This is a genomic window from Streptomyces sp. NPDC005435 (assembly GCF_040703155.1).
In the GTDB taxonomy this organism is placed as follows: domain Bacteria; phylum Actinomycetota; class Actinomycetes; order Streptomycetales; family Streptomycetaceae; genus Streptomyces.
This window is the reverse complement of the sequence record NZ_JBEXEQ010000005.1, coordinates 1-112348: the sequence shown is the minus strand read 5'-3', so window position 1 is coordinate 112348 and position 112348 is coordinate 1. Positions and strand designations below refer to the sequence as shown.

At 72.7% G+C, this 112348-nt stretch carries 111 protein-coding genes, 1 pseudogene and 1 riboswitch (1 of these 113 cut by a window edge); of the genes and pseudogenes, 57 read left to right on the top strand and 55 right to left on the bottom strand.

Going from position 1 to position 112348, the window contains the following annotated elements:
- On the bottom strand, positions 1-1236 hold the 5' portion of the coding sequence (locus tag AB0898_RS08330) for a methylmalonyl-CoA mutase family protein (RefSeq protein WP_366802039.1). Its footprint begins 345 nt before the window's first position; only the first 1236 of its 1581 coding nucleotides appear in the window; it begins with the start codon at positions 1234-1236; the stop codon falls past the left edge of the window.
- An 85-nt stretch (positions 1237-1321) separates the two neighbouring features.
- Here AB0898_RS08330 and AB0898_RS08325 point away from each other — a divergent pair, with 85 nt between their 5' ends.
- On the top strand, positions 1322-2167 hold the full coding sequence (locus AB0898_RS08325) for a L,D-transpeptidase family protein (protein ID WP_366802038.1): 846 nt from the start codon (positions 1322-1324) through the stop codon (positions 2165-2167).
- Positions 2168-2353: 186 nt separating this feature from the next.
- Here the strand turns inward: AB0898_RS08325 and AB0898_RS08320 are convergent, their stop codons facing one another.
- The 3 genes from AB0898_RS08320 to AB0898_RS08310 all read right to left on the bottom strand — a co-directional run bounded on the left by AB0898_RS08320 (position 2354) and on the right by AB0898_RS08310 (position 5643).
- Positions 2354-3511, bottom strand: a complete 1158-nt coding sequence (locus AB0898_RS08320) for a hypothetical protein (RefSeq protein ID WP_366802036.1) — start codon at positions 3509-3511, stop codon at positions 2354-2356.
- A complete protein-coding gene (locus tag AB0898_RS08315) occupies positions 3511-4173 on the bottom strand; it encodes an RNA polymerase sigma factor (protein WP_366802035.1) in 663 nt (220 codons plus the stop codon). Before AB0898_RS08315 ends, AB0898_RS08320 begins: the two co-directional genes overlap by 1 nt.
- 330 nt (positions 4174-4503) lie before the next feature.
- Positions 4504-5643, bottom strand: coding sequence for a winged helix DNA-binding domain-containing protein (locus AB0898_RS08310; protein WP_366802034.1), 1140 nt, complete (start codon positions 5641-5643; stop codon positions 4504-4506).
- Positions 5644-5763: 120 nt separating this feature from the next.
- Here AB0898_RS08310 and murG point away from each other — a divergent pair, with 120 nt between their 5' ends.
- Together murG and AB0898_RS08300 are read left to right on the top strand one after the other, a co-directional pair.
- Positions 5764-6939, top strand: a complete 1176-nt coding sequence (gene murG / locus AB0898_RS08305) for an undecaprenyldiphospho-muramoylpentapeptide beta-N-acetylglucosaminyltransferase (protein WP_366802033.1) — start codon at positions 5764-5766, stop codon at positions 6937-6939.
- Positions 6940-7048: 109 nt separating this feature from the next.
- Complete coding sequence (locus AB0898_RS08300; protein WP_366802031.1) at positions 7049-8620, top strand: hypothetical protein; 1572 nt, start codon at positions 7049-7051, stop codon at positions 8618-8620.
- Between the two features lie 51 nt (positions 8621-8671).
- On the opposite strand, the gene AB0898_RS08295 is transcribed toward AB0898_RS08300, so the two are convergent.
- The 4 genes from AB0898_RS08295 to AB0898_RS08280 all read right to left on the bottom strand — a co-directional run bounded on the left by AB0898_RS08295 (position 8672) and on the right by AB0898_RS08280 (position 12465).
- Positions 8672-9070 (bottom strand): hypothetical protein, encoded by a 399-nt coding sequence (locus AB0898_RS08295; protein WP_366802030.1) that lies wholly within the window; start codon positions 9068-9070, stop codon positions 8672-8674.
- Between the two features lie 257 nt (positions 9071-9327).
- Positions 9328-9888, bottom strand: coding sequence for a hypothetical protein (locus AB0898_RS08290; protein ID WP_366802029.1), 561 nt, complete (start codon positions 9886-9888; stop codon positions 9328-9330).
- Between the two features lie 91 nt (positions 9889-9979).
- Complete coding sequence (locus tag AB0898_RS08285) at positions 9980-10726, bottom strand: DUF4328 domain-containing protein (protein WP_366802028.1); 747 nt, start codon at positions 10724-10726, stop codon at positions 9980-9982.
- Between the two features lie 116 nt (positions 10727-10842).
- On the bottom strand, positions 10843-12465 hold the full coding sequence (locus tag AB0898_RS08280; RefSeq protein WP_366802027.1) for a glycoside hydrolase family 20 protein: 1623 nt from the start codon (positions 12463-12465) through the stop codon (positions 10843-10845).
- 178 nt (positions 12466-12643) lie between these two features.
- Between AB0898_RS08280 and AB0898_RS08275 the strand changes: the two genes are divergently transcribed.
- The 5 genes from AB0898_RS08275 (at position 12644) to AB0898_RS08255 (ending at position 16815) form a co-directional block, all read left to right on the top strand.
- Positions 12644-13192, top strand: coding sequence for a 2-oxo-4-hydroxy-4-carboxy-5-ureidoimidazoline decarboxylase (locus AB0898_RS08275; protein ID WP_366802026.1), 549 nt, complete (start codon positions 12644-12646; stop codon positions 13190-13192).
- A gap of 228 nt (positions 13193-13420) precedes the next feature.
- A complete protein-coding gene (gene sdhC, locus AB0898_RS08270) occupies positions 13421-13801 on the top strand; it encodes a succinate dehydrogenase, cytochrome b556 subunit (RefSeq protein ID WP_078495794.1) in 381 nt (126 codons plus the stop codon).
- A gap of 5 nt (positions 13802-13806) precedes the next feature.
- A complete protein-coding gene (locus AB0898_RS08265; RefSeq protein ID WP_018544066.1) occupies positions 13807-14280 on the top strand; it encodes a succinate dehydrogenase hydrophobic membrane anchor subunit in 474 nt (157 codons plus the stop codon).
- 19 nt (positions 14281-14299) lie between these two features.
- A complete protein-coding gene (sdhA, locus tag AB0898_RS08260) occupies positions 14300-16054 on the top strand; it encodes a succinate dehydrogenase flavoprotein subunit (RefSeq protein WP_366802025.1) in 1755 nt (584 codons plus the stop codon).
- Positions 16054-16815: a succinate dehydrogenase iron-sulfur subunit gene (locus tag AB0898_RS08255; protein ID WP_366802024.1), complete on the top strand. Its 762-nt coding sequence runs from the start codon at positions 16054-16056 to the stop codon at positions 16813-16815. The genes sdhA and AB0898_RS08255 overlap by 1 nt, the downstream gene beginning before the upstream one ends.
- Positions 16816-16908: 93 nt before the next feature.
- Here AB0898_RS08255 and AB0898_RS08250 read toward each other — a convergent pair whose 3' ends face one another.
- From AB0898_RS08250 to AB0898_RS08240, 3 genes are all read right to left on the bottom strand, one after another.
- Entirely contained in the window at positions 16909-17172 is a 264-nt protein-coding gene (locus AB0898_RS08250) for a TM2 domain-containing protein (RefSeq protein ID WP_366802023.1), read from the bottom strand.
- A gap of 162 nt (positions 17173-17334) precedes the next feature.
- Complete coding sequence (locus AB0898_RS08245; RefSeq protein ID WP_366802022.1) at positions 17335-17733, bottom strand: DUF2752 domain-containing protein; 399 nt, start codon at positions 17731-17733, stop codon at positions 17335-17337.
- 4 nt (positions 17734-17737) lie between these two features.
- Positions 17738-18229: a TM2 domain-containing protein gene (locus AB0898_RS08240; RefSeq protein WP_366802021.1), complete on the bottom strand. Its 492-nt coding sequence runs from the start codon at positions 18227-18229 to the stop codon at positions 17738-17740.
- A gap of 147 nt (positions 18230-18376) precedes the next feature.
- Between AB0898_RS08240 and AB0898_RS08235 the strand changes: the two genes are divergently transcribed.
- The 9 genes from AB0898_RS08235 to AB0898_RS08195 all read left to right on the top strand — a co-directional run bounded on the left by AB0898_RS08235 (position 18377) and on the right by AB0898_RS08195 (position 24591).
- Positions 18377-18796, top strand: a complete 420-nt coding sequence (locus AB0898_RS08235) for a hypothetical protein (protein WP_366802020.1) — start codon at positions 18377-18379, stop codon at positions 18794-18796.
- Positions 18793-19296 (top strand): DCC1-like thiol-disulfide oxidoreductase family protein, encoded by a 504-nt coding sequence (locus AB0898_RS08230; protein WP_366802019.1) that lies wholly within the window; start codon positions 18793-18795, stop codon positions 19294-19296. The genes AB0898_RS08235 and AB0898_RS08230 overlap by 4 nt, the downstream gene beginning before the upstream one ends.
- An 11-nt stretch (positions 19297-19307) precedes the next feature.
- Positions 19308-20039: a TetR family transcriptional regulator gene (locus AB0898_RS08225; protein ID WP_366802018.1), complete on the top strand. Its 732-nt coding sequence runs from the start codon at positions 19308-19310 to the stop codon at positions 20037-20039.
- Entirely contained in the window at positions 20036-20779 is a 744-nt protein-coding gene (locus tag AB0898_RS08220; RefSeq protein ID WP_366802017.1) for a transglutaminase domain-containing protein, read from the top strand. The genes AB0898_RS08225 and AB0898_RS08220 overlap by 4 nt, the downstream gene beginning before the upstream one ends.
- 87 nt (positions 20780-20866) lie before the next feature.
- Complete coding sequence (locus tag AB0898_RS08215; protein WP_366802015.1) at positions 20867-21331, top strand: hypothetical protein; 465 nt, start codon at positions 20867-20869, stop codon at positions 21329-21331.
- 197 nt (positions 21332-21528) lie between these two features.
- Positions 21529-21834, top strand: a complete 306-nt coding sequence (locus AB0898_RS08210; RefSeq protein WP_366802014.1) for a hypothetical protein — start codon at positions 21529-21531, stop codon at positions 21832-21834.
- Positions 21834-22238 carry a hypothetical protein gene (locus tag AB0898_RS08205; RefSeq protein ID WP_366802013.1) on the top strand — a complete coding sequence of 135 codons (405 nt, stop codon included), beginning with the start codon at positions 21834-21836 and terminating at the stop codon, positions 22236-22238. The genes AB0898_RS08210 and AB0898_RS08205 overlap by 1 nt, the downstream gene beginning before the upstream one ends.
- Positions 22239-22408: 170 nt before the next feature.
- Complete coding sequence (locus AB0898_RS08200; RefSeq protein ID WP_366802012.1) at positions 22409-23593, top strand: transcriptional regulator; 1185 nt, start codon at positions 22409-22411, stop codon at positions 23591-23593.
- A gap of 218 nt (positions 23594-23811) precedes the next feature.
- Positions 23812-24591 (top strand): VOC family protein, encoded by a 780-nt coding sequence (locus AB0898_RS08195; protein WP_366802011.1) that lies wholly within the window; start codon positions 23812-23814, stop codon positions 24589-24591.
- Positions 24592-24599: 8 nt separating this feature from the next.
- On the opposite strand, the gene AB0898_RS08190 is transcribed toward AB0898_RS08195, so the two are convergent.
- Positions 24600-24893 carry a hypothetical protein gene (locus AB0898_RS08190; RefSeq protein ID WP_366802010.1) on the bottom strand — a complete coding sequence of 98 codons (294 nt, stop codon included), beginning with the start codon at positions 24891-24893 and terminating at the stop codon, positions 24600-24602.
- A gap of 145 nt (positions 24894-25038) precedes the next feature.
- Here AB0898_RS08190 and AB0898_RS08185 point away from each other — a divergent pair, with 145 nt between their 5' ends.
- The gene (locus AB0898_RS08185; RefSeq protein ID WP_366802009.1) at positions 25039-25554 is read left to right on the top strand and encodes a DinB family protein; all 516 of its coding nucleotides are present in this window, start codon (positions 25039-25041) and stop codon (positions 25552-25554) included.
- Positions 25555-25596: 42 nt separating this feature from the next.
- Positions 25597-25734, top strand: coding sequence for a hypothetical protein (locus tag AB0898_RS08180; protein ID WP_366802008.1), 138 nt, complete (start codon positions 25597-25599; stop codon positions 25732-25734).
- On the opposite strand, the gene AB0898_RS08175 is transcribed toward AB0898_RS08180, so the two are convergent.
- On the bottom strand, positions 25713-27083 hold the full coding sequence (locus tag AB0898_RS08175; protein WP_366802007.1) for a hypothetical protein: 1371 nt from the start codon (positions 27081-27083) through the stop codon (positions 25713-25715). The two genes, AB0898_RS08180 and AB0898_RS08175, sit on opposite strands and share 22 nt — an antisense overlap.
- A gap of 165 nt (positions 27084-27248) precedes the next feature.
- Between AB0898_RS08175 and AB0898_RS08170 the strand changes: the two genes are divergently transcribed.
- The 9 genes from AB0898_RS08170 to AB0898_RS08130 all read left to right on the top strand — a co-directional run bounded on the left by AB0898_RS08170 (position 27249) and on the right by AB0898_RS08130 (position 35946).
- Positions 27249-27431 (top strand): hypothetical protein, encoded by a 183-nt coding sequence (locus AB0898_RS08170; RefSeq protein ID WP_366802006.1) that lies wholly within the window; start codon positions 27249-27251, stop codon positions 27429-27431.
- A gap of 18 nt (positions 27432-27449) precedes the next feature.
- Positions 27450-28622 carry a JmjC domain-containing protein gene (locus AB0898_RS08165; RefSeq protein ID WP_366802005.1) on the top strand — a complete coding sequence of 391 codons (1173 nt, stop codon included), beginning with the start codon at positions 27450-27452 and terminating at the stop codon, positions 28620-28622.
- Entirely contained in the window at positions 28619-29524 is a 906-nt protein-coding gene (locus AB0898_RS08160; protein WP_366802004.1) for an aldo/keto reductase, read from the top strand. The genes AB0898_RS08165 and AB0898_RS08160 overlap by 4 nt, the downstream gene beginning before the upstream one ends.
- A complete protein-coding gene (locus AB0898_RS08155) occupies positions 29505-30350 on the top strand; it encodes a hypothetical protein (RefSeq protein ID WP_366802003.1) in 846 nt (281 codons plus the stop codon). Before AB0898_RS08160 ends, AB0898_RS08155 begins: the two co-directional genes overlap by 20 nt.
- Positions 30351-30551: 201 nt before the next feature.
- Complete coding sequence (locus AB0898_RS08150) at positions 30552-30947, top strand: hypothetical protein (RefSeq protein ID WP_366802002.1); 396 nt, start codon at positions 30552-30554, stop codon at positions 30945-30947.
- Positions 30948-31068: 121 nt separating this feature from the next.
- Positions 31069-32352, top strand: a complete 1284-nt coding sequence (locus AB0898_RS08145; RefSeq protein WP_366802001.1) for a hypothetical protein — start codon at positions 31069-31071, stop codon at positions 32350-32352.
- Between the two features lie 4 nt (positions 32353-32356).
- Complete coding sequence (locus tag AB0898_RS08140) at positions 32357-32944, top strand: hypothetical protein (protein ID WP_366802000.1); 588 nt, start codon at positions 32357-32359, stop codon at positions 32942-32944.
- 125 nt (positions 32945-33069) lie between these two features.
- Positions 33070-35592: an N-acetylmuramoyl-L-alanine amidase gene (locus AB0898_RS08135; RefSeq protein ID WP_366801999.1), complete on the top strand. Its 2523-nt coding sequence runs from the start codon at positions 33070-33072 to the stop codon at positions 35590-35592.
- Positions 35593-35742: 150 nt separating this feature from the next.
- The gene (locus AB0898_RS08130) at positions 35743-35946 is read left to right on the top strand and encodes a hypothetical protein (protein WP_366801998.1); all 204 of its coding nucleotides are present in this window, start codon (positions 35743-35745) and stop codon (positions 35944-35946) included.
- A gap of 152 nt (positions 35947-36098) precedes the next feature.
- On the opposite strand, the gene AB0898_RS08125 is transcribed toward AB0898_RS08130, so the two are convergent.
- Positions 36099-37307: an MFS transporter gene (locus AB0898_RS08125; protein WP_366801997.1), complete on the bottom strand. Its 1209-nt coding sequence runs from the start codon at positions 37305-37307 to the stop codon at positions 36099-36101.
- Between the two features lie 125 nt (positions 37308-37432).
- The gene (locus AB0898_RS08120) at positions 37433-38029 is read right to left on the bottom strand and encodes a helix-turn-helix domain-containing protein (RefSeq protein WP_366801996.1); all 597 of its coding nucleotides are present in this window, start codon (positions 38027-38029) and stop codon (positions 37433-37435) included.
- Between the two features lie 248 nt (positions 38030-38277).
- Here AB0898_RS08120 and AB0898_RS08115 point away from each other — a divergent pair, with 248 nt between their 5' ends.
- Positions 38278-39345 carry a matrixin family metalloprotease gene (locus AB0898_RS08115; RefSeq protein ID WP_366801995.1) on the top strand — a complete coding sequence of 356 codons (1068 nt, stop codon included), beginning with the start codon at positions 38278-38280 and terminating at the stop codon, positions 39343-39345.
- 33 nt (positions 39346-39378) lie between these two features.
- Positions 39379-39792 carry a DUF6281 family protein gene (locus AB0898_RS08110; protein ID WP_366801994.1) on the top strand — a complete coding sequence of 138 codons (414 nt, stop codon included), beginning with the start codon at positions 39379-39381 and terminating at the stop codon, positions 39790-39792.
- 67 nt (positions 39793-39859) lie between these two features.
- Here the strand turns inward: AB0898_RS08110 and AB0898_RS08105 are convergent, their stop codons facing one another.
- The 4 genes from AB0898_RS08105 to AB0898_RS08090 all read right to left on the bottom strand — a co-directional run bounded on the left by AB0898_RS08105 (position 39860) and on the right by AB0898_RS08090 (position 41389).
- Positions 39860-40060 carry a DUF397 domain-containing protein gene (locus AB0898_RS08105; RefSeq protein WP_366801993.1) on the bottom strand — a complete coding sequence of 67 codons (201 nt, stop codon included), beginning with the start codon at positions 40058-40060 and terminating at the stop codon, positions 39860-39862.
- 19 nt (positions 40061-40079) lie between these two features.
- Positions 40080-40289, bottom strand: a complete 210-nt coding sequence (locus AB0898_RS08100; protein WP_366801992.1) for a DUF397 domain-containing protein — start codon at positions 40287-40289, stop codon at positions 40080-40082.
- A gap of 69 nt (positions 40290-40358) precedes the next feature.
- Positions 40359-40565, bottom strand: a complete 207-nt coding sequence (locus AB0898_RS08095) for a DUF397 domain-containing protein (RefSeq protein WP_366801991.1) — start codon at positions 40563-40565, stop codon at positions 40359-40361.
- Positions 40562-41389 (bottom strand): helix-turn-helix transcriptional regulator, encoded by an 828-nt coding sequence (locus AB0898_RS08090; protein ID WP_366801990.1) that lies wholly within the window; start codon positions 41387-41389, stop codon positions 40562-40564. Before AB0898_RS08090 ends, AB0898_RS08095 begins: the two co-directional genes overlap by 4 nt.
- 179 nt (positions 41390-41568) lie before the next feature.
- Between AB0898_RS08090 and AB0898_RS08085 the strand changes: the two genes are divergently transcribed.
- From AB0898_RS08085 to AB0898_RS08055, 7 genes are all read left to right on the top strand, one after another.
- A complete protein-coding gene (locus AB0898_RS08085; protein WP_366802208.1) occupies positions 41569-41763 on the top strand; it encodes a hypothetical protein in 195 nt (64 codons plus the stop codon).
- A 94-nt stretch (positions 41764-41857) separates the two neighbouring features.
- Entirely contained in the window at positions 41858-42202 is a 345-nt protein-coding gene (locus AB0898_RS08080) for a hypothetical protein (protein ID WP_366801989.1), read from the top strand.
- Positions 42203-42376: 174 nt separating this feature from the next.
- Complete coding sequence (locus AB0898_RS08075) at positions 42377-43087, top strand: DUF4232 domain-containing protein (protein WP_366801988.1); 711 nt, start codon at positions 42377-42379, stop codon at positions 43085-43087.
- Between the two features lie 250 nt (positions 43088-43337).
- Complete coding sequence (locus AB0898_RS08070; RefSeq protein ID WP_366801987.1) at positions 43338-43811, top strand: hypothetical protein; 474 nt, start codon at positions 43338-43340, stop codon at positions 43809-43811.
- 229 nt (positions 43812-44040) lie between these two features.
- Positions 44041-44484, top strand: a complete 444-nt coding sequence (locus AB0898_RS08065) for a hypothetical protein (RefSeq protein ID WP_366801986.1) — start codon at positions 44041-44043, stop codon at positions 44482-44484.
- A gap of 72 nt (positions 44485-44556) precedes the next feature.
- Positions 44557-45204 carry a SigE family RNA polymerase sigma factor gene (locus AB0898_RS08060; RefSeq protein ID WP_366801985.1) on the top strand — a complete coding sequence of 216 codons (648 nt, stop codon included), beginning with the start codon at positions 44557-44559 and terminating at the stop codon, positions 45202-45204.
- On the top strand, positions 45201-45518 hold the full coding sequence (locus AB0898_RS08055) for a hypothetical protein (protein ID WP_366801984.1): 318 nt from the start codon (positions 45201-45203) through the stop codon (positions 45516-45518). Before AB0898_RS08060 ends, AB0898_RS08055 begins: the two co-directional genes overlap by 4 nt.
- A gap of 172 nt (positions 45519-45690) precedes the next feature.
- On the opposite strand, the gene AB0898_RS08050 is transcribed toward AB0898_RS08055, so the two are convergent.
- Entirely contained in the window at positions 45691-46293 is a 603-nt protein-coding gene (locus tag AB0898_RS08050; RefSeq protein ID WP_366801983.1) for a hypothetical protein, read from the bottom strand.
- Positions 46294-46371: 78 nt separating this feature from the next.
- On the opposite strand from AB0898_RS08050, the gene AB0898_RS08045 reads away from it, so the two are divergent.
- Positions 46372-46734 (top strand): barstar family protein, encoded by a 363-nt coding sequence (locus AB0898_RS08045; protein ID WP_366801982.1) that lies wholly within the window; start codon positions 46372-46374, stop codon positions 46732-46734.
- On the opposite strand, the gene AB0898_RS08040 is transcribed toward AB0898_RS08045, so the two are convergent.
- The 4 genes from AB0898_RS08040 to AB0898_RS08025 all read right to left on the bottom strand — a co-directional run bounded on the left by AB0898_RS08040 (position 46706) and on the right by AB0898_RS08025 (position 49509).
- On the bottom strand, positions 46706-47293 hold the full coding sequence (locus tag AB0898_RS08040; RefSeq protein ID WP_366801981.1) for a hypothetical protein: 588 nt from the start codon (positions 47291-47293) through the stop codon (positions 46706-46708). The two genes, AB0898_RS08045 and AB0898_RS08040, sit on opposite strands and share 29 nt — an antisense overlap.
- 66 nt (positions 47294-47359) lie before the next feature.
- Positions 47360-48619, bottom strand: coding sequence for a metallophosphoesterase (locus AB0898_RS08035; protein ID WP_366801980.1), 1260 nt, complete (start codon positions 48617-48619; stop codon positions 47360-47362).
- Between the two features lie 33 nt (positions 48620-48652).
- Complete coding sequence (locus tag AB0898_RS08030) at positions 48653-49264, bottom strand: hypothetical protein (protein ID WP_366801979.1); 612 nt, start codon at positions 49262-49264, stop codon at positions 48653-48655.
- A gap of 5 nt (positions 49265-49269) precedes the next feature.
- Complete coding sequence (locus AB0898_RS08025; RefSeq protein ID WP_366801978.1) at positions 49270-49509, bottom strand: SCO4848 family membrane protein; 240 nt, start codon at positions 49507-49509, stop codon at positions 49270-49272.
- Between the two features lie 91 nt (positions 49510-49600).
- Between AB0898_RS08025 and AB0898_RS08020 the strand changes: the two genes are divergently transcribed.
- Complete coding sequence (locus AB0898_RS08020) at positions 49601-50947, top strand: D-alanyl-D-alanine carboxypeptidase (RefSeq protein ID WP_366801977.1); 1347 nt, start codon at positions 49601-49603, stop codon at positions 50945-50947.
- Here the strand turns inward: AB0898_RS08020 and AB0898_RS08015 are convergent.
- A complete protein-coding gene (locus AB0898_RS08015) occupies positions 50895-51824 on the bottom strand; it encodes a YihY/virulence factor BrkB family protein (RefSeq protein ID WP_366801976.1) in 930 nt (309 codons plus the stop codon). The two genes, AB0898_RS08020 and AB0898_RS08015, sit on opposite strands and share 53 nt — an antisense overlap.
- Positions 51825-52005: 181 nt before the next feature.
- Here AB0898_RS08015 and AB0898_RS08010 point away from each other — a divergent pair, with 181 nt between their 5' ends.
- Positions 52006-52761, top strand: coding sequence for an SDR family NAD(P)-dependent oxidoreductase (locus AB0898_RS08010; protein WP_366801975.1), 756 nt, complete (start codon positions 52006-52008; stop codon positions 52759-52761).
- Between the two features lie 19 nt (positions 52762-52780).
- Here AB0898_RS08010 and AB0898_RS08005 read toward each other — a convergent pair whose 3' ends face one another.
- The 3 genes from AB0898_RS08005 to AB0898_RS07995 all read right to left on the bottom strand — a co-directional run bounded on the left by AB0898_RS08005 (position 52781) and on the right by AB0898_RS07995 (position 56106).
- A complete protein-coding gene (locus AB0898_RS08005) occupies positions 52781-53362 on the bottom strand; it encodes a 2'-5' RNA ligase family protein (protein WP_366801974.1) in 582 nt (193 codons plus the stop codon).
- A gap of 192 nt (positions 53363-53554) precedes the next feature.
- Positions 53555-54568, bottom strand: a complete 1014-nt coding sequence (gene trpS, locus AB0898_RS08000) for a tryptophan--tRNA ligase (protein WP_366801973.1) — start codon at positions 54566-54568, stop codon at positions 53555-53557.
- Between the two features lie 68 nt (positions 54569-54636).
- The gene (locus AB0898_RS07995) at positions 54637-56106 is read right to left on the bottom strand and encodes a glycine hydroxymethyltransferase (protein ID WP_366801972.1); all 1470 of its coding nucleotides are present in this window, start codon (positions 56104-56106) and stop codon (positions 54637-54639) included.
- Positions 56107-56146: 40 nt separating this feature from the next.
- Positions 56147-56235: riboswitch (ZMP/ZTP riboswitch) on the bottom strand.
- 62 nt (positions 56236-56297) lie between these two features.
- On the opposite strand from AB0898_RS07995, the gene AB0898_RS07990 reads away from it, so the two are divergent.
- Complete coding sequence (locus tag AB0898_RS07990; protein WP_366802207.1) at positions 56298-57188, top strand: hypothetical protein; 891 nt, start codon at positions 56298-56300, stop codon at positions 57186-57188.
- Positions 57189-57264: 76 nt separating this feature from the next.
- Here the strand turns inward: AB0898_RS07990 and AB0898_RS07985 are convergent, their stop codons facing one another.
- The gene (locus AB0898_RS07985; protein ID WP_366801971.1) at positions 57265-58659 is read right to left on the bottom strand and encodes a PLP-dependent aminotransferase family protein; all 1395 of its coding nucleotides are present in this window, start codon (positions 58657-58659) and stop codon (positions 57265-57267) included.
- Positions 58660-58705: 46 nt separating this feature from the next.
- On the opposite strand from AB0898_RS07985, the gene AB0898_RS07980 reads away from it, so the two are divergent.
- Both AB0898_RS07980 and AB0898_RS07975 read left to right on the top strand, forming a co-directional pair.
- Complete coding sequence (locus AB0898_RS07980; RefSeq protein WP_366801970.1) at positions 58706-59194, top strand: carboxymuconolactone decarboxylase family protein; 489 nt, start codon at positions 58706-58708, stop codon at positions 59192-59194.
- A gap of 35 nt (positions 59195-59229) precedes the next feature.
- On the top strand, positions 59230-59628 hold the full coding sequence (locus tag AB0898_RS07975; protein WP_366802206.1) for a hypothetical protein: 399 nt from the start codon (positions 59230-59232) through the stop codon (positions 59626-59628).
- Positions 59629-59638: 10 nt separating this feature from the next.
- Here the strand turns inward: AB0898_RS07975 and AB0898_RS07970 are convergent, their stop codons facing one another.
- Positions 59639-60112: a hypothetical protein gene (locus AB0898_RS07970; protein WP_366801969.1), complete on the bottom strand. Its 474-nt coding sequence runs from the start codon at positions 60110-60112 to the stop codon at positions 59639-59641.
- A 14-nt stretch (positions 60113-60126) separates the two neighbouring features.
- On the bottom strand, positions 60127-60849 hold the full coding sequence (locus tag AB0898_RS07965; RefSeq protein ID WP_366801968.1) for a DNA-binding protein: 723 nt from the start codon (positions 60847-60849) through the stop codon (positions 60127-60129).
- A 769-nt stretch (positions 60850-61618) separates the two neighbouring features.
- Between AB0898_RS07965 and AB0898_RS07960 the strand changes: the two genes are divergently transcribed.
- From AB0898_RS07960 to AB0898_RS07950, 3 genes are read left to right on the top strand one after another with little or no spacing between them, the layout of a single operon-like run.
- Complete coding sequence (locus AB0898_RS07960) at positions 61619-62839, top strand: hypothetical protein (protein WP_366801967.1); 1221 nt, start codon at positions 61619-61621, stop codon at positions 62837-62839.
- Positions 62836-63732 (top strand): lactate/malate family dehydrogenase, encoded by an 897-nt coding sequence (locus AB0898_RS07955; protein ID WP_366801966.1) that lies wholly within the window; start codon positions 62836-62838, stop codon positions 63730-63732. The genes AB0898_RS07960 and AB0898_RS07955 overlap by 4 nt, the downstream gene beginning before the upstream one ends.
- A 28-nt stretch (positions 63733-63760) precedes the next feature.
- Positions 63761-64894 (top strand): hypothetical protein, encoded by a 1134-nt coding sequence (locus AB0898_RS07950; protein ID WP_366801965.1) that lies wholly within the window; start codon positions 63761-63763, stop codon positions 64892-64894.
- 48 nt (positions 64895-64942) lie between these two features.
- Here AB0898_RS07950 and AB0898_RS07945 read toward each other — a convergent pair whose 3' ends face one another.
- The 9 genes from AB0898_RS07945 to AB0898_RS07905 form a co-directional block, all read right to left on the bottom strand.
- Entirely contained in the window at positions 64943-65905 is a 963-nt protein-coding gene (locus AB0898_RS07945) for an ABC transporter substrate-binding protein (protein WP_366801964.1), read from the bottom strand.
- 1 nt (position 65906) lies between these two features.
- The gene (locus tag AB0898_RS07940; protein WP_366801963.1) at positions 65907-67853 is read right to left on the bottom strand and encodes an ABC transporter permease subunit; all 1947 of its coding nucleotides are present in this window, start codon (positions 67851-67853) and stop codon (positions 65907-65909) included.
- Positions 67853-69070 (bottom strand): betaine/proline/choline family ABC transporter ATP-binding protein, encoded by a 1218-nt coding sequence (locus tag AB0898_RS07935; RefSeq protein ID WP_366801962.1) that lies wholly within the window; start codon positions 69068-69070, stop codon positions 67853-67855. Before AB0898_RS07935 ends, AB0898_RS07940 begins: the two co-directional genes overlap by 1 nt.
- Complete coding sequence (locus tag AB0898_RS07930; protein ID WP_366801961.1) at positions 69067-70599, bottom strand: GMC oxidoreductase; 1533 nt, start codon at positions 70597-70599, stop codon at positions 69067-69069. Before AB0898_RS07930 ends, AB0898_RS07935 begins: the two co-directional genes overlap by 4 nt.
- 75 nt (positions 70600-70674) lie before the next feature.
- Positions 70675-72195, bottom strand: coding sequence for an aldehyde dehydrogenase family protein (locus AB0898_RS07925; RefSeq protein WP_366801960.1), 1521 nt, complete (start codon positions 72193-72195; stop codon positions 70675-70677).
- Between the two features lie 177 nt (positions 72196-72372).
- Positions 72373-72816, bottom strand: coding sequence for a hypothetical protein (locus AB0898_RS07920; protein ID WP_366801959.1), 444 nt, complete (start codon positions 72814-72816; stop codon positions 72373-72375).
- A 2498-nt stretch (positions 72817-75314) separates the two neighbouring features.
- Complete coding sequence (locus AB0898_RS07915) at positions 75315-75671, bottom strand: hypothetical protein (RefSeq protein WP_366801958.1); 357 nt, start codon at positions 75669-75671, stop codon at positions 75315-75317.
- Between the two features lie 503 nt (positions 75672-76174).
- Positions 76175-77947 carry a hypothetical protein gene (locus AB0898_RS07910; protein ID WP_366801957.1) on the bottom strand — a complete coding sequence of 591 codons (1773 nt, stop codon included), beginning with the start codon at positions 77945-77947 and terminating at the stop codon, positions 76175-76177.
- A gap of 148 nt (positions 77948-78095) precedes the next feature.
- Positions 78096-79040: a LysR family transcriptional regulator gene (locus tag AB0898_RS07905; RefSeq protein ID WP_366801956.1), complete on the bottom strand. Its 945-nt coding sequence runs from the start codon at positions 79038-79040 to the stop codon at positions 78096-78098.
- A 143-nt stretch (positions 79041-79183) separates the two neighbouring features.
- Between AB0898_RS07905 and AB0898_RS07900 the strand changes: the two genes are divergently transcribed.
- The gene (locus AB0898_RS07900) at positions 79184-80590 is read left to right on the top strand and encodes an MFS transporter (protein ID WP_366801955.1); all 1407 of its coding nucleotides are present in this window, start codon (positions 79184-79186) and stop codon (positions 80588-80590) included.
- 52 nt (positions 80591-80642) lie between these two features.
- Positions 80643-81329 carry a siderophore-interacting protein gene (locus AB0898_RS07895; protein ID WP_366801954.1) on the top strand — a complete coding sequence of 229 codons (687 nt, stop codon included), beginning with the start codon at positions 80643-80645 and terminating at the stop codon, positions 81327-81329.
- Between the two features lie 69 nt (positions 81330-81398).
- On the opposite strand, the gene AB0898_RS07890 is transcribed toward AB0898_RS07895, so the two are convergent.
- The 5 genes and pseudogenes from AB0898_RS07890 to AB0898_RS07870 form a co-directional block, all read right to left on the bottom strand.
- On the bottom strand, positions 81399-82388 hold the full coding sequence (locus AB0898_RS07890; RefSeq protein ID WP_366801953.1) for a malate dehydrogenase: 990 nt from the start codon (positions 82386-82388) through the stop codon (positions 81399-81401).
- A gap of 339 nt (positions 82389-82727) precedes the next feature.
- Entirely contained in the window at positions 82728-83345 is a 618-nt protein-coding gene (locus AB0898_RS07885; protein WP_366802205.1) for a DUF2690 domain-containing protein, read from the bottom strand.
- A gap of 927 nt (positions 83346-84272) precedes the next feature.
- A pseudogene (locus AB0898_RS07880) lies at positions 84273-84437 on the bottom strand (helix-turn-helix domain-containing protein); the annotation flags it as partial.
- A gap of 384 nt (positions 84438-84821) precedes the next feature.
- Entirely contained in the window at positions 84822-85268 is a 447-nt protein-coding gene (locus AB0898_RS07875; protein ID WP_407078306.1) for a DUF3017 domain-containing protein, read from the bottom strand.
- 52 nt (positions 85269-85320) lie between these two features.
- Entirely contained in the window at positions 85321-86175 is an 855-nt protein-coding gene (locus AB0898_RS07870; RefSeq protein WP_366801952.1) for a bifunctional methylenetetrahydrofolate dehydrogenase/methenyltetrahydrofolate cyclohydrolase, read from the bottom strand.
- A 297-nt stretch (positions 86176-86472) separates the two neighbouring features.
- On the opposite strand from AB0898_RS07870, the gene AB0898_RS07865 reads away from it, so the two are divergent.
- Complete coding sequence (locus tag AB0898_RS07865) at positions 86473-87141, top strand: RDD family protein (protein WP_366801951.1); 669 nt, start codon at positions 86473-86475, stop codon at positions 87139-87141.
- A 122-nt stretch (positions 87142-87263) separates the two neighbouring features.
- Here AB0898_RS07865 and purH read toward each other — a convergent pair whose 3' ends face one another.
- Entirely contained in the window at positions 87264-88835 is a 1572-nt protein-coding gene (gene purH, locus AB0898_RS07860) for a bifunctional phosphoribosylaminoimidazolecarboxamide formyltransferase/IMP cyclohydrolase (protein WP_366801950.1), read from the bottom strand.
- Complete coding sequence (gene purN / locus AB0898_RS07855) at positions 88832-89470, bottom strand: phosphoribosylglycinamide formyltransferase (protein WP_366801949.1); 639 nt, start codon at positions 89468-89470, stop codon at positions 88832-88834. The genes purH and purN overlap by 4 nt, the downstream gene beginning before the upstream one ends.
- Positions 89471-89777: 307 nt before the next feature.
- On the opposite strand from purN, the gene AB0898_RS07850 reads away from it, so the two are divergent.
- On the top strand, positions 89778-90599 hold the full coding sequence (locus AB0898_RS07850) for a hypothetical protein (protein WP_366801948.1): 822 nt from the start codon (positions 89778-89780) through the stop codon (positions 90597-90599).
- A gap of 21 nt (positions 90600-90620) precedes the next feature.
- Here AB0898_RS07850 and AB0898_RS07845 read toward each other — a convergent pair whose 3' ends face one another.
- Positions 90621-92174, bottom strand: a complete 1554-nt coding sequence (locus AB0898_RS07845; RefSeq protein WP_366802203.1) for a DUF6350 family protein — start codon at positions 92172-92174, stop codon at positions 90621-90623.
- Between the two features lie 152 nt (positions 92175-92326).
- Between AB0898_RS07845 and AB0898_RS07840 the strand changes: the two genes are divergently transcribed.
- Positions 92327-93385 carry a helix-turn-helix domain-containing protein gene (locus AB0898_RS07840; protein WP_366801947.1) on the top strand — a complete coding sequence of 353 codons (1059 nt, stop codon included), beginning with the start codon at positions 92327-92329 and terminating at the stop codon, positions 93383-93385.
- Between the two features lie 132 nt (positions 93386-93517).
- Here the strand turns inward: AB0898_RS07840 and sucD are convergent, their stop codons facing one another.
- The 5 genes from sucD to AB0898_RS07815 all read right to left on the bottom strand — a co-directional run bounded on the left by sucD (position 93518) and on the right by AB0898_RS07815 (position 101207).
- Complete coding sequence (sucD, locus tag AB0898_RS07835; RefSeq protein WP_199586157.1) at positions 93518-94402, bottom strand: succinate--CoA ligase subunit alpha; 885 nt, start codon at positions 94400-94402, stop codon at positions 93518-93520.
- Positions 94403-94429: 27 nt separating this feature from the next.
- On the bottom strand, positions 94430-95611 hold the full coding sequence (gene sucC / locus AB0898_RS07830) for an ADP-forming succinate--CoA ligase subunit beta (protein ID WP_366801946.1): 1182 nt from the start codon (positions 95609-95611) through the stop codon (positions 94430-94432).
- A gap of 327 nt (positions 95612-95938) precedes the next feature.
- Positions 95939-97198, bottom strand: coding sequence for a VWA domain-containing protein (locus tag AB0898_RS07825; protein WP_366801945.1), 1260 nt, complete (start codon positions 97196-97198; stop codon positions 95939-95941).
- Entirely contained in the window at positions 97195-100002 is a 2808-nt protein-coding gene (locus AB0898_RS07820; RefSeq protein ID WP_366801944.1) for a DUF5682 family protein, read from the bottom strand. Before AB0898_RS07820 ends, AB0898_RS07825 begins: the two co-directional genes overlap by 4 nt.
- The gene (locus AB0898_RS07815) at positions 99999-101207 is read right to left on the bottom strand and encodes an AAA family ATPase (RefSeq protein ID WP_366801942.1); all 1209 of its coding nucleotides are present in this window, start codon (positions 101205-101207) and stop codon (positions 99999-100001) included. The genes AB0898_RS07820 and AB0898_RS07815 overlap by 4 nt, the downstream gene beginning before the upstream one ends.
- A 67-nt stretch (positions 101208-101274) precedes the next feature.
- Here AB0898_RS07815 and AB0898_RS07810 point away from each other — a divergent pair, with 67 nt between their 5' ends.
- Together AB0898_RS07810 and AB0898_RS07805 are read left to right on the top strand one after the other, a co-directional pair.
- Positions 101275-102600, top strand: a complete 1326-nt coding sequence (locus AB0898_RS07810) for a hypothetical protein (RefSeq protein WP_366801941.1) — start codon at positions 101275-101277, stop codon at positions 102598-102600.
- A 27-nt stretch (positions 102601-102627) separates the two neighbouring features.
- On the top strand, positions 102628-104253 hold the full coding sequence (locus AB0898_RS07805) for a DUF5691 domain-containing protein (protein WP_366801940.1): 1626 nt from the start codon (positions 102628-102630) through the stop codon (positions 104251-104253).
- A 45-nt stretch (positions 104254-104298) separates the two neighbouring features.
- Here AB0898_RS07805 and AB0898_RS07800 read toward each other — a convergent pair whose 3' ends face one another.
- Positions 104299-104721 (bottom strand): cobalamin B12-binding domain-containing protein, encoded by a 423-nt coding sequence (locus AB0898_RS07800; protein WP_366801939.1) that lies wholly within the window; start codon positions 104719-104721, stop codon positions 104299-104301.
- Between the two features lie 220 nt (positions 104722-104941).
- On the opposite strand from AB0898_RS07800, the gene AB0898_RS07795 reads away from it, so the two are divergent.
- From AB0898_RS07795 to AB0898_RS07785, 3 genes are all read left to right on the top strand, one after another.
- Positions 104942-105796 (top strand): alpha/beta fold hydrolase, encoded by an 855-nt coding sequence (locus AB0898_RS07795; protein WP_366801938.1) that lies wholly within the window; start codon positions 104942-104944, stop codon positions 105794-105796.
- 59 nt (positions 105797-105855) lie between these two features.
- Positions 105856-106407 (top strand): SMI1/KNR4 family protein, encoded by a 552-nt coding sequence (locus AB0898_RS07790; protein ID WP_366801937.1) that lies wholly within the window; start codon positions 105856-105858, stop codon positions 106405-106407.
- A gap of 272 nt (positions 106408-106679) precedes the next feature.
- A complete protein-coding gene (locus tag AB0898_RS07785; protein WP_407078303.1) occupies positions 106680-108206 on the top strand; it encodes a M23 family metallopeptidase in 1527 nt (508 codons plus the stop codon).
- Between the two features lie 95 nt (positions 108207-108301).
- Here the strand turns inward: AB0898_RS07785 and pcrA are convergent, their stop codons facing one another.
- A complete protein-coding gene (gene pcrA, locus AB0898_RS07780; RefSeq protein WP_366801936.1) occupies positions 108302-110782 on the bottom strand; it encodes a DNA helicase PcrA in 2481 nt (826 codons plus the stop codon).
- Positions 110783-111255: 473 nt separating this feature from the next.
- Here pcrA and AB0898_RS07775 point away from each other — a divergent pair, with 473 nt between their 5' ends.
- Positions 111256-112236, top strand: coding sequence for a tellurite resistance/C4-dicarboxylate transporter family protein (locus tag AB0898_RS07775; protein ID WP_366801935.1), 981 nt, complete (start codon positions 111256-111258; stop codon positions 112234-112236).
- Positions 112237-112348: the final 112 nt, after the last annotated feature.

Here is a 112348-nt window from a genome sequence, read left to right as displayed (position 1 = left end):
GGTCTTCTGGAAGCCCTGTTCGACGGCGGCGACCGCACCGCCCAACTCCGCGACTCGGTCCATCAGTTCCAGCGCGGCCGCCTCCAAGTCGTCGGTCAGGGACTCGACGGCGTAGGAGCCGGCGAAGGGGTCCACCGTCCCGGGGACGTCCGTCTCGTACGCCAGGACCTGCTGGGTGCGCAGGGCGAGGCGGGCGCTCTTGTCGGTGGGCAGGGCGATGGCCTCGTCGTAGGCGTTGGTGTGCAGCGACTGGGTGCCGCCGAACACGGCCGCGAGTGCCTGGACGGCGACCCGGACGAGGTTCACCTCCGGCTGCTGCGCGGTGAGTTGGACCCCGGCCGTCTGCGTGTGGAACCGCAGCATCCACGACCTCGGATCGCGCGCGCCGAACTCCTCACGCATCACCCGCGCCCACATCCGCCGCGCCGCACGGAACTTGGCGACCTCCTCCAGCAGCGTGGAGCGCGCCACGAAGAAGAAGGAGAGCCGGGGCGCGAACGCGTCCACCTCCATGCCCGCCGCGAGCGCGGTGCGCACGTACGCGATGCCGTCCGCGAGCGTGAACGCGACCTCCTGCGCGGGCGAGGCACCCGCCTCCGCCATGTGGTAGCCGGAGATGGAAATGGTGTTCCAGCGCGGGAGTTCGGCCGCGCAGTACGCGAACAGGTCGGCGGTCAGCCGGAGGGAGGGGCGGGGCGGGAAGATGTAGGTGCCGCGCGCGATGTACTCCTTCAGCACGTCGTTCTGGACGGTGCCGGTGAGCCGGTCGCCGGGTATGTCCCGTTCCTCGGCCACCAGTTGGTAGAGGAGGAGCAGCGCGGCGGCGGGGGCATTGATCGTCATGGATGTGGAGACGCGGTCCAGCGGGATGCCGTCGAACAGCTCCCGCATGTCCTCGATGGAGTCCACGGCCACGCCGACCCGGCCGACCTCGCCGTGCGCGAGGGGCGCGTCGGAGTCGTGGCCCATCTGGGTGGGCAGGTCGAAGGCGACGGACAGTCCGGTGGTGCCGTGGGCGATCAGCTCGCGGTAGCGGGCGTTGGACTCGGCGGCGGTGCCGAACCCGGCGTACTGGCGCATCGTCCAGGGGCGGCCGGTGTACATGGTCGGGTACACGCCCCGGGTGTACGGGTACGCGCCGGGCTCGCCCAGCCGCTCGGCCGGGTCCCAGCCCGCGAGGTCGCCGGGGCCGTACACCGGCTCGATGGGCCGCCCCGACTCCGTGTGCCGCGCCATGGCCGCCTCCGAGGGTGTGCGGGTCTCTCCCCGTTCCACCCTGCCGTGAAGTTCGGCGCGGGGCGCGCGGGGAAGCATCCCGGGCATGAGGATCCCGGGGAGAACCGCCGCCGTACTGGCCTCGGCCGCCGCCCTCGCCGCGCTGTGCGGCTGCACGGTGACGCCGGTGGACGGCGCCGACGGCAAGCACCGTTCGCCGCTGCGCGTGGAGCTGCCGTCGAGTGCTCCGGCGGCCACGCCGCGTACCGGTGAGCCCCGGAATTCCACTGAGCCCCGGAATTCCACGCCCGCCGCCCCCGCCCGCGTCCTGTGGTCGCGCGGCGACAGCGGCTCCGGGGTGCGGGAGCTGCAGGCGCGGCTGCGGCAGCTCGACTGGCTCTTCGACGGGCCGACCGGGAGTTACGACGATCTGACCGAGGACGCCGTCCGCGGCTTCCAGCGCAAGCGCGGGCTGCCGGGAACGGGCCGTGCGGACACGGTCACCTGGCGGCGGCTGGTGGCGATGACACACCGGCCGGGCAAGTGGGAGCTGTATCTGATGGGCGGCCAGCCCGCCGCCGCGCCCGACCCGCGCTGTCTGACCGGCCGGGTGCTGTGCATCGACAAGACCAGCCGCACCCTGCGCTGGATGACGGACGGCCGCACCCTCTCCACGATGTCCGTCCGCTTCGGCTCGCAGTACTCCCCCACCCGCGAGGGTGTGTTCCACGTCTACTGGAAGTCACGGCACCATGTGTCGACGCTCTACGACTCCCCGATGCCGTACGCCCTGTTCTTCAGCGGCGGACAGGCCGTGCACTACTCGTACGACTTCGCGGCGCGCGGTTACGCGGGCGGCTCGCACGGCTGTGTCAACGTGCGCGACGAGCAGGCGATCGCCTCGCTGTTCGCGCGGGTGAGGGTGGGCGACAAGGTGGTCGTCTCGTGGTGAGGCAGGGCGCGGGCGGGACCGGGGGAACGTGTCCCGCCCGCGCCGGGTGCACGAGCCATGGGTACGGGGGGAACCCCGGCTCAGTGCGACGGCCGATGACCAGTCGGCTCACTCTGTACTGCGTCACCGGCTCCAGAAACGTCACACCTGTCGCGAAGAAATTTCCGCGCCGGACAGAACCGCAGGTCAGAGGGCGCTGAAGCGGGGGCTCGGGGTGGCCGTGGGAAGACCGGCGGTGCCGGGCAGGACGTAGGAGGAGGGGACCGGGGAGGCCATGCCGCTGCGCCGGTGGTGGGCGGAGCGGTCGCGGTCCTTGTGGGTACGGCGGTCGCCGGAGCCGGATGTGCCGTCGCCGTCGCCGTCACCGTCGCCGTCGCCCGAGCCGTCCGACCCTCCGGACCCTTCGGACCCGCCGGAGCCTCCGGACCGGTGGCCGTCGCCGAAGCGGCCGAAGGGGCCGTCGGTCGCCGGGCCGCCGGGCACGGGCAGGACCGGCAGGCCGTTCCGGCGGCCCGACAGCACGGCCGCGCAGTACGTCTTCACACGCGCCGAACCGCCCGCGACGCCCTCCAGCGCCCGCCGGCCGCCCGCCTCGGGTTCCCGTCCGGCCCGCAGATCGCGGCAGGCCGCGAGGGCGGCCCGCCACCGGGTGCCGGGCTTGTGGGCCCCGGCGCCGGGACCGGTCGGCGCGACGCTGTCCCGCCCTGCCCCGCCGGCCGCCTCGGGCGGGGCGTCACCGGGATCGGCGGACCCGCTCGCGCCGGGGGTGGGTACGGCGGTCCCGTACGGCCCGGGCGACGACGGCAGCCGGGAGCGTCCCGGCGTCGCGGCGGCGGACACGGACGCCCCGGGCTCGGTGCGCCCCTGCCGGAACGGCCCGGGCAGCACCCCGGTACCGGCGGCGACGGCCACCCCGCCGAGCGTGCCGACGGCCACGGCGGCGGCCAGTGCCATCCGCACGGGCCGCCCCCACCGCACGCGCCGTTCCCGCACGGGGCACCGCGGCTGGGCGCCGATGCGGACGACGCCCGCGTCGAGGCGATGGAACTCGCTGGTGGCTGGGGCGGGTTGGGTGCCGTCGCCGCCAACTCCCGCCGCCACCACGGCGTCCACGGGTTCGGCGGCCGGGCGTCCCGCCCGCGCCGCCCGGAACGCGGCCAACGCCGCTTCTTCGCCCGGGAGTTCGCCCTTGGCCGGAGCCGCGGAGGCGGCGAGGTCCGCCAGCAGGGACGCCAACCGGGTCACCTCGTCGGGGACCCGGTCGTCGGAGGGTCGCGGCGGCTCGCCGTCCAGCAGACGTTCCGACGTCCCGAGGTCCAGCCACTCGTCGTGCTCGTCGGCCATCACATGTCCTTCTGCGTCCGCGCGCGCGCAGGCGTCACACTCGCGGGCGCGACCGGGCGCCTGCGGGGTCCTCGCTGGGGCGGGAGCGCGTCGAGTCCGCCGGCCGACTCCGGTTCGGGGCCCAGGAGTTCGGCGAGTCGCTTCAGGCCGCGGTGCGCGGCGGTACGGACCGCTCCCGCACGCTTGCCGAGCGTCTCGGCGGCGGACTTGGCGTCCAGACCGACCACCACGCGCAGCACCACCGCCTCGGCCTGGTCCTGCGGCAGGCGCGCGATGAGGGAGAGGGTGCCGTCGGTGGCGAGGGCCTCCATCGCCTCACCGGCGGTGTCCGACTCGGCGGCCCGGCCGGTCAGTTCGGTCTCGTCGCCGCCTATCAGCGGGCGGCGGCCGCGCATCCGTATGTGGTCGAGCGCGCGGTTGCGGGCTATCCGGGCGGCCCACCCCCGGAACCGGTCGGCGTCTCCGCTGAACCGGTCGAGGTCGCGGGCGATCTGGAGCCAGGCCTCGGACGTGACGTCCTCGGCGTCCGGCTCCCCCACCAGCGTGCGCACATAGCCGAGCAGCCGTGGATGCACCGCGCGGTACACCGTGCGGAAGGCTTCCTCGTCACCGCCCTGGGCCGCGCGCACCGCGGCGGTCAGCTCCGCGTCGTCCCCCTGCACCGCACTCCCTTACGCCTGTCTGGTGGTCGGCGCGAAAGGCACGTTACGGCCTGAAACAGTTCCCCGTCCACGTCTGTAGAAGATGCAACTGACTCGTGATCCATTCCGGTGTGACACAAGCCGCACTCCCGGCGCTGTACGAGATGCGGGCCGCACCCAGACCCGCCACATACGACGGCCGGGGCCTCTCCTGTGGGGGGTGGCGGCCCCGGCCGTCCCCCTCCCACTCGCCCCTCTGACCAGGCAAGATGCGGTCCGTAACGGGGGGTGCGTGACCAACGGCGTGACCAGCGCGCCGGTGAAGAGTGACGCCGGAGAGCCGGGGGGCCGTCAGGGTTTGACGAGCACCCTCTCGGCGCCGGCGATTCCCTTGTCCCACCAGTGTCCGTAGCGTCGGTAGACGGCCGGATCGCGGTCGGTGAGCAGCGCGGACAGCTTTTCCGCCTCGTCGGTCAGACCCTGCCACGCGGCCTTGTCGAGCCTGTGGAAGGCGGTCAGTTCGAGCCCGCCGTCGGCCGCGCGCCATACGCCGGCGACCTGTCCGTCGACGAGCAGACAGGGCAGCACATCGCCGTTGCGCCGGACGACCAGGGGCCGGTACTCCGGGGGCATGAGCCGCCCGGGGACGGCGTGAGCCAGCAGCGTGCTGTCCCACATCGGCAGCAGCCTCGGTGGCGCCGGGGTGTCGTCGGCGGGGACGGTGGCGCCGGCCAGGTCGAACAGAGCCGCGCGGCCGGGCCCCGGTACCCGTACGACCTGGTCGCCGAGCTCATGCAGCGCTCTGGTCGTCACGGCGCGGGTCAGCAGGGTGAACCGGGCGAAATCCTGGGCCGACGCGGGCCCGAACGCCCGCAGGTAGTCGAGGAACAGGCGCCGGACCCCGGCGTCGGTCTCCTGCGGCGCGGGCGCGGGGGCCGCCGGTGAGGCGCGGTAGGAGTTCGGCTGGGTGAACGACCACGGGCCGCCGTTCGGCGCGTGGTGCAGGGGCGCGAACGTACGCAGCGCCCACCACACGCGGTGCGCGTGCTCGCCGTGCCGCCCCGTGACCTCGTCCTCCACCTGGGCGCCGGTGCGGGGCTGTTCCAGGAACCCCGCCAGCTCCGGGAGCAGCGCGTCGGCGTCGTCGGGGGTGAGCCCGGTCGCGGTGAACCGGCGGTCGTAGAGGCGCGACGCCCGCAGCGTGCTCAGCATGGCGGCGCGGTAGGGCTCGTAGTCCTCGGCGTGGACGGCGTGCAGCGTGAGCCGCATGAGGGTCGCCTTCACGATCCGGCCGTCCGCGAACGCCGCGTCGAGGTCTGCGGGCGCGAAGTCCCGTACGCGATTCCACAGCGCGAGGTACGGCGACGCCGGCGTCTGGGCCTGCAGAGCGCAGACCCGGCGCACCGCCTCCGCCACGTCGAGGCTTTTGCGTTCGAGCAGGAGTTGACGGTCCAGCATGGCCAGTACGAGCTGTCGCGCGGTGAGGCTCATGACCCGATCATGTCACCTACACCTCTGGCGCGGCCGTGACATCGGTGCCGAAGGCCGCGAAGGCGGGGGCGTCGGCGGTCCGGCGCTCCCCGGCCAGGGGCGGCCACTAGAGTGCGCCGCGTGAACACCGCGCCTCAGCAGCCGCCCGCCTTCCGACTGATCGTCACCGGCGGCGGCACCGGCGGTCATACCTACCCCGCGCTCACCGCGATCCGCACCCTCCAGGCGCGGCTGGCGACCACCGGCCGCGCCCTCGAAGTCCTGTGGATCGGCACCTCCGAAGGCCTGGAAGCACGGGTCACCCGCGCGGAGGGCATCCCGTTCACCACCGTCGCCACGGGGAAGATCCGCCGCTCCTCGAACCCGCTGAAGATGATGTCCCCGGCGAACGTCCGCGACATGGCGCGCGTGCCGCTCGGGGTCGCTCAGGCGCGCGGCGCGATCTCGGCCTTCCGGCCCGACGTCGTTCTCGCGACGGGGGGTTACGTCGCGGTGCCGGCCGGACTCGCCGCCCGGATGTGCCGCGTCCCGCTGGTCCTGCACGAGCAGACCGTGCGCCTCGGGCTGGCCAACCGGAAGCTGGCGGGTTCCGCGACGCGGATCGCCGTGTCCTCGGAGTCCACGCTGCCGCTCCTGCCGCAGGGCGTACGGTCCTCGGCGGTGGTCACCGGCAACCCCGTACGGCCGGAGATCCTGACCGGCCGCCCGGACAAGGCCGTGACGGCGCTGGACCTCCAGACCTTCGACCGCCGCCTTCCGACGGTCTACGTCACCGGCGGCGCCCAGGGTTCGCAGCAGATCAACGACGTGGTCGGCGACGCGCTGCCCTGGCTGCTGGAGCGCGCCAACGTGGTGCACCAGTGCGGCCCGGCCCACCAGGACGCACTGTCCGCACGCGCCGGGGATCTGCCCGCCCCCCTCGCCGCCCGCTATCACCTCGCCCCCTTCATCGGCCCCGAACTGCCCGACGTCCTGGCCCTGGCCGACCTGGTGATCTCACGCAGCGGCGCGGGCACCCTGGCCGAACTGACCGCCCTCGGCAAGCCCGCGGTCTTCATCCCGCTCGCGACGGCAGCCGGCAACGAACAGGCCCACAACGCACGCCACTTGGAGAAGTCCGGCGCGGCAGTCGCACTCCTCGGCGACATCACCGGCGAACACCTGCGCCAGGCGGTCGGCCCCCTCCTCGCCGACCCGGCACGCCGCGACACGATGGCCACCGCCGCCAGGACCCACGGCCGCCCGGACGCCGCGGAACGCCTCGTGGACGTAATCCTGTCCGCAGCGTCCCGGTGACGCCCCGCTCACCGAGGTAGCGGCGCAGGACCGGCCCCCTCACCACACCCTCCCCCGCAGCCCCCGTACGCTTCTCCGTTCACGTACGACGAGGGGGACGGCGGTACCGATGGTGGGCACTTTTGTGGGGGTCGTGGTGGTGCCGCTGGTCGTCGCCGGGCTGGCTCGGTGGGGGGCGGGGAGGCGGCGGCACGCGCTGGCCATGGGACGGCCCGTGCACTTCCGGTGCCGGCTCGACGGGCGCGGGGGACGGCTGCTGGCCGACCCGCGTCTCGACGGGCCCGTCTTCCTCGACCGCTCCGGGAACGCCGTCGCCGTGCCCCGTGGCGGGGAGGCCCCGGGCGCGACGGTCGCCACCGACGACCGGTCCCTCGTCGAGCGGGTCAGCCTGCGCTACCGGACGCCCGAAGGCCGGGTGATGCGGCTGGGTCTGCCCACGCACGACGCGCGGACGCTCGGCGACTGGCTGGGCGAACAGCCCCGCGAACAGGGGCGCGAACAGCCCCCCGAGCAGCCCTGCCCGGTTCCCCCGACCGGCCGACGGCCGCTGCTGCTGCCCGCCGCCCCGTCCTGGGCGGTGTTCGCCCTCGCGGCCGCCCTGTTCGTGGGCCTGGCTGCCGCGGACGTCGTGGTGTTCGGGACGCACACGGCCGCCGAGGTCGTACGGGTGGACCGGGACGAGGAGGTCTGCGCCGTCACCTGGGACGGCGGCGTGGAGCGGGCGGAGGTGGACTGCGACGCGGCGGACCTGCGCACCGGCGACCGGATACCGGTGGTCGCCCTCCCCTGGCCCTTCCTGGGCGACGCTCTGGACACGAGTGTCACCCCACGGGTGGTCGCCGCACTCGGCGGCGGCCTCGGACTGCTCGGCCTGGGCGGCGTGTTGGTGGTCAACCCGCTGCTCTGTGCCCGGCGCGTGCGGCGGGCACGCCGGGCCGGGCCCGCGGTCCTTCCGCAGCCGGTCGCGGACGGCGAGGCGGCCGAGGAGGAGTGGTCCGCCCTCGGCGACGACCCGCGCTACGCGAGCCTCGCCGCCGCGGCCCGGCACGGCGACCGCCATCGGCCGGGCCCCCGGGTGACCCCGCCGCGCCGAGGTCCGGGCCGTACGTCCCTCGCGCCCTGGGCCTGGGTACTGACCACCGTCCTGGGCACCACCGCCTGGTGCGTCCTGCCGTTCTCCTGCGCCGCCGTCCTCGACGACCACTTCCACCTGGGGCACTGGCGTTTCCTCGTGTTCGGCACGATCGTCATCGCGGCCCTCGCCCGGATCGGCTGGGTGGCGACCGACCGCTCCGCCCTGTGCGGTCCGGTGCTGCGGGCCGCGCGTCCGGGCGGCGGGGCGGACGCGTGGCGGCCCATGCGCTACGTCCGGCTGCGCCGGGGCACCGGCGAGCTGGTGCTCGTCCTCTTCCGGCCGGAGGGCGGGGACGTGACGGCGCCCCAGTTCCTCCAGCCCATCTCGCGCGCCCGCGGCCGTGGGTACCGCACCGTCGGCGGCCCCCCTCCGGTCGGCGAGGCCCTGGTACGCGACACCGGCGCGGGACCGCTCATCTGCGAGATAGACGGCGTCCGCTATCTCCCCGCCACCCGCGCCACCGAAGCCACGACCGACCCCGCCCGCACCCGCGACGAACTCCGCGCCCTCGCCGAAAGCCACCTCCGCCCGGCCGGCCGGTCCTGAGCCTGCCCCCCGACCGGCCCTGACACAGGCGCTCCACCCCCGCACGGGGCCTCACCTGCCGCCGATCGCCTCCCGGCACAACGCCCCCAGCGACCCGTCCCCCTCGTACGCCCGCCGCGCCTCGTCCATCGGCGTCCAGAAGGAGCCGTCGGGGGTGCGGAGGCAGGGTTCGCCGTCGGTGGGCCACCATTCCGCTCCCGTCTGGCGGGCGATGACCTCGCCGGCGTAGGCGCCGAAGCCGCGCAGGACGCGGCGGACGGCCTCGTACGGGGGGCCGTCGCGGCGGATTTCGTCGATCACGCGGTCGACGCGCCACACGCTGCGCACGGTGTAGTCGAGCCGGAGCCGGGCGCCCTCGCGGAGCGCGGCGACGGTGTCGGCGGCCCAGCGCGCGGGACGGGTGTCCACGGGGGCGGGCGGGTACGTGGAGGTGGGGTACGGGGCTGTCACACCAGGGACAGCGGTCCCGGGGCCCCGGCCGTAACAGGAATCCGGGCTGTTCCGCGAACCGGCGCAGGACCGCCCCACCACCACCCCGGGACGATCACATCTCCCGCCCCTGGGGAGGGGTTTGAGCGGCAGGACGCCCTGAAGAACCGTTACGCCCGACCCGCCCGACCCGCCCGACCCGCCCGACCCGGTCCGCCCGGTCCGCCCGGCCCGCTGAACCCGCCCCGCTCAGCCCGCCCCGCTCAGCCCGCCCCACCTCACCCCTGACTACGAGCCCGCCGCGAAACCACCGCCTGAAGCACCCGCCGCCCCTCGATCGACACGTCCAGAGCCCGCCGCAGCCCATTCGTGCCGTGCTCGGCGAGGAGCTCCAGGACCACGGTCTGCCGGCGGAGTTCGGCCGCGACCAGCGGGGAGGACGTCTCCTCCGTGCCCCCGTCACGGTCCTCGGCCGCGTCGGCCGCCGGGGCGGTGTCCTCGGTGGCGGGGTCGAGAAGCCGGTGGACCTGGAGGGCGGCGAGCGAGCACGCGTCGGCCCACTCCCGCAGCGCGCCGGCGGACCACTCGGCCGGTGCCGTCTCCAGCATCCGCCGGACCAGCCGGGCCGCCTCGTCCTCGCCGGGGTCCACCGCGCCGAGCGCGGCCCGGGTCTTCTCCAGGGTCTCGGACCAGTCGGAGCCGTCGGCGAGGTGCGCCCAGAGCGGGCGCAGGAGCTCGTCGTCCTCGTACAGCAGGGGCACGCACCGATCCGAACAAGCCAGACCACTGGCGGCCAGTCCGCGCTCGTCGGCCTGTGCGATCAGTTCCACCAGGCTCATGGAATCTCCCCTCGCCTGGGCACCGTCTTTACGGAGCCCGCATTTCCCCTTACTGCGTGCGACGGCCCCGTAGTGTCACAGTCGCCTGTTTTCAGCCAAGAACGGGGGCGGCCGGAACACCGAGCGCCTTCTGGTGCTGCATCCGGGTCAGCCGGAGCACGACCAGCGCGGCGAGCACGGCGGCGGCCATGTCGGTCAGGTCGGAGAAGAGCATGACGCGCGCCTCCCACACACCGTCCCCGTCGAACCGCGTCGTCGCCTGGTCCGCGATCACCGAGACCAGCCACAGCGCCCACCAGCTGTCGATCAGCCGCTCCCCGGCGGGCCGCCCCGGCGGAGCGCTCGCGTTCCAGATGTCGGTCACGATCCGGCGCGGGAACCACAGGTTGACGAACGGGCAGAACCACGCGCCGATCACCCACCCCCGCGCCATGCTCTGCCCGGACTGGTCGAACAGCTCGGCGTTGACCCGCACCCGGTACAGCCAGCACAGATAGACGACGATCGTCGCGACCATGAGGAGCACCTGAACGCCCCCGGTGAGCCCGGTGGCGAGGTCGGCCAGGTCGGAGGTACGCCCCTGGGTCGCGCTGTCCAGCTGGAGCGCGTCGGCCCCGACGGCGAACACGTCGGCCACGGCGACCAGCGCGAGGAGCGTGACGGTGGCCCGCCCGAGCCCGACCGGCGAGCGCAGCGGGAGGCCGGGCGGCAGCGTGTACGGCGCGTCGTGCGGGTGTCCCGCAGGCGCGGGCGGCGGATACGCCCCGGCCGCGAGGCACTCCGGGCACAGCGCGGCCCCGGCGGAAGCGGGCCGGAGGCCGCAATGGGTACAGGTCATGAAGGTTCAGCCCCCCGGTGAATGCCGGACCCCTCCCCGGGTCCGGGCGCGTAAGGAAGCCGCCGACGAGCGGACTCACCGGCGGCTTTACCCGGACCTTACTTTCCGGTCGAACGTCAGTCCAGCCGATTCGCCAGCTGCCGGAACCGGTCCCAGGACAACGGCGGCTGCCCCGGATCCCACAGCTTCTGCACGGTCGCCCTCAGCGGCATCCGGATGCCGGAGGCGACCTGCGCCTCGGTCTGGGCGTGGGGGAAGTCGCACCACACCGCGAACGAGCCGCCGAGGATCTGGCCGTCGTAGCGCGCCGGGACGGGATCGGTGCCCCGGATCACGCGCGGGGTCCACTGCTCGTAGATGCGCTGCCCGGTCGGGTAGACGAAGGTCTGCGGCTCGCCGAGGACGTAGTAGAGGTACTCGTCGTTGTAGTTGAGGACCTTGCGGCCCGCGCTCAGGTACTCGGCCGGGGGCCGGGCGCCTATCTCCTTGCCGGTCCAGTAGGCGACCTGGAGGTCCTTGGCGGGCTGGATCGAGGTGTCGCGCAGGAAGCCGTCGTTCCAGGCCCGCATGGTGCGGTCGTGGGCGCGGACGGTGGCGGCGCGGTCGTTGAGCCAGCCGGTGGCCAGGTCGGCGACGGAGCCGTCGGGGCCGAACCGCTCGCGCGCGGCGGAGGCCAGCTGGGGGTAGGAGGCCTCGGGGTCGGAGACGGTCAGCGCCTGGTACTCGTCGCCGCCCAGGTGCCAATGCTTCTGGGTGAACAGGCCGGAGTACTCGTTGAGCAGATCGTCGACGATCTTGGCGGAGGCCGGCTTGGAGATGTCGATCGCGCCCCGCGTCGGGGTGCCGCTCGCGTTGCGCAGCTGGAGATCGGGGTGGGCGGCGATGACCGCGCCGAGGTGGCCGGGCGAGTCGATCTCGGGGACGACCGTGATGTGCCGGGCGGCGGCGAGGTCGATGATCTTCTTGACCTGCGCCTTGGTGAGATGGTCTTTGGAGACGATCTCGGGGTGCGTGGTGGACTGGATCCGGAACGCCTGGTCGTCGGAGAAGTGCAGTCCCAGCTCGTTGAACTTCAGATCGCCCAGTTCCCGTACCCGGTCCTCGATCCAGGTCTCGGAGAACGGTTTGCGCGCGATGTCGAGCATGAAGCCGCGTACCGGTTTGGCGGGTTCGTCCTTGACGACGCCCTCGGGCGCGGTGCCGCCGCCGTGCACCTCCTGTTTGAGGGTGCGGGTGCCGTAGAAGACGCCCGCGTCGGCGGGGCCGCTGATCTCCACCCGGCCGTCGCGCACGGTCATGGTGTACGACTCCGGATCGCCGCCTTTGCCGCCGAGCGTCAGGCGTACGTCACCGGCGCGCACGTCCTTCGTCTGCCCGGCGTACTTCAGGCCGAGCTCGCCGGCTATGAGCTTGCCCTCGTCCGCCAGCCGCGGATCGGTGACCACCACCCGGTCGCCGTTCGAGGGGCGCCAGCCGGGGCCGTGCGCCGGGGTGTGGGACCGGACCGCCGGTATGGTCTGGGGGGCCTTCGACAGCGGATAGTTCCGCGTGGGGGACGGGCTCGGGCTGTCGCCCACGCTCGCGGCGTCCGAACCGCCGGGCGAGCCGCCGCCCGAGGAGGCCCACACGCCGACGCCCACGCCGGCCACGACCGTCCCGGCGACCGCCGCCACGACGATCGCCCGTTTCCGCTTCACCTTCACCTGACGCGCCGGTGCACGGCGCCTGTGCTGGCTCACGATCCCAACCTACGACCGAACCGGCGGGGACCCGTCATCGAGAGTTTCCGAAACTCTCCCGTCCGAGTGAAAATCGGGCATCCGTCGGACACACAGTGACCACTCTCGATAACGTGTCGGCACACCTTTCACACGTTCCCCTGCCGTACCTCACGCATCCCCCTGCCCCACACCACCCGTGACGCGAGGACCCACGCTGCCTGCGCACCGTTCGCCGTATCTCCCCACGCCGCTCGACGCCTTCAACCTGGCCCCCGCCGACGAGGCCCGCGCCCTGCTCAGGCGCTGTCTGCCCAGCGCGCGCTGGGCGCACCGGCTCGCCGAGCACCGCCCGTACCCGGACCTGCCCGCCCTGCTCGCGGCGGCCGACGAGGCGGCGTACGACCTGGGGCAGGCCGACCTCGCCGAGGCGCTCGCCGGGGAGTCCCTGCCCCGGCTGCCCGAGGGGACGTACTCCGCCGCCCACACCGCGCTCGACGCCGCGCACGCCGCGTACGAGGCGCGATTCGGCCATGTTTTCGTCATCTCCCCCGGCGACGCCCCGCCGGAGGAGCTGCCGGACCGTGTCCTGGAGGGCATCCGGTCACGATTGACGAACGATCCGGACGACGAACGGGCGGTCGCGGCCGAGGAACTGCGCGGCCTGGCCCGCCACCGCCTCGCCGCCCACCTCGGCGGCGCGGGCTGCCGCACCACCAGCGGCTACGCGCCCCGCCCCCGGACGTAGCGGGCGAAGCGACCCCGCCGAGCCCCGACGAGCCCCGACGAGCCCCGACGGGCTCCCGCGTGGCCCCGGTCACGCGTGCGATGCGGGGTGGATCACACAGACCGGCCCCCCGTCGGCCCTGGCGCACGTCATGGATACGATGCTGAGGGCCGGTGGACCGTACCCGGCCGGGCCCGACCGACAGTGAAGCCGGCGCGGCCCTAGTCCCCGCACCCGGAGGGTTCTTCCGTGCCGGCTGGAACGCTGTACCGCGGCCGGGAAGGTATGTGGTCCTGGGTGGCTCATCGAGTCACCGGCGTCCTCATCTTCTTCTTCCTGTTCGTTCACGTGCTGGACACCGCTCTCGTGCGTGTCTCCCCCGAGGACTACGACAAGGTCGTAGCCACGTACAAGACCCCGATCGTCGCGCTGCTGGAGTACGGCCTCGTGGCCGCAATCCTCTTCCACGCGCTCAACGGTCTGCGCGTCATCGCCGTCGACTTCTGGTCGAAGGGACCGCGCTACCAGAAGCAGATGCTGTGGACCGTCGTCGGTGTCTGGCTCGTCCTCATGGTGGGCGCGCTCTACCCCGTCCTCGGCCACGCCGCTCGTGTCCTGTTCGGGAGCTGACGCCGATGTCCACCTCTGAGATCAATCTGACGGGCTCCTCCGCGGAAGGCTTCGAAGACGCCTACGCGCTGAACCTCGACGCGCCGCGCTCGCGCACGCGCACCAAGAAGACCCCGAAGTCGACGCGGGGCAACTTCGAGATGGCCGCCTGGCTCTTCATGCGCCTGTCCGGCATCGTGCTGGTCGTCCTCGTCATCGGCCACCTGCTGATCCAGCTGGTGCTGGACGGCGGCGTCTCCAAGATCGGCTTCGCCTTCGTGGCGGGCCGCTGGGCGTCCCCGTTCTGGCAGGTCTGGGACCTGGCGATGCTGTGGCTGGCGATGCTGCACGGCGCCAACGGCCTGCGCACGGTCATCAACGACTACGCGGAGCGCGCGAACACCCGTCTGTGGCTGAAGGCGCTGCTCTACACCGCCACGGTGTTCACCATCCTGCTGGGCACGCTGGTGATCTTCACCTTCGACCCGAACATCCGCTAGGCACGGGGCTGCGAGAATCATGAAGATCCACAAGTACGACACCGTCATCGTCGGCGCCGGTGGCGCGGGCATGCGCGCGGCCATCGAGTCCACGAAGCGCAGCCGCACCGCGGTGCTGACCAAGCTCTACCCCACCCGCTCCCACACGGGCGCCGCGCAGGGCGGCATGGCCGCGGCGCTGGCCAACGTGGAGGAGGACAACTGGGAGTGGCACACCTTCGACACGGTCAAGGGCGGTGACTACCTGGTCGACCAGGACGCCGCCGAGATCCTGGCGAAGGAGGCCATCGACGCGGTCCTCGACCTGGAGAAGATGGGCCTGCCGTTCAACCGGACGCCGAACGGCACCATCGACCAGCGGCGCTTCGGCGGTCACTCCCGCAACCACGGCGAGGCCCCGGTCCGCCGCTCCTGCTACGCGGCCGACCGCACCGGCCACATGATCCTCCAGACGCTGTACCAGAACTGCGTCAAGGAGGGCGTGGAGTTCTTCAACGAGTTCTACGTCCTGGACCAGCTCATCACCGAGGTCGACGGCGTCAAGACGTCCGCCGGTGTGGTGGCGTACGAGCTGGCCACCGGCGAGATCCACGTCTTCCAGGCGAAGTCCGTGATCTACGCGTCCGGCGGCACCGGCAAGTTCTTCAAGGTGACCTCCAACGCGCACACCCTGACCGGTGACGGCCAGGCCGCGTGCTTCCGCCGGGGCATCCCGCTGGAGGACATGGAGTTCTTCCAGTTCCACCCGACCGGCATCTGGCGCATGGGCATCCTGCTCACCGAGGGTGCCCGCGGTGAGGGCGGCATCCTGCGCAACAAGGACGGCGAGCGCTTCATGGAGAAGTACGCGCCCGTCATGAAGGACCTCGCCTCCCGCGACGTCGTCTCGCGCTCGATCTACACCGAGATCCGCGAGGGCCGGGGCTGCGGTCCCGAGGGCGACCACGTCTACCTCGACCTCACGCACCTGCCGCCGGAGCAGCTGGACGCGAAGCTCCCGGACATCACCGAGTTCGCGCGCACCTACCTCGGTATCGAGCCGTACACGGACCCGATCCCGATCCAGCCCACCGCGCACTACGCCATGGGCGGTATCCCGACGAACGTCGAGGGTGAGGTCCTGGCGGACAACACCACCGTCATCCCGGGGCTGTACGCGGCCGGCGAGGTCGCCTGTGTCTCCGTGCACGGCGCCAACCGGCTGGGCACCAACTCCCTGCTCGACATCAACGTGTTCGGCCGTCGCTCGGGCATCGCCGCCGCCGACTACGCCCACACGGTCGACTTCGTGGAGATGCCGGAGAACCCGGCCGGGTTCGTCGTCGAGCAGATCGAGAAGCTGCGGAACTCCACCGGCACCGAGCGGGTGGCCGACATCCGCCGCGAGCTGCAGGAGACCATGGACGCCAACGTCATGGTGTTCCGCACCGAGCAGACGATCAAGACGGCGGTCGAGAAGATCGCCGAGCTGCGCGAGCGGTACGAGAACGTGGCGATCCAGGACAAGGGCAAGCGGTTCAACACCGACCTGCTGGAAGCCATCGAGCTGGGCAACCTGCTGGAGCTGGCCGAGGTCATGGCCGTCTCCGCGCTCGCCCGCAAGGAGTCCCGCGGCGGTCACTACCGCGAGGACTACCCCAACCGCGACGACGTCAACTTCATGCGCCACACGATGGCGTACCGCGAGACGGGCGACGACGGTTCGGAGACCATCCGTCTCGACTACAAGCCGGTCGTCCAGACCCGCTACCAGCCGATGGAGCGTAAGTACTGATGGCTACCCCTGTTCTGGACAAGGTGGAGGCCGACGCCGCCGCGTCCCCCTACATCACGGTCACCCTGCGCATCCGCCGGTTCAACCCGGAGGTCTCGCCGGACGTCCACTGGCAGGACTTCCAGCTGGAGATGGACCCCAAGGAGCGCGTCCTCGACGGGCTCAACAAGATCAAGTGGGACCTCGACGGCACGCTGACCTTCCGGCGTTCCTGCGCCCACGGCATCTGCGGGTCCGACGCCATGCGGATCAACGGCAAGAACCGGCTGGCCTGCAAGACGCTGATCAAGGACGTCAACCCCGAGAAGCCGATCACGGTCGAGCCCATCAAGGGCCTGACCGCGCTGAAGGACCTCGTGGTCGACATGGACCCGTTCTTCCAGGCGTACCGCGACGTCATGCCGTTCCTGATCACGAACGACACCAACGAGCCGACGCGTGAGCGCCTGCAGTCCGCCGAGGACCGCGAGCGCTTCGACGACACCACGAAGTGCATCCTGTGCGCCGCGTGCACCTCGTCGTGCCCGGTGTTCTGGAACGACGGCCAGTACTTCGGCCCGGCCGCCATCGTCAACGCGCACCGCTTCATCTTCGACTCGCGCGACGACGCAGGCGAGCAGCGCCTGGAGATCCTCAACGACCGTGACGGCGTGTGGCGTTGCCGCACGACCTTCAACTGCACGGACGCCTGCCCGCGTGGCATCGAGGTCACGAAGGCGATCCAGGAAGTCAAGCGCGCCCTGATCACGCGCCGCTTCTGACCCTTCCGCAGCACGCCCGAGGGCCCCGCTTCCGGTCTCCGGAAGCGGGGCCCTCGGGCGTTGTCGCGTGCGGGGGTCGCGGGGTGCGGGTGTTCAGCCGCGCAGGACGCGGCCCTTGCTGTCCGTGCGGTCGTCGCTCACGAGGAAGATGATGCCGTCGATGAGCGCCCAGAGGCCGAGGCCGCCGCAGGTGAGGAGCTGGGCTATCCCGAGGCCGACATTGCCGACGTAGAAGCGGCCGATGCCGAGGGTGCCCAGGAAGATCTGCAGGATGCCCGCGACGATCTTGGACTTGTCGGAGTACGGGCGGCCCTGCGGGTCGAACCCGTAGGGGGCGTCAGGGGTGGGGACGCTCATGGCGGTTGCTCCTGGGGGTGCCGTAGGGACTGCGGGCAGGAGAGACCCCACGGCGAAGTGCGTGCCTCGTCGTCCCCCCTGTGCGTGGTGATCCTAGGGAGACGGGGTGAATGTTCAGGAGAACGCGTGAGTGATCGTGTTCTTACCGTTCTCTTACCGTGATCAATGATGAACGTTCCGGATCACGGACCACGTCACCGCCAGCCCCAGGACCGCCACCTGGGCGCGCGGGCTCAGCCGGGGCTGCCAGCGGCGCCCGTGCAGCCCCTCCCAGGCCCAGCGGCCCAGGAGCGCGAGCGCGTACGGGGAGACCAGGAGCAGGGCGCGGTTGTCCAGCCAGGCCTGGGCGAGGTGGCCGTGCAGGAGGTCGTAGACCATGCGGGTGCCGCCGCAGGCGGGGCAGAGCAGCCCCGTGACCAGGCGGAACGGGCAGCCGGGCAGGAGATGGCCGGGCTGGTGGGGATTGGTGCCGTAGAGATACGCGGCACCGGCCGCGCCGGCGGCGAGCACCGCCAGGGGTGCCGCCGCCGGGTGACGGAACGCGAGAGAGGCGCGGGGCACGGTCTCAGCCGCGCAGGGGGCGGCCCTGGGCGTCGGTCTGGTTGTCGCTGACCAGCAGGATGATGCCGTCGATCAGCGCCCAGATGCCGAAGCCGCCGCAGGTGAACAGCTGGGCCAGGCCCATGCCGACGTTGCCGAGGTAGAAGCGGCCGACGCCCAGGGTGCCCACGAGGAGCTGGAGGACGCCCGCGATGACCTTGGACTTGTCGGAGTACGGGCGCCCGTAGGGGTCGTAGCCGTAGGGGGCGTTCGGGTCGCCGGTGTACATGCCCGGCGGGATGGCGCCCGGGGGCGGGTAGTAGCCCTGCTGGTAGCCCGGGGGCTGCTGGTAGCCCTGCTGGTAGCCGGGCGGGGGCTGATAGCCGGGCGGGGGCTGGTTGGGGTAGCCGTACCCGGGAGCCGGAGCGGGGCCGGGACCGGCGTCCGGCCCGGGACCTGAGCCGGACTTCTGGAAGTCGGGCCCCTGGGGACCCGGCTGCTGGGGCTGCTCGCTCAAGAGGACTACTCCTGGGGATCGTTACGACAAGACGATTATTTCGGCTCATCATGCCAGGCAGTCCGACGCCTTGGTTGAACACGTTCAAAAAGAGGTCTACAGTCATGCCCTGTCAGCGTTTTGAACGCGTTCAAGAAGGGGTGGGGCATGGACCGCACCGTCATCGCCTACGTCATCTACCTGGCCGTCAGCATCGGACTGACCGTCTGGGTGGCCCGTACGCTCAGCCGGAACGGCCGGATCTTCCTGGCGGACGTACTGCGCGGCGACGAGAAGCTGGCCGACGCCGTGAACCATCTGCTGGTCGTCGGCTTCTACCTCGTCAACCTCGGCTTCGTGGCGCTCTACCTGAGCAAGAGCGGGGAGATCGAGGACACCCGCGGCGTCTTCGAGGCCCTGTCGACCAAGCTCGGCGTGGTGCTGCTCGTCCTCGGCGTGATGCACCTGGGCAACGTGTACGTGCTCAACAAGATCCGCCGCCGGGGCCTGATGGAGCGGGAGCCCAGCCCGCCGGTGGCCCCGCAGAGCTGGATCCCGCCGGTGGCGCCTCCGGCGGCCGGGGTATGAGCGCCCCCGCCACCGCCCAGGACCGGGGCACGGCCACCGCCACCGCCCCGGTCCACGGGCTCACCGTCCTCTACGACGCCGAGTGCGCGCTGTGCCGGCACGTACGGGACTGGCTGGCCGGCCAGCCCAAGCTGGTGCCGGTACGGCTGGTCGCCGCCGCGTCCGCCGAGGCGCGCGAGCGGTTCCCCGGGCTGGACCCGGCCGACACCCTGGAGCAGGTGACCGTGGTCGGCGACGCCGGGCAGGTCTACCGGGGCGCCCGCGCCTGGATCGTCGTCCTGTGGGCGCTGCGCGAGCACCGCCCGCTGGCGCACAAGCTGAGCACGCCGACGGGGATGCGCTTCGCGCGGGGCGCGGTGCTGGCCGCCGCCAAGTACCGGGTCAGGCAGTGGGGCGGCCGGGAGACGTACCGCCGGGCGGACGGCTGGCGGTACGACCCGGCGACGGGCTGGGTGCACAGCTCCCCGTCCTGTTCCGACGGCTCCTGTCCCACTGGCTAGGCTCTTCTACCGTGCCCGCGAAGAACGACGGCCCCGACCAGGCCGCCCCCCAGACCAAGTCCGAGCAGACCCGCGCGCTCATCCTGGAGACCGCGATGCGGCTGTTCCAGGAGCGCGGCTACGACAAGACGACGATGCGGGCGATCGCGACGGAGGCCGGGGTCTCCGTCGGGAACGCCTACTACTACTTCGCGGGCAAGGAACACCTGATCCAGGGCTTCTACGACCGGATCGCCGCCGAGCACCAGGTGGCGGTCCGGGAGGTGCTGGACCGGGAGACCGACCTGGAGGCGCGGCTCGCGGGCGTGCTCACCGCGTGGCTGGACGTGGCCCGGCCGTACCACGAGTTCGCGGTCCAGTTCTTCAAGAACGCCGCCGACCCGGACAGCCCGCTCAGCCCCTTCTCCCCCGAGAGCGGCCACGCCCGCGAGCAGGCGATGCGCGTCCACCGCGAGGTCCTGGCCGGCTCCAAGTCCAAGGTCGCCCCCGAACTGCGGGACGTCCTGCCCGAGTTGATGTGGCTGTCCCAGATGGGGCTGGTCCTCTACTGGGTCTTCGACCGCACCGAGAACCGCGAACGCAGCTACCGCCTGGCCCGTCGCGGCGCCCGCCTCACCGCGCGCGGTGTGGCCCTGGCCCGCTTCCGCGTACTGCGCCCGCTCGTGCTGGAGGTACACGAATTGTTCACCGACTTCCTGCCGGGGATGACGAAGGCGCTGCCGGATCCGGGGAAACGCTCATGACGAGTGCGCTGCTCACACCGAGGGGCCGCGTCCGCGCCTCCGGCGAAAGCACGGCGGCGGGCAGCACGGCAGCGGGCAGCACGGACCCCACCCCGATCCTGGACTGGCACCACCCCTCACTGACCGCCCTCCCGCAGCCCCTCCCCGCCGACGACCCGCTCACCGCCCTCCGCCGGGCCCACCGCTGGATCGCCGGCGCCGTCCGCCCGGTGTACTCGGTGCGCGACGAGCGGCCGGTGTCGGAGGTACTGCGCCGCCGCCGGGGCTCGTGCAGCCAGCGGCTCGCGGTGCTGGAGGCCTTCGCGCGGGCGTCGGGGGTGGCCACGCGGGTACGGGGGCTGGTCGTGGACGGGCGGTACTGGTACCCCCGCTTCCCCGGCCTGGAACGGCTCGTACCCGACCAAGTGATCCTCGCCTGGCCCGAGTTCGACCTCGGCACCTCCTGGCTGACCGTCTCCGAACTCTTCGGCGACCTGAACGACCTGACCTCAGGCGCCCCCTTCACCAACTCCGGCCCGGAAACCCTCTTCGACGCCCTCTCCCGCACGGCGATCGACTGGCACGGCACGACAACCTGCGCGACCGGCTCCGCCCCCTGCGACCTCTCCGCCCACGTCCTCACCGACCTCGGCCACTTCACCTCCCGCGACGAACTCTTCACCCACCACGGCCAGACCCTGTGCGGCCTGGCCCGCCTGCTCGCGGAACCGGTGCTGGGGCGACGGTCGGCGGGCGCCTGATGACGGGCCCGGAGGCGCCCCCGTAGGCTGGGCTGCCGTCCTCACCACGTCGGGGACTCACCCTGGGGAACGGCTGACGAAACTCTCATGGATCTTCACTGGTACCTCGCGCGCGGAATCCTGCCGTTGGGCCGTTTGACCGGCCATCGCCCCACGGCGGAGGAGCGGAACCTGTGCCGGCGCCTGGCCCACGGTGACCGAGTGGAGGGCGCCGAACTCGGCATGGTCCTCCCGGCCGCGGCCTGGGCATGGTGCGGCACGGCGATGACGGCCATAGCCTGCGCGGCCACGGCCCTGTTCCTGGACGACGCCGTCGGCTGGCCCCTCTTCGCGGCGCTCGTTCCGGTCGCGACGGCCGTACTGGGACTCTCCCTGGGCCTCTTCGTCATCTGCTACCTGCGCGACAGCCTGCTCGACCATGCCGACGAGAGGGGCCCGGGGTCCAGGACGGGACGTATCGCCGCACGATGCGCCCCTCCCCGTGCGTACGACTTCTGGCTCGCCGCTGCGGCAGCGACCTGGCCCACGCTGTGGTCCACAGGCGTCGTATGACCGGTGAAGAGAAGCGCGAAGAAACAAGACTGCCCTGCGCACGGCGGCGTGAGAACGCGCTCGCGGGACGCACAGGCCACCCAGGACCGGATCGTCGCCGCGGGCGGCACCCTGCTCTTCCCGGTGACGGACGTCGTGGACGGGCGGTAACCGGTACCCCCCGCTTCCCCGGCCTGGAACGGCTGGTACCCGACCAAGTGATCCTCGTCTGGCCCGAGTTCGACCTCTTCGGCGACCTGAACGACCTGACCTCAGGCGCCCCCTTCACCAACTCCGGCCCGGAAACCCTCTTCGACGCCCTCTCCCGCACGGCGATCGACTGGCACGGCACGACAGCCTGCGCGACCGGCTCCGCCCCCTGCGACCTCTCCGCCCACGTCCTGACCGACCTCGGCCACTTCACCTCCCGCGACGAGTTGTTCACCCACCACGGCCAGACCCTGTGCGTCCTGGCCCGCCTGCTCGCGGAGCCGGTGCTGGGGCGACGGTCGGCGGGCGCCTGATGGCAGCGGGCTCCGCCACTCGCTACGGCGGCGGCTGGTACCTCCTCGCCCCCGCCCTCGCCGCCCTCGGCACGTACGCCGGCACCTTCTGGACCGCGCGCTCCTGGTCGAACTGCCCCCTGGGCAACGATGCCGGCAACAACCTCGGTCTCCAGCTGACGATGCTCGCCGTCTGGCCCTGCCTGACCCTGCTCCTCCTCCTGCTCCAACTGGCCCTTCAACTCCGCCCACTTCGCGGCGGCCTGGCGACCGCGTGGCTCCTCCTGCTCACCGGAGCCGCCGTCCTGACCCTGCTGTACCGCCTCGGAATGGACTGGCCGTACGACCCACCCGGCGGCGACTGCATGGACGGCTACCCCCTCTTCCCGTTCACCGGCAAAACGGGCCCGGGGGCGGCCCCCTAGGAACACGGCGACGGTCTCTCGCGCCCTGTCGTGGACCAGAGACCCGCTCTCCGGTGCTGCCACTGTCGCCGGAGACCTTTCACCTCTGAGCAACCGCACGCACACGCTGCGCGGTAGCTTGGTCGCCGGAGCGGGACTTGAAGCCTTGAGAGTGGGCGGGAGTCGGGGCGATGGGCGGCAAGGAACCGAACGCCGGGCTGGCGCGACCGCTGGACGAAACCGGTGGGAAGCACGCCCGGTTGGCGCGTCAGACGAATGCCGTCGGCACGGAGACCGGTACACCGCTCCGCTATGACGAGTCGGCCGTCAGCCACTGGTTGAACGGCACCATTCCCCAAGCCCCCTCCCGGCGTGGCGTCCTGGGAGCCGGTCTCTTCTCGGTCGCGCTCACCATCCCCGGCTGGCAGGACGTCCTCGGACGGCTGGAGGCGTTCAAGGCGGGGCGGGCGACTCGCATCGGGATGCCGGAAGTCCGGATGGTCATCGACATGACGGCCAAGGTCTCCGAGCTGGACGACCAGTTCGGCGGCCGTCACGCCCGCCCCATGGCCGCCGCGTTCCTGGTGAACACCGTCACCGGCTATCTGCACGCGGACGGCCCCGAGGACGTGCGCAAGGCCATGATGGCCGCGGCGTCCGACCTCAGTTATCTCACGGGCTACATGGCCGTCGACGAGGGCCTGCATGGCCTCGCGCAGCGCTACTACGTCAAGGCCCTCGAACTGGCGGGGGCGGCGGACGATCACCTGACGTACTGCACCACGCTACGCGGCATGAGCGTGCAGGCCGTCGACCTCGGTCATGGCGCGAAGGCCATGGACCTCGCGGACGCCGCCGCTGCCGCGTCCCCCGCCGCCGGCCCCCGGATGCGCGCGTTCCTCGCCGGGCAGCAGGCACACTCGGCGGCGCTTGTCGGTGACCGGCCCCGCGCCCTTCGGCACATCCGTGAGGCGGAGGCGGCCATGGACCGCGCGGAAAGCAGGGGCAAGCCGTTCGGTTCGTACGACCCGTCGTCGCTGAACTACCACCTCGCGCAAGTGCGTTACGAGCTGGGCGATGTGGCCGGGTCGGTCGAGGCGATGGAGCGGTCGGACCGGCTGCGCGTCGGGGTCTACCGACGGGCCCGGGTACGTCACCGCGCCCTCCTCGCGGAACGGCAGCTGCGGCTGGGGCATCTCGAAGCGGCGTGCGAGACGTGGAAGTCCGCACTGGACGAGTGGCCCATGGTGCGGTCCGGCCGGGCCGACGACCGTATGCGCGTCATGCTCACGCTGATCAGGCCGCACCGCGAGAACGCTCACGCGCGCGACCTGTACGACCGGGCGAAGGCCGTACTCCCCGCGTCCCCGCGCTGACCACCGCGCGTGATCCGGACGCCCCTGCCATCCGCTCCTACGCAGCCGGCCCCGCCACCGGGGTCGCCGTCACCTGCGTCCCCGACACGAGCACCGCCAAGCCGGGCACTTCGTACGTGACCGGACCGCTCGGGCCGCGACGGCGTGTCGGGGTCGGGTTCGCGGGCCGGGAGGGTCAGGGTGACTGCCGGGAACCCTCACCAGAGAGCGAGCGAGCGATGCCCGACGTCACCACCCCGTACGCGACCGGCACCCCGTGCTGGGTCGATCTGATGGCGCAGGACCAGCAGGCCGCGCTGGACTTCTACCGTGACCTGCTCGGCTGGCAGGGCGTGGCGGGGCCGGCCGAGTTCGGCGGGTACGCGGTCTGCGAGCTGCAGGGCAGGCCGGTGGCGGGCATCGGCCCGGCGATGGCCCCCGAGGGGATGCCGGAGCCGCCCACCGTATGGACCAGCTACCTCGCCTCCACCGACGCGCAGGCCACCCAGGACCAGATCGTCGCCGCGGGCGGCACCCTGCTCTTCCCGGTGACGGACATCGGCACGCTGGGCCGGATGCTGGTCGCCGCCGACCCGCAGGGCGCGGTGTTCGGCGTCTGGCAGCCGGGGGACTTCTTCGGCGCGGGCGTGGTCAACGAGCCCGGCGCGCTGATCTGGAACGAGCTGCACACCACCGACGTGGAGGCCGCGGCGGCCTTCTACGGCGAGGCGTTCGGCATCGACATCGTCCCGGCCGACGGCGTCGACTCGTACGGGGAACTGCACGTCGGCGACCGCACGGTCGGCGGCGCCACCCTCCTCGCCAACGACCCGCCGGGCACCCCGGCCCACTGGCTCACCTACTTCGCGGTGGACGACGTCGACTCCACGGTGGACGCGCTGGTCAAGCGCGGCGGGACGGTGCTGGCTCCGCCGTTCGACATGGTGGCGGGCCGTATGACGGTCGTCGCGGACCCGCAGGGGGCGCCGTTCGCCCTGATCAAGCCGTCCCCGCGCTGACGGCGGGCTCAGCGCCAGGAGTAGCCGTAGGAGTACCCGAGCGCGGCCACGGCATCCGGCCCCAGCTCCGGATGCCGTGCCCGCATGACCCCCTCCGCCGCCCGAGTCCCCTCCCCGAGGTCCTCCCCCTGGAACGGCAGCGCCATCATCTCGGCCACCAGCGCCTCCACCCTCGGACGCAACTCCCCTGCGGAATCCCCGAGTTCCTGTTCAAGTCGGCCGGAATCCAGCCGCGGAAAGCCGTACGGCTCCCGCGTGACGAACGCGGTCACAGCACGGCTGAGCAAGTCGTCTACGGGCACGGGCGCGAGCGTAGTCCAGGGCGACATCGCGGACCAGACCCGCTTCTGGCTCACGCCGGGCTACGGGCGCTTCTCCCCCCGAACAGCCCGGCTCCGTCGGCTAATTGAGTCGACACCCGCGCCGGCCCGCGCCAGACTCCCCGCGATGACGACACGAACCGACACGCCCCCCACGTGGGACGAGCGTGCGCAGCTGACCACGTTCCTGGACTACGCCCGGGACACCGCGCGGGCCAAGTGCGAGGGGGTGTCCGCCGAGGGCGCCCGCACCGCGCCGATCGCGAGTTCGCCGCTGATGACGCTGTGCGGGCTGATCAGCCATCTGCGGTGGGTCGAGTACTACTGGTTCCAGGTGATGTTCCTGGGCGAGGAGATGGAGGGACCGCTCGCCGAGGCGACCGACGACGACCCCGACCCGGAGATGCGGACGGCGGTCGACACCCCGCTGCCCCGGCTGCTCACCGAGTACGAGGAGCAGAGCGCCCGGTACCGCCGCCTGGTGTCCGACCACGACCTGGACACGACGGCCAAGCGCCCCCTCCGCGACGGCCGCCACGTCGACCTCCGCTGGGTCCTCCTCCACCTCATCGAGGAAACCTCCCGCCACAACGGCCACCTCGACGTCGTACGCGAACTGGTGGACGGCGAGACCGGCGCCTGAGGAAAGCATCCGCTTCTACCGGACCGAAGGTCACCCGTCCGGTTGCCGGCCGCCGCCCCACTGGCCCTGGCGGTCCTCGCCCTGTCCGGGCAGCCGGCCGAGATCGTCGACGGTGGGGGCGGCCTGTGCGGGGCGCTCGTCATGCCGGAGAGCGACTACTACGGCGTCACCCGGCCCTGACCCCCTGTGCCGAGCACGTCCTGGAGGGCGCGCACCGCGCGCTCGCGGTGGTGCTGCGCGGGGATCGCGCGGTACAGGTCCATGGCGCGGCGGTGGACGAGTCCGTTGCGGTAGGCGGGCGGGAGGCCGGAGAGGACGGCGACGGTGCGTCGGCAGGCTTCTTCGGTGTCTCCGTCACGGTGGGCACAGGCGGCGGCGTCGACCGCGAGCAGGGAGCGGGTCATGGTGCTGGTCGGCGCGGACAGTTCCAGGGCGCGCTGCTGGCTCTCGCGGGCCCGCCGGGTGTCGCCGAGCGCGGTCAGCGCGTGGCTGAGGTGGACGTGGTGCTTCTGCTCGCCGTGGGTGAGCCAGGTGTCCGCGCGGTCGGTGGCGGCGAGCCGCGCCATGAGGGTGTCGGCGTCCGCGAGCGCGGCGCGGGCCTGCTCGGGCTGGTGGGCCAGGGCGTAGGCGCGGGCGGCCACGGCGGCCGCGAGGGTCGCGGCGGCGGTCGGCAGGGGTCCGGCGATCTGTCGGGCCTGCTCGGCCAGGCGGGCGGCAGCCTGGGGGGCGCCCCAGTTGATCGGGACCATGGCCTCGCGGGCGAGGACCCAGGCGTGCAGGTGGCGGTCGCCGGACTCACGGGCGGCGGCGGCCGCGGTGGCGAACCACGCGCGGGCCTCGCTGCGGGCTCCGAGGTCGTGCAGCACCACGGCGGTCATCCCGGCCATCTGCCCGGCGACCCGGCATACCCGAGTGCGAGTGGCCACGGGCTGGACGGTGGCGAGGAGCGGGCGCAGATCCGCGAAGTCGGCGACGAGGTCGGCCAGGAAGCGCGTCGGCGCCTGGCCGCCGTAGCCGTAGCCGTAGGTCTCGGCGGCCGCCTCCAGGTCGGCCAGGTCGGCGGAGGCGGTGCCGGCGGCGGTGAGCGCGGTGTCCACCGAACGCCGGGTGTCGGTCAGGGTGGTGAGGGCGGGCGCGGTGAGGCCGGCGGCGAGCGCGCCGCGCAGAATATGGCGGCGTTTCATCGGGTCGTCTCCATCGGCGGGCTCCGGGAGGTGCGTCGGGGCTCTGTCTTCCCAGGGTCGCGCAGCAAGGCCGAGGAGGGTACCGGGGATACGAAGTCCGTCCGCAATCCGCTCGATCGTGTCCATCGCGGTCACGCCCGCTTCGTTCTTGCTGACCTTGGAGACCCGCTCGGGTTTCATGCCGACGGCCCCGCCGATCCGGTTGGCGCTGATTCCGGCCTCCCGGACCAGGGCGAACAGGGCGGCGAAGTCGCGCTCGCGGGCGGCCTGGACGAATCCAGGATCGGCCAGCAGCCGGGGCGGAACTGGAGCCGGTGCAGCCGGTAACAGCGGTGACTCGCCCACAAGTCCCCCTTGAGTCACGTGATGTGACGGAGCGTGTGTGCAGACCATACCCCCCTGGCGGGGCCCCCACAGCGGGGGTTCCGGGCCTTCTCTGGCCGGGCTTCACTGACACAGCACCCCGGCCGAGCCGACCGGCCCGGCCGGCCTACCAGTGGAGGAGGACCCATGCCGGTTCCCGTCCCGCTCCCGTCCACCGTGACCACGCCTTCCACCGTGGCGGCGGCGGCCGCCGTGACCGTCCCGGCCGGTGATCTGGTGCGCGCCCGCACCCTGATCATCGCCGCCCGCTCGCGCACCGCCACCCCCTCGGACGGCGGCGGCACCGGCAAGACCGACACCAACGACTGACGGACGGATTCGGACGCGATGACGACGACGTCGATCGCGGCATGCCTGGGCGGGGACTTCCCCGCCCAGGCACTGCACCGCGACTTCCGCCACTTCCCCCGCGCCGTGGACGTGGCCGGGCTGATGACCTGGGACGACCTCAACAAGCTGCTGGCCACCCACCGGCTGGAGCCGCCCCGGCTGCGGCTGCACCAGGGCGGCCCGCCGCTCCACGTGGCCGACTACACCCTGCCGGTCCCCACCCGCCGTCACACCGTGTGGCGGCGCCTCCTGCCCGCCGAGCTGCACGCCCGCCTCGCGGACGGCGCCTCCCTCGTCCTGGACTCGGTGGACGAGATGCACCGCCCCCTCGGCCGGCTCACCGAGGACATCGAGCGCGCCCTGCGCACCCACGTGCAGGCCAACCTCTACGCGTCGTGGACGGGCACCGAGGGATTCGGCGTCCACTGGGACGACCACGACACCGTGGTCGTCCAGCTCGACGGCAGCAAGCACTGGACGCTGTACGGCACCACCCGGCCCTACCCGCTGCACACCGACATCGAGGCGTCCACTGAGCCGCCCGGCGAACCGGTGGCCGACCTCGTGCTCCAGGCGGGCGACGTGCTCTACGTCCCGCGCGGCATCTGGCACGCGGTCTCCGCCGACCAGGGCACCCGCTCCCTGCACGTCACCTGCGGACTGCAGACCCACACCGCCTCCGACCTCATCGGCTGGGTGAGCGAGCAACTGCTCGCGCACGAGACGTGGCGCCGCGACCTGCCCCGCCTCGCCACCCCCGCCGAGCAGGCCGAAGCCCTGCACGACCTGCGCAAGCTGCTGGCCGGGCAACTGGACGACCCCCGGCTGATCGCCCGCTACACCACGGCGATGGACGGCCGCGATCTGGGCCGGATGGTCCCGAGCCTGCCCCACGTCGGCGCCATCCCCGCCGACCCCGAACTCCGGGTCCGCCTGACCACCGCGCGCGCCGTGCTGGAGAGCACCGACGACGCGGTCACCCTCGCGGCAGCCGGGAGCACCTACGAGTTCGACCCCGCCGCCGAGGCCGTCCTCCGGCCCCTGGTGGCGGGCGAGACCGTGGCGCTGGCCACGCTCGCCGCAGGCGCCGGCCTCGATGTCGAGTCCATCACCGGCCTAGTGCAGGAGCTGGTGACCGGTCAGGCCGCCGTCGTGGGGCGGATGCCGTGACCGACCTCGCCCTGGGCACCTACCGGTGCCGGGCCATCCCGGAGACGGCCGCCCGCGCGGCCGCCTCCGGCGCGTGGATCGACACCGCCCCCAACTACGCGCAGGGCCGGGCCCACGCCCTGCTCGCCCCCACCCTGGCCGCCCACCCCGCAAGCCGCGTCTCCACCAAGGCCGGGTTCTTCACCGCCACCACCGGCGCCGACGCCGTACGCGCGCGTGTCCTCGACGGCGCGCGGGCCGCCACCGGCCACAGCCTCGCCCCCGACTACCTCCGCTGGCAGCTGGACCGCAACCGCGCCGAACTCGGCCGCGAGCGGCTGGACCTGGTGCTGCTGCACAACCCCGAGCGCGCCCACCACGGCGACCGCGCCGCCCTGCACCAGGTGCTCCGTGACGCTTTCACCGTCCTGGAAGAGGCGGCGGCCGCCGGGCACCTGACCGGCTACGGGGTCGCCACCTGGCACGGCTTCACGGACGGCCTGTTCACCGTGGCCGACCTGCTCGCCCTGGCCGCCGACGCGGCGGGCACGGACGCCCACCACCTGGCGGCCGTCCAGCTCCCCGTCAGCCTCGTCGTGCTCGGCCCCCTGCTCCAGGCCCTCGACGGCCACGGCCCCCTCGCGGACGCCGCGGCCGCGAACCTCACGGTGATGGCCTCCGCACCGCTGCACGGCGGCGAACTACCGAGGATCACCGGCCCCGAGCTGGCCGACCTGATCCGCCCCGGGCTCACCCCGGCGCAGGCGTGTCTCCTCACCATCGCATCGTGCCCGGGGGTGACACAGCTCCTCGTCGCCGCCTCAAGTGCGCCACACTGGGAGGAAGCGGCCGTAGCGGTCGCCCAACCCCCGCTGGACGCCACTCGGTTACGGGAGATCGCCGGTGTACTCACCTCCGCATGACCCCGCCGTCGAGGCCGCGATGCGCGCCCACCACGCACGCGCCGCCCACGCCCTCGGCGCCGAGCTGGAGTCCGGCGCCGAGTTCTGGGGCTGGGCCGGACGCACCCTGGGTGCCCCGGTCCGCACCGCCACCGGCCGGCCCGCCTGGCTGCGCCTGGCCTCCGCCCCCGCCGGCAAGGCCACCGGCAAGCTCTGGGAGGGTACGACGGCCGCCGAGCACGCCCTCGGGGACCTCGGCGGCCGCCGCCCCGCCCTCCTCGGCCTGCACGACGCCACCGAGGACGGCACCGCCTACCGGGCCGAGCTGTCCGCGCGGGTCGACGCCCCCGTCCTGTCCGCCACACCGGAGCTGCGCCAGGACCCCGGCCTGCCCGACGGCTGGTGGACCGACCTCGCCGACACCCTCGACAAGCTCGCCGCCTCCCCCGCCGACGACCGCATCGCCGTCCGGACCCCGTACATGGAACGGGCGATCCCCCAGTTCGTCGGCATCCCCGCCCCTCACGCGCCTCACTGGACCACCGCCCACGCGGACCTCCACTGGGCCAACCTCACCGGCCCCGACCTGCGCATCCTGGACTGGGAGGGCTGGGGCTCGGCTCCGGCCGGCTTCGACGCCGCCATGCTCTACGCCTATTCCCTGACCCACCCGGCGACCGCCGCCCGCGTCCACGCGGCCTTCCCGATCCTCGAAAGCCGCGCCGCCCTGGCCGCCGAGGCCACCGTGTGCGCCATGCTCCTGCAGACCGTGGACCGAGGCGACAACCTCGACCTCGCCGGACCCCTGCGCGTATGGGCCGCCGAACTGCGCGACAGGACGGTCTGAAGCCGGCCGCGCCCGGGGATACACTGCCCGCCCCACCCGCGCCCGCCCCACCCGCCTGGAGGTCAACCGGTGTTCCCCGCAAGGGTAGTTGTAGGCGTTCCGCTCGCTCTGGCGGTTCTCGCTCTGTCCGGCTGCTCTCCCCTGCTGGGCTGTGAGGACACGACCACGAAGCGGGGCAGGGCGGCAGCCGAGGTGGGGGTCGTGGATCTGTACGGGCAGCCGGCCGATGTCACCGCCGAGATCGTCGACTGGCGTCTGGAACGCCACCCGCAGGTACCCGTCGAGGGCGACAAGGTCCACTTCCGCTTCCGTTTCCATGGCGTCGACGAGTTCACCGGCACCGCGCTGGACGTCTGCGCGGTGGACAAGAAGCGCGTGGCGCTGGGGTGCGACACGGTCTACTCCGTCGACTCGCTCCGGCCGGACGGCGGCGACACGGCCGACTCCTGGCTCACCGTCGACCACCCCCACCAGGTCACCGCGGTACTCCTGATCCCCAACGACCAGCACTTCACCGGCCGCACCTGCAACGAGGACCCCAAGGACGGCGGCGGCCCCCACCCCCCGGAGTCCCCCAAGCGGGGAGACCAGCTGTGAGCCGGGCGATGCGGACGTACACCGAAACCGCCCACGCCACGGCCGAAACCGCCCACGCCACGGCCGGAACCGCCCACGCCCCGGCCGAAACCGCCCACCACACCACGGTCGGGGAGCCGGCATGGGTCTGAAGACCTCGCTCCGGACGACACCCGCCCTGTGGGCCGCCCCGCTGGTCTGTTTCCTCGTCTGGTACGTCAGTGACTACGAGACGTCCGGCGGGCTCGCGTACTGGGGCGGCAACACCACCATCGCCGGACACGTCGTCCCCTTCTACGCCCCGGCCTGCGCGGCCTGTGCCGCGTGGCAGGCCGGCCGGCTGCGCAGGGCGGGTATCGCGCGCCTCGCCCCGGTCCGCGGCCGCTATGTGACCGCCGCCCAGGCGCTGTGGCCGGTCGCCCTGCTCGGCGTGCTCGGTGTCGGTGTCGCCCTGGCCACGGCCCGGCTCAACAGCGGCCCCGCCCGGGACTGGCCGCACCCCGGGGTCCTCGCCCTGTGCGGTCTGCTCATCGTCGTGCACTGTGTCATCGGGTACGTCGCGGGCAGCGCCCTGCCCAGGCTGCTCGCGCCGCCGCTGGTCCTGGTCGCCGACTATCTGGCACTCACCCTCCCGGTCACGACCACCGATCCGCTGTGGCTGCGCGAGATCACCGGCTGGCTGAACGAGCCGGTGAACGACCTCACGTCCGCGGTCAACCCCATGGCGCTCATCGCCCCCGCGCTCCTGGCCGCCGGCATCGCGGCCGCCGTCGTCGTAGGGGCCGAGCTGCGCTCGCGCACCCGCGCGCCGCTGCCCGTGTCGCTGGGCTGTGCCGCCGTCTGCCTGGCCGTCTTCGCCGCCGCGGCCGTGTGGCCGGTACGGAACTGGGACGGGCAGCCCCCTGTGTACGCCCGCACCGACGCCCCGGTCTGCTCGGGCCACGCGCCCCGGATCTGCGTACCCACCGAGCTGTCCCCCGACCTGCCCCGGCTCGGGGACACCGCGCATCGGGTGCTGCCCCGCCTGGACGCGGCCGGTGTCGCCCGGCCCCGGACGCTCGCCCTGGTGTCGGAGACCGTCGAGGTTCCGTCCACCACCTGGCGGCTGAACCTGCGGCCCGGCCTCACATCGCACCAGATCACGGCCGGTGTGGCGGTCGCCGCGCTCCCCGAGTTCCCCGCCTGCCGCCGCTACGTCGGCAACCCGCTGATGCTCCAGGGCTGGCTCATGTTCCGGGCGGGACTCGACGCCGGGCACGTCTCACCGGCCGTGGGACAGGCCGTCGTACGCACGCTCCAACACCGGGTCCTGACTCTGCCGGTGAGCAGGCAGGGCGACTGGTACCGGCTGAACGTGCGGCGGATGACCGAGTGCCGCCCCGCCGCGGGCACCGACGTCGACTACGCCTCGAAGCACGGGAGTTGAGGACATGCTCCTGTGGTCCAAGGCCCGCATCCTGCCCGTCCTCCTCGCCGCGTTCTCGGCCTCCGTGGTGTTCGCCCTGCTCGCCAAGGACACGCTGGTCGCACTGCCCACCCTCGGCACGGACGCGGGGCGCCCCCTCATCCTGTTCGCCCCGCTGCTGACGTGCATGGGACTCGCCTACTGCCTCGGCTCGTCCCTTCCCTCGGCCGAGTCGACCGGCACCCGCCGTGTCACCACCCTCGACCAGGTCCTCGTCGTCTGCACCGGCCTCGCGGCCGTGGCGTCGAGCACGCTCATCGCCACCCTGACCGCCGCCCCGTCGGTCGCCACGGCGGGGCGAAACACCCTCTTCCTCGCCGGACTGATGCTGTGCGTCCGGGCTCTGGCGGGACATCAGTTCGCCGTCATCACCCCCGCCGCCTGGGTGATCGCCATGACCCTGATCGGCTCGGACCCGGCGGGCCACGACCGCCCGTGGACGGTGATCCTCATGCCGCCGTCCCACACCGGTGCCCTCGTCGTCGCGGTGGCCGTGTTCGCGACGGGACTGGCCCTGCTGCCCGTACGACCGCAGGTGGCGGACGCCGAGTAGGCGGCGCGCGGTGACCCCCGATCACCACCCCCCCTCACCATCCCCACACCCCCCACCCCTAACATCCGCTACGTGTACGACGTGTGCACGTCAGCCGCAGTCGCGGCGCAGGGTGAGGGGATCACATGACAGCGGAAGCAGGGGGCGCCCGGAAGCCCCGGGGGAGACGGGCGCGGGTGTGGATCGCGGCCGGGACCGTGCTGGTGGGAGGGACGGGGGCGGCGGTCGCGCTGCACGGGTCCTCCTCGGACGACGGCAACGCGGGAGCGGCGTCGCGCGTGGTGCACACCTCCGTGGACTCGCTCGGGCTGAGCGGCGGTGAGAACGGCGCGCAGGCGCTCTCCGCCCGCTCGACCAAGCCGTTCCGGATGCTGGCGGTCAGCTGGAGCGACACCCACGCGCAGCTGGACGGCACGGTCGAGGTGCGCACGAAGTCGTCGGCGTCCGGGAAGTGGAGCGACTGGCAGCGGCTGTCGGCCGGGGACGCGCAGCCCGACCCGGCCGAGCGGGACCGGACCGGAGTGCGCGGCGCCACGGGACCGCTGTGGACCGAGCTGTCCGACGGCGTGGAGGTCCGTGTCCAGGGCAAGAGCGGTACGCACCCGCTGCCCAAGGGCCTGACCGTCGACCTGGTGGACCCGGGCAAGGCGAACTCCACCGCCAACGGCACCGGCACCACCGACCAGGCCGCCGCCGCCCCCGCCCTCCAGCCCGCCGGATACAGCGTGGACGGCGACGGGGACCCGACGGACACCCCCGCCGACCCCACCTCCCCGGAGCCGGAGGACACCGCCCCCACCGACACGCCGCCCTCGGACGAGACCTCGCCGTCGGACACCGCACCCGCGCCCGGCGAGACCGCGCCCGAGTCCCCGGCGACGACCGCCCCGGCGACCACCTCGCCGAGCACGAGCACGAGCACGAGCACGACCCCGGCCTCCCCCGCCCCGTCCGCCACCACCGCCACGCCGACCACACCCCCGAGCGCCCCCGGCTACCTGCCGTCGCTCGACGCCGCGTACCCGAGCTGCCCCAAGGCCTCCGCCGTACCGCGTACGGTCCCGAGCCCGGTGCCCGCCGCGCCCAGCACCACGAAGGTGCCCGCGCCGCCGGTGGTCAGCCGTGCGGCCTGGGGTGCCGACGAGTGCGCGCGGGACGCGGGTTACCCGGACTACGGCAAGCAGGTGAAGGTGGCGTTCGTCCACCACACCGACACCACGAACGACTACTCCTGCACCGACTCCCCGTCGATCGTGCGGAGCCTGTACGCGCTGCATCTGCACCAGGGCTGGCGCGACCTCGGCTACAACTTCCTGGTCGACAAGTGCGGCACGGTCTTCGAGGGCCGCTTCGGCGGGACCGCGATGCCGGTGGTCGGCGCGCAGACGTACGGCTTCAACACCGACTCCATGGGCATCGCCGCGATCGGTACGTACACCGACCTCAGCGGCGGTGACGCGGCGAGCAGCACCATCAAGGGCGCCACGCCCAGCCAGGCCATGCTGACGTCCATAGCCCGCGTGGCCGCCTGGAAGCTGGGCATGTCCGGCATCAGCCCGACGGCGACCAGCACGCTCACCGAGGGCAGCAAGGACAGTTACGGCTTCACGTTCGGCAAGAGCTACACCCTGAACGCGGTCTCCGGGCACCGCAACGGCTTCGCCACCGACTGCCCCGGCAACCAGCTGTACGCCAAGCTCGCCGACATCCGCTCCTACGCGACGGGCCCCGCCACCGGCGTCACCGTGACCGGTGTCGACGCGGCGGGCGGCACCGCCAAGTCGGGCACCGCGTACGTCACCGGCACCAAGGCGACGGTCCGCTGGAGCACCACCACCCCCGCCGCGCTGCTGACCGGCGCGGAGGTCCTGGTGGACGGCAAGAGCGTGGCGAAGGCGTCGGGGAGTGCCACCTCGGCGGCGGTCACGCTGACCGGGGGCCGGCACACCGTGCAGGTACGGGTGACGCACCTCGCCGGGAAGACGACGACGTCGGCGTCGGCCACCGTGATCGCGGACACCACCGCGCCGACCTACCCGACCGCGCCGTCCGCCAAGCTGCGTACGGGCACGGTGAACACGGCGGGTATCCCGGTCACGGTCTCCTGGAAGGCAGCCGACGACAACGGTCTGCGCTCCCAGGCCGCCACCTCGCCGACGGCTGCGGCTCTGACGAGTACGGCCACCAGCTGGTCCACGACCGCCAAGGCGGCCACGTCGACCAAGTTCGCCCTCAAGGCGACCGACTTCGCGGGCATCACGGCCACCGCCTCCGTCACCCGGACCGCGACGCTCGTCCAGGAGAGTGCGGCCAAAACGACGGGCACCTGGACGAAGAAGTCCAGCAGCAGCTACCTGGGCGGCGCCTCGCTCGGTTCCTCGGCCAAGAACGCGTCCCTGACCTGGACCTTCAAGGGCCGCTCGGTGGCCTGGATCGCCTCCCGCGCCTCCACCTCGGGCCAGGTCAAGATCTACCTCGACGGCACCCTCCAGTCGACGGTCGACCTGAAGTCCGCCACCACGCAGTACCGCCAGGCGATGTGGACGAAGTCCTGGAGCGGCGCGGCGCAGCACACGCTGAAGATCGTGGTCGTCGGCACGTCGGGCCGTCCGGCGGTCACGACGGACGGGATCGCGGTCCTGAACTGACGCGAGCACGGCCGCGGCCGGCATAGAACACCGGCTGCGGAAAGAACGGGGGGTGCGAGGAATCGCACCCCCCGTTCGCATGTCCCCGACGCTCCTGCGCATCCCGGGAAGCTCTGGCTAGGCTGCGGGTGAAGCCTTTCGGGAGGGGTCATGGCGAAGATCACCATCACGCTGGACAGCGATCTGGCCATCGAGGTCATGCTGCTGGCCGGTGCCAGGAGTCCGCAGGACGCGGTCGAGCTGATCGTCCGGGACTACCTGGCGCGGGGTCACCGCACCGAGGCCCGTACGGGGAACGCCGCCGACCAGGAGCGCTTCGCCGACCGGCGCTCGGCGCCGGAAGAGGGCCGCTGAGCATGGAGTACCGACGGAAGCGGCAGTCATGAACCAGGACCGTGTCATCCGGCTCGCAGTGCTCTGCGCTTTTGGAATCCTCTCCTACCTCGTCCTCCCGAGCGGATGGGAACTGGCGTCTCTCCCTGTCGCCCTCGCCTGCGCGACCCTCGTCACGCGTGGTCCTCGGCCGCGCGGAGCCGGTCGGCCGCCGAAGGAGAACCCCGCTCCCCGCCGAGACCGCGCCGGCGGTGACGCCCGAGGTCCGGCAGGACCGTGCCCAGGCCCCCCAACGCCATGACCGCGCCGAGCCACAGCGGAGCGCGCAGCCCCCACGTGCCGATCGCGACGGCGCCGAGGGAGGAGCCCAGGATGATGCCGAGGGTGATGAAGGACGTGTGCACGGTGTTGACCAGCGGCCCCGCGTTGCCGGCGCGCTGGACGCGGGTCGCCATGGCCGGGTTCATGGTGACGCCGGCCAGCCCGATGCCCAGCACGCACAGCACGGCCGGTACGGGCAGCTCGGCGAACAGGGCGAACCCGGTCAGGAACCCGGTGTTGAGGACGAGCCCCACGGCGAGCACCAGGGCGGTGTGCCGGTCGGCGAAGCGCCCGACGACGTGGTTGCCCACGACCGTCGCGGCCCCGTAGGCGATCAGCAGGACGGGGACGGTGCCGGCGGAGAAGCCGGTGAGACCGGTGAGGATCGGGTTGAAGTAGCTGAAGGCGGAGAAGGTCGCGCCGATGATCAGCGTGCTGGTGGACAGCACCAGCCACAGCCGGGGCCTCCTGAAGACGCCGAGCTCCTGCCGGAACCCGCCGTCGCCCCCGGTGGGCGGGATGCGGGGTACGCCGGCCAGGGTGGCCCCGGCGGCGGCCACGGTGAGGACGGTGATCGTCCAGAACGCCGCGCGCCAGCCGAAGCGTTCGCCGGTCAGGGTGGCGACGGGCAGTCCGAGCAGGGTCCCGAGCGTGAGCCCGTTCATGGCCACCGCGATCGCGCGGCCGCGCACCTCGGGGCGGGTGAGCCGCGCGCACAGCGAGATGCCCACGCCGAAGAACGCCTGGCAGGCGACGCCGGTGACGATCCGGGCGGCCAGCATCGTGGGGTAACCGGTCGCGGTGGCGGCGAGGACGTTGCCCGCCAGGAAGACGGCGAACAGCGTCAACAGGGCGGTCCGGGGCGGGAGTCTGATGAGCGCCACGGTGAGGAACGGTCCGCCGGCCGCCATGGCGACGGCGAACGCGGTGATGAGGTAGCCGATCTGCGGGACGGTGGCGTCGAGACCTTCGGCCATCTGCGGCATCAGCCCGGCGACCGCGAACTCGCTGGTCACCATGGTGAAGATGCCGAGCGCCAGGACGTATACGGCACGGGGCACGGTTCGTTCTCCTGTCGGGCACGTTATGGACTGGTCAGTTCAAAACTCGGGTACGGGCACACACGCCCCAGGACGGGGCCGCGCGTCAGCGGGTCAGTGGATCAGCGCGTCAGTGGATCAGCGCGTCAGCACGTCAGCGCGTCGAGCGCGACTTCGGCGATCGACTCCAGCGCGGTCCGGTCGGCGCCGCCCTGGCTCGCGATGCGCATACCGCCGATCGCCGCGTTGACGAACCGGGCCAGCGCCTCGGCGTCCCGCCGGGAGGTGATGCTGCCGTCCCGGCGCCCCTCCTCGGCCACCGCGCGCAGCGCGGCGAGCCTGCGGGCCGTGTCGCGCTCCAGCATCCCCCCGGTCCGGCTGTCGCGGGCGGCGAGTTCGACGGTGGTGTTCACGGTCAGACAGCCCAGGCCGCGCCCGCCGGACCGGTGCTCGGTCTCCCCGTCGACGACCATGGCGAACAGGGCGCGGATGCGGTCGGCGGCGGCGCGCCGGGCGTCCTCCAGGACGGCCAGCTGGGCCGCGTTCATGGTGTCGATGTAGTGCGCCAGCGCCCGCGCGAACAGGTCCTGCTTGCTCTTGAACGTGTTGTAGACACTGCTGCGCCCCAGCCCCGTCGCCTCACACAGATCCTGGGTCGACGTGGCCTCGTACCCCTTCTCCCAGAAGGTGCGCATCGCCGCGTCCAGGGCGCGCTGCTCGTCGAACATCCTCGGTCGGGCCATGCGGCCAGCCTAACGGTTTTGGAACGACCGATGCAATACGACCGGGGGTCCAGGCGGGGTCCGGTCGGCGCTGCGCGGGCCGGCCGGGGAGCGGCCATGAACGCAAAAATCTTTGTCTCGAATTGAAGATAATTTGAGAACAAACGGCGGCTAGTCTCCCCGCAATTGACCAAGTCCCGCACAGCGGGCGGACGTTCAGGGGGTGGAGAGTGTCTGGGCACAACCCAGGACTCATCGGCAGAACGGTCATGGCTTTCGCGCTTGCCGCTTCTCTGTCGGCTGTCGCCGGCGGCATGAGCGAGGCGCGGGCGGGAGCGACCGTCTGTGAACTGGACGAAGGAGAGCTGGCCGTCAGTGACCTGCCCTCGGGCTCGTCCGTGATCCAGTGTGACGCGGTGGGGCGTGTCGTCACCTACGACAGCACCGGCGTGACGGTCCCCGAGCCCGGCACGGCGGTGAGCGTGGACGCGATGTCCACCGACGGCACGAGCCACGGCTTCACCATGGAGGTCGCCGCCGACGGCACGGTCTCCTACGACTTGACCAGCGCCAGCGTGGATCTCGACGGCACCGGGTCCGACAAGGCCGACGTTCTGGTGAACCCCGCCAGAACCGCCGGCGATCTCTCGCTGGAGCCGGACGACGCGGACGCCGACGCCTCCGACGCCGGCACGGGTGCCGAGGTGGCGGAGGTGGACGCCGCCGCGTCGCCCGGTGCGTGCAGCGACGGGACGTACGCGACCAAGGACCAGAAGGAATACGGCATCTACAACTGGTACATCGGCGACGGCGGCCTCCCCGCGGGACTGTCCAAGAGCGACGCGCTGTGGTCGTTCTACGAGGCGTTGGACAACATCACCGAGAGCAACAACAACTGCGGCTACAGCGACCAGGTCGGCGCGCACACGGCCAACTTCCTCGACTACACGAGCTACGAGGCCGACGTCAACAGCCGCGATCAGTGCACGTCCCGGGACGGGCTGAGCACCTGGGACGCGGGGAACCTCGCGAGCGGCACCGTGGCCATCACCTGCTCGTGGACGTGGCCCACACCCGGCGTCAAGAACGACCTGCGCGAGGCCGATGTCCGCTTCAACACGACGGACTACGACTTCACGAACAAGCCGACCGCCAGTTGCTCGAACAAATACGACGTCCGCAGCGTCGGTACTCATGAGGCCGGACACATCTTCGGGCTGAAGGACATCCACGGGGCCCACGAGAACCTCACCATGTACGACACGTCAATCCAGTGTTCGACACGGGCCAGGACGCTCGCCAAGGGGGACGTGCTCGGTCTCCGCAGCATCTACTGAACCGGGGCAGCCGCTCCAGGAGGGGGCACGTCGATGGGAATCGCACGCTCGGCCGGCCGGGCCGGACCCGCGGGGGCACTGCTCGTGGCGGTCATGGCCGTGATGTCCGCGGCCTGTACGTCATCGGGCGGCGGTGACGGCGGCGCGTCCGCGTCGTCCTGCGCGTACCGGGTCCAGTACGGGAACGGGACGTACGTGGGGGCGGAGGCCAAAGGGTTCGCGCGCGGGGACAGGCTGGGTGCCGCCACGCTGCCGCCCTGCGACGACACACCGAACGACGACGGTGACGGTCGAACGGCGCCGACTTCGACAACGGCCTACGAGATCAAGGGAGTCGACCCCAGTATCGCCATCACCCTGGAGCAGTCGTCCGACGACGTCATCTTCGTCAACGTCGACTCCGACAAGAAGCTGCCCGAGATCAAGAAACTGATCCACGGTTCCTGAGGCACCGGCGAGGTCCTGCCGCTCCTGGCGGGGCCTCGCCGGAACAGCGAGGCCCGGCGGGGGGAGTTCAGCCGGTGAAGCGGCCGGCCTTGACGCCGTCGAGGAAGGCGGTGAAGGCGGGGGCGGGGAGGTGGAGGACGGCTCCGCCGGGGACCTTGGAGTCGCGGACGGGGACGGTGCCGTGGGCGGGGGCGAGGTTGGTGGCGACCTCGACGCAGTCGCCGCCGTTGTTGCTGTAGGAGGACGTGAACCAGCGGGGGATGGTCATCCTGGTGCCCTTTCGGAGGTCAGACGGTGAGGTCTCCGGACTTGACGCCGTCGAGAAAGGCGGCGAAGGCGGGGGCGGGGAGACGGAGTACGGCTCCGCCGGGGACCTTGGAGTCACGGACCGGGACGATGCCGTGGGCGGGGGCGAGGTTGGTGGCGACCTCGACGCAGGCGCCGCCGTTACTGCTGTACGAGGACGTGAACCAGCGGGGAGAGCTGTTGGCCGTCATGAGTGCCCTTTCGAAGAGGCCTCGCCGCCCCTCGTGAAAGTGAGGAACGGCGAGACCATCGTAGGGAGTTCAGACGGTGAAGTCCCCGGACTTCAGGCCATTGACGAAGGCGGCGAAGGCGGGGGCGGGGATGTCCAGAACGGAACCGTCGATGACCTTGGAGTCACGGACGGGGACGATGCCGTGGACGGTGAGGAGGTTGGTGGCGACCTCGACGCAGGCGCCGCCGTTGTTGCTGTAAGAGGACTTGAACCAGCGGGGGGATTGGGTCGTCACGGGGTGCCCTTTCGTAACTTGCTGATCATTTCCACAGATGCTGCCTGGGAAAAAGATTCGGCCTGTAGTTGATGGTAGGCCGTCAGGACAGGCAGCACCGAAGTGGTTTCGCGGTCCAGGCGTCCCAGCGTCTGGGCTTCCGCGTAGCACGCCACGGACCGGTCGGGCATGGTCAGCAAGTAGACGGGGAGATCGAACGGCCGACGCTCCCCTATGTCGTACGGCGCCAGCTGGAGCACAGTGTTGGGGCGGCCCGCAAACTCAATCAGCCGGTCGAGCTGCGCGTCCATAACCTCAGGACCGCCGATGGTCCGTCGGATGCAGCTCTCGTCCATCACCACGAACACCATGGGTGGCCGGATCCGCTCCATAGCGGCCTGGCGCTCCGCCACGAACGAGACGCGCTCGGCGGCCTGTTCGGGGGTGATCGCGCCCCGCAGTACGGCACTGTCCGCGAGGACTTGGGCGTACTCTGGCGTCTGAAGCAGACCAGGGACGATACCGATCTCGAACACCCGGATCTCGGCCGCGCGCCCCTCCAGCCCCGCGTACTCCGGGAAGCCCTCCAGCAGCACGCCGTGCTTCATCTCGCGCCACCGGCGCTCGAACGCGTCACCGGTGCCCAGCGCCAGATCCGCACTGCGCGCAAAGCGCAAGGTCGGCATCTTACGACCAGTTTCAACCGATGAAATATGCGTGCTGGAATATTCCATCCGGGCCGCGAGGTCTTCCTGTTTCCACCCCCTCTCCTCCCGGCACTTGCGCAGATACGCGCCGAAGGCCGCTTGCGGCGAGGCGTCAGGGTTCAACTCCTTGATGTTCAAGGCGCGATCACCGACCTTCCGTTCGGGAGTGCCAAGTTGAAGGGTTCCCGACTGTAGGCCACGCTGAACGCCCTTGGTGGTGAAACCACTACGCAGAGGAGTCGTAAGTGTGTAGCGACGACGGTCATGTTGACGAAATCGAGCTCGCCGGCCCTGAACTCCCGGACATCGGCACCTTGATGGTGGACACCGGAAACAGAAACCGCGTGGGCGAGTTCCGTGGGGTGGAGGGCCGGTACTGGTTCCTCCGTCCCGTCTGCGGGGGCCTGGAGTGGGAGGCGGACCCGGAGCGGGTCCGCCCCGCCGACCAGGCGGAGCGCCTCCGCGCGGGGACGGCGCGGGCGAACGCGCGGAGCAGGGGCGAGTACCTCTGAGCGTGCGGCGTCACTTCGGAGAGGCCGGCCGGCGACTCCGTAGCCTCGGCGTGCCGGCCGTTCGAACCCTTCTCTCCATTCAGACGGGAGGCCCATGTACCACTGCAACGCCTCCGGCCCCTCACCCTGGTCGGACCCGCCGAACACGGAACCGCCCGGAGCGGTCCCGCCCGAGCAATACCCCCCGCACCTGTACGACCGCGTGGTCTGCGAGCTGGGCCGGGGCCACGACGGCGACTGCGCCGACCACGTGGGCGAGCTGAGCCCGGACGCCCAGCTGTGGGTCCTCTGGGAGGACGACCGCTTCACGTACGCCGTCCTCCGCCCCTGCTGCATGAGCGACCCGACCGTACCCCCCGTCCAACAGGAACCCTGCACCCTCTACGCCGGCCACACCCCGGGCCACTCCTGGCAGTTCACGGACATGCTGCACGGCTAGGGGGTGTCTCCTCGCCGAGGGACGGCAGCGGTACGTAAGCGGGGCGTCAGCCGGACGTGAGCGGCGGTCGGGATGCTTCACATGTCAGCAGGCCAGGCGGGGCAGCGGCTCGCCGCGCGTTCCGGGCCGCGACCGCACTTCCGTACTCGACCGCCGACCACTCGGGGAATCCACATGCGTACGACGTTCCGCTCCCGCAAGTCCGCCGCCACCCTCGGCGCCGCACTCACCGCCGTCCTCGCCCTCGCCCTCACCGCCTGCGACGGCGACGACACCGCGTCGGGCGGCACACGGGCCCGCCCCACCGCGTCGGCGGACGAGACGGGCGGGGCGGGCGGGACGGGCGGGGCGGGCGGCACGGGCAGCACGGGCGGGGCGGGCGGCAGCGGCGGGGCGGACCAGAGCGCCGGCGCCGGCACCGGCGGGAGCGGCCAGGGCGCCGGCACCGGCACCGGTGACACCGGCGAGGGCAAGGTCGACATGTGCCGCTCCGGCGTGCTCGACGCCACCGCCGCGAACAACACCACGGACGAGACGAACGGCGTCGTCACCGTCACCTTCAAGAACGTCGGCAGCGCCGACTGTCGCATCAGCGGCTTCCCGGGTGTCGATATCAAGACGTCCCTGGGCGACACCTTCTCCGTGGACCGCGACGGCGAGCAGGCCGTGCCGCAGATCCTCAAGGAGGGCGACACCGCCGCCTTCCACATCACGTACCCGGTCAACGACACCGGCGGCTCCGGCGTGCGGCTGACCGACATGGTGGTGACGCCCCCGAACGAGGTCGAGCCCTTCACCTTGCGGTGGCCGGCGGGCACGCTCGCCGTCACCGACGGCAAGGACGGCGGGAAGATGGAGCTCGGCCCGGTGAGCAAGGCCGGCTGACCCCGGGCGGTTCGCCTCGCCGTGCCGCAGGAGTGAAGCTCGCCCCCATGACGACAGACATCACCGTGCGCCCGGCCCGACCGACCCGGACACCGACCCCGCCGACGGCCCGAACGCCGAGGTGACCGCCGGCTTCACGGCTGCGGGCCGCTGCTCGATCCGGGGGTTTTCGGCATTTTTTCAGGCATGGGCGGTGGTGTTCGGGGATTCTGTCGAGGTACCTCCGAGAACCACGGTAAGGAGACCCCCCGTGCGCCGTCCGACCCGGAAAGCCTTCGCCGCCCTCATCGCCGCAGCCGGCCTCGCCCTCCCCCTCCTCACCCCCGCACCCGCCTCGGCCGCCACCACCACCAGCCGCTTCGCGAACTACCGCTACGGGGACTGCCTGCGCGAGACCTCCGAAACCGGCCTCAAGGGCGACCGCTGCACCACCGGACGCGGCAGCCTCCTGTGGCAGTGGAACGGCCGCCTCAACACCAGCACCACGCTCAAGAACGACTTCTGGGGCCGCTGCCTCGACAGCAACGACCGGGGCGACGTCTACCCCCTGCGCTGCAACGGCGGCTCGTACCAGAAGTGGCGCACCGTCCGGCCCGCCGCCCGCAGCGCCGTCATGCTCCAAAGCGTCGGCACGGGCCGCTGCGTCTACCAGCAGGACAACGGCTACTACCGCACCGCCCCCTGCGACCGAAAGGCCCAGAACCAACGCTTCACCATCGGCTGAACGGATCTCCCGACCGCTTCAAGACGCCGCGGTGACCGGCCCGGCGCCGTCGCGCGAAGAACGCCCAACGGGATGATCTTCTCGGGCCGCGGAATTTTTCGGGGAACGCGTCAACCTCGGGTGGGGCCGCACGTCTGGTGGGGTGAAAGGCGGTTACCGGCACGGGACTTCAGGTCCTCGTGCCGCCCGGCCGCCGGTCTTGTCCCCGCACTCTCTGGAGTCGTCTCCCATGCGGCACAACCGTCCCAAGAAGTCGAACCGTTCCCTGCGCACCTGGGTGCTGGGGTCGGCCGCCGGTCTCACCCTGGTGGCCGGCGGCGCCGTCGCCGCCCAGGCGGCCACCGCCGCCCACCCGACCCCGGCCAAGTCGGCCCCGGCCGACCCGAAGCCGGTGCCGTCCACCCCGGGCCACCAGACCTCCTCCGACACCGACCCCACCCCGGTCCCGGGCGACGCGAACGGCAAGCCGTACCCCACCCCGGTCCCCGGTGACGCCAACGGCAAGCCGTACCCGAAGCCGGTCCCGTCCACCCCGGGCCACCACGCCTCCACCCACACCTCCTCCCACACCGAGCCGACCCCGGTCCCGGGCGACGCGAACGGCAAGCCGTACCCCACCCCGGTCCCCGGTGACGCGAACGGCAAGCCCTACCCGGGTCACGCCACCCGCTGAGCCGCCGGCCACAGGTGCGGCGGGGCCGGAGCGGAGCCGGTCCCGCCGCACCTCCCGATGTGAACGAGGACGATGCAGCTCACCCTTGCCCTCCCCTGGTGGGCCCGGCTCCTGCGCCGCGCCCGGACCACCCCGTCCCCGGCGCCGGGCACGCCGGGCGCACCGGACGCGCCGCTCACCGGCCGGAGGCTCCGGCACCTGCGCCCGGTGGCCGGCCGGGACGGCGAGGGGGACGCCCCCACGCTCGCCGACCTGTACCGGACCCGGCGGCTCGACATGGTCCGGCTGGCCGCCTTCCTGGTGGACGACCTGCACACCGCCGAGGACGTCGTCCAGGACGCCTTCGCCGCCGTGTGCCGCCGGCACGGCGAACGGCTGGACAGCCTCCAGGACGCGAACGCCTACCTGCACACCGCGGTGCTCAACGCCGCCCGCTCGGTACTGCGCCGGCGGCGCACCGCGCGCGCCTACACCCCGCCGCACCAGGGCCCCGGGGCGCCGGTCGACGAGCTGCTGCTGCTCGCCGAGGAGCACCGGGAGGTCTTCGACGCGCTGGCGCAGCTCACCGGGCGCCAGCGCGAGGTACTGGTCCTGCGGTACTGGTCCGACCTGAGCGAGGCGCAGATCGCCGACGCCCTCGGTGTCTCCCGTGGGACCGTCAAGTCGACCGCGAGCCGCGCGCTCGCCACGCTGGGAAAGCTTCTGAAGGGGGACCGATGAGCGATCCGACGCCCATCGAGGAACGGCTGCGCGCCGCGCTCGAAGCGCGTGGGCGGCTCATCGACGCCCACGACCTGTCCCCGGCCCGCCCCCCTACGGGCAGAACCTGGGGCACCCGCCGAACACGCCGGGTCCTGTCCATCGCCGTCGCAGCCCTCGCGGCAGCCGCGGCCGCCGCCGTCCTCCTCCTCCCCTCCAACCCCCCGGACCACCTCCACCCGGCCCCACCCGCACGACAGTCCACCCCCACCGCGCCCCCGACCCCTTCCACCGACCCCCACCCCGTACCCTCGGCCGTCCCGTCCGGGCCCTAGGGGGTGGGTCAGCGGCGCCCTAGGGGGTGGGTCAGCGGCACTCAGGTCCTCGGCGGCGAGTCGCGGGGAATCCACGCCGGCCTGTTCGGGGTGGTGGAGGGCGGCTGACCGTGGTGTCGGATCCGCACCCGGAGGCGGTCGGGTTCGCCGGACGCTACGACTACGGCTACGGCTACGACTCGGCCATGGTCTTCCCGCCGGCTTCCCGGCGGGGCCGGCGGGCGGGCAGCCCTGCCTTGGCACGCCAGTAGTCCGCGTCGCGCGGGTCGGCCAGCCAGCCGGTCAGCCGTTCAGCCCCTTCCCGGAAAGCCCGGGGCAACAAGGCCGGATCAGCGACGGCACGGCTGAACCCGTCGACATCGTGGCTCGCGTGATCGGCATCGCACCAGCAGGCCACGTTCACCGCCGCGTCGACCGCGAGCCGGCCCAGGTCTGTCCACACCACCTGGAGCAGGAACTCCAGCTGGTCGCCCCCGCCGGCGTGCTCAACGACGTCCAGGCCGAGGATGATCGGCGTTCCCGGCTGAGGTCCGGGGAAGACCGCGTGCTCCGGAGCCCACTCCCATTCCGCCCCGATGCCGTCGGACCGCACCGCGTCAACGGCACGGGCCGCATCCTTCAGGGCTTCCGCACCGGCAGCCGAAAGGCCGGGGAACAGGCCGGCCAAGGGGACGCCGGCGAAGGCACCTCGCTTCATACGTCGATCATCGGCCCTCTCCGGCTCACAGGCCGAAGCCCCGTACTCGTCATGGTCGGTGTCGACCAGACCGTCCACACCGTCCAGCAGACCGGGGAGGAGTCCCCGGGTCTGTCCCCCGGACAGGCTCCAGGAGCTGACAACCAACGGGAAGTGATGGCCATCAACGTAGAAATCAACGGGGAAAAGATCAATTCGCCCCAAGAGTTCCACAGGGTACTGGCGGAAAAGCTGGACTTCGGGCCCTACTACCACCCGAACCTGGCCGCCCTGTGGGACCGCCTCTCGACGGACGTCGAACGGCCTGTCGCGCTCACCTGGCGGAACGCGGAGAACAGCAGGGACGCCATGGGGGCGGCGGCCTTCGACGATCTGCGGAATCTGCTGCTGAGGGTGGAGAGGCAGGACGAGGACTTCGGGCGGGAGGACCGCTTCACGGTGCGATTCGCCCAGGAACCGACGCCGGCCGCCGCGGAGCGGAACCGCTGGGTCAGTCCTTCGCCGGCGGCCCCAGCCTGATCTCGGTGTCGCAGTCGAGGTCCTGCCGGTAGGCGGTCTTGCCCTGGTGGTACCAGAAGCGGCAGCCGGTCAGGTTCTCCCGCACCGGCGCGGTCACGCGGATGCGGGCCATGTAGTAGTAGTCCGACACGCTCTTCGGTTTCACCCGGATGGGCTGACCGGCGTAGTCGTGGAGCTTCTCCGGGTCGGGCATCCCTCCCCGGCCGCCCGTTCGCATCGCCATCGCGTGGCCGCCCATGTCCTTCACGCTGACGGCGCGGTACTCGACGACCTTGAGACCCCGGGGCACACGCGTGACGCGCGCCTTCGTCAGCGAGAGCGGTCTGTCGGCGGAATTGGAGACCTGGGGCAGGGAGACCCAGAACTCGCTGCCGATACGGGCCTGATCGTAGAAGACCGTCACACCGGACTGCGTCCCGCCGTTCAGATCCCGGCCGTCCGCGTAACCGCCGCCGGCCCCGACACCGGAAGCGAGCAGCTTCCAGACGGCGGTGGCCACGACCAGCGAGGCCACCACCGCGAGGAGCGGGAAGCGCTTGCTACTTGACGTAGAGGGCACCCGCGTGGCCACTGTCGATCACCCCGTTCCTTCTCCGCCCGTCGCTGCCGAACCCAAGCGGAGCGGCTACGCGTTCATCGACGCCAGCTCGATCACCGTCACGTCCGACGGCGCGTCCACGCGGGTCGGTGGGCCCCAGGCTCCCGCGCCCCGGCTGACGTAGAGCTGGGTGTCGCCGTAACGGTCCAGGCCCGCGACGGTCGGGTTGGCGGCGGCGGCGATGAGGTTGCCGGGCCAGAGCTGGCCGCCGTGGGTGTGGCCGGAGAGCTGGAGGTCGACGGCGTGGCGGACGGCCTCGTGGATCTGGACGGGCTGGTGGGCGAGGAGGACGCAGGCGCGGGCGGGGTCGCGGCCGTCGAGGGCCCTGGCGAAGTCGGGGCCCTGGCCCTCGCTCGCGCCCGCGAGGTCGTTCACGCCCGCGAGGTCGAAGTACGGCATCTCGGTGCGGGCGTTCTCCAGCGGACGCAGCCCGAGGGTGCGGACCTCCTCGACCCACTGGGCGGCGCCGGAGAAGTACTCGTGGTTGCCGGTGACGAAGAAGCTTCCGTGGCGGGCCTTCAGACCGGCGAGGGGTGCCGCCGCCGGGCCCAGATTCTTCACGCTGCCGTCCACCAGGTCGCCCACCACCGCGATCAGATCCGGCTGGGTGGAGTTGACCGTGTCCACGACCCGCTGGGCGAAGTCGCGGCCCAGGACCGGGCCCAGGTGGATGTCGCTCACGACGGCGATCCGGTAACCATGCGCCGCCCTCGGCAGCTTGGCCAGCGGCACGGTGACCCGCTTCACGCGCGGGCCCCGCAGGACGCCGTACGTCCCCCAGCCGACCGTCCCCACCGCCACCCCGGCGACGACGCCCCCGGCCACCCGGGAGACGAACAGGCGGCGGGAGAAGTCCTGCGGTTCGGGGGCCACCACGGGCGCGGCCACCACGGTGTCCGTGGCCGCCGGGGCCGTGACGGCGGGCGCCTGCTCCGGTGCCCCGGCCGGCACCAGGGACGCGCTCGCCACCGACCCCCGCCGCCGCCCCGCCCACCACCGCACCGGCTCCATCGCCACCGTCGTCAGCAGCAGGTACAGCGCCAGCGCCATCCACAGGAACCCCGGCCACGCCAGCGCCCGTTGGAGCCAGAACGGCGCCCCCGACCGCTCCGCCACCAGCGCGGCGACCATCAGCAGCGGGCCCGCCACGAAGAGGGCCGTACCCGCGCGGCGGGCCGCACCCGGGGCGCGGGTCGTGTCACGGACCAGGCGGCGCCAGACGTAGTGATGCAGGCCCACGACTACGGCCACTACGGCGAGGGCGACCAGTACGAAGACGATGACCACCGAGACCGCTCCCGTCCTTGACTTGGGGATGTTCTACCAGTCGGTCAGATCCACCAGGACATCGCAGTGCGGGTCGTCGGCGGACGGCCGCCGGTACTGCCCCTCCTCGACGAGGCTCGGCACAGCGGCGATCAGCGCGGTGAGGGATCCGGTGAGGCGGACGTCGACCCCGGCGACACCGGGGAGGTCCGGCCGCTGGACGTACAACCGCAGCACACCGTCGCCCAGCAGCAGGAACCCGATCAGGAAGGGGTTCTCGTCGTCCCCGGGGTCCGACAGCGCGCGCAGCACGGTGAGCGCCAGGCCCTGTTCGGGTTCCGGGTCCGGGGTGATCTCTTCGGGACGGAGCCGTACGACAGTCATCCCCATGGCCTCACCGATGTCACCGGAGCTGTAGAACCGGGGGCCGGACAGAACCGTGCGCAGAATGCCGGGGATGTAGTACGGGGCGACCGAGTCGTGCGGAATCTCGTACAGGAAGGTGGCACCGTCCTCGTCGTCCCCGGCGTGCACGGCGACCCGCACGGCACCCGCCGTGGGCAGCACTCCGCGCAGACGGCAACCCTCGGCGAGGGGTGCGTCGAGGTAGTACAACAGCAGCCGGCCGACGGCGGCTTGCCACTCCCGGTCCTCGGGACCGGTCACCGGCCCTATGACGTCCGCCGCAATGCGCGCAGTCCGCGCAACCCGATCACTCCGATGACGGTCCCAAGGATGAAGGACACGATCGCCAGCAGCAGGTGGACCCAGAAATAGGCCGTCGGGTCGCCGTTGTGGAAGGCGAGACCACTGCCGTCTGCCACCAGGTTTTTAACGAAAGTGATCCAGATGAACCAGCTCCACACCCCGAAGGCGAGCAGGAACCAGGACACCGGGCGGCTGAGCTTCATGCCTCCAGTATCGCCGCCCGGTGGCCGGTTCCTGGCCCGGGGTGGGGTGAGGAAGGCGACTTCACCGCGCGTCGCAGGTACGTTCTCGACCGTGTCCGCACCTCAGAAGATCGGCAAGCGATCCTTGTCGATCACTTCCGCCACTTTGCTGATCGCTTCGCTCACGGCGCTCACCACGCTCGCCGCCCCGGCCGCCCTCGCCGCCCCGAAGCCCTCCGGCAGCCCCGCACCCTCCACGAGCCCCACCGCCACTCCCCCGGCGGGCATGTCGAAGATCGGCGGCGACCGCCTCGGGCAGCCCGGTACGCAGGTCAACCTCGCCGGAGGCGTCCCCGCGCTGCCCGAGGACCTCACCGCCCGCTCCTGGATCGTCAGCGACGCCGAGTCGGGCGACGTGCTCGCCGCGCACAACGCGCACTGGCCGCTGCCCCCGGCGAGCACCCTGAAGATGCTGTTCGCGGACACCCTGCTGCCCCGCTTCCCGGGCACGGACACGCACAAGGTGGCCCCCGGCGACCTGGCCGGCGTCGGCGCGGGCTCCAGCGTGGTCGGGATAAAGGCGGGCCGCACCTACTCCGTGCGCGACCTCTGGCTCGGCGTCTTCCTGCGCTCCGGCAACGACGCCGTCCACGTGCTGTCCGCCATGAACGACGGCGTCCCCGCCACCGTCAAGGACATGCAGGCCCACGCCGACCAGCTCCAGGCCCGCGACACCCACGTGGTCAGCCCCGACGGCTACGACGCCGACGGCCAGGTCTCCTCGGCGTACGACCTCTCGCTGTTCGCCCGCTCCGGGCTCCAGAAGAAGGACTTCCGGGAGTACTGCTCGACCGTGCAAGCCAAGTTCCCGGCGGGCACCAAGAACTCGGGCAAGGGCAAGAAGGTCACCCGGTACGACGAGATACGGAACACCAACCGCCTGCTCAGCGGCGACACCGACGTACCCGTCTACCAGGGCATCGCCGGGGTGAAGAACGGCAACACCACGAACGCGGGCGCCACCTTCACCGGTGTCGCCGAGCGCGGCGGCAAGGTGCTGCTGGTCACCGTGATGAACCCGGCGAAGCCCGAGCACAACGAGGTCTACAAGGAGACGGCCAAGCTGTTCGACTGGGGCTTCCAGGCGGCCGGGAAGGCCCAGCCGGTGGGGACACTGGTCCCGCCGGAGAACGCGGTGACCGCTCCGCCGAGCGCGTCGGGGTCCGCCGCCGCCCCGAGCACCGCACCGAGCACCCCCAGCACCCCCGACTCCCCCCGCGCTTCCGGCGCCCCCGGCGCCCAGCCCGTCGCGAGCGCCGCCGTCGAGGGCGGCCACCGGGGCGCCGGGACCGCGCTCGCGATCGCCGGCGGACTGGTCGTGCTCCTCGCGGGCGCGGCCTTCCTGGTCAACCGCCGCTGGCCGCTGCCCGACCTGCTGCACCGCCGGAACCGCCCGTGACCTCCCCGGACGCCTTCTCCTGCGTGCCCTCCCCGCTGGTCGTCGCCGTCCAGGCCGCGCTGTAGAGCAGGATCTTGCAGGTGAAGTTGATCCACAGCAGCAGGGCGACGGGGACGCCGAACGCGCCGTAGACGCTCTTCGCGGCGACACCCTGGATGTAGCCGCTGAGCAGCAGCTTGAGGAGTTCGAAGCCGACCGCGCCGAGCAGGGCCGCCACGACCAGGCGGCGGCGCGGCGGTTCGACTCCGGGCAGCAGGGTGAGCGCGTAGAGCAGGACCAGGAAGTCGGCGAGCACGGCGACCGCGAAGGCGGCCGCCCGCAGCAGCGCGGTGCCCCAGCCGTGCTCGTCGAGCCCCGCCTGGTGGGCCACCCAGCCGATGGCGGCCGAGGCGAGGGTGGAGGCGGCCAGGGTGAGCAGCAGGGCGCCGCCGAGCCCGATCAGCACGCCGGCGTCCTTGAGCTTGGCGACGACCGGGTTGATGCCCCGGTCGGGCAGCTCCCAGACCGCGCGCAGACAGTCCCGGATCTGGCCGACCCAGCCGATGCCGGTGAACAGCAGCGCGGCACCGGCGATCACCCCGACCGTACCGGCGTTGTGCACCAGGGCGCCGAGGTCCAGTTTGTCGGCCAGACCCGGGAACTGGGCCGCGATCTGCTTCTCGACCGTCTTCTGCCGGGACGGGCTCAGCGTCGCCGCGGTGATCGCCGCGGCCACGGTCAGCAGCGGGAACAGCGCGACGAAGCTGACGAATGTCATCGCGGCCGCCAGCCAGGTCCAGTTCACCCGGTCCAGGCGCGCGTACGACCGCCAGGCGTGCGTGGTCATCAGCCAGGTGACCACCGGCCCGATGCCGGGGAGCTTTTTCAGCCAGTCCATGATCCGTCTTCTGCCCTCGTCGCGGGAACTCCATGTGCCGGTTACCCCGATCCGCCGGTCCGGCACCGCACTTGTACCGCGTCCGGGCCGCATCCGTGCCGCGTCGCACTAATCACCCATTGCGGGGAGCCCGGCGCCGCCTTGCGGGAATCACCCATATGCGGGCGATACGGTCACGGGCATGTCTGCTGTCCCCGGGCCTCCCCGGTCCCTGCTCGTCCTCGGCGGCACCTCGGAGATCGCGCTCGCGACGGCGCGCCGCCTGGTCGCCCGCCGCACCCGTACCGTCTGGCTGGCCGGGCGCCCCTCCGCCGCGCTCGACCGGGCCGCCGCCACCCTGCGCGGCCTCGGCGCCGACGCGCGCACGGTCGCCTTCGACGCCCTGGACCCCGAGTCCCACGAGACGGTGCTCGGCAAGGTGTTCGCGGAGGGCGAGGTCGATCTCGTCCTGCTGGCCTTCGGGCTCCCCGGCGACCAGGCGCGCGACGAGAGCGACCCGCTGCGCGCCGTCCGCCTCGCCCAGACCAACTACACCGGCGCCGTCTCCTCCGGCCTGGTCGCCGCCCGCGCGCTCCAGGACCAGGGCCACGGCGCCCTGGTGGTCCTCTCCGCCACGGCCGGCGAACGCGCCCGGCGCACCGACTTCATCTACGGCTCCAGCAAGGCCGGCCTGGACACCTTCGCGCAGGGCCTGGGCGACGCGCTGTACGGCACGGGCGTCCATGTCATGGTCGTACGGCCCGGGTTCGTCCGGACCACGAAGACCGCCGGGCTCGGTCCGGTGCCGTTCTCCACCACCCCCAAGGCGGTCGCGGCGGCCGTCGAACTCGGGCTGCGCCGGGGCTCGGAGACGGTGTGGGTGCCGGGGTCGCTGCGGCCGGTGATGGCGGCGCTGCGGCACACGCCCCGGGCGCTGTTCCGCCGGCTGCCGCTGTAGCCGGCGGCCGACGCTGTAGCTAGCGGCTGGCGATCGTGCCGCGCTCGGCCGGGTGGCCCACCTGCGGCGGTACGACGGTCGCGCCGAACTGGTAGTCGCGCAGCCGGCCCCACACCCCGTCCGGCCCCTGCTCGTACAGCGCGAACCCGGCGCACGGCCACTCGGCCTCGAACCCGGCCAGCTCCTCGAACGCCTGGTCCATGGCGGCCTCTTCGATGCCGTGCGCCACGGTGACGTGCGGGTGGTACGGGAACTGCAGCTCGCGCGGGACCGGCCCCGAGGCGTCACGGACCCGCTGCTGCAGCTCCGCGCACTCCTCGGCGCCGCGCACCACGCGCACGTAGACGACGGGCGAGAGCGGACGGAACGTGCCGGTGCCCGAAAGCCGCATCGGGAACGGGCGTCCGGCGGCCGCGACGGCGGCGAGATGGGCGTCCACGGCCGTCAGGTCCGCCGCGTCGACCTCGGTCGGCGGCAGCAGGGTGACATGGGTGGGGATGCCATGGGCGGCGGGGTCGCCGAAGCCCGCGCGCCGCTCCTGGAGCAGGCTGCCATGAGGCTCCGGGACCGCGATCGACACGCCGAGCGTTACGGTCCCCACGTCGTCTCCCGTCGTCACGTGTTGTCCTGCCGGCCACCTTCGCCCCGGCCACCGGCTATCGACTGTACGGCCACGGCCGTCCCCCGGGCAGGCGCAACGGACGTGATGTACGGCGCTTCTCCCCCGGGGACACGCGTGCGGTCGTACGCCCCGGGCGACTGGTGCGCCCGGGGCCCCGCGCAGTGCGCTCGCTCAGTGCTTGGCGGGCAGGAAGCCCACCCGGTCGTACGCCTGCGCCAGCGTCTCGGCGGCGATCGCGCGCGCCTTCTCCGCGCCCTTGGCGAGGACCGCGTCCAGCGTCTCGGTGTCGTCCAGATACTGCCGGGTGCGCTCGCGGAACGGCGTCACGAACTCGACCATGATCTCGGCGAGGTCGGTCTTGAGGGCGCCGTACATCTTGCCCTCGTACGCCTTCTCCAGATCGGCGATCGAGGTGCCGGTGAGGGTGGAGTGGATGGTGAGCAGGTTCGACACGCCGGGCTTGTTCTCGGGGTCGAAGCGGATCACCGTGTCGGTGTCGGTGACGGCGCTCTTGACCTTCTTGGCCGTCGTCTTCGGCTCGTCGAGCAGGTTGACGAGGCCCTTCGGCGTGGACGCCGACTTGCTCATCTTGACGCCCGGGTCCTGGAGGTCGTAGATCTTCGCCGTCTCCTTGAGGATGTACGGCTTCGGAATCTCGAAGGTCTGGCCGAAGCGGCCGTTGAAGCGCTCGGCGAGGTCGCGGGTCAGCTCGATGTGCTGGCGCTGGTCCTCACCGACCGGGACCTCGTTCGCCTGGTACAGCAGGATGTCCGCGACCTGGAGAATCGGGTACGTGAAGAGGCCGACGCTCGCGCGGTCGGCGCCCTGCTTGGCGGCCTTGTCCTTGAACTGGGTCATGCGGCCGGCCTCGCCGAAGCCGGTGAGGCAGTTCATGACCCAGGCGAGCTGGGCGTGCTCGGGCACGTGGCTCTGCACGAACAGGGTGCAGCGGTCGGGGTCCAGACCGGCGGCGAGGAGCTGGGCGGCGGCGAGGCGGGTGTTGTCCCGCAGCTCCTTGGGGTCCTGCGGGACCGTGATCGCGTGCAGGTCGACGACCATGTAGAAGGCGTCGTGGGTCTCCTGGAGGGCCACCCACTGGCGCACGGCGCCGAGGTAGTTGCCGAGGTGGAACGAGCCGGCGGTGGGCTGGATTCCAGAGAGCACGCGGGGTCGGTCAGTCGCCATGCCCCCCATTCTCTCAGGTGTGGGGAGCGGCGACGGCACCGATACCGACCCCGCGCTCAGGAAAAAGATCAGCCCAGGTCGATCTCCGGGTACAGGGGGAACTCCGCCACCAGGTCCGTCGCCCGCTTCGCGATCTCGTCCGCCAGCTTCGGGTCCAGGAGGTGCTGGGCCTTGGAGGGGGCGCCGGACTTCGTGGTGCCCGGCTGGGTCGTCGTGAGGACGCGGTCGATCAGGCCCGCCACCTCGTCCATCTCCGCCGTGCCGAGCCCACGGGTGGTGAGCGCGGGGGTGCCGACGCGGATGCCGGAGGTGTACCAGGCGCCGTTGGGGTCGGCCGGGATGGCGTTGCGGTTGGTGACGATGCCGGACTCCAGCAGGGCGGCCTCGGCCTGGCGGCCGGTGAGGCCGTAGGAGGCGGCGACGTCGATCAGGTTGAGGTGGTTGTCGGTGCCGCCGGTGACCAGGGTGGCGCCGCGCCGCATCAGGCCCTCGGCAAGGGCGCGGGAGTTGTCCACGATCCGCTGGGCGTAGTCCTGGAAGGCCGGCTGCCGGGCCTCCGCCAGGGCGACCGCCTTCGCGGCCATCACGTGCGGGAGCGGGCCGCCGAGGACCATCGGGCAGCCCCGGTCGACCTGGTCCTTCAGCGAGTCGTCGCACAGCACCATGCCGCCGCGCGGGCCGCGCAGCGACTTGTGCGTGGTGGTCGTGACGATCTGCGCGTGCGGGACCGGGTCGTAGTCGCCGGTGAGGACCTTGCCCGCGACCAGGCCCGCGAAGTGGGCCATGTCGACCATGAGCGTGGCGCCGACCTCGTCCGCGATCTCGCGCATGATCCGGAAGTTCACCAGCCGGGGGTACGCCGAGTAGCCCGCGACGAGGATGAGCGGCTTGAAGTCGCGGGCCTGGGCGCGCAGCGCGTCGTAGTCGATGAGACCGGTGGCCGGGTCGGTGCCGTAGGAGCGCTGGTCGAACATCTTGCCGCTGATGTTGGGGCGGAACCCGTGGGTGAGGTGGCCGCCCGCGTCCAGGGACATGCCGAGCATCCGCTGGTTGCCGAAGGCCTGCCGCAGCTCGGCCCAGTCGGCCTCGCCGAGGTCGTTCATCTGGCGGACGCCCGCCTTCTCCAGGAAGGGGACCTCGACGCGGTCGGCGAGGACGGCCCAGAAGGCGACGAGGTTGGCGTCGATGCCGGAGTGCGGCTGGACGTAGGCGTGCCGGGCGCCGAACAGCTCGCGGGCGTGCTCGGCGGCGAGGGACTCGACGGTGTCGACGTTGCGGCAGCCGGCGTAGAAGCGGCGGCCGACGGTGCCCTCGGCATACTTGTCGCTGAACCAGTTGCCCATCGCCAGCAGCGTGGCCGGGGAGGCGTAGTTCTCGGAGGCGATCAGCTTGAGCATGTCGCGCTGGTCGTGGACCTCCTGGCCGATGGCGTCCGCGACGCGGGGCTCCACCGCGCGGATGACGTCCAGGGCGGCGCGGAAGGCGGTGGACTCGACGGAGCCGGACGGGGTGGCGTTCTCGGGCGTGTTCTCGGACATGGGGACCTCCGGACAGGGCGCGTCAGTGTGTCGGCGTGTTCGGTTCGGCCCAGGCGCACGGCACTCGCTGTTCCCGGGCCGCTCCCCGATGGTCGGTCCCATCCCAGCGCGCCAGTCACGGCCCACGGCCACCATACCGGCCGGGCCGCGTCCGCTCCCCCCTGTCCTACAGTCGCTACGTGCTCTTGGGAATGATGTGCGCGCTCGGCGCGGCGGTCTGCTTCGGTACGGCGACGGTGCTGCAGGCGGTGGCGGCGCGGGCGGCCACCGGGCCGGGCAGCGGGCCGGACGGCGGCTCGGGCGGCGGCTCCGGTGGCGGTGAGGTCGCGCTGCTGCTGCGGGCGGTACGGCAGTGGCGGTACGCGGCGGGGCTCGCCCTGGACGGGCTCGGCTTCGTCTTCCAGATCCTCGCGCTGCGCTCGGTGCCGATCTACGCGGTGGGCGCCGCGCTCGCCGCGAGCCTCGCGGTGACGGCGGTGGTCGCGGCGCGGCTGCTGCGGGTACGGCTGAGCGGGGCGGAGTGGGCGGCGGTCGGCGTGGTGTGCGCGGGGCTCGCGCTGCTCGGCCTCGCCTCGGGCGCGGAGGGCGACCTCGCCGGACCCGGCTGGCTGCCGTACGCGCTGCTCGGTACGGCGGCCGGGGTGCTGCTCCTCGGCGCGGTCGGCGGCCGTCTCTCGGGACGGCCGCGCGCCCTGCTGCTCGGCCTCGGCGCGGGGTTCGGCTTCGGGGTGGTGGAGGTCGCGGTCCGCCTGGTGAACTCCCTTTCCCCGTACGACCTGTTGACCGACCCCGCCCTCTACGCCCTCCTCCTCGGCGGTGGCGCCGCCTTCCTGCTGCTGACCTCGGCCCTGCAACGCGGCTCGGTCACCACGGCGACGGCCGGCATGGTCCTCGGCGAAACCCTGGGCCCGGCGGCGGTGGGCGTGCTCTGGCTGGGCGACCGCACACGGGACGGGTTCGCTCCGCTCGCGGTGCTGGGGTTCGCGGTGGCGGTCGCGGGGGCGCTGGCACTGGCGCGGTTCGGGGAGGCGCCGGGGGCGGAGGGGGCGGGGGCCGGGGTGGCGGCTAAGCGGGTGGGCTGAGGGGGGCGCTCCTGCGAGTGCGTGCCGCTACGGCCGCGTACCGCTACTGCCGCGTACCCCTACCGGCCGCGCACCACTAGGGGAGCGCCCGGCACAGCGCCTCCAGCGCCTCCTTCCACGCGCTCTCCGGCGGTGTCCCGTACCCCACGACCAGCGCGTCCAGCGGTGCGGTGACGGCGTCGGGGTGGCGGTAGAAGGAGAGGCCGTGCAGGGCCAGGCCCTGCCAGCCCGCGGCCTGGACGACCGAGCGCTCGGTGCCGGGCGGCAGCCGCAGTACCGCGTGCAGCCCGGCCGCGATGCCGGTGACGTGGACGTCCGGTGCCCGGTCGGCGACGGCCGCCGCGAGGGCGTCGCGGCGGCGCCGGTAGCGCAGTCGGGCGGCGCGGACGTGGCGGTCGTAGCCGCCGGAGGTGAGGAACTCGGCCAGGGTGAGCTGGTCCAGGACACCGCAGCTGTCGATCCGGCCCTTGGCCCCGGCCGTCTCCGCGCGCAGGGCCGGGGGCAGCACCGTCCAGCCCAGGCGCAGTCCGGGGGCGAGGGACTTGCTGGCGGTGCCGAGGTACACGACGTGGTCGGGGGCGAGGTCCTGGAGGGCGCCGACGGGACGGCGGTCGTAGCGGAACTCGCCGTCGTAGTCGTCCTCCAGGATCAGCCCGCCGGTGCGCCGCGCCCAGTCGACGACGGCCGCGCGGCGGTCGGGGTGCAGCGCGGTGCCCATCGGGAACTGGTGGGCGGGGGTGAGGAGGACAGCGTCCTCGCCGCTCAACTTGCGGGTGTCCGTGCCGAGTTCGTCGTACGGCAGCGGGACCGTGGTGAGGCCCGCCTCGTGCAGCAGGGCGGTGTACGCGTCGAGGCCGTACGACTCGACGGCGACCCTGCGGGCGCCCCGAGCGCGCAGCACGGTGCCGAGCAGGCGCAGGGCGTGCGAGAAACCGGCGGTGATCAGGACGCTGCCGGGGTCGGCGCGTACGCCCCGGACGCGGGCGAGGTAGCCGGCGACGGCGGTGCGCAGTTCGGGGCGGCCGTGCGGGTCGCCGTAGCCGAGGGCGTCGAAGGGGGCGGTGGCCAGGGCGCGGCGGGCGGCCTGGAGCCAGGCGGTGCGCGGGAAGGCGGCGAGGTCGGGGGTGCCGGGGACGAGGCTGAGGGCGGGGCGGCCGGGGGTGCGGTGCCGGACGGGGGCCTCCGGTGCCGTGGCGGGGGACATGGCACGCTCGGCCACGCGGGTGCCGGAGCCCTGGCGGGCGGTGAGCCAGCCCTCGGCGACCAGGCCCGCGTACGCCTCGGCGACGGTGTTCCGGGCGATCCCGAGGTCGGCGGCGAGCGCGCGGGAGGAGGGCAGCCGGGTGCCGGGGGCGAGCCGTCCGCCGCGTACCGCGTCGCGCAGCGCGTCGGTCAGGCCCTGGCGCAGGCCGGTGCCGCCGGCCGGTTCCAGGTGGAGGTCGATGCCGAGATTGGCCCACGATTCCGCCATGGGAATGGACCATACTCCTGGGCCGCCGCGCTCCTAGGCTCGACGCATGGACACCACCGAGTACGTCCCCGAGCACCCCGCCCGCCTGGCCTGGACCGAGCACGCGCCCGACGTCTACAAGGCGATGGTCCGCCTCGACATCGCCGCCCGGCAGGGCCTGGACCCCCGCCTCCTCGAACTGGTCAAGATCCGTGCCTCCCAGCTCAACCACTGCGCGTTCTGTCTCGACATGCACACCAAGGACGCGCTCGCGGCGGGCGAGTCCGTGGAGCGGATCGTCCAGCTGAGCGCGTGGGACGAGTCGCGCCACTTCTACACGGAGAAGGAGGCGGCGGCCCTCGAACTCACCGAAGCCGTCACGGTGTTGACCGAAGGCTTCGTCCCGGACGAGGTCTACGACCGCGCCGCCAAGCACTTCGAGGAGCCGGAGCTCACCCAGCTGATCGCCGCCATCACCGTGATCAACGCGTGGAACCGCTTCGCGGTGACGACCCGAATGGTGCCGGGGCACTACACACCGGGCCAGCACAAGTAACCCGTCGCTGTGCGCCGGAGGCTCCCTGCGGCATGATGACCGCCGTGGAGACCGACATACTCATCGACGCCTGGAAGCGGCTGCTCACCGACCCTCACAAGTCGTGGGTGCTGTTCGAGCACGGCACCTGTGTGGTGCTGACCGCCCCCGAGGACGACCTCGCCGCGCAGGCCACCGACATCCTCGGCCTGTTCGGGCCCGTCCACGCGGGCGGTCCCGCCGGAGACTTCCGGGTGATCGAGATCGAGGACATCGACGGCTGGGTGGTCACCGGCCATCACCCCGACGTCCTCACCTACGTCGCCCCCGACGAACCCGGCGGCAACGACCACCTCTCCGTCGGCCTCTGCGGCCGCGCCCAGCGCGACCAGGACGGCACGGAACTCCACGTGGTCCATGTGGAGGACAGACGCGGGCTCGCGGACCCCGCGTAAGAAGCCGCCCTCAGCGGACAGCCCCCTCCGGCCACAACACCCGCACCGGAACACCGGCCCGCCGGGCATACGCCACCACGTCCGCGGTGCCCCCGTATCCCCGCGCCGGCTTCCCGTCCCACACGGCGACCAACTCGTCCACCAGCCCGACCAGAACCTCGGACCCGGCCTGATGAGCCTCCGAGGTCGACTCGACCAGCCCGGTGTGATGCACCTCCGCGGCACGGGCGATGAGCCGGTCGTAAACGGGGTGATGCCGGCCGGGCAGCCCCGCCCGGTACTCGCCGGCCGGCACCACCACCTCAACCCGCCCCCCACACGCCAACACCGCTTCGGCAAACCAGGCGTCGGGCCCATCGGCGATACACGAAACACCGACCAGCTCAGCGGGGTCGTAGCACTCGGCCTGGGCAGCGAGCAGGGCGCGCACCCGCACCTCCACGTCCGGGCCGAGTCCACGGTGCCCGGTGATGCCGACCCTCATGCGTGCCCACTCTCCTACAGGTAGACGTTGTGCAGGCGTTCGTCGAAGTCACGTACCGCCTTGGGCGGTGAGTCGCTGGTGAGGCTACGGCGTACGGCGCGGGCGCGTTCCACGATCCGGCCGGACCGGTATTGAATGCCGACCTCAAGCGCGCGGGAGGCAAGGGCGAACGCGGCCTCCACCCGTCCACCGGCGAGGTGCCCGGCAGCGATGTCGAGCACCAGCAGGGCACGTTGCTTCGCATGGCCGGTGGTCAGCGCCGCCACGTCCTCATCAACCACCCACTTGGCCAGCTGGAGACGCGCGCCGCAGGTGACGCGGCAGGCGGCCACCTTGTCCGGGGTGAAGGAGAACACCCACGGCCATGGGGGCGGCTCCTGATCGGCCGTCAACGCTTCCGCGTATGTGCGAGACGCGGTCAAGGACCGGTCGGCTCCACGGCGGTCACCGGCCGCCGCATACCCGAGAGCCTCGACGCTCGACAGCCACGCATCGGCGACGGCCGGACGCTGGTCGCCGAGCACCCGTCGGGCGCGGCGGGCGAGGTTCAGTGCCTCCACGCCATTTCCGGCGTGTGCCTCGAACTGGGCGAGCGTGCCGGTCTGGTAGGCGGTCAGGAGCGCATCCCCGGCGGCTCGGGCGGCCTTGACGGCACCGCCGTACCAGGATCGGGCCGACCCGTGATCGCCCCTGTCCCAGGCAAGCCAGCCGGCAAAAGACGCGACCTCACTGCCCACGGCCGCCAGCAGCGCCCGGTCTGTGTCGCCGGTCGCGGCGCGGGGATGCTCTGGACGAGCCGGATATGACCGTCCACCGCGTCGGCGAGGTCCCGGGAGGGAGTGGTGCCGTCGAGTCTGCGGTAGGCGCTGGTGGTCAACCGCAGAGCGGCGGCTTGTCCCCTGCTTGTGTCGTGCCTGTCCGGCTCGGCGGTCAGGATGGGGGTTGCCATCGCTGCGACCGCGCCGCCCAGGATGGTGCGTCGGTGCATGGGATCATCGTCTTCCGCCTGTTGCCGCGCCGCGCGCCCGTCTGCCAGACCCACCAAAACCGGCGGAATCTGAAGATGTGCGGCCGCCGCGGCCAGGACGTCGGTGGGGTAGGAGGCCGGGCCGCGCTTCTCCAGACGGGAGACTGCGGACTGGGACAGACCAAGGGCCTGTCCGAGTGCCACCTGCGTCATCTGCTGCCCCCTGCGGGCCAGTTCGATGACGCGTCCGTAGTTCCCAGCCCGGGACGCGTCCCGGATCGGGCCTGTCTGGAAGTCCACGACACCCCCACGCTACGAGTCCCTGCGGCGATCGGCGCCTACTCGTACCCGCTGAGCGCATATCCGTATGCGCATGCCGCATGGGTGATGGTCTCATGACGCATGGTGATCGTTGACTGGGTGTCGGAGCCCAACTGCCCCGCACCCGGGGTGTTTCGGACTCGTGGTCGCGCGGCCGGCCGGTGAACGCCGGGCTTTCGCGACCCTCGCACTACGATCCACCCCTGTTGGAGGCGTACATGAGCACTACCTCCGTGAGTACCTGGCCCAGTAGTCCGGCTCCCACCACCGAAGAGGTGTTCGCCTTCGCGGACCTGGAGATCGGTGCGGCTGCCACCGAGCGCTGGCCACATGCCCACCTCGACCTCGGATCCCACGTGCCCGGCGTCACCGGATACGTGCGCCGCATCGTCGTGGACGGCCGTCCGCTGTATGCGAAGTATTCGTTGCTCGGGGTGTCGCTGGTGTCGCTGCTGCGTGGCACTTGCGGCCCCTGGCCCCAGGTCCGGGCGGCTCAGCGGCAGTACGTGTTGCGTCCGGACACTCTGGTCGAGAGGGAGGCCGCGCAACTGCGACTCCTGCTGGGTGCCGGACGCCCTCGGGTCTGCCCGGTGATCGGCGTGGGCCGGGGTGTGCTGTTCACCGAAGCCGTCACAGGGGCGAGCCTGGCCCAGCTCCTGTTACAACGGCCGGAGCAGAGCGCCGACTTGCTGGTCGGAACATTTGATCTGCTGCACGACCTTCATCGTCGGCCCACCGCGCAATGGCCGGGCCCCATGAGAATCACCGGTGAGCGCAGCATCGCGGGCACCTTCCATCGGAAGTTCAACGGGCTCTCCGGACCCGTCTACGTGGAGCGGCTCGGGGCAGGCCGATGCCCTGCCGGTGACCGGGAAGAGGTCGTCGCCGGGCTGCGCCAGATCGTCGTCCGCCTTCACCAGCTGCGGACCCGGGTACTGCCGCAGTCACCACAACGGGTGCTGGCCTACGGCGATCTCAAACCCGAACACGTTCTCTACCCGGATGGGATCGACAAGCCGCCGGTGTTCATCGACCCCGGCCTCCTGCTCGCCGGGACGGCCGTCGACATGGCGAAACTGATCAGCCGTACCGTACTGACGCTGGCGGCGGCCCGCCCTGGGCCGTGGACGGGCAGGCACTTGCTGCATGGCATCGGTGTCTTCGCCAACACGCGGAGGGACGGTCTGTCGGACGAGGAACGCCACGCTTGGCTCCGGGAAGTACTGGGGCTGTGGCTGATGGACACCGGCAACATCCTCACCACCTATCTGTCGGCGCCCACCGAACTCCCTCTTCCCGCCCTGGGCGAGACTCTGGTGGACCGGGCGGCCGATCTGTGCCGGATGGTCGACCGGATCAGCGCCGGCCTGGCCTCAACAGGCGACACCGGAGCCGTGTGGGACAACGCTCTCAGCCACGCGCAGGAGGTCGCCGCGTGACGTCGGCGGCTGTGGACACAATCGGTGTGATCGGTGCGGGGGCGGTCGGACAGACGGTGGCCGCCATGCTGGTGGCTTCGCACCTTCCTGGACGTGTGCTCGTCGCCTCCCGCCTCCTCCACCAGGCAACGGCGCTCGCCGCCGACCTCGACGACATGCGCCAGGCCATGGCGTCACCCGTACGGCCCGAAGCCTGTCCGGTGGCGGGCCTGGCCGACTGCGCGGCCATCGTCGTCGCCGCGCGGGCCTCCTTCACCAACACGCACACGACCGACGTACGGATGGGCGGCGCCGCCGCCAACGTCTCCGTCGTCCAGGCGCTCGCCGTCGCCCTGCGCGGCTACGCGGGAACCGTGCTCGTGGTCACCAACCCGGTCGACCTGATGAGCAGACTGTTCGCCGAGACCTCCGGCTGCCCACGTGTGTACGGCATCGGCTCGAACCTCGACTCGGCCCGCTACCGGCTCTCCGTCGCCCGCCTGCTCGAAGTGCCGGCGGACGCCGTGCACGGCCATGTGATCGGCGAGCACGGGGATCACGCTGTGGTGTGCGCGTCATCGACCACCGTCCATGGCCGTCCCGTTCCGGTACCTCTCGCGGAAGTACGCACCGAACTGCGTACCCGCCCCGGACGGATCAGCCACGGTGTCGGACGTACCCGATCCGGACCCGCGGGAGCCGTGCTCTCAGCCCTTCGGAAGAGCCTCGCCCTGGCCGACGGGACCGAAGAACTCAGCACTCGTCACGGCGACAACTGGCTTGGTGTTCCGTTGCGTTTCACCGCAGGTCAGCCCGTAGTACGTCTGCCCGACCTCAGCGCGGACGAGCACAGCCAACTGTCCATGGCAGCTGCCAAGCTCCGTACCGCTTACCAGGCGTTACGGCTGTCCTGACCCGCCCGGCCGACTGGAGATGAACGACGTGAACACCCCAACCGCCACCCGTCTTCGCGCCGCGAACGCGAGCGTGACGGTCCTGAGCAACACCCCGTTCGTCACGGACTGGACCCGCCGCTACTTCGGTTCCTGGTGGAACGCGTTCGAAGTCCCTGCCGAAAGCGTCTGCGCGGGCCCACTCGTCACCGCCGGCATCGACGACGGGAAGTACGCCGAGACGCTCGCCCTCGTCACGAACGGCCCGCACGACGACGTCACTTACGCCAAGGCCAAGCTGCTGCTCGTTCGGGACGGTACGGGCGACGTCACGGGCGTCTCGCCCGAGGAGGGACTCGCCTACCGATCCGATCAGCTCGGCAACCATGTCGCCATCACCGGTCGTACGCCCGAAGCTCTGGCGCTGGCCTCGGCACGGATCGCGCGGGAGGTGATCCGTGCGGCATTGCTTCGTGACGGGTGGACACTCCTGCACGCCTCAGCTGTCGTCCATGAGGGCCAGGCCCTGCTCGCCTTCGGGTCCAAGGGGTCGGGCAAGACCACCACGGCGCTGCTGCTGGCGCGTCGCGGTGCCCGTCTGCTCGCCAACGACCGGGTGTTCGTCAAGCCGGTGGGCGGTGAGCTCCGGTTGCTGCCGTGGCCGTCGGCGGCGGCCGTCGGCCTGGGCCTGCTCGACGCCCTCGGTCTGTACGACGTCGTACGCAGGCGGCTCCAGGCGGGCGAGCGACTTCACCCCACGCAGCACCAGGAGGTCACCGACGCGCTGCTGGCCGACCGACGCGAACCGCTCTGGGAGCCGGGCGGCACGCGGGAGAGGAAGGTGCAGGTGTTCCCCGACCAGTTCTCCACCTGGTTCGGCATGGAACTGGCGGCCGGCGGGAACGCGGCGACGCTGCTGTTCCCCCGGATCGACCCCTCCGCCGCCCCTGCCGTGATCAACGGTGCCCGCACCCTGAACGAGGCCGACTTCATGAGCGGCGTCACAGAGGACCGCTACCCCGACCACTTCGGTATCTCTCAGGGCATCAACGGCGGAGGCGGCGACGTGGCCCGCGCGACTGTCGCCGACCGACTCGCCCAGCTCCCGCAGCACCAGGTCGTCCTGGGCCACGATGTCCAGGCCAACGCCGACTTCCTGGCCAAGCTCACCGACGTCGGGTGAGGACGTGGTGCCGGGTGGCGGCGCTCGTACTCCACCCGGCACCCGTCGTCACGACAGCCAGCTCTTCCACTTCTCCGGGTGGGTGTCCACCCACTTCTTCGCCGCTTCCTCGGGGGGCAGTTTCTGGTCGGCGATCATCAGCGAGACCTCGTTCTGGTCCTCCGTCGTCCACTGGAACTTCTTGAGGAAGGTGGCCGCCTCGCCGCCGGACTTGGCGAAGTCGGCGTTGAGGAATTTGCGGAGGGGGGTGTGGGGGTAGGCGCAGGTGATCTTAGCCGGGTTGGTGTCGCAGCCCTCCTTGTACGGGGGGAGTTTCACCTCTGTCATGGGGATCTTCTCGAAGAGCCACTGGGGGGTGTACCAGTAGGTCAGGAAGGGCTTCTTCTCCTTGGCGAACTGTTTCATCTGGGTGATCTGGGCGGCTTCGGAGCCGGCGAAGACGACCTGGTAGTTCAGGTTCAGGTTCTTCACCAGGGCCTTGTCGTGGGTGACGTAGGCCGGGGAGCCGTCCATGAGCTGGCCCTTGCCGCCGCTCTCGGGGGTGTGGAAGAGGGAGGCGTACTTGTCGAGGTTCTTCCAGTCGGTGACGTCGGGGTGCTGCTTGGCGAAGTACGTGGGGACGTACCAGCCGATGTGACCCGTGACGCCGAGGCCGCCCGCCGCAGTCACCGTCTTCTTCTCGTCGACGTACCGCTTCTCCTGCTCCGGGTGGCTCCAGTCCTCCAGGAGCGCGTCGACGCGGCCCTGGCTGAGGGCGTCCCAGGCGGGGATCTCGTCCACCTGGACGGTGTCGACGTGGTAGCCCAGCTTGTGCTGGAGGATGTACTGCGCGACGGCCACGTTGGACTGCGCGCCCACCCAGGACTGCACGGACAGGGTCAGGCTCTTCGGGCCGCCCGCGTTCGCGAAGGGGCTGGCCTGCTTGGTCATGTCGGCCGCGCCGCAGCCGGTGAGCAGGGCGAGCGCCGAGGCTCCGGCGAGCGTCACACCGAAAGTCGTACGGATACGCATCTCACGCTCCCTTCTTCGCGCGGTCACCCGTCGGCTGCGTCACCCGGTCGAGCATCAGACCGAGGCACACGATGGCGGCACCGGCCACCAGACCGGTCGCGAGGTCACCCTGCGCGAGGCCGAACGCGACGTCGTAGCCGAGCGCACCCGCGCCGACCAGTCCGCCGATGATGACGACGGCGAGGACGAGGACGACACCCTGGTTGACGGCGAGCAGCAACGAGCGCCGGGCCAGCGGAAGTTGGACCTGCCAGAGCTGCTGCCGCCCGGTCGCGCCGAGCGAGCGGGCGGACTCCAGCGCGGCCGGGTCCACCTGGCGCAACCCCTGCGCGGTGATGCGGACGACGGCCGGGAGCGCGTAGACCACGGCGGCGACGACGGCGGGCGCGCGGCCGACGCCGAACAGCGCGACGACCGGGATCAGGTAGACGAACTGCGGCATGGTCTGGAACACGTCCAGGACCGGCCGCAGCACCCGCTCCACCCGCTCGCTGCGCGCGGCCGCGATGCCGGTGACGATGCCGAGGACCAGGGTGACGGCGACGGCGGCCAGTACCTGGGAGAGCGTGTCGAGCGAGGAGTCCCACACGCCGAGCACACCGATCGCGGCCATGGCGAGGACGGCGGTCAGCGCGGTGCGCCAGGTGCCGATCAGCCAGGCGAGCGCGGCCACCACGAGCAGCACCGCCCACCAGGGCAGCGCGCGCAGGCCGTCGCGCAGCGGGTCCAGCATCCAGGTGGTGAAGTGGCCCGCCCAGTCGGCGGTGCCGCCGACGACGGGGACGCCGGAGTAGAGGTGCGCGGTCATCCAGTCGACGGCGTCGTTGACGGGCGCGGCGATGCCGAGGGTCAGCCCCTCGGGCCAGTCGGCGCGGCCGAACAGCCGCGCGAGGACCGCGACGGCGACGGTGGCGCCGAGGACGTACAGCCACTGGGTACGAGGCCGGTCCGCGCCCTCGGTCGCACGCCCTGCGGCAGCCGTCACGCGGTCCAGGACCACGGCGAGCAGCACGATCGGGATGCCGGCGGCGAGGGCCGCGCCGACGTCGACGGAGGCGAGCGCCTGGTAGACGCGGTCGCCGAGACCGCCCGCGCCGATCACGGAGGAGATGACGGCCATGGAGAGCGCCATCATGATCGTCTGGTTGAGGCCGAGCAGCAGTTCCTTGCGGGCCAGCGGGATGCGCGCGGTCAGCAGCCGCTGGCGCGAGGTGGCGCCGAGCGACCGTACGGCCTCCAGCACCTCGGGGTCGGCGCCGCGCAGGCCGAGCGCGGTGAGGCGGGCCATGGGCGGAGCCGCGTAGACCACGGTGGCGAGGACGGCGGCGGGCACGCCGATGCCGAACACCAGCACCACGGGCAGGAGATAGGCGAAGGCCGGGAGCACCTGCATGGTGTCCAGGACCGGGCGCAGGGCGCGGTCCAGCCGGTCGGAGAGCCCGGCGCCGAGGCCGAGCAGCGCGCCGACGAGGACGGAGGCGAGCACCGCGACCACCATCAGCGCGAGCGTCTGCATGGTCGCCTGCCACATACCGAGCACACCGCAGGCGAGGAACGCGACAGCCGTGCCGGCCGCGAGCCGTACCCCGGCCACCCGCCAGGCGACCAGCGCGCCGAGCACGGTGACACCGGGCCACCCGGCGGCGAGCAGGGTGAGATAGACCCCGCGTACGGCGAGGACGACCGCGTTGCTGATGTGGCCGAAGAAGTACAGGAACAGCGGGTGGCTGTCCCGGTTGTCGATGACCCAGTCGCTGGCGGCGCCGAGCGGCTTCACCAGGCTCACGGTCAGCGCGTGCGGCCAACTTCCGCTGCCCCAGCGGGAGCTGAGCAGCGGGACGAGGACGGCGGCGGCGACCGCGAGGACGAGCAGCTTGGCGGCGGGGCGCGATCTCAGGGCGCCGGGGAGGGCGCGGCGGGCGGCGGCCGGGACGGTGAGGGTGGCCATCAGGCGGCCTCCGGCTCACGCTCGGGGTCGGGGGCGGCGGAGGGGTCGGAGGCGGCGGAGGGCTCGGGTGCCGCCTTCGCGCCGGCGGCGGGCCTCGGCGCGGACGTCCGCCCGGTCGCGGCCGAGCCGGCACGCTCACCGGAGGCACCGGCCTCCGTCCCGCCCGTCCCCGCCACCACGCTCAGCAGCGCCTCGGAGTCCACCACGCCCATACAGCGCCCCGCGTCCATCACCCGGGCCGGTTCGCCCGCGCGGGCCACCGCCTCGATGGCCTCCGCGACCGGCGCCTCCGGGCGCACGGCGGGGCCGCTGCCCGCCTCGCCGGCGGAGGCGGGCCGCATGGCGGTACGGCAGGTGACGACCTGCTCGCGCGGTACGTCGCGCACGAATTCGCGGACGTAGTCGTCGGCCGGGGAGTTGACGATCTCCTCGGGGGTGCCGAGCTGCACCACGCGGCCGTCGCGCATCAGGGCGATGCGGTCGCCGAGTTTGAGGGCCTCGGAGAGGTCGTGGGTGATGAACACCATCGTGCGGCCCTCCTCCTCGTGCAGGCGGACCACCTCGTCCTGCATGTCGCGCCGGATCAGCGGGTCGAGCGCGCTGAACGGCTCGTCGAACAGCAGGACTTCGGGGTCCACGGCGAGGGCGCGGGCTAGGCCGACGCGCTGGCGCTGGCCGCCGGAGAGCTGTCCGGGGCGGCGCTTCTCCATGCCCGCGAGGCCGACCTTGGCGACGAACTCGGCGGCCGTCTCCCGGCGTTCGGACTTGCCGACGCCCTGGATCTCCAGGCCGTAGGCGACGTTGTCGAGGACGGTGCGGTGCGGGAGGAGGCCGAAGTGCTGGAAGACCATCGCGGCGCGGTGGCGGCGCAGTTCGCGCAGCCGGGTGCGGTCCATGGCGCGGACGTCCTCGCCGTCGATGGCGATGGTGCCCGCGGTGGGCTCGATGAGCCGGGTCAGACAGCGCACGAGGGTGGACTTGCCGGAGCCGGACAGGCCCATGACGACGAAGACCTCACCCTTGCGCACGTCGAAGGAGACGTCGCGGACGGCAGCGGTGCAGCCGGTGCGCGCGCGCAGCTCGGCCGGAGAGAGCGCGGCCAACTCCGGGTCGGCGGGGACGCGTTCGGGCTTGGGGCCGAACACCTTCCACAGGCCGTCCACGGAGAAGACGGCGGCGGAGGTGGGCGGCTTACGGGTCGGCACGGTGAGCGTCATCGGGCGTCACCACCGATCAGCTCGACGGCCTTCTCACCGACCATGAGTACTCCGATCATCGGGTTCACCGCCGTCATCGTCGGGAAGACCGAGGCGTCGGCGATACGGACGCCCTCCAGGCCACGGATACGCAACTCGGGGTCCACCACGGCGAGTTCGTCGTCGGCGGCGCCCATCTTGCAGGTGCCGGCCGGGTGGTAGACGGTGTGCGCGACCTTGCGCGCGTACTCGCTCAGCTCCTCGTCGCCCTGCACCTCGGGGCCGGGGCAGACCTCGCGCTTGAGCCAGTGGGCGAGCGGCTCGGTCTTCGCTATCTCGCGGGCGATACGGATGCCGTCGACCAGGGTCCGCGCGTCGTAGTTGTCCTCGTCGGTGAAGTAGCGGAAGTCGAGCGCGGGCTTCACCGCCGGGTCGGCGCTGGTCAGGTAAAGACGGCCGCGGCTACGGGGCTTGGGGATGTTCGGGGTCATCGAGACGCCGAACTCGGGCCGCTCGTAGCCCAGTCGCTCCGGGTTGTCGGTGAACGGGATCTGGTAGAAGTGGAACATCAGGTCCGGGCCCGCGTGTTGGGGGTCGCGGCGGACGAACAGACCCGCGTCGGAGTCCATCGCGGAGTTCTCCGGGATCGGCCCGTCGGTCTCCCAGACGATGACCGACTCGGGGTGGTCGAGCAGGTTCTCGCCGACGCCGGGCAGATCGTGGACGACCGGGATGCCGAGCGCTTCGAGCTGCGCCTTGGGCCCGATGCCGGAGTGCAGCAGCAGACGCGGGGTGTCCACGGCACCGGCGCTGAGGATCACCTCGTTCCGCGCCTTGATCAGCAGCTCTTGGCCGTCCTTGGTGCGCACGTGGACGCCCTCGGCGCGGGTACCGTCCAGCTCCAGCTTGTACGCCCAAGTCTCCAAGAAAAGATGGAGGTTGGGGCGCTCGTCCATCACCGGGTGGAGGTACGCCACGGAGGCGGAGGAGCGCTTGTTGTCCTCCGGGTGGTAGGCGAGGTCGAAGAAGCCGACGCCCTCGGTGAACGGCTTCCTGTTGAAGCCCTCCACGCGCGGCACGTCCAGCGCGGCCTGCGCGGCGTCGACGAAGTCGCGGGCGATCGCGTTGCGGTCCTGCTCGTCCACCGGGACGATGTTGTTCTTCAGCCGGGCGAAGTACGCCTCCATCGGGACCGCGCCCCAGCCCGTGGCCCCGGCCCGCTCCCACTCGTCCCAGTCGGACGGGAGGGGCTTGAACGAGATCAGGGTGTTGTGCGAGGAGCAGCCGCCGAGGACGCGGGCGCGGCTGTGCCGGATGTGGGAGTTGCCGCGCGGCTGTTCGGTGGTCGGGTAGTCGTAGTCGAGGTCGCCGCCGAGCAGGCCCATCCAGCGGCGCAGGGTCAGCACGTCGTCGCGGCCGACGTCGCTCGGGCCGCCCTCGATGACGGCGACCGTGACGTCGGGGTTCTCGGTGAGGCGGGAGGCGATGACGGAGCCCGCGGTGCCGCCGCCGATGACGACGTAGTCGTACGCGTGGGTGTGTTCGGACATGGGGTGCCTGACTCCTGGGGGGCGGGAGGTCGTACGAAGGGGGTGTCGACCGGGCTGTGTTGGGGGGGGTGGGGGTCAGCCCGCGAACCAGCGCACCGGGCGGGGGGCGAGGTTCTGGTACACGTGCTTGGTCTCGCGGTACTCGGCGAGACCCGCCGGGCCCAGCTCGCGGCCGGTGCCGCTCTTGCCGAAGCCGCCCCACTCCGCCTGCGGCAGATAGGGGTGGAAGTCGTTGATCCACACGGTGCCGTGCCGCAGCCGGGCGGCGACGCGCCGGGCGCGGCCGGGGTCGGCGGTCCAGACGGCGCCCGCGAGGCCGTACTCGGTGTCGTTGGCGAGCGCGACCGCCTCGTCCTCCGTGCGGAAGGTCTCGACGGTGAGGACGGGTCCGAAGACCTCCTCGCGTACGACGCGCATCTCGCGGTGGCAGTGGTCGAGGACGGTCGGCTCGTAGAAGTAACCGGACTCGGGGCGGTCCTCGGACGGCTCGGGGCGCTTGCCGCCGCTGCGCAGCACCGCGCCCTCCTCCAGCGCGGAGGCGACGTACGCCTCGGTCTTGGCGCGCTGCTGCTCGGAGACGAGGGGGCCGCACTCGACACCGGGTGCGGTACCCCGGCCGAGCCTGATCTTCCCGGCGCGGCGCGCGAGTTCGGCGACGAAGCGGTCCCTGACCGACTCCTCGACGATGAGGCGGCCGCCCGCCGAGCAGACCTGGCCGCTGTGGATGAAGGCGGCGTTGAGGGCCTGGTCGACGGCGGTGTCGAAGCCCTCCTCGGTGGCGCAGGCGTCGGCGAAGACCACGTTGGGGTTCTTGCCGCCGAGTTCGAGGGCGACCTTCTTCACGGTGGGCGCGGCGGCCTGGGCGACCTTGACGCCGCTGACCAGGCCGCCGGTGAAGGAGACCAGGTCGACGTCGGGGTGCTCGGCCATGCGGGCGCCCACCGTGTGGCCGGGGCCGGTGACGAGGTTCGCGACGCCGTCGGGGAGTCCGGCCTCGGTGAGCAGCTCGATCAGCTTGACGGTGGTCAGCGGGGTGATCTCGCTGGGCTTGAGCACGAAGGTGTTGCCCGCCGCGAGCGCGGGGGCCACCTTCCAACTCGCCTGGAGCAGCGGGTAGTTCCAGGGAGTGATCAGGGCGCAGACGCCGACCGGCTCGTGCACGACCACGCTGTGGACGTCCGGCGAGCCCGCGTCGACCACCCGGCCGGGGGCCTCGGCGGCGACCAGGTCCGCGAAGTAGCGGAAGGCGTCCGCGACGCAGTCGATGTCGACGCGGCCCTCCTCCACGGTCTTGCCCGCGTCCCGGCTCTCCAGCAGGCCGAGCGCCTCGCGGTCGCGTACGAGGAGGTCCGCCACGCGGCGCAGCAGGGCGGCGCGCTCGGCGACGGGGGTACGGGGCCAGGGGCCGTGGTCGAACGCCTGCCGGGCGGCGGTGACCGCCCGGTCCGCGTCCTTCTCGTCACCCTCCGCGACCACGGCGAGGGGCCGGGCGTCCGCCGGGTCCAGGATCTCGCGCGTCGCGCCGGAGGCCGCGCCGAGCCAGTCGCCTCCGGCGTGGATGGTGGCCTCGGCCGGTCGTTCCGTTCTGTCCGCCATGATCGGTATTGCCTTCCGTTCCTGTTCAGCGCCCCTGTGTGACAGAGGTGTCACCTCCAAGGACCGGGACCGCATTCCCTCGGCCCCCGAGACGCATGCGCGTTCGGGGGGTGATAGTGGGCCGGGTCACTGAAATTACGGAATCAATACGGACAAATGGGCCGCCTTACGGGGTGATCAGTCCACCGACGCCGCCGCGTCACAGCCGGTGTCGGGCGGGCAGAACCACTTCAGCGCGGTGGTGAGCTGCTCCAGCTCGTCGTCACGGCCGTCGCTGTCAGGGCCGTACACCGCGATCGCGTATATCCGGCCGTCGGCGGCGACGAACCGCTCGTCCAGCACGTGCCAGGTCCCCACCTCGGGCTCCCCGCGGAGGGTGTCGGCCAGGTACTCCAGCCGTGAGCCCGTGAAGTCGCCGTCGTCCATGTTCCGCAGGGCGAGCTTCTCGAAGCCGTCCGGCTTCGGGGTGTCCGCCGACAGATACAGCGCGAAGGACGCGTCCGGCGACTCCTCCGCGACCTGGTACACCTGGATACGGTGACTGCGGTCCGGGCTGCGGTAGTTGACCACCTTGATGCCGTACGTCGACGGGGCGGTGCTCCGCGTCCAGTGCTCGGGCACGGCGATCCTGAAGCGCTCACCGTCTTCGCGGACCTCATACCCCTCGGGGGGCCCGGACGGCGACGGCGACGGGCTCTCGCTCACCGACTCGGTACTCCGGCTCGGCGCCGGGGCCGAACGGGAACCCCCCTGGCCCACCTCCCGACGCCCACCGGAACCATCCCCGCCCAGCACAAACACCAACGCGAACCCCACGGCCACCCCTACGACAGCAGCCGCGGCCAGCACCGGCCAGAGCCGCCGGGCACGGCCCCCCTCGCCCTGCCCACCGAGACCACCGACCGAGGTCCCGGCAGAGCCCCCGGCATCGGGATCCCACACGGAGCCGCGCCCTACGCCTCCGGCCGGGGGCCACGCCGAAAGCGGTGCCGCTTGCGGGTATCCCGCACTACGTCCGCTGGCCGCTGTCTCGGTCGGAGAATCGACCCCTGAAACCTGCCCGGAGTCCTGCGCACCGGCCCCCTTCGCCGAGAACCCGTCCGGGAGACCGGGCCCGTGACGGCGCCCCGAATCGCCGGCCGGGGCGCCGGGGCCAAGATCCGTCCCCGACGCCTGCGCACCAGCACCCCTCGCTACGAGCCCCTCCGGGACAGCCGAACCGTGACCTCCCGGCGACACCCCGGCCGAGGAATCCACACCAGGACCCCGCCCCGAGACCTGCTCACCAGCACCCTTCGCCGAGAACCCCTCCGGGAGAGCCGGCCCATGGCGGCGCGCCGAAGCGTCGGCCGGGGCGCCGGCGCCAAGATCCGCCCCCGACGCCTGCGCACCAGCACCCCTCGCCGCGAACCCCTCCGGGAGAGCCGGCCCACGGCCACTCGGCGACACCCCGGCCGGGGAGCCGGCACCGGGGCCCCGCCCCGAGGTCCCCTCACCGGCGCCCTTCGGTACGAACCCCTCCGGGAGACCCCGCCCCTTGCCACCCGGCGAATCCCCAGCCGGGGACCCCGTGTCGGAACCGCGTACGGAAGCCCCCTCACCGGCATCCCCCGGCACGGCCCCGTCCGGGAGACCCGGCCCACGGCCACCCGGCGACGACTCGGCTGGAGCCCCCTCCTCCGAACCACCCGCAGCAGCTCCCACCGGGGACCCCGTACCGGAACCCGTCGGCGACGCTGAGCCACGGCCACCGGGCGAAGCCTCAGCCGGAGACCCCGCGCCGGAGTCGCCCGTTGAGGCCACGTCGCCCTTCGGCCCGCGCCCCTCCGGGAAGCCCCCGGCACGGCCGCCAACCGGATGGGGCCCGCTGCGGCCACCTGCCGCCGACTCGGCGCGGGACTCACCACCCGCACCGCCGGCCGACGACCCGGCCGGGGTCTCCGGCCCGGCCCCGGCTGGAGGCCAGGCGATCTGGCCGGCTCCCGAAGGTCCGGCAGGGTGACCCCCGCTCCCGTCACCCGCCGCCGACTCGGCACGGGGCTCACCACCCGCACCGCCGACCGGCGACCCGGCGGGAGCCTCCGGCCCGGACTGCGCCGGAGGCCAAACGGCCTGACCGGGCGCCGAAGGCGCGGCAGGGTGACCCCCACCCCCGTCACCAGCGCGGGACTCGCCGTCCACACCGCCGACCGACGACCCGGTGGGCACCTCCGGCCCCGTCGCCGCCGGAGGCCAGACAGCCTGTCCGACCCCCGAAGGCCCGCCCGGGTGCCCCTCGCTCCGGGCAGCGGCCGACGACTCGGCCCGGGCCTCCCCACTCGTACCGCCGACCGACGACTCGGTGGAGGCATCCGGCCTGGACGCCGCCGGAGGCCAGACAGCCTGGGCCGCCCCCGAAGACCCGGCCGGATGGCCCCCGCTCCCGTCACCCGTCCCCGACTCAACCCCGGGCTCGCCGCCCGCACCACCAACCGACCGCTCAGCCGAGACCCCCGGCCCGGACACCGCCGGAGGCCAGACAGCCCGACCGGCCGCCGAAGGCGAGGACGAGTGAACCCCGCTCACCTCACCGGACGCCGACTCGACCCGGGACTCATCGCCCGCGCTGCCAACCGACGACCCGGTGGGCGCCCCCGGCCCGGACACCGCCGGAGGCCAGACAGCCTGGGCAGCACCGGAAGGCCCGGCCGGATGGCCCCCGCTCCCGTCACCCGTCCCCGACTCAACCCCGGGCTCGCCGCCCGCACCACCGGCCGACGACTCAGCCGAGACCCCCGGTCCGGACGCCGCCGGAGGCCAGACGGCCTGGCCGGCCCCCGAAGGGCCGGCCGGATGGCCCGCGCTCCCGTCACCCGTCCCCGACTCAGCCCTGGGCTCGCCGCTCGCGCCGCCGGCCGACGACTCGGCCGAGCCATCCGGTCCGGAAGCCGCCGGAGGCCAGAGCGTCTGGCCCGCTGCCGGAGGCCATGCCGGGTCGCCCCCGCCCGGGCCGGCCGGGTGGGGTGGGGGTGGGAAGGTCGGCGTCGGTGGTGGGGTCGGCGGGTCGTCCTCCCAGCGTTGGGCGTCCTCGTTCCAGTACCGCTGTCCCCCGCTCATCGCGGCCCCCTCCGGTTGTGCGGTCAGATTCCCAGGAGCCCGGCGAGGGCGCCGGCCGAGGCGAGCACGCTCATGAGGGCCTGGGAGTCCGTGAGGAGTTCCCGGAGGCGCTCGCGGCGGGTCGGGGCGGCCTGGCCGGTACGGGTGATCTCGGACTCGGTGTCGGCGAGCTCGGCGTCCAGCGCGGCGGTACGGTCGTCGGCGCGGACGCGGGCGAGGTCGGCGCGCAACTCCCGTACGACAGCGAGGAGTTCCTCGGTCGCCGGGTCCGGCGAGACACCCCCGCCGTGATGATGGCTCTCGGCGTGCGCATGGCTCCCCACGGCGAACGTACTGTGCGACACGTCCCCGAAACTGACCCTCGGCTCGTCACCGGACATGGCTGTTGATTCCCTTCCCCGACACCGGACCACCCGCGATCACGCGCCCGAAACCGCCCCTCGACCCGTCACCGGACATGGCCCTCGGCCCCCTCCCTCGACACCGGACCACCCTCAACCGCCCGCCCGAAGCCAGCCTCCGACTCCTCACCGGACATGGCCCTCGGCCCCCTTCTGCGACACCGGACCACCCTCAACCGCCCGCCCGAAGCCAGCCTCCGACTCCTCACCGGACATGGCCCTCGGCCCCCTTCTGCGACACCGGACCACTCTCGACCGCCCGCCCAAAGCCAACCCCCGACTCCTCACCGGACATGCCCCTCGCCCCCCCGCCCCCGACACCGGACCACCCTCAACCGCCCGCCCGAAACCGGCCCCCGACTCCTCACCGGGCACCGCTGCCATCCCACCGGACCATCCTCAACCACGCCCCCCAAACCCGGCGGCCCCCAGCCCCTCACCAGACACCGCCGCCCCCCCATCTCCGACACCGGCCCCCCCATTCACCGCGCCCCACTCGACCCGGCCCCCGCACCCCCGCCGGAGGCACTCGCATGGCTGCCCACCGCGAACGTGCTGCCCTCCACCCGCCCGATATTGACGTCACCGTTGCTGATGTTGACGACCTTCTGGACGAACTCGCCGGTCTCGTACCCGCATTCGGCGAGCGCGGAGCGCACCCCGCCCGCGACGCGGTCCTGGATGTTCTTGAGGTAGCGGGCGACGTCCATCTCCTGGAAGAGGGAGCCCTCGGGACGGGAGCCGAGTTCGCGGACGGAGAGGGCGGGGCCGTCGGGGAGGGCGCCCGAGTGGCCGCCGGTCAGCAGGCGCCAGACGTACACCAGGCCCCGGCCGAGCTGGGCCAGCGCGCGGCCCGCAGAGCCCGGTACGAGGACGAGGGCGGTGGCGGCCTTGCCGAGCGCGTTGTTGTTGCGGAACCGGTGGGCCGTACGGTCGGCGTCCTTGAACTCCTCGCGCACCGGCGTCAGTACGTGCGGGGCGATCTCCAGGACGAGCATCCGCCCCTGGGTGTGCACGCGCACGAACACCGTGACGACCAGCTCCTCCTCCCAGCCGCCCACCCGCACCCGCAGGAAGTGCCGCCGCTTCTCGGCGCCCTCCTCGACCGCGCGCGCCCGGTGCTCCTCGAAGGCCTGCTCGGTGTACGGCGCCTGGTCACGGGTGCCCAGCCCCTCCGCGGGCAGGAACACGCACTCGTCGATCTCCAGCCGCCGCAGCCGGTCGCGCACGACGGGCCCCGCGAACTCCGCCGGAATCCGCAGCTGTTCGAGCAGCGGCCGGATCCGGTCGAGAATGACCCGGTTGCTGAGCGGCTGCCGCTTCTTCAGCTCGTCCGGCTTCAGCTCCACCGCGAGGACCCAGGTGTCGTACGCCGCCCCGGCCCCGCAGAAGGGCCGCGCCTCGTTGTAGAGGACCAGCGGCGCGTGCTGTTCGAGCCGGATGCGCTGCCTGATCCGCCGGAAGCGCGGGTTCTCGGCCCGCTCGGCGGGGTCGCCCGCGGCGTCCGGGAAGCGCTGCGGGGAGAGTTCGGCGGCGAGCGCCCGGCTGAACTGGGTGCGCTGGAGGTGCACGCACAGCGCGATGCCGGCGAGCACGACGAGCGTGAGCCACGCCTGCAGCGGCTTGACGGCCGTGGTCAGCCCGTCGAGGAAGTCGCCGGAGGAGACCGAGGAGCCGTAGGAGCCATAGGGGTCGTACGGGTCGTAGCGGCGGTAGGACGGCTCGTCGTCCATCCCGGCGCCGAACGCGGCGGCGACCGTGAGGGCGAGCAGCACCGCGAAGTACAGGCGCCCCGACCAGCGGACGAGGAACGCGAGGACCAGGCGGTACAGCGGCGGCTGCGCGGCCCTGCCGCGGATCGCGGGGGCGGCCGCGAGCAGGAGGCTCGGCCACAGCGCGAGCGCGAGCATGCCTCCGCTGAGCGGCACCCCCACCAGCCAGAGCCCGATGATCGCCCCGGCCCACAGCAGTTCGAGCCGCCGGGCCCGCAGTGCGTGGGCCAGGACCCGCGCCGCGTCGAAGCCCAACGACGGTGCCACGATGCGCTGTTCGTTGAGGTGCAGCTCCTCGATGACCCGGTCGCGGTACCCGGAGTCGAGATACACCCCCGCGCACAGCAGCCGGGTCGCCTCGCTGGCGTGCGGCGGCGTACCCGGCTGCGCGGCCGGTGGCGTACCCGGCTGCGCGGTCGGTGACGCGGTCGGCGCCCCGGCGGACGTGGGCCCGGACTGCTCCGGCACCTGTGCGGCGCTCATGCCACTCCCCCGAAAAGTGGTGACGCGCGGCCCGTGTCGGTGGGCCGGCGGAAGACCCCCGAGGATAGAGGGGAGACGGGGACGGCGGCACCTGTTTTGCCGCCGGACGCGTGTGTGGAGCCTGTGAAGCGGCGTCAGCTCACGTGGGTCAACTCACCTGATCCGCCCCGGCGATGAGGTCGCGCACGCACCCCCGCAGCCACGCGTGCGCCGGGTCCGCGTCGTGCCGGGGATGCCAGGCGATGCCCACGCGCAGGGGCGGCAGGGGCAGCGGGACCGGGAAGGTGACCAGGCCGAGCGCCTCGGCGAGCGGCCGGCCCCCTTCGCTCACGATCCCGATCAGGTCGGTGTCGCGGAGCACGAACAGCGAGGCGGGGTAGGTGCCGACGCTGCCGACCACGTGCCGTTCCAGGCCGAGCGCGGCCAGCGCGTCGTCGATCGGGCCGCGCAGCCTGCCCCGCCGGGACACGCTGAGGTGCCCGGCCGCGCCGGCGAACCGCTCCGGGGTCAACTCCCCGTCCAGGAGCGGGTGTCCGGCTCGTACGACACCGAGCATCCGGTCCTCGTGGACCGTCTCCACGTGCACCTCGGGGGCGGTGGTGTCCACCACGCCGACCTCCAGATCGGCGGTGCCCTGGCGCAGGAGGGGGGCGTCCACGTGGCTCTCGGACAGGAACCGCAGCCGGATGCCGGGCGCCTCGCGCGCCGCCCGGGCGAGCAGGGCGGGGCCGAGGGTGGCGGCGGACGCGTCATGGCCGAGGATCGTGAAGGTACGGCTCACCGTGCGCAGATCGGCGTCCCGCCCCGGCGCGAACAGCGCGCGGGCGCGTTCCACCACCGCGCTCACCTCGGCCCGTACCGCCAGCGCGTGCGGGGTCGGCACCATGCGCCGCCCGGCGCGCACCAGCACCGGGTCGCCGAGCGCCTTGCGGATGCGCCCGAGGGTACGGCTCATCGCGGGCTCCGACAGATGCAGCCGGCGGGCGGCGCCCTGGACGCTCTGCTCCTCCAGGAGCACGTCGAGGGCGAGCAGCAGGTTGAGGTCCACCCCGGCGGCGGCCGCCGTCGGATCGGACTCGGCGGATTGCGTCATACGCAATCACCCCTTGCGAAAGTTGCACTGGAAAGCAGGTCGGCACCGACCCTACGGTGACAGGGCACCCCCCACCAGCACCCCACCGGCATCCCGCCGGCACCCACCCCACTCCACCAACCGAACCCGCTCCCGGAGGAGCCGTGCCCTCGCCTGCCCCGAACCGCCCCGTCCTGCTCGCGCTGTGCGCCTGCGTCCTGGTCGCCCAGAGCATGGTCGCGGCCATCAACCTCCTGCTCCCGCAGCTGATCGCGTCCTCCCTGCACCCCTCGCACAGCGAGCTGCTGTGGATGGTGGACGCCTACGTCATCGCCTTCGCCGCCCTCCTCATCCCGGCCGGCGCCACCGGCGACCGCTACGGCCGCAAGGGCGCGCTCCTCGCCGGGCTCGGCCTGTTCGCGGCGGGCGCCGCCACCAGCGCGCTCGCGACGGACCCGGCCGTCCTCATCGCGGGCCGGGGCCTGTCCGGCGCCGGGGCGGCCCTGATCACCCCGGCCACCCTGTCGATCCTGCTGCGGCTGTCCACGCCCGAGACCCGGGCCCGCGCGCTGGGCGCGTGGACGCTCTCGCTCGGGCTCGGCGGCGCGGCGGGCAACCTCGGCGGCGGGCTCGCCGGTCAATTCCTGTCCTGGCGCGCCCTGTTCGCGGTGATGGTCCCGCTCGCCGCCCTGCTCGCCGTAGCCGTCGCCCTCACCACCCCGCGCACCGACCGCTCCCCGGGCGCCCGACCCGACCTCCTCGGCACCCTGCTGCTGACGGCGGGCCTGGTCGCGACCCTGTTCGGCATCATCGAGGGCCCCTCCTACGGCTGGACCTCCGCCCGCATCCTCGGCGCCTTCCTCGCCGGTGCCGTCCTGACCGGCGCGTTCACCCGGCACGCCCTGCGCTCCCCGGCGCCGCTGTTCGACCCCCGCGTCTTCGCCTCGGCCCGGCTGCGCGCGGCCTCGCTGGGCACGGCCACCGCGTTCTTCGGCCTGTTCGCCCTGTTCTTCGTCAACTCCCAGTACCTCCAGGACGTCAAGGGCTACGGCGCCGCCCTCACCGGTGTCGCGATCATGCCGCTGCCCCTCGGCATGGCGCTGTCGCAGAAGCTGGCCACGCGGTGGCGCGTCCCACCCCGTACGGTCGTCGGCACCGGGCTCGCCCTCATCGGCGCCGGGCTGCTCGGCGCATCCACCGCCGGCGCGGGCACCTCGTACTGGCTGTACGCCTGCTGGCTGCTGGTCACCTCGGCGGGCACCGGGCTCTCCATGCCCGCGCTCACCCTCGGCGTGGTCACCTCGCTCCCCGCGCACCAGGCGGGCCTCGGCTCCGGGCTCGGCACCACCGCCCGCGAGACCGGCGCCGCGCTCGGCGTCGCGGTCACCGGCACCGTGCTGGCCGCCCACTCCGACCTCGCCCGGGGCATGGGCCCGGCGCTGCGCACGGTCGCACTGGTCGTGCTGGCGGCGACGGCACTGGTGGTCGCGGGCTACGGCGGCCGTAAGCGACCCCTCCCCGCGACGGCGCCCGAAAGGGAGCGCGTAGCATCGCCCTCCACCCCCCACTGATGATCAACTCGGGTTCTTTTCGGCCGAGTTGTCGCACTTCAAGGAGCCGAGCATGGCCGCGCTGCTGAATCCCGTCCTCGATCTGCTGATGCTCCGGGGCACCGTGACCGCCGTGGAACGGTTCACCGCCCGCATGCGGCGCCTGCGCATCGAGGGCGAGGCGCTGGCCGGTCTGGACGTGCTCCCGGGCCAGCAGGTACGGGTCCTGGTGGGCACCGCGCTGACCCGCCGTACCTACTCGGTGTGGCGCTACGACACCGCCGGCGCCCTGGAGTTGTGCGTCCTCGACCACCCCGGCGACGGCCCGGGCGCGCGCTGGGCCCGCGAGGCGGCGGTCGGCGACGAGGTACGGCTCGGCAAGCCGGAGGGCTCGTTCACGCTGCGCACAGGCGCCTCGCACCATGTCTTCGTCGGCGACGAGACGGCGTCGGTCGCCTTCGGCGCGATGCTCGCCGCGCTGCCCTCCGGGGCGCGGGTCTCGGGCTGCGTGGAGACGGACACGGTCGGCGACCGGCTGCCGCTGGCCCACGCGGGCCGTATCGACTGGGTGCTGCGCGGCGAGATCCCGCTCGCCGAGGCGGTGGGCCGGCTCTCGCCCGCGCCCGGCGGAGTGGCGTACGTCGCCGGTGAGGCGCGCGCCGTGCAGGCCGTACGGCATGTGCTGCGCGACGCGGGCTGGGACCGGCGCTCGGTGCTGACGAAGCCGTTCTGGACGCCGGGCAAGCGGGGCATGGAGTAGGCGTAGCGACACGGGACGGGCCCCCTTCCGGTACGACCGGAAAGGGGGCCCGTCACACGTGCGCGTGGCTCAGATGAGGCCGAGACCGCGGACCGCGTCGCGCTCCTCCGCCAGCTCCTGCACCGAGGCGTCGATGCGGGCGCGGGAGAACTCGTTGATGTCCAGGCCCTGGACGATCTCGTACGTGCCGTCCTTGGTGGTGACGGGGAAGGAGGAGATCAGGCCCTCCGGGACGCCGTAGGAGCCGTCCGACGGGATGCCCATGGAGGTCCAGTCGCCCTCGGCGGTGCCGTTGACCCACGTGTACACGTGGTCGATGGCGGCGTTGGCGGCGGAGGCGGCCGAGGAGGCGCCACGGGCCTCGATGATCGCGGCACCGCGCTTGGCGACGGTCGGGATGAAGTCGTCGGCCAGCCACTGCTCGTCGTTCACGACCTCGGCGGCGTTCTTGCCGGCGACCGTGGCGTGGAAGATGTCCGGGTACTGGGTGGCGGAGTGGTTGCCCCAGATCGTCAGGCGCTTGATCTCGGAGACCGGCACGCCCGTCTTCTTCGCGAGCTGGGTCAGCGCGCGGTTGTGGTCGAGACGGGTCATCGCGGTGAAGCGCTCGGCCGGTACGTCCGGGGCGGCGGCCTGGGCGATCAGGGCGTTGGTGTTGGCCGGGTTGCCGACGACGAGGACCTTGATGTCGTCCGCGGCGTGGTCGTTGATGGCCTTGCCCTGCGGCTTGAAGATGCCGCCGTTGGCCTCCAGGAGGTCACCGCGCTCCATGCCCTTGGTACGGGGGCGGGCGCCGACGAGGAGGGCGACGTTGGCGCCGTCGAAGGCCACGTTCGGGTCGTCGGTGATCTCGATGCCGCTCAGCAGCGGGAACGCGCAGTCGTCCAGCTCCATGGCCGTGCCCTCGGCCGCCTTCAGCGCCGGGGTGATCTCCAGCAGGCGCAGGTTGACCGGCACGTCCGCGCCGAGCAGCTGCCCGGAGGCGATGCGGAAGAGCAGGGCGTAACCGATCTGGCCGGCCGCGCCGGTGACGGTGACGTTCACGGGAGTGCGGGTCATGGCGTTCTCCGTATGACAGCTGGCGGTGGGGCGTCCCTGCCCCGGGTGGATGATCGATCTCTTGGCGTCAAGAGAGATCCAGCGGTCAGGCTATCGCGCATCCGGCATCCCGGACGGCCGGGGCCCTGTGGCTCACCCCACAGGGCGGTTTCCGCGGCCCCGAGTTGGCCCCCGGCGCCCCGGACATGGGTGAGGCGGCCGCCCGTCCGGGAGAGGAAGACGAAGGCGGCCGCCGGCGGGGGTGCCGGCCGTCACCGGACTCCCGTGGGGGGTACTGGTGCGAGTGCCCGGCTTACGGCGAGACATGCCGGCCGCGCTGAATTCGTTCGGGACGTACGGTCACTTCGCCGGTTCCGTACAGGCCGTACGCCCCGCCGCGAGCGTCGCACAGGCCCGGACGCCGGACGCCTGCTCCACCGCCACCATCGGGGTGTACGCGATGGTGTCCCCCGTCTTGGTGACCGCGTCCGGGCGCTCGCCGCCCACCACGACACGCACCCGGTCCCCCGGCGCGGCCCCGGTGATCCGCCCCCACGCCGCGCCGCAGATCCGGCTGTAGCGCACCTCCAGCCTGACCGGCCCGACGACCGCGCTGCTCACCGTCGCCACCCGGCTCCCGCTGCACCCCATGGCCTCGGCGTCCTTCCCGGCACAGGAGGCGCCGGCGCACTGGACACCGGAGGGCAGCACCTGGGGCGTACTGGCCACCGGGGAGGGCGAGTTGACGGCTGTTGTGGGCTCGTCCGCGCCGCTGTCCCGCCCGGTGAACAGGAAGACCGCCCCGAGAGCGACCAGCACGACGGCGGCCCCGGCCGCGAAGAGCGTCGTACGCCGCGCGCGCCCGGCCCCACCGTCCACCGCCGACCGCCCGGCCCGCGACGGCACCACCCCGGCCGGCCCGGCGACGCCCGGGACCGCCCCGCCCAGCGGCACGGCACCCCGGCCCCCGTCCGGCACCTCAGCCGCACCACCGCCCGTACGCCCCGACCCGGGCGCCGGCCCGAAGCCGCCCGCCCCGGAAACAGCATCGGCAACCGTGTACCCGGGCCCCGCAACCGCCCCGGCGCCCCCGGCCCCGACGCCTTCAGCCGCACCGGCACCACTCGTCGCACCCGGTGCCGCCCCACGGCCACCGCCGGACCCGGCGGGAAATCCGCCCGCGCCGCCCACAGCGGGCGCACCCCCGGAACCCGCACCGTCCGGCGCAGAAACGGCATCGGCGACCGTGTGCCCGGACCCGGCGCCCGCAGCCGCACCGGCACCGCCCGGCCCACCCGAAGCCGCACCACGGCCACCGCCGGGCGCGGCCCCGGAACCCGCACCGCCCGGCGCAGAAACGGCATCGGCAACCGTCTGTCCCGGCCCCGCGACCACGCCGCCACCGCCGGCCCCGGAACCGGCACCCGAAGCAGCACCCGCACCGCCCGGCGCAGGTACGGCGTCAGCGATCGTGTGACCCGGCCCCGGGACCGCGCCGGTACCCGCGGCACCAGAACCGGCGGCCGAAGCCGCACCCGCTCCACCCGAATCCACCCCGCGACCACCGGGAACCGGACCCGAAGCCGCCCCGCCCTTCACGCCTGGAGCCGCCCCCTGGGCCCCGCCAGGTGCCGCACCCGCACCACCCACCGCACCCGAAGACCCCCCGTGACCGCCGGGGACCGGAACCGCGCCCGAAGCCCCCCGAGCCCCGCCCGCCCCGTCACCCCCCGTCTCCCCCAGCGCCGCCCGCGCCTCGCTGATCCGGAGTTGTTCCATCGTGGGGTCGTGGCGGAACTCCGCGCGGCTCCAGGCGCGTTCGGCCAGTTCCCACATCGTGGTGAGGTGGACGGGGCTGGTGCCGGTGGCCTCGGCGAGGGCGACGACCGCGCCGAGCGGGGCGAGGAGGCGGCCACCGAGGTAGCGCTCCCAGGAGGTTCTGCTGTAGCCGGTGCGGTCGGCGAGGGCCGCGACACCGAGGCCGCCCTGGTCGACGATCCGGCGCAGCTGACCGGTGAACTCCCGTATCTGCGGATCGAGATCGTCCGGCAGCGGTTTCCAGCGAGGCATGGCCACTTCCCCCCAAGTAGTCCCCCGGCGTGACCGTCTCCCCACGGCCGCGCCCGGACCGGACGGTCATCCTCAGGGATGCGCCGCCGGAGGACCCCGGTTCCCCTTCCGGGGGCCTTCACGTACCTTCACCACGTTAGCCCGGTTCCACGGCCGCTACGGGGTGTTCGCGCCGTTACCCCCGAACTGCCCCGGAACCGGCGGAGCCCAGGGCGCGGACCCGTAGCGGAACGGTCACCTCCGTGCCACAGCCCACGGACAGGCGTTGAACAGCCGCGCGCGGCCGGGCCAGGCTGATTCCGGCGGCTCGCCCCCGGTCGGGGGAGGGGGCGAGCCCATCGGTCGCGGGGGCCCACAGAGGCCGTAACCGCCTGGAAAACCGGACTACTTGCTCACCGTGAAGTGCAGCACGTCCTTGAGGAACGGGATCACCAGCAGGGGATGCGGCTGGACCATCAGGGCCAGCAGGGCGATCGCGAGGCCGAGGATGCCGTAGGTGACGATGTCCGTGAACCGCGAGCGGACCGCCAGCATGCCGACGGACGGCAGCAGCCAGCGCAGCACCGCGCCGGCCAGCAGCGCGAGCCCGATCAGCAGGGTGCCCGCGCGGAACAGGTCGAACGCGGTCAGCAGCAGACCGAGCGCGACCACGGACAGCACGACGAGCACCGGCCACTGCCGGGCGGGCGCCGGGGCGTCGCCGGGGGCGGCCCGGCCACCGCCCTCGGGGCGCGCGGTGTCCTTGGTGAACAGCGGGAAGCGGCGCTTACGGGCCACGGGGGCCTCGGGGGCCTCGGGGGCCGCTACGACACTCCCGGCGTCCGTCTCCACCGTCCCGGCCTCCTCGCGGCTCTCCGTGTCCTCATGGTCCGCACGCACGTCGTCAGCCGGCACTGCGCTCCGCCGCCTCGACCACGTTGACCAGCAGCTGGGCACGGGTCATCGGGCCCACGCCGCCGGGGTTGGGGGAGATCCACGCGGCCACCTCGGCCACGTCCGGGTGGACGTCACCGACGATCTTGCCCTCGGCGTTGCGGGAGACGCCCACGTCGAGCACGGCCGCGCCGGGCTTGATGTCCTCGGCGCGGATCAGGTGCGGGGAGCCCGCCGCCGCGATGACGATGTCGGCCCGCTTGAGGTGGGCGGACAGATCGCGGGTGCCGGTGTGGCACTGGGTCACCGTGGCGTTCTCGCTGCGCCGGGTGAGCAGCAGCGGCATCGACCGTCCGATGGTCACACCGCGGCCGACGACCACGACCTCGGCACCCTTGGTCTCGACGCCGTAGCGGCGCAGCAGGGTGAGCACGCCGTTGGGGGTGCAGGGCAGCGGGGCGGGCTCGTTGAGGACGAGGCGGCCGAGGTTGGTCGGGTGGAGGCCGTCGGCGTCCTTCTCCGGGTCCATCAGTTCCAGGATGCGGTTCTCGTCGATGCCCTTGGGCAGCGGGAGCTGGACGATGTAGCCGGTGCAGGCCGGGTCCTCGTTCAGCTCGCGGACAACCGCCTCGATCTCCTCCTGGGTGGCGGTCGCGGGCAGTTCACGCTGGATGGAGGCGATGCCGACCTGCGCGCAGTCGCGGTGCTTGCCCGCGACGTACTTCTGGCTGCCGGGGTCCTCCCCGACCAGGACGGTTCCGAGGCCGGGCGTGATTCCCTTCTCCTTCAGCGCCGCCACGCGGGCGGTCAGATCGGACTTGATCGCGGCTGCGGTGGCCTTGCCATCGAGAATCTGGGCGGTCATACCCCCATCCTCCCGGATGACGGGCCCCCGGTTCCAATCCGGGTGGGCCTTCGCGGAGTGGCGTCGCGCACGTCCCGCACCTCCCGGGATGTCCCCGGATCGTCACTGATGATCAGTGATGATCACTGATGTTGCACTTGGGCAACGCATCACGAATGCGGGTGGACAAGATCGTGCACCTCCACAACGATGAATGGCGCACAAGCCGCGGTCCGGTGGGGGGACAACCGCTCATCACGTGTCATGCCTCCGTGCCTTCCGCGTCGTCCCCGCAAGGCCAACGGAGGAAGAACAACGATGAGTTACGGCTCGCCCAACCCGTACGGACAGCCCCAGGACCCCCAGCAGGGCTACGGCCGGCAGCCCCCGCAGGGCGTGCCGCCGCAGTACGGCTACCCGCAGGGCGCCGGCGTCCCGCCGCAGGGCTACGGCTACCCGCAGCAGCCCGGCGTCGGCTACCCGGGCGGTCCCGGCCCGCGCCTGGCCTCGATGGGCCGCCGCTTCGGTGCCCGCGCGATCGACGCCGTGATCCTCACGGTGCTCTCCTTCGTCCTGAGCATCGCCGGCGTCGCGAGCTTCGCGAACTCGGTCCAGGACTGCGACCCGGCTTCGACCACGTACGAGACCTGCGTGAACGACGCCGGCGCGAGCATGATGAGCAAGCTCCTGCCCCTCCTGCTCCTGTTCGGTCTCGCGACCCTGCTCTACGAGTGGCTGATGGTCGGCCTGATCGGCGCGACCCTGGGCAAGCTGGCGGTCGGCATCCGCGTCGTGCAGGCCGACACCGGCCAGAAGCCCGGCCTGCTCAAGTCCTTCCTCCGCTGGATCATCCCGACCGCCGCGGGCTACGTCAGCTGCGGCATAGGCCAGCTGCTGGTCTACCTGTCGCCCTTCTGGGACAACTCGGGCCGGCAGCAGGGCTGGCACGACAAGGTCGCGGGCACGCTGGTCGTGCACAAGGACTGAGCGCACCGCTCACCGCTCACCGGCTCACGGCCGAGGGCCGTGTCCCACCCATCCCGGGGTGGGACACGGCCCTCGCCGTATGCCCGCTCAGCGCTCAGCGCTCAGCGCTCGGTACTCAGTGCTCAGTGGAAGAAGTGCCGCGTCCCCGTGAAGTACATCGTCACGCCCGCCTTCTTCGCCGCCTCCACGACCTGCTCGTCCCGGATCGAGCCGCCGGGCTGCACGATCGCGCGGACCCCGGCGCCGATCAGGATCTCGGGCCCGTCGGGGAAGGGGAAGAACGCGTCGGAGGCCGCGAAGGCACCCCGCGCCCGCTCCTCGCCCGCCCGCTCGACCGCCAGCTTGCAGGAGTCGACGCGGTTGACCTGGCCCATGCCGACGCCGACCGAGGCACCGTCCTTGGCGAGCAGGATCGCGTTGGACTTCACCGCGCGGCACGCCCGCCAGGCGAAGGCCAGCTCGGCCAGCTCCTCGGCGGACAGCGCCTCACCGCTGGCCAGGGTCCAGTTCGCCGGGTCGTCGCCGTCGGCCTGGAGCCGGTCGGTCTCCTGAACCAGGACACCACCGTCGATCGGCTTGACCTCGACCCGGGAGGCGGGCGCGTGCGGGGCCTTCAGCACGCGGATGTTCTTCTTCCGGGTGAGGGCCTCCAGCGCGCCCTCCTCGTAGTCCGGCGCCACGATGACCTCGGTGAAGATCTCCGCGACCTGCTCGGCCAGCTCCTTGCTGACCGGCCGGTTCACCGCGATGACCCCGCCGAACGCGGACAGCGGGTCACAGGCGTGCGCCTTGCGGTGCGCCTCGGCCACGTCCGCGCCGACCGCGATACCGCACGGGTTGGCGTGCTTGATGATCGCGACACAGGGCTCGTCGTGGTCGTACGCGGCACGGCGCGCGGCGTCCGTGTCCGTGTAGTTGTTGTACGACATCTCCTTGCCGTGCAGCTGCTCGGCCTGCGCGAGCCCCTCGGCGCCCGCCTCGACGTACAGCGCGGCCGGCTGGTGCGGGTTCTCGCCGTAGCGCAGGGTGTGCGCGCGGTCCCAGGTGGCGCCGAGGAAGTCCGGGAACGGGGAGTCGTCCACCGGGGCGTACTCGGTCGCGAACCAGTCGGCCACCGCCACGTCGTAGGCGGCCGTGTGCCGGAAGGCCTCGGCGGCCAGGCGCTTGCGGGCGGCGAGGTCGAAGCCGCCGTCCTGGGCGGCGGCGAGCACGTCGGCGTACCGCTCGGGGCTGGTCACCACGGCCACGGACGGGTGGTTCTTGGCGGCTGCGCGGACCATCGAGGGGCCGCCGATGTCGATCTGCTCCACGCACTCGTCGGGCGAGGCACCGGAGGCGACGGTCTCCCGGAACGGGTAGAGGTTGACGACGACGAGGTCGAACGGCGCGACGCCCAGCTCGTCCAGCTGCTCGCGGTGGGAGTCCAGGCGCAGGTCGGCGAGGATGCCCGCGTGCACCTTGGGGTGCAGGGTCTTGACCCGGCCGTCCAGACACTCGGGGAAGCCGGTCAGCTCCTCGACCTTGGTGACGGGGACGCCCGCGGCGGCGATGCGGGACGCCGTGGAACCGGTGGAGACCAGCTCCACACCGGCCTCGTGCAGCCCGCGCGCGAGGTCTTCGAGGCCGGTCTTGTCGTAGACGCTGACGAGCGCCCGGCGAAGGGGCCGCTTGGTGCTCTCGGCGGTGGCGGTCACTGGATAACTACCTTTCGTCCCTCAATGCGATGGCCGTGGCGGGCGAGCCGGCCCACGACCTCGACGAGCAGCCTTCGCTCGACGTCCTTGATGCGCTCGTGCAGAGCGCTCTCGTCGTCCTCGTCCCGGACCTCGACCACGCCCTGCGCGATGATCGGCCCGGTGTCGACGCCGTCGTCGACGAAGTGGACGGTGCAGCCGGTGACCTTGGCGCCGTACGCGAGCGCGTCGCGCACCCCGTGGGCCCCGGGAAAGCTCGGCAGCAGCGCCGGGTGGGTGTTGACGAACCGCCCGCCGAACCGGGCCAGGAACTCCTTGCCCACGATCTTCATGAACCCGGCGGAGATCACGAGGTCGGGCTCGAAGGCGGCGACCGCCCCGGCCAGCGCCGCGTCCCACTCCTCGCGGCTCCCGTGGTCCTTCACCCGGCACACGAAGACCGGCAGCCCGGCGCGCTCGGCGCGGGCCAGCCCCTCGATGCCGTCGCGGTCGGCCCCGACGGCGACGATCCGGGCGCCGTACGCCTCCGCTCCGACGCGCTCGATCTCGTCCAGCAGGGCCTGGAGATTGGTTCCGGAGCCGGAGACCAGCACGACCAGACGCTTGACCGCTGGACCGGCGGGGGTGGCGGCCACGATGGGGCCCTTTCTCGGGACGGCGATATGTCCGGCCGGTGCGTACGCTCGCGTTTGTACGGTCGTACGAATGCTTCGCGCCCCCCGATACGGGGAAGTCTACGAAGCGGCCGGCCGCCAGCAACGATACCGGCACTCCGGACGGCCCCCACGGGACGGGGGCGTGGCCGGAAGGTAGCGTTCGCACGGAACCGGCTCGGGAACGCCGTGGTGGCGCGGTCCGTTCACGGGACGGAAGCCCGTGCCGGACAGCCGTCACGGTCTGAGCAGTGGCCCACGTCATGACCTAGGGGAAGACGCTCCTTTGATGCCCGATCGCAGCCCGCGACTCCTCACGTTCCCGCCGCGTCCGGACCTGGGAGGCGAGCGCGGCTCCGTGCTGCCCGAGCGCGGCTTCACGCTGCTGCGGGAGCGGCCCTCCACGCCGCCCGAGGCGCCGACGGGCGGTGACGGCGGCGACCGGGGCGGCGACCGGAAGGACGACAACCCGTTCGCGCCCCCGCCCGAGGGCAGCCCCGACCAGCCGTGGCGCCCCCGGCGCCCGGAGGGCCCGGACTCCGGGGACCAGAAATCGCCCTGGGGCCGCCCCGAGGGCTCCGGACACGGCTCGCCCTGGGGCAGCCAGTGGAGCGACCGGCAGCCCGGCCGCGCCCCCGGCGGCTTCGGCGAGCGTCCCGGGAGCGGTCCCGAGCGTCCGGGCGGCCCGGACAAGAAGCAGTGGGACCTGACCGACCCGGCCCAGCGCCGCGCGCGCTACGCGCTCCTGGCCGGCATGTGGGCCGTCTTCTTCGTGCTCCTGGGCTGGCCGTACGTCTCGCTGCTCCTGGGCGCCCTCTCCCTGTACTGGGGCGGCAGCTCCCTGCGCGCCAAGCCCCGCACCCCGGACCCGGACGCCCCCGCCGGACCGCAGCCGCCCCCGAGCGGGCGGCCCCAGGCGACGGCCGCGATCTGCGGCATGATCGCCGCCGCCCTGGCCCTCTGCCTGACCGCCTCGCTCTTCAGCGTCCGCATCGTCTACCGCGACTACTACACGTGCGTGGACGACGCCCTGACGAGCCAGGCCAAGCAGTCCTGCGACACGCTTCTGCCGAAGGAGCTGCGGGGGGTTCTGGGGTCGGAGCGGCGCTGAGCCGGGGGTTTTGGGGCCGGGCTAGTCGGTCCGGGGCTCGGCCGGAGGCGCCGGGGGCGCTCCCGTGAGGGCGTCGGGCCAGTCCGAGGCGAAGGGGTCGTCCGTGTCGAGGAAGTCGTACAGCTCCTCGGCGGGAGGCTCGGACCGCTGCGGCTCGGGGGCGGGGGGCGGTGCGGGGCGTGCCTTGCGCGGGCCGGTTCTCCACAGCCCGCCGAACACACCCTTCCGCTTCGCCGCCCGGTCAGGGCCCCCGCCCCGCTTCCGGGTGCCGCGCAGCCGCCAGGCCCGTACCATCCACGCCACCGGCAGCCCCGTCACCAGGACCCACAGGCCCGCCGCGGAACCCGTCCGCCACCACACCGGGCCGAAGCCGGCCAGCGCGCCGGTGCCCAGCGGGCCGCCCGACAGCGCGGCGAGCAGGGCCAGCGCCCCCGCGCACAGCAGGGCCGCGAGCGCGTGCGCCCCGGTGGTGCGCGTGACCGGCCAGCGCTCCTCTCCGCGCCGCGCCGCCGCGCGGGCCACGAACCAGCCGACGGTCACCCCGGCGACGCCGGGCAGCGCGGCCGCCGCCCAGTTCAGCGGGGTACCCGGACCCGGATCGGGCACGGCGGCCAGCAGCGGGAACGGGGGCAGCAGCGGCGCCGGGGCGGAGAGCAGCGGCTGCACCAGATGCCCGGAGCCGAGGGTGAAACCGGGGCCGAGGGCGTAGGAGGCCGCCCACACGGCCGCGTTGGGGATCAGCGACACGGCGAGCAGCAGGACGGTGAACCGGCCGGTCCAGCCCTCCGTGAGCTGCGCGAACGACAGCCGCGCCGCGTCCCCGTGCCACACCAGCGAGACACCGAGCAGCAGCGCGCCGCCGCCGGTCAGCACGGCCGTACCGGCCACGGCCGCGCGCAGCGCCGCACGCAGCCGGGCCCGCGCCTGCGCCCCCGCGCCCGGTCCCCGCACGGGTCCCGGCAGCGGCCCGAGCGGTCTGCCGTACGCCGACCAGACACCGGACGCGGCGGCGGCAGCGGTGAGCAGCGGGAGACAGACCGTCACCCACGGCCAGGACGGGCCGAGTTCGCCGCCGGAGCCGTAGAGGGCGACGGCCGTGCCGATGCCGAGGTAGCCGAGGACGACACCGGTCCACGCGGTGCGGGCCGGGACGGGGGGCGGCCGGTCGCCGGCATCGGAGGCGCCGGGGGCGTCGGTGGCGCCGGTTGCCTCGGGCGCGTCCACCGCGTCCCGCGCCGCCCGGTGCAGGAGCCACACCGGCAGTGCGAGCAGCAGCAGCGGGGTGAGCCCCACCGGCTGCGGGGCGCCGGAGAGCGTGTCGGTGCGCAGGAGTTCGACGCCGTGGGCGAGCAGCCAGAGCGCGGCGGCGACGTGCAGCGCGCTGCCCGGACCGCTGTCGGGGTACGGCGAGCTGACCCACAGCACCATCACCAGCGCGGTACAGGCGGCGAGTCCGAGCCCGGCCGCGAGCGCGCCGCCCGCGATCCCCGCGCCGAGACCGGGCGAACGGTCGCGCAGCCGGGCCCGCAGGGACGACCGGAACGACGGCGGAGACGACTGCGAAGACGACGACAGGGACGACGACGGGGACGACGACAGGGGGCGATCGGTCGGCAGGATCACGCCGACATGCTCCCAACGACACGCGCTTTCCCGGCGTAACAGGCGAACCCCCGAAGTGTCGCCCAATATGTGTTTATGTGCTTTTTCACGCAGAGGGGTGAGCCGTGACGCAGACCTACGCCGGTCCGCTGCCACCACCGGACGAACGCCGACGCCTGCGCGAGCAGCACGCGCTGACGCAGGCTCAGGTCGCCGCGCGACTGGGTGTCAGCCGGGCGACCGTACGCGCCTGGGAGCGCGGCCGGACCACTCCGGGCGGCCCGCGCCACGAGGCGTACGCCCGCCTGCTCGCCGAACTGGCCCAACCGACGGCGGGTCAGCCGTCCCCGGCGGGGCCTCCCCCGCCTCGCGATCCCGAGCCGCCACCCCTGACCCCCGATCAGGCGTTCGACGCCCTCTACGCGTTCTGCGCCCCCGCCCTCGTCCGCCAGACCTATCTGCTCACCGGCCGCCGCGAACTGGCCCGCGAGGCCGTCGAGCGCGCCTTCCAGCTCGCCTGGCAGCGCTGGCCCGAGGTGGCCCGGGACCGCGACCCGGGCGGCTGGGTGCGGGCGACCGCGTACGAGTACGCCGTCTCCCCCTGGCACCGCTTCCGCCCCCGCTACCGCCACCCCGAGCCGCCGCCCGCCGACCCGGCCGACCGCGCCCTGCTGGACGCGCTGCTGAGCCTGCCGCCGTCGTACCGCCGCACCCTCGTGCTCTACGACGGCGTCGGCCTCGACCTGCCCGAGCTGGCCGCCGAGACGGAGGCCAGCACCCCGGCCGCCGCCGGGCGCGTGACCCGCGCCCGCGAGGCCGTCGCCGCCTGCGTCCCGGAGCTGGCCGACCCCGCCGCGCTGCACCGGCGGCTGACCGAACTGGCCTCCACGGAACGGCTGCGCGCGAACGCCCCCACCACGGTGCGCACCGTCGGCGAGCGCCGCAACGTCTTCTGGACGCGCGCCGCCATCGCCTTCACCGTCGCCATCATCGGCGCGACGGGCCTGACCCTGCGCTCGGCGCCGACGCACTACGAGGCGCCCATCGCCCCCGCCCAGGCGGTACGCGGCGTGCCCCCGCTCCCCGCCCTGGGCCCGCTGTCGAAGGCGGAGCGCGACCTGCGCGCCAAACTGCGCCGCGAGCAGACCAACGGGCCGCAGCGGCTGGCGCCGGAACCCGGGTGACACCCGTACGCGCGCCGCGGCGGGCGTACGGGAACGCCGGTGGGCCCGGTCCCCCACGAGAAGGGACCGGGCCCACCGGTGGGCCGGCGTCCGGGCGAGCGGACGGCCGGCGGGCGATCGTCGAACGATCGCTCAGGCGGAGAGGATCTCCCGGGCCAGCTTGGCGGTCTCGGTCGGCGTCTTGCCGACCTTGACGCCCGCGGCCTCCAGGGCCTCCTTCTTCGCCTGGGCGGTGCCGGAGGAACCGGAGACGATGGCGCCCGCGTGGCCCATCGTCTTGCCCTCGGGCGCGGTGAAGCCCGCGACGTAGCCGACGACGGGCTTGGTCACGTTGTCCTTGATGAACGCGGCCGCGCGCTCCTCGGCGTCGCCACCGATCTCACCAATCATCACGATCAGGTCGGTGTCGGGGTCGTCCTGGAACGCGGCCAGGGCGTCGATGTGCGTGGTGCCGATGATCGGGTCGCCACCGATGCCGACGGCGGTCGAGAAGCCGATGTCACGCAGCTCGTACATCATCTGGTACGTCAGCGTGCCGGACTTCGAGACCAGGCCGATACGGCCCGGCTTCGTGATGTCGCCCGGGATGATGCCGACGTTCGACTGGCCCGGGGTGATGATGCCGGGGCAGTTCGGGCCGATGATGCGGGTCTTGTTGCCCTTCTTGCCGGCGTACGCCCAGAACGACGCCGTGTCGTGCACGGCGATGCCCTCGGTGATCACGACGGCCAGCGGGATCTCGGCGTCGATGGCCTCGACGACCGCGTCCTTGGTGAACTTCTCCGGCACGAAGATGACCGACACGTTCGCGCCGGTCTTCTCGATGGCCTCGGCGACCGTGCCGAACACGGGTACCTCGGTGCCGTCGAAGTCCACGGTCTGACCCGCCTTGCGCGGGTTCACGCCGCCCACGACCTCGGTGCCGTCACCCAGCATGAGCTTGGTGTGCTTCATGCCGGTGGCACCGGTCATGCCCTGGACGATGACCTTGCTGTCCTTGTTGAGCCAGATAGCCATGGTGTGTTGTGTCCTCGTCCTGAGTGCTTACTTTGCGGCGTGGGCCAGCTCGGCGGCCTTGTCGGCCGCGCCGTCCATGGTGTCGACGCGCTGCACCAGCGGGTGGTTGGCGTCGGTGAGGATCTTGCGGCCCAGCTCGGCGTTGTTGCCGTCGAGGCGGACGACGAGCGGCTTCTCGACCTTCTCGCCGCGGTCCTCCAGGAGCTTCAGCGCCTGGACGATGCCGTTGGCGACCTCGTCGCAGGCGGTGATGCCGCCGAAGACGTTGACGAACACGGACTTGACGTCCGGGTCGCCCAGGATGATCTCCAGGCCGTTCGCCATGACCTGGGCGGAGGCGCCGCCGCCGATGTCCAGGAAGTTGGCGGGCTTCACGTCGCCGTGGTTCTCACCGGCGTACGCGACGACGTCCAGGGTGCTCATGACGAGACCCGCGCCGTTGCCGATGATGCCGACCTCGCCGTCGAGCTTCACGTAGTTGAGGCCCTTGGCCTTGGCGGCCGCCTCGAGCGGGTTGGCCGCGTCCTTGTCGTGCAGCTCTTCGTACTCGGGGTGACGGAACTCGGCGTTCTCGTCGAGCGACACCTTGCCGTCCAGGGCGAGGACCTCACCGGAGGCGACCTTCGCCAGCGGGTTGACCTCGACCAGGAGGGCGTCCGACTTGATGAAGGTGTCCCACAGCTTGATCAGGACGTTGACGACCTTGTCCGCGACCTCGGCCGGGAACTTGGCGGCCTCGACGATCTCGCGGGCCTTGGCCTCGTCCACACCGTCGATGGCGTCGATCGGCGTCTTGGCGACGGCCTCGGGGCGGGTGGCCGCCACCTCCTCGATCTCCATGCCGCCCTCGACGGAGGCGATGGAGAGGAAGGTGCGGTTGGCACGGTCGAGGAGGAAGGAGACGTAGTACTCCTCGACGATTTCCGGAGCGGTCTCGGCGATCATCACCTTGTGGACCGTGTGGCCCTTGATGTCCATGCCGAGGATGTCCGTCGCGCGGGCGACGGCCTCGTCCGGGGTGGCGGCGAGCTTGACGCCGCCGGCCTTGCCACGACCACCGACCTTCACCTGCGCCTTGACGACGGACTTACCGCCCAGACGCTCCGTGATCTCGCGCGCCGCCTCAGGCGTGTCGATGACTTCACCGGCCAGCACCGGTACATCGTGCTTGGCGAAGAGGTCCCTCGCCTGGTACTCGAACAGGTCCACGCGCTTCCGTCCCTATCAGTGATCTCGCGGTTCGTTGGATGCGTGGGCGTGCCGCGAAGGGCAACGTGACGTCCGCTTGTCACTAGGGAGGCGCACACGGTGTCCGAGCGCGCGGCATGTCCGCCTCGCAGGTTATCTCTGCTGACGGGAGCCCCGTAAATCGCGGGTCACACCCGGGCGGTGATACCTGTCACATGATGCCGGACCTGGTGACACGCGGTGCCGGGCCCCTGGCCGGGGGCTTGGCCCGGAAGAGGGGTCGCCGCAGGTCAGGAGCGCGGTCGGAGCGGGTCCGGGGGGTGGGCCGGGTCCGCGCCGGGGCCCGGGTCAGGGCGGGTCCGGGGTCGTGAGCGGGGTCGGGTCCAGGGCCGGGTGCGGGGTCGGGAGCGGGCGCTTCTCCAGTGCCGCCGCCATCACCTCCGGGAACAGGTCGGGGGTGCAGGCGAAGGCGGGGGTGCCGAGGGCGGCCAGCGCCGCCGCGTGCTCGCTGTCGTAGGCGGGCGTGCCCTCGTCCGACAGCGCGAGCAGCGTCACGAACCGGACCCCGGACGCCGTCATCGCGGCGACCCGCTTCAGCATCTCCTCGCGTATGCCGCCCTCGTACAGATCGCTGATCAGCACCACCACCGTCTCGGCGGGCCGGGTGATCCGCGACTGGCAGTACGCCAGCGCCCGGTTGATGTCGGTGCCCCCGCCGAGCCGGGTGCCGAAGAGGACGTCCACCGGGTCGTCCAGCTGGTCGGTGAGGTCCACGACCGAGGTGTCGAAGACGACCAGCCGCGTACTGACCGCCCGCATCGAGGCGAGCACCGCGCCGAACACCGCCGCGTACACGACCGACGCCGCCATCGAACCCGACTGGTCCACGCAGAGCACGACCTCCTTCTTCACCGACCGCGCCGCCCGCCCGTGCCCGACGAGCCGCTCCGGCACCACCGTGCGGTGCTCGGGCAGGTAGTGCCTGAGGTTCGCGGCGATCGTGCGGTTCCAGTCGATGTCGTGGTGGCGCGGTCTGCTCGTCCGCGCGCTGCGGTCGAGCGCGCCGGTGAGCGTCGCCCGGGTACGGGACGCCAGCCGCTTCTCCAGGTCCTCCACCACCTTCCGCACGACCGCCCGCGCGGTCTCCCTCGTGGTCTCCGGCATGGCCTGATGGAGCGACAGGAGGGTGCCGACCAGGTGCACGTCCGGCTCCACCGCCTCCAGCATCTCCGGCTCCAGCAGCAGCGAGGCGAGCCCGAGCCGCTCGATGGCGTCGCGCTGCATGACCTGGACGACGGAGGAGGGGAAGTACGTGCGGATGTCACCCAGCCAGCGCGTCACCGACGGCACCGAACCGCCGAGCCCCGCCGAACGCTCCCGGCCCGCGGCCCCCTTGCCGGCCCTGTCCTGTCTGCCGTACAGCGCGGTCAGCGCCGTGTCCATCGCCGCGTCGCGCCCCGCGAGCGCGTGTCCGGTGCCGTCGGCCTGGTCCCCGCCGAGCACCAGCCGCCAGCGGCGCAACCGCTCGGCGGCGGTGTCGGCACTGCTGCCGGTGCCGGTGTCGGTGCCGGTGTCCTGATGTGCCGCGCCGGTCGTCCCCGTGGTCATCCGCCCACCCCCGTAAGTGTGTTGTCGTCCGTCGACACGTTCCGTTCGTCCTCCAGGCCGAGCAGCAGCCGCAGCACCGGCAGCACGGCGTCCGCACGGCGCCGGTCCGGCTCGGGTGCGAAACCGGGCGGTGCCGCCGCACCGGCCGCGGGTCCGGCCGAACCCTCCGGCCCCCGCCGTATCAGCTCGCCGAGCGTGCGGCGCACCCCGGGTTCGTACCCGGAGAACGTCCGCCGCAGCAACGGCAGCACGTCCGTGAACGCCTCGGCGGACACCGAGGTCAGCCAGCCGTCCACCAGCCCGAGCAACCGCTCGTCGTGCACGAGCAGCAACCCGCCGCCCCCGACGAACCCCTCGACCCACGCGGCCGCGTCCCCGGGCGCCGTCCCCGGCGACAGCGCGAGCCCCATGAACCGCGCCGCCTCCTCCACCGCCAACACCCCGTCATCGAGCAGCAACCGGACAGCCCGGCCACGAATCTCCCCGGGAACGGCGTCGCGGAGCGCGAGGGCGTGCAGGACGACGCGCCAGCGGTCGCGGAGGGTGAGGAGTGGGGGACGGTCGGGGGGTTGGGCGTCGGTGGGCTGGGGCTCGGGGGGCTGGGGCTCGGGGGGCTGGAGGTCGCGGTGTCGAGGGCCCTCGGTCCCCCGGGCGCCCTCGGTCTCCCGCGCGCCCTCGGTCTCCCGCGCACGCCCGGCCGCCCTCTCGCCACCGGCCACCTGATCGCCGGCCGCCCCGTCGCCACCGGCCACCTGGTCACCGGCCGCCCCATCGCCACCGGCCACCTGGTCACCGGCCGCCCGGTCGCCACCGGCCACCTGGTCACCGGCCGCCCGGTCGCCACCGGCCACCTGGTCACCGGCCGCCCTCTCGCCGCCGACCGCTTGGTCACCGGCCGCCCTCTCGCCGCCGACCGCCCCCTCACCCCCGCCCCACGTCTCGGACAGCAACCCGACCGCCCCGTGCACCGCCTCCACATGCCCCCGCATCTCGTGCGCCGCGTCCGGGTCCAGCCCGGCGCACGCCGGAGGCAGGCCGACGAAGATCCGGTCGGCCAGGCCGGCCGCCACATCGGCGAGGGCGCCGGTGTGGGTGCCGCGCACATCGCCGTAGCGGAGGGAGCGGACCAGGGCGGGGAGGGCCTGGGCGAGGTGACCCACGTCGGCGTCGAGGGCGGCGCGGTCGGTCAGCGCCCGTATGACCACGGGGAGCGCGTCGGGGAGCCCGGCCGGCAGGCACTGTTCGGCCAGCGCGGTGACGTCGGCGAGGGTGCGGGCGGCGAGGGCGTCCGCCTCCGCCTTGGCCGTCGCGGCGCCGAGCACGGTCGTGCCCCAGACGCCCGCCTCGGCCACTCTCACCCACAACTCCGGCTCCCAGCGCAGCCGCCAGGTCTCCCGGAAGGTGCCCGTGCTCCCCCGGGACACGGCGGGTTCGCCCCAGCCGACACCGAGCAGCCGCAGCCGGTGCAGCAGCCTGCCGCGCGCGGCGTCGGTGTCCTTGCGCAGGTCGAGCTCCAGCTCCCGCTCCGCCGCCTCGGGCTTGAGGCGCAGCCGGCGCTGCTCCCGGGCGAGGTCCCGCCGCAACGGCACCGCGGGCGCCGACTCCGGCACCTCCCCCAGCACATCCCCGACCACCAGCCGGTCGTACACCAGGGACAGCGGCACGTCCGAGCCGTCGCACATCACCGCGCGCACCGCGTCCATGGTCTCGCCCAGACCGGGCAGCGGGCGGCCGCGCAGTACGGCGAGGGCACCGGCGAGCCGGACCGCTTCGATGACGTGCGCGGAGGACACCGGCCGGTCCTCCTCCCGCAGCAGCCCCGCCACCCTGGTCAGCCACCGCTCCACCGGCCGGTCCGGCGCCCCGAACAGATGGGCGTACCAGCCGGGCGAGCCGATCCCCGCTCCGTAGCCGCTGAAGCGGGAGAGCCGGCGGTGCGTCCAGGGCACCCAGGTCAGCTCGGCCCTGACCTTGGGCAGCCCTTTCAGCCTCGCCCGGTCGGCGGCGACGGTGACCCCGGCCCGCAGCGCGGGCACGTGCCACGCCCCGCAGACCACGGCCACCGCGTCCCCGAACTCACGCCGCGCCGCGCGCAGTTGGAGCCGCATATACGCCTCACGCACCTGGTCGCGGGAGCGGCCCCCGTCGCCGTACCGCTCACGCAGCGCCCCCATCGCCTCCTCCAGCGCGGCGAACGACGCGTAGGGATCGCCCTCTCCCCCGGCCCGGTGCTCGACCACGTCCTCCCACCAGCGCTCCGGATCGTCGTACCCGGCGGCATCGGCGAGCGCGGCAAGCGGGTCGAGACGCGCGCCCCCGGGAGGTCCGGGATCAGCGCCGGGCAACGACGCGTCGGGCTCGTGCTCGGCGCCGGACTCGGCCCCGCTCCCCCCGTCGCCCTCGCACCCCCCGTCGCCCCCGCGCCCCGCGCCGCCCTCCGGCTTCGCCTCCCCCACCCCCGCCAGCGTGTGCGCCGCCGGCAGGTCGATGAAGCGGGCCGGTACCCCCCGTTCGACGGCCCACCGGATCGCCACCCACTCCGGGCTGAAGCCGGCCAGCGGCCAGAAGGCCGAGCGGCCGGGCTCGTCCACGGCGTGGGCGAGCAGCGCGACGGGCGGTCGCAGGCCGGGGTCGGCGGCGAGCGGGATCAGCGGGTCGGCCTCGGGCGGCCCCTCGATCAGGACGACGGCGGGCCGGGCCGCGTCCAGGGCCGCCCGGACGGCACGCGCGGAACCGGGCCCGTGATGCCGCACCCCGAGCAGCAGCGGCCCGGACGCGAACGCCCCGCCGCCCACCGCGTTCATACGCTCACCTCGCGGCAGGCCCGGTAGAAGTCGGTCCAGCCGGCGCGCTCGCGTACGACCGTCTCCAGATACTCCTGCCATATGACCCGGTCGGCCGCCGGGTCGCGGACGACGGCGCCCAGGATGCCCGCGGCCACGTCCCCGGGGCGCAGTACTCCGTCGCCGAAGTGGGCCGACAGGGCGAGGCCGCCGGTGACGACGGAGATCGCCTCGGCCGTGGACAGGGTGCCGCTCGGCGACTTGAGCCTGGTGCGGCCGTCGGCGGTGACGCCCGCGCGCAGCTCGCGGAAGACGGTGACGACGCGGCGGATCTCGTCCAGGGCGTCCGGCGTGGCCGGCAGGTCCAGGGAGCGGCCGATCTGCTCGACGCGGCGCGTGACGATGTCCACCTCGGCGTCGGCGCTCTCCGGCAGGGGCAGCACCACGGTGTTGAAGCGGCGGCGCAGGGCGCTGGAGAGGTCGTTCACGCCCCGGTCGCGGTCGTTGGCGGTGGCGATGAGGGTGAACCCCCGAACGGCCTGGACCTCTTCTCCCAGCTCGGGAATCGGCAGGGTCTTCTCGGAGAGGATCGTGATCAGGCTGTCCTGGACGTCGGCCGGGATGCGGGTCAGCTCCTCGACGCGGGCCGTCAGACCCTCGGACATCGCGCGCATGACCGGGCTGGGCACGAGCGCCTCGCGGCTGGGGCCGTGGGCGAGCAGCCGGGCGTAGTTCCAGCCGTAGCGGATCGCCTCCTCCGGGGTGCCCGCCGTGCCCTGCACCAGCAGGGTCGAGTCGCCGCTGACGGCGGCGGCCAGATGCTCGGACACCCAGGTCTTGGCCGTGCCGGGCACGCCGAGCAGGAGCAGGGCGCGGTCGGTGGCGAGCGTGGTGACGGCGACCTCGACGATGCGGCGCGGGCCGACATATTTGGGGGTGATCAGCGTGCCGTCGGGCAGTGTGCCGCCGAGCAGATAGGTGGCGACGGCCCAGGGCGACAGCTTCCAGCGGGCCGGGCGCGGTCTGTCGTCGTGGGCGGCCAGCGCGGCGAGTTCGGCCGCGAAGGCGTTCTCGGCGTGCGGGCGCAGCACCTGGTCCGGCGTGACTTCGGTGGTCGTCTCGATGGTCGTTCCGGCGGTCGTCCCCGTGGACACAGACATGGCTGAGGCCCCCTTCGGCTCGTCCGTTCGGCGAGCTGGATCCACCATGCAGCACGCCACTGACATCCGCTCGGGCCTGTGGATAACTCTGCCGCAGGGCCGATTGTCAGTGCCGGGACCTACCGTCGTTCACATGACTCAGCAGGGGGTGCGCCGGCGAGCGGACCAGTTGCCGGCACCGGCGCCTGACGCCACGTCACGCGGAGCGGGAGGCGGATTCGCCGAGCGGACGGAGGAGCGAGCGGAGGAGCGGATGACGGAGGGGAGAACAGAGGGAAAACGGGACGGCCCGGCCGACCCCGCGGCGGCCCGGCGCCGGGCCGAGCGCCGTGAGCAGCGGGTGACGGCGGGCGTCACGGAGCTGGAGCAGCGCCTCGCGGACCTGCTGCGCGGCAGCCTGGCCTCGGCCGAGCAGGCGGGGTACGCGCTGTGGGACGAGACGGCCGCCCGCATGGTCGACGCGCAGGCGCCGGGACTCGCCACACGTATAAGGGAGTTGGGTGCGATACCCGCCTCCGGACCGGACTGGCCGGCCAGGCTCCTGGAGGAGTGCGCGCTGCTGCACCTCCTCGGCCAGGGCTGGCTGCGCCGCGACCGGCTGCCCGACGCCCTCGCGGCCACGGTCCGCTCCCGGCTCGGCCTGCCCGCCACACCGGCCGGCCCGCCGCTGCGCGACCGCTGGCTGGTCCTCGCCCAGTACGACACGGCCGACCCGAAACTGACGACCCGCCGCATCTGGCTGCACGGCACCGGCTCGGGCCACACCCGGCTGCTCCTCTCCTACGGCGCCGCCGGGCGCGCCCCCGAGCTGTCCCTCCCCGTCGGCCACGTCCTGGAGGCGGACCTGAGCGTCTTCCCGGGCGCGGGACAGCTCCGCGCGGCGCTGGGCGAGCGGTACGCGCCGCCCGCCCCGGCAGCCGCCCGCCCCGAGGGCCTGACCACCTCACAAGCGGCGACGCGCTACGGCGACGCGCTGCGCGAGGACCCCTGGCTCGACACGGTCCCGGTCACCCTGAAGGCAGTCGTACCGGTACCGGACGAACGCCCGGGCTCCTGGCAACTGGCCGACGCGGAACCGGAAGCGGACTCGAAGACCGAGCCGGATGCCGCCCCGGCGCCCCACCCAGGTGCCGCCCAGGCGACCCACCCGGACACCGACCCCTCGGCCTGCCCAGGCACCCACCCCACGCCCTACCCGGATGCCGCCCCGGCACCCACCCCAAGCCCCACCCCCGCAACCGCCCCAGCCACAGCCACAGCCCCCACCGCAGCCCTCCCCCTCCCCCCACCGTTCCTCACCCGCCCCGCCCTCTGGCGCCTGATCGCCCTCTCCGGCGGCACCCCCCTCACCGTCTTCGGCGAGCTGGGCCACCGGGGCTTCACCCCGCTCACCGCCTGGCCCGCGCACCCCGGCCCCCGGTGGCGCTGCGCTGACCCGACCCGGATGACGCCGTACTGACCCCCACCCGGACGGAAGGGATCCCTCATGCACGAGCCGACGGCCACCACCCCACACTCCTGGGACACCCCACCCTCCTGGGACACCCTGCTCACCACCGCCCTGCTCGGCACCGACCGCCGCCCCGCGCCCACGGCCGGCGACGGACGCCAGGCCCCCCTGGCCCTGCTCGACGCCGCCGCCGTGGCGACCGTCCGGCGCCGGGCCGGTCTGCGCGCCGGACCCGCCGCACCCCGCCCGGAACCCGCCCCCGACGACCCGCGCCCGCCGCTCCCCGCCCGCGCCGCCCGCAGACTCGACGCCCTCCTCGCCGACCGCTCCGGCGCGGGCACCCGGCGCGGCAGCGCCCCCGACCTCACGGAACTCCTCCCCCAGTGGCTCGCGGCAGCCAACGCGCACGGCTACGCCCCGCCCCCGCACCTGCTGCCCGCCCTGCTCGACGCGGCCCGGGGCAGGACCGATCTGCGCCCGGCGGCGCTGGAGTTCGCGGGCCCCAGAGCCCTGTGGCTGGCCCGTCTGAACCCGGACTGGCGGTTCGCCCGCCGCATGGCACCCGGGGGCTCGGCGCTGCCCGGCCCCGAGGACGACGAGGCCGTACGACGGCTGTGGCAGGAGGGGCTGTTCGCCGAGCGGGTCGCCGTGCTGACGGCCGTACGGTCGCACAGCCCGGCGACAGCACGGCAGTTGCTGGAGTCCACCTGGCCCGCGGAACGCGCCGAGGACCGCCTGATGTTCCTCGACTCGCTGCGCACGGAGCTGTCGGCGGCGGACGAACCCTTCCTGGAGCGGGCGTTGACGGACCGCAGCCGCAACATACGCGCCACGGCGGCCGAGCTGCTGTCCGCCCTGCCCGGCTCCGCACTCGCCGCGCGCATGGCGGAGCGGGCCCTGACCTGCGTGGCCCTCGACCACACGGGCACGGAGCCCACGATCGCCGTGGAGGCACCGCACAGCTGCGACGCGGACATGGAGCGGGACGGCGTGACGGCCCGGCCACCCAAAGGCAGAGGTGAACGTTCCTGGTGGCTGGGCCAGTTGGTGGAGGCGGCCCCGCTCGGGGTGTGGCCGGCGCGGCTCGGCGGCCGTACCCCGGAGGAGATCGTCGCGTTGCCCGTGGCCGACGGCTGGCAGGAGGAGCTGCACGCGGCCTGGTGCCGGGCGGCGGTACGGCAGCGGGACGCGACGTGGGCGCGGGCGCTGCTCGGCGCGCCCGGAGCGCCGGAGGCAGGCGGCCCCGGTGCCGTGTCCCTCGCGGACCGGACGAGACTGCTGGCCACGCTGAGGGCGGGCGAACGAGCCGAGTGGGTGGCCGGGTTCATCGCCCGGCACGGTCTGTCGGAGGCGTTCCAGCTGCTCGGCGCGTGCGCGGTGCCCTGGGCGCCGCCGCTCGGCCGGGCGGTGGTGGACGCGCTCGACATCGCGCGGGAAACGGGCGGTTACCCATGGAGCTTCAGCGGCGTGATGGGCCTGGCCGAACGCTGCCTCGACCCGGCCGAGACCGCCCGCCTGGACGCCCTGCTGGCCCGCCCCGAGGAACGCGAGGACGGCCGGCCGGGCGCCGGAGGCTACTGGTCGGAGGCCTTCCAGCGCCTCGCCGTCACCCTGCGGCTGCGCGCGGCGATGGCGGAGGAGCTGATGCCCGAAGCGGGGTGAAAGAGAAGCGAGGTGAAAGAGAGGCAGCGTGAAAGAGCGGAGGCGTCAGCCCCCGGAAGCCGCCGGCTGCCGTACGTTCTCCCGCACCCACTCCACGATGGCCCCGGTCGTCGCACCCGGTGTGAAGATCGCCGCGACCCCCTTCTCGCGCAGCGGGGGGATGTCCTCCTCCGGGATGATGCCGCCGCCAAAGACGAGGATGTCCGCCGCGTCGCGCTCCTTGAGGAGGTCGAGGACGGCGGCGAAGAGCGTGTTGTGGGCGCCCGAGAGGATGGACAGCCCGATGGCGTCGGCGTCCTCCTGGATCGCGGTGGTGACGATCTGCTCCGGCGTCTGGTGGAGACCGGTGTAGATGACCTCCATACCGGCGTCGCGCAGTGCGCGCGCGATGACCTTGGCCCCGCGATCGTGGCCGTCGAGCCCCGGCTTGGCCACCACCACGCGGATCGGACCGGCTGCCACACCCATCACTGCCTCCATCGAGCCACCGGAAGCGGCCGCTTCCGTCATACCGACAAGTACCGCATCCCTGGCACGTTCCGCCACCGTCGCGAAGTGAACGAACGTTATCCCCAGGATCCCGCAACCGGCAGTTTTACGACCCGCGGGGAGGGGGAAATCACATAGTGGGACATGAGGGCGCGCGAGGGACAGAGACGCCCCGCACGCGCCGACAGGAGGTCGGCCAATGAAGGTCACCGGAGTATTTCCGTTCTTCCTCCCGATCTGCCGCCGTTTCTGGCCGGGCAGACTGGCCTCTCTGTCCGTCACGCTGCTCAAGGCCACCGCGCTGGAGGCCGCGATCCTGGCGGGACACGTGCTGCTGTATCCGACCGGCCTCACACAGGAGCGGCGCCAGGCCGCCCTGCCCGAGCCGGACGGCACCGCCCGGCTCCCCGTCCCGGCAGGCCCCCCGGTCATCCTGCTGCACGGGTTCATCGACAACCGCTCGGTGTTCGTGCTCCTGCGCCGCAGCCTCGCGCAGCACGGCCGCCAGCGCGTCGAATCACTCAATTACTCGCCGCTGACCTGCGACATCCGCACCGCCGCCGAGCTGCTCGCCCGCCATGTGGAGGAGATCTGCGAGCGCACCGGAAGCCGGCGGATAGACATCGTGGGCCACAGCCTGGGCGGTCTGATCGCCCGCTACTACGTGCAGTGCCTCGGCGGTGACCTGCGGGTTCGCACCCTGGTCACCCTCGGCACCCCGCACGCGGGCACCCGGGCGATACCGCTGGCCAACGCCCACCCCATCGTCCGGCAGATGCGCCCGGACTCCGCGGTCATCGAGGAGCTGGCCCGCCCCGCCCCCGGCTGCCGCACCCGGTTCGTGAGCTTCTGGAGCGACCTGGACTCCGTGATGGACCCGCTGGAGGCGGCCTGCGTCGAGCACCCCGACCTGGACGCCCTCAACGTCCGCGTCACGGGCATCGGCCACCTCGCCCTCCCCGTCCACCCGGCCGTGGCCGCCGGGATACGGGACGCCCTGGACGCCGAGTCCGCCGCGAAGCGGCAGGCGTCGGGCGGTCTCACGGTGGCCTGAGACGGCACCCCGGAAAACGCCCGGGCGGCGCGACGCCCGCCGTTGTCACGGTCACCGCCATGGAGACCTGGGACGCGGCCGCCGTACGAGCCCGGCTGCGGGAGGCGGCGGCGAGCGACCCGTCCAGGGAACGCTTCGGGTCGAACACGCACCGTTACGAACTCAGGCCTCCGCTTCCCGAGCCGGAGATCCGGTCCTTCGAGACCGCCCACGGCATCGCGCTGCCGCCGGAGTACCGCTCCTTCATCGCGCGGGTGGGCGACGGCCCCGCCGGACCGGCCCACGGTCTGATGCCCCTGACCACTCCCCACCCCGAAGCCGTGGCGGACGGGGCGGTGGACGACGAGTGGGCGGAGGACCGGCTGCCGGGGCGGCCGGCCGCGCCGTTCCCGCTCGCGGAGCCCGCGCCCGGCCGGATCGGGGCCGGGGAGACCGCGCTGACCAGGGGATCTCTCCTCCTGGCCGAGCTGGGCTGCGGAACGTTCCTCCGGCTCGTCCTGAACGGCCCGCACACCGGTGAGATCTGGTCCTTCGATCCGGACTGGGGCGGCTTCACCCCGGCGCACCCCGGTTTCCACGCCTGGTACACGGGGTGGCTGGCCGCCCTGTGAGCACGCGTCACACCGGCCCGCCCCGCGCAAAGCGCCCCCGTCGGCTCCCGGAACACCCCTGGCACAGCCCGCGCACAGGTGACACAACGTCACTCATCATCGAACATTCTTCGAACACAAAGCCAAACTCGCGTCCGTGACCCCCGAAACACGGCCGAATGCCCGTTTCCCGCCGCCGCGAAACCGGCGGAAGATTGTGGCGCCCGTGTACCGCCGGGTACAGTCGCCGCACTGCTCTGGCAGCCCCTGTTGTCGAGGCGAAAGAGAAGTTGGTGAACGACCGTCACCCGTCGGGGACCATGACCTCCCCGGCCCCGGCTTCCGACGCCTCCACCGCGCACTACGCGCCGTACGGAGCACCGGAAGTCCCGTACGACGACCTCACCACCTACAGCGGCTACGACGCCACTGGCTTCGCGGTGGGCTCGGGCCAGACCGGGGCCTACACCGCCGACGCGTACTACGGCGTCCAGCCCGCCGCCCCGGCCGGCGGCTACGACACCACCGCCTGGCACACCGGCTACGCGCACGACCCGTACGCCGCCCAGCACCACCCCGTCGCCGACACGGGCGCCTACGACACCACCGCCTGGCAGGTCCCCGCGCAGGCCACCGGACACGACGTCAGCGGCCAGTGGGACGCGAGCGCGTGGCTCCAGACCGACGGCGCGGCGGGCCACGACCAGGCCCAGCAGTGGGACTGGAACGCCCAGACCTACGACACCGGCGCCTACGACGCCACCCAGTGGAACTCCGACGGCGGCGCGGCCACCGGCCACCAGGAGCACTCCGCGCCGTACGACACGCAGGAGCCGTACGACACGCAGGACGCGGCGTCGTACGAGGAGCGGGACCACGCGTCGTACGACCACACCGCCGCCTTCGAGCAGCCGGACGGCCACCACTCCCCCTACGGCGACGCCGCCGCGATGGAGGAGTTCGGCGAGACGGCGCCGCCCGAGGAGGAGTTCGGCTCCACCGGTGAACTGCCCGTCGTACCGAGCCTCCTGGAGGACCAGGAGGAGACCGTACCGGCGCCCCGCGCGGGCGGCCGCGCGGCGAACCGCTCCCGGCGCCGTACGCCCGCCAAGCGCTCGGCCCTGCTGACGGTCGCCGTGCCCTCGGTCTGTGTGATGGGCGTGGCCGGGATCGCCGCCGCCTCGGTCGGCAACCTCACCGACGACGCCCAGGAGACCAGCGCCTCCGCCTCGGACGCGCACACGGTGAAGCCGTCGGTCGCCAACAGCAAGCTGGACAGCCAGTTCAAGACCTTCTCCGCCGGGGTCGACGACTTCACCGGCCGGGCGAGCCGCACCCAGGAGCGCATCGACCTCAAGGCGCAGCAGGCGCTGGACAAGAAGAAGGCCGCCGCCGAGGCCGCGCTCAAGGAGCGGCTGCGCCCCAAGTTCGTGCTCCCGGTGGCGCAGAAGGGCCTGAGCGCCTACTTCGGCCAGGCGGGCGTGAACTGGATGTCCGTGCACACCGGCATCGACTTCCCCGTCTCCTACGGCACCACCGTGATGGCCGCCACCGACGGCGTCGTCTCCACCAAGTGGAACAGCGCCTACGGCAACATGATGATCATCACGGCCAAGGACGGCACCGAGACCTGGTACTGCCACCTCTCCAGCTACCGCGTCGCCAGCGGTACGGCCGTCAAGGCCGGCCAGCCGGTCGCCTTCTCCGGCAACTCGGGCAACTCCACCGGCCCGCACCTGCACTTCGAGGTGCGCCCGGGCGGCGGCGCGGCGATCGACCCGCTGCCCTGGCTGCGCAGCCACGGGCTCGACCCGACCTGATCGGCCCCGACATCGTGAACGAGCCCCCGCCTCGAAGGCGGGGGCTCACTCGTCTACGGCGTCGTCCGCAGCCTCGTCCGCGGCTTCCCGCTCGGCTACAGCTTCTCGACCGGCGCGTACCGCAGCAGCAGCCGCTTGGCGTTGCCGCCGCCGAAGTCGATCGTGGCCTGCGCCTTGTCCCCGGCACCGGCCACCGCGACGACCGTGCCGAGCCCGAACTGGTCGTGCGTGACCCGGTCCCCGACCGTCAGCGAGACCACCGGCTTCTCCGAGGCCCGCCGCGTGGCGAACCCGGACGCTCCCGCCGCCGACGAACGCGAGCGGGTCGAGGAGAGCGAGGACGCGATCGAACCGGCCCGGGAGGACGGCGGCGCGGCCACCGCGCCCGTCCGCTTCCACTCCACATGGGTGGCCGGGATCTCGTCCAGGAAGCGGGAGGGCGGGTTGTACGAGGGCTGGCCCCAGGCGCTGCGCATCGACGCGCGGGTGAGGTACAGCCGCTCGCGGGCGCGCGTGATGCCGACGTACGCCAGGCGCCGTTCCTCCTCCAGCTCCTTGGTCTGGTTGAGGGCGCGCATGTGCGGGAACACGCCGTCCTCCATGCCGGTGAGGAAGACGACCGGGAACTCCAGGCCCTTGGCGGTGTGCAGGGTCATCAGTGTGATGACGCCGTCGCCGTCCTCTTCGTCGGGGATCTGGTCGGAGTCCGCGACGAGGGCGACCTTCTCCAGGAAGTCGGCCAGGGTGCCCTGGTCCTCGCTGTCCTCGCGCTCCTGCTCGAACTCCAGGGCCACGGCGGCGAGTTCCTGGAGGTTCTCGATACGGGTCTCGTCCTGCGGGTCGGTGGACGCCTGCAGCTCGGCCAGATATCCGGTGCGTTCGAGGACGGCCTCCAGGACGGTGGCCGGTCCGGCGCCGGACTCGACGATCGTGTGCAGGTCCTCCATCAGCGCGTTGAACCGCTTGACCGCGTTGGTGGAGCGCGCGGCCATGCCGTACGCCTCGTCCACGCGCTTCAGCGCCTGCGGGAAGCTGATCTTCTCGCGCTGGGAGAGGGCGTCGATCATCGCCTCGGCGCGCTCGCCGATGCCGCGCTTGGGCACGTTGAGGATGCGGCGCATCGGCACCGAGTCCTCGGGGTTGGCCAGCACGCGCAGGTAGGCCAGGACGTCCCGGACCTCCTTGCGCTCGTAGAAGCGGACACCGCCGACGACCTTGTAGGGCAGGCCGACGCGGATGAAGATCTCCTCGAAGACACGGGACTGCGCGTTGGTGCGGTAGAACACCGCGACGTCCCCGGCCTTGGCGTCGCCCGCGTCGGTGAGGCGGTCTATCTCCTCGGCGACGAACTGGGCCTCGTCGTGCTCGGTGTCCGCGACATAGCCGACGATGCCGGCGCCCTGGCCCGCGTTGGTCCACAGGTTCTTGGGGCGGCGGGACTCGTTGCGCTCGATGACCGCGTTGGCGGCCGAGAGGATGGTCTGCGTGGAGCGGTAGTTCTGCTCCAGCAGGATCGTCGTCGCGCTCGGGTAGTCCTCCTCGAACTGGAGGATGTTGCGGATCGTCGCGCCCCGGAAGGCGTAGATCGACTGGTCCGCGTCACCGACGACGCACAGCTCGGCGGGCGGCAGGTCGGCCTCGTTCGGCGGCACGTCATCATCGTGGGAACCGGTGCCGACCAGCTCGCGCACCAGGGCGTACTGCGCGTGGTTGGTGTCCTGGTACTCGTCGACCATGACGTGCCGGAAGCGGCGGCGGTAGTGCTCGGCCACGTCCGGGAAGGCACGCAGCAGGTTGACCGTCGTCATGATCAGGTCGTCGAAGTCGAGCGCGTTGGCCTCGCGCAGCCGCGACTGGTAGAGCGCGTACGCCTGGGCGAGAGTCTTCTCGAATCCGTCGGTCGCCTGGGCGGCGAAGTCCTCCTCGTCGATCAGCTCGTTCTTGAGGTTGCTGATCTTGGCGCTGAAGGACTTGGGCGGGTAGCGCTTGGGGTCGAGGTCCAGGTCGCGGCAGACCAGGGCCATCAGCCGCTTGCTGTCGGCCGCGTCGTAGATCGAGAACGACGAGGTGAAGCCGAGCTTCTTCGACTCGCGGCGCAGGATGCGGACGCAGGCGCTGTGGAAGGTCATGACCCACATCGCGTTCGCGCGCGGGCCGACGAGCTGCTCGACACGCTCCTTCATCTCGCCCGCGGCCTTGTTGGTGAAGGTGATCGCGAGAATCTGGCCCGGGTGCACATGCCGCTCGGCGAGCAGGTGGGCGATGCGGTGGGTCAGCACGCGCGTCTTGCCCGAACCGGCGCCCGCGACGATGAGCAGCGGGGAGCCCGCGTGCACGACCGCGGCACGCTGGTTGTCGTTCAGCCCGTCCAGGAGCGCCGCCGCGTCGATCGCGGGGCGCGGGGCGCCGTCGCGGTAGTGCGCGTCGCGGTCCGGGGGCAGGTCGAACTTCCCGCCGAACAGATCGTCCGGAACCTGCTCCGGAGCGTGCTCGTCCTCGGGCGGTGGGGGCTGTTCCTCGTGGCCGTGCGGGGCCTGGAGGTCCGCCAGGAAGCTGTCGTCAAAGAGGCTGCTCATCGCTCTACGAGTCTAGGGCGCCCCACCGACAACCGGTCGCCACCTGGGGGAACCCGGTCGGAATTCCGGGGAGTTGATCTCGGCGGAACGGCGTATGGCCTGGTGGAGCCGGGTATGGCCCGCTCGGGCCGGTCCGGGGGTGATACGGCCCACGTCGGCGCCGCCAGAGCCGGATGGGGCGTTCCGCCCGCGCCGCCCGGGCCGGACGCGGAATTCCCCTCGCGCCGCCCGGGCCGGACGGGGTGTTCCGCCGGGGCCGCCTTGGCCGGACGCGGCGTTCCGTGGGCGCCGTCCAAGCCGGAGGCGTTCCGCGCGCGTCCTTTCGAGCCCCACGCGCGCGTGCCCCGCGGCCCGGGGCGGCACGGCTCCCTAGGGGGTGTCTCTCCGATCTTCGTGGATCAGACCGCGGCGAGGTGCCGTGCCAGGCGGCGCGGGCCCGCGGAGATCGGGGAGACACCCCCTAGCATCGGGACATGTCCGGCATCCCAGGTCTGCGCGCGTGGTGGTGGGAACGTCCTCCGGCGGCGGGTACCGCCGTGATGGCGACCGCCGTCGTCTCGATCGGCCTGCACCTGGCCGGCGCCGAGACGGTCTCCCTGGCCTTCCTGGCGCTCGCCTGCGCCGGCTGGCTCGCGCTGGGCGCCGATTTCGCCCTGCGGCTGGCCCGGCAGCGGGCGCGGTGGCTGACCGAGGCCCGTACGCCGGGCGCGCTGACCGCCGTGGCCGCGACGGCGGTGCTCGGCACCCGCTTCGCGCTGCTCGGCTGGTCCGTCCTGGCCGAAGCACTGCTGGCACTGGCGGCCCTGTTCTGGCCGGTGCTGCTCTACGTCGTCACCCGGCACTGGGGCCACCGCATGCCCGGAGCGGTGTTCCTGTGTTGTGTGGCCACACAGGCGCTCGCGGTGCTGGCGGCCACGCTCGCCGGAACCGAGGCGGTGGCATGGCTCGCGCACACCGCGCTGGTGCTGTTCGGTGTGGGCCTGCTGCTCTACGGCCTCGCTCTGCCGCGTTTCGACCCGAGCGAGCTGACACGGGGACCGGGCGACCACTGGATCGCGGGCGGCGCGCTGTCCATCTCGGCGCTGGCCGGGGCCCGGCTGATCTCCGCCGACGGCCCCCGGCTGTACCTGTGGAACGTGGACGACAGCGGCGTCCTGCGCGATGTGACGGTCGCCCTGCTCGTCCTGGACGCGGCCTGGTACGCCGTCCTGCTGGTGGCCGAGCTGGCGCGCCCGCGTCCGCGCTACGGGCTCGGACGCTGGGCGACGGTCTTCTCGATGGGGATGACGGGGGCGACGGTGCTGGCGGTCGCGGCCGCCCTGCGTGTCGGCTGGCTGCGGGTGCCGGGGCAGGTACTGGTGTGGGTGTCGTTCGCGGTGTGGCTGGCGGCCGCCGCGGGCGCGGTGCTCGCGGTGCGGGCCGGGGCCCGGGGTGGTCGGGCCGGCGGCCCCTAGGGGGTGTCTCGTCGATCAGGCCGGATCAGGGAGCGGCGTCTGGTGCCGTGCGTCGCAAGGCGGAGGAGGGAGTCGATGCGGAGCATCGGCGACCGACGACAACGCGGCGAGG

Coding starts and splice junctions, on each gene's coding strand:
- AB0898_RS08065 (WP_366801986.1), top strand. CDS start 44,041: ATGCGGCACAACCGTCCCAAGAAGTCGAACCGTTCCCTGCGCACCTGG.
- AB0898_RS08165 (WP_366802005.1), top strand. CDS start 27,450: ATGACGACGACGTCGATCGCGGCATGCCTGGGCGGGGACTTCCCCGCC.
- AB0898_RS08195 (WP_366802011.1), top strand. CDS start 23,812: ATGCCCGACGTCACCACCCCGTACGCGACCGGCACCCCGTGCTGGGTC.
- AB0898_RS07810 (WP_366801941.1), top strand. CDS start 101,275: ATGACTCAGCAGGGGGTGCGCCGGCGAGCGGACCAGTTGCCGGCACCG.
- AB0898_RS07910 (WP_366801957.1), bottom strand. CDS start 77,947: ATGAGCGCCGCACAGGTGCCGGAGCAGTCCGGGCCCACGTCCGCCGGG.
- AB0898_RS07805 (WP_366801940.1), top strand. CDS start 102,628: ATGCACGAGCCGACGGCCACCACCCCACACTCCTGGGACACCCCACCC.
- AB0898_RS08310 (WP_366802034.1), bottom strand. CDS start 5,643: ATGAGCCTCACCGCGCGACAGCTCGTACTGGCCATGCTGGACCGTCAA.
- AB0898_RS08045 (WP_366801982.1), top strand. CDS start 46,372: ATGGCCATCAACGTAGAAATCAACGGGGAAAAGATCAATTCGCCCCAA.
- AB0898_RS07930 (WP_366801961.1), bottom strand. CDS start 70,599: ATGTCCGAACACACCCACGCGTACGACTACGTCGTCATCGGCGGCGGC.
- sucD (WP_199586157.1), bottom strand. CDS start 94,402: ATGGCTATCTGGCTCAACAAGGACAGCAAGGTCATCGTCCAGGGCATG.
- AB0898_RS08320 (WP_366802036.1), bottom strand. CDS start 3,511: ATGGCCGACGAGCACGACGAGTGGCTGGACCTCGGGACGTCGGAACGT.
- AB0898_RS08055 (WP_366801984.1), top strand. CDS start 45,201: ATGAGCGATCCGACGCCCATCGAGGAACGGCTGCGCGCCGCGCTCGAA.
- AB0898_RS08060 (WP_366801985.1), top strand. CDS start 44,557: ATGCAGCTCACCCTTGCCCTCCCCTGGTGGGCCCGGCTCCTGCGCCGC.
- AB0898_RS07790 (WP_366801937.1), top strand. CDS start 105,856: ATGGAGACCTGGGACGCGGCCGCCGTACGAGCCCGGCTGCGGGAGGCG.
- AB0898_RS08130 (WP_366801998.1), top strand. CDS start 35,743: ATGGCGAAGATCACCATCACGCTGGACAGCGATCTGGCCATCGAGGTC.
- AB0898_RS07850 (WP_366801948.1), top strand. CDS start 89,778: ATGCCCGATCGCAGCCCGCGACTCCTCACGTTCCCGCCGCGTCCGGAC.
- AB0898_RS08075 (WP_366801988.1), top strand. CDS start 42,377: ATGCGTACGACGTTCCGCTCCCGCAAGTCCGCCGCCACCCTCGGCGCC.
- AB0898_RS07895 (WP_366801954.1), top strand. CDS start 80,643: ATGGCCGCGCTGCTGAATCCCGTCCTCGATCTGCTGATGCTCCGGGGC.
- AB0898_RS07890 (WP_366801953.1), bottom strand. CDS start 82,388: ATGACCCGCACTCCCGTGAACGTCACCGTCACCGGCGCGGCCGGCCAG.
- AB0898_RS07775 (WP_366801935.1), top strand. CDS start 111,256: ATGTCCGGCATCCCAGGTCTGCGCGCGTGGTGGTGGGAACGTCCTCCG.
- AB0898_RS08205 (WP_366802013.1), top strand. CDS start 21,834: ATGGCAGCGGGCTCCGCCACTCGCTACGGCGGCGGCTGGTACCTCCTC.
- AB0898_RS08220 (WP_366802017.1), top strand. CDS start 20,036: ATGACGAGTGCGCTGCTCACACCGAGGGGCCGCGTCCGCGCCTCCGGC.
- AB0898_RS08185 (WP_366802009.1), top strand. CDS start 25,039: ATGACGACACGAACCGACACGCCCCCCACGTGGGACGAGCGTGCGCAG.
- AB0898_RS08100 (WP_366801992.1), bottom strand. CDS start 40,289: ATGACGGCCAACAGCTCTCCCCGCTGGTTCACGTCCTCGTACAGCAGT.
- AB0898_RS07945 (WP_366801964.1), bottom strand. CDS start 65,905: ATGCGTATCCGTACGACTTTCGGTGTGACGCTCGCCGGAGCCTCGGCG.
- AB0898_RS07970 (WP_366801969.1), bottom strand. CDS start 60,112: ATGAGGGTCGGCATCACCGGGCACCGTGGACTCGGCCCGGACGTGGAG.
- trpS (WP_366801973.1), bottom strand. CDS start 54,568: ATGGCGACTGACCGACCCCGCGTGCTCTCTGGAATCCAGCCCACCGCC.
- AB0898_RS08235 (WP_366802020.1), top strand. CDS start 18,377: ATGGACCGCACCGTCATCGCCTACGTCATCTACCTGGCCGTCAGCATC.
- AB0898_RS07815 (WP_366801942.1), bottom strand. CDS start 101,207: ATGTCAGTGGCGTGCTGCATGGTGGATCCAGCTCGCCGAACGGACGAG.
- AB0898_RS08230 (WP_366802019.1), top strand. CDS start 18,793: ATGAGCGCCCCCGCCACCGCCCAGGACCGGGGCACGGCCACCGCCACC.
- AB0898_RS07925 (WP_366801960.1), bottom strand. CDS start 72,195: ATGGCGGACAGAACGGAACGACCGGCCGAGGCCACCATCCACGCCGGA.
- AB0898_RS08200 (WP_366802012.1), top strand. CDS start 22,409: ATGGGCGGCAAGGAACCGAACGCCGGGCTGGCGCGACCGCTGGACGAA.
- AB0898_RS07915 (WP_366801958.1), bottom strand. CDS start 75,671: ATGTCCGGTGACGAGCCGAGGGTCAGTTTCGGGGACGTGTCGCACAGT.
- AB0898_RS08110 (WP_366801994.1), top strand. CDS start 39,379: ATGGGAATCGCACGCTCGGCCGGCCGGGCCGGACCCGCGGGGGCACTG.
- AB0898_RS07960 (WP_366801967.1), top strand. CDS start 61,619: ATGAGCACTACCTCCGTGAGTACCTGGCCCAGTAGTCCGGCTCCCACC.
- AB0898_RS08255 (WP_366802024.1), top strand. CDS start 16,054: ATGGCTACCCCTGTTCTGGACAAGGTGGAGGCCGACGCCGCCGCGTCC.
- AB0898_RS08290 (WP_366802029.1), bottom strand. CDS start 9,888: ATGAGCCTGGTGGAACTGATCGCACAGGCCGACGAGCGCGGACTGGCC.
- AB0898_RS08250 (WP_366802023.1), bottom strand. CDS start 17,172: ATGAGCGTCCCCACCCCTGACGCCCCCTACGGGTTCGACCCGCAGGGC.
- sdhA (WP_366802025.1), top strand. CDS start 14,300: ATGAAGATCCACAAGTACGACACCGTCATCGTCGGCGCCGGTGGCGCG.
- AB0898_RS07990 (WP_366802207.1), top strand. CDS start 56,298: ATGATGTGCGCGCTCGGCGCGGCGGTCTGCTTCGGTACGGCGACGGTG.
- AB0898_RS08145 (WP_366802001.1), top strand. CDS start 31,069: ATGGGTCTGAAGACCTCGCTCCGGACGACACCCGCCCTGTGGGCCGCC.
- AB0898_RS08135 (WP_366801999.1), top strand. CDS start 33,070: ATGACAGCGGAAGCAGGGGGCGCCCGGAAGCCCCGGGGGAGACGGGCG.
- AB0898_RS08105 (WP_366801993.1), bottom strand. CDS start 40,060: ATGACCATCCCCCGCTGGTTCACGTCCTCCTACAGCAACAACGGCGGC.
- AB0898_RS08015 (WP_366801976.1), bottom strand. CDS start 51,824: ATGGACTGGCTGAAAAAGCTCCCCGGCATCGGGCCGGTGGTCACCTGG.
- AB0898_RS07975 (WP_366802206.1), top strand. CDS start 59,230: ATGACCGCCGTGGAGACCGACATACTCATCGACGCCTGGAAGCGGCTG.
- AB0898_RS07905 (WP_366801956.1), bottom strand. CDS start 79,040: ATGACGCAATCCGCCGAGTCCGATCCGACGGCGGCCGCCGCCGGGGTG.
- AB0898_RS07820 (WP_366801944.1), bottom strand. CDS start 100,002: ATGAACGCGGTGGGCGGCGGGGCGTTCGCGTCCGGGCCGCTGCTGCTC.
- AB0898_RS08285 (WP_366802028.1), bottom strand. CDS start 10,726: ATGACCTGTACCCATTGCGGCCTCCGGCCCGCTTCCGCCGGGGCCGCG.
- AB0898_RS07995 (WP_366801972.1), bottom strand. CDS start 56,106: ATGTCCGAGAACACGCCCGAGAACGCCACCCCGTCCGGCTCCGTCGAG.
- AB0898_RS08265 (WP_018544066.1), top strand. CDS start 13,807: ATGTCCACCTCTGAGATCAATCTGACGGGCTCCTCCGCGGAAGGCTTC.
- AB0898_RS08300 (WP_366802031.1), top strand. CDS start 7,049: ATGGTGGGCACTTTTGTGGGGGTCGTGGTGGTGCCGCTGGTCGTCGCC.
- AB0898_RS07980 (WP_366801970.1), top strand. CDS start 58,706: ATGGACACCACCGAGTACGTCCCCGAGCACCCCGCCCGCCTGGCCTGG.
- AB0898_RS07825 (WP_366801945.1), bottom strand. CDS start 97,198: ATGACCACGGGGACGACCGGCGCGGCACATCAGGACACCGGCACCGAC.
- AB0898_RS08170 (WP_366802006.1), top strand. CDS start 27,249: ATGCCGGTTCCCGTCCCGCTCCCGTCCACCGTGACCACGCCTTCCACC.
- AB0898_RS08085 (WP_366802208.1), top strand. CDS start 41,569: ATGGTGGACACCGGAAACAGAAACCGCGTGGGCGAGTTCCGTGGGGTG.
- AB0898_RS08025 (WP_366801978.1), bottom strand. CDS start 49,509: ATGAAGCTCAGCCGCCCGGTGTCCTGGTTCCTGCTCGCCTTCGGGGTG.
- AB0898_RS08215 (WP_366802015.1), top strand. CDS start 20,867: ATGGATCTTCACTGGTACCTCGCGCGCGGAATCCTGCCGTTGGGCCGT.
- AB0898_RS08115 (WP_366801995.1), top strand. CDS start 38,278: ATGGCTTTCGCGCTTGCCGCTTCTCTGTCGGCTGTCGCCGGCGGCATG.
- AB0898_RS08325 (WP_366802038.1), top strand. CDS start 1,322: ATGAGGATCCCGGGGAGAACCGCCGCCGTACTGGCCTCGGCCGCCGCC.
- AB0898_RS08120 (WP_366801996.1), bottom strand. CDS start 38,029: ATGGCCCGACCGAGGATGTTCGACGAGCAGCGCGCCCTGGACGCGGCG.
- AB0898_RS07795 (WP_366801938.1), top strand. CDS start 104,942: ATGAAGGTCACCGGAGTATTTCCGTTCTTCCTCCCGATCTGCCGCCGT.
- pcrA (WP_366801936.1), bottom strand. CDS start 110,782: ATGAGCAGCCTCTTTGACGACAGCTTCCTGGCGGACCTCCAGGCCCCG.
- AB0898_RS07870 (WP_366801952.1), bottom strand. CDS start 86,175: ATGACCGCCCAGATTCTCGATGGCAAGGCCACCGCAGCCGCGATCAAG.
- AB0898_RS08140 (WP_366802000.1), top strand. CDS start 32,357: ATGCTCCTGTGGTCCAAGGCCCGCATCCTGCCCGTCCTCCTCGCCGCG.
- AB0898_RS07865 (WP_366801951.1), top strand. CDS start 86,473: ATGAGTTACGGCTCGCCCAACCCGTACGGACAGCCCCAGGACCCCCAG.
- AB0898_RS07935 (WP_366801962.1), bottom strand. CDS start 69,070: ATGACGCTCACCGTGCCGACCCGTAAGCCGCCCACCTCCGCCGCCGTC.
- AB0898_RS07800 (WP_366801939.1), bottom strand. CDS start 104,721: ATGGGTGTGGCAGCCGGTCCGATCCGCGTGGTGGTGGCCAAGCCGGGG.
- AB0898_RS08080 (WP_366801989.1), top strand. CDS start 41,858: ATGTACCACTGCAACGCCTCCGGCCCCTCACCCTGGTCGGACCCGCCG.
- AB0898_RS08010 (WP_366801975.1), top strand. CDS start 52,006: ATGTCTGCTGTCCCCGGGCCTCCCCGGTCCCTGCTCGTCCTCGGCGGC.
- AB0898_RS07940 (WP_366801963.1), bottom strand. CDS start 67,853: ATGGCCACCCTCACCGTCCCGGCCGCCGCCCGCCGCGCCCTCCCCGGC.
- AB0898_RS07985 (WP_366801971.1), bottom strand. CDS start 58,659: ATGGCGGAATCGTGGGCCAATCTCGGCATCGACCTCCACCTGGAACCG.